At 45.6% G+C, this 115,343-nt stretch carries 114 protein-coding genes, 4 tRNA genes, 1 other RNA gene, 5 pseudogenes and 1 riboswitch (1 of these 125 running past the window's edge); of the genes and pseudogenes, 40 read left to right on the forward strand and 84 right to left on the reverse strand.

The annotated features are described in order from the left end of the window. Positions 1-123: 123 nt before the first annotated feature. Complete coding sequence (locus ACYQ2N_RS10410; protein ID WP_460000514.1) at positions 124-399, forward strand: AbrB/MazE/SpoVT family DNA-binding domain-containing protein; 276 nt, start codon at positions 124-126, stop codon at positions 397-399. Between the two features lie 136 nt (positions 400-535). Here ACYQ2N_RS10410 and rsmI read toward each other — a convergent pair whose 3' ends face one another. The 23 genes from rsmI to ACYQ2N_RS10525 form a co-directional block, all read right to left on the reverse strand. Next, positions 536-1,372, reverse strand: a complete 837-nt coding sequence (gene rsmI / locus ACYQ2N_RS10415) for a 16S rRNA (cytidine(1402)-2'-O)-methyltransferase (RefSeq protein ID WP_459999173.1) — start codon at positions 1,370-1,372, stop codon at positions 536-538. A 1-nt stretch (position 1,373) separates the two neighbouring features. Then, positions 1,374-1,679 carry an initiation-control protein YabA gene (locus ACYQ2N_RS10420; RefSeq protein ID WP_459999174.1) on the reverse strand — a complete coding sequence of 102 codons (306 nt, stop codon included), beginning with the start codon at positions 1,677-1,679 and terminating at the stop codon, positions 1,374-1,376. After that, complete coding sequence (locus ACYQ2N_RS10425; protein ID WP_459999175.1) at positions 1,676-2,461, reverse strand: PSP1 domain-containing protein; 786 nt, start codon at positions 2,459-2,461, stop codon at positions 1,676-1,678. Before ACYQ2N_RS10425 ends, ACYQ2N_RS10420 begins: the two co-directional genes overlap by 4 nt. Next, positions 2,454-3,308, reverse strand: a complete 855-nt coding sequence (locus tag ACYQ2N_RS10430; RefSeq protein WP_459999176.1) for a DNA polymerase III subunit — start codon at positions 3,306-3,308, stop codon at positions 2,454-2,456. The genes ACYQ2N_RS10425 and ACYQ2N_RS10430 overlap by 8 nt, the downstream gene beginning before the upstream one ends. A 4-nt stretch (positions 3,309-3,312) precedes the next feature. Beyond that, positions 3,313-3,636 carry a cyclic-di-AMP receptor gene (locus ACYQ2N_RS10435; protein ID WP_460000515.1) on the reverse strand — a complete coding sequence of 108 codons (324 nt, stop codon included), beginning with the start codon at positions 3,634-3,636 and terminating at the stop codon, positions 3,313-3,315. Positions 3,637-3,644: 8 nt separating this feature from the next. Next, complete coding sequence (locus ACYQ2N_RS10440; RefSeq protein WP_459999177.1) at positions 3,645-5,063, reverse strand: aminotransferase class I/II-fold pyridoxal phosphate-dependent enzyme; 1,419 nt, start codon at positions 5,061-5,063, stop codon at positions 3,645-3,647. 88 nt (positions 5,064-5,151) lie between these two features. Further along, entirely contained in the window at positions 5,152-5,433 is a 282-nt protein-coding gene (locus ACYQ2N_RS10445) for a sigma factor G inhibitor Gin (RefSeq protein WP_459999178.1), read from the reverse strand. A 48-nt stretch (positions 5,434-5,481) separates the two neighbouring features. After that, complete coding sequence (locus ACYQ2N_RS10450) at positions 5,482-6,687, reverse strand: Ger(x)C family spore germination protein (RefSeq protein ID WP_459999179.1); 1,206 nt, start codon at positions 6,685-6,687, stop codon at positions 5,482-5,484. Then, on the reverse strand, positions 6,684-7,781 hold the full coding sequence (locus ACYQ2N_RS10455; RefSeq protein WP_459999180.1) for a GerAB/ArcD/ProY family transporter: 1,098 nt from the start codon (positions 7,779-7,781) through the stop codon (positions 6,684-6,686). The genes ACYQ2N_RS10450 and ACYQ2N_RS10455 overlap by 4 nt, the downstream gene beginning before the upstream one ends. Then, positions 7,781-9,346, reverse strand: a complete 1,566-nt coding sequence (locus tag ACYQ2N_RS10460) for a spore germination protein (protein WP_459999181.1) — start codon at positions 9,344-9,346, stop codon at positions 7,781-7,783. Before ACYQ2N_RS10460 ends, ACYQ2N_RS10455 begins: the two co-directional genes overlap by 1 nt. Positions 9,347-9,459: 113 nt before the next feature. Then, positions 9,460-9,756 (reverse strand): type II toxin-antitoxin system RelE/ParE family toxin, encoded by a 297-nt coding sequence (locus ACYQ2N_RS10465; protein ID WP_459999182.1) that lies wholly within the window; start codon positions 9,754-9,756, stop codon positions 9,460-9,462. After that, complete coding sequence (locus ACYQ2N_RS10470) at positions 9,749-10,096, reverse strand: AbrB/MazE/SpoVT family DNA-binding domain-containing protein (protein ID WP_459999183.1); 348 nt, start codon at positions 10,094-10,096, stop codon at positions 9,749-9,751. Before ACYQ2N_RS10470 ends, ACYQ2N_RS10465 begins: the two co-directional genes overlap by 8 nt. Before the next feature lie 288 nt (positions 10,097-10,384). Then, the gene (locus ACYQ2N_RS10475; protein ID WP_459999184.1) at positions 10,385-10,648 is read right to left on the reverse strand and encodes a 4Fe-4S dicluster domain-containing protein; all 264 of its coding nucleotides are present in this window, start codon (positions 10,646-10,648) and stop codon (positions 10,385-10,387) included. A 99-nt stretch (positions 10,649-10,747) separates the two neighbouring features. Then, positions 10,748-11,323, reverse strand: a complete 576-nt coding sequence (locus ACYQ2N_RS10480; RefSeq protein ID WP_459999185.1) for a 2-oxoacid:ferredoxin oxidoreductase subunit gamma family protein — start codon at positions 11,321-11,323, stop codon at positions 10,748-10,750. A 4-nt stretch (positions 11,324-11,327) separates the two neighbouring features. Then, complete coding sequence (locus tag ACYQ2N_RS10485; RefSeq protein ID WP_460000516.1) at positions 11,328-12,059, reverse strand: thiamine pyrophosphate-dependent enzyme; 732 nt, start codon at positions 12,057-12,059, stop codon at positions 11,328-11,330. A gap of 36 nt (positions 12,060-12,095) precedes the next feature. Further along, positions 12,096-13,187: a ferredoxin oxidoreductase gene (locus ACYQ2N_RS10490; protein WP_459999186.1), complete on the reverse strand. Its 1,092-nt coding sequence runs from the start codon at positions 13,185-13,187 to the stop codon at positions 12,096-12,098. A gap of 68 nt (positions 13,188-13,255) precedes the next feature. After that, positions 13,256-13,915, reverse strand: coding sequence for a hypothetical protein (locus tag ACYQ2N_RS10495; protein WP_459999187.1), 660 nt, complete (start codon positions 13,913-13,915; stop codon positions 13,256-13,258). 283 nt (positions 13,916-14,198) lie between these two features. Beyond that, positions 14,199-14,453 (reverse strand): pro-sigmaK processing inhibitor BofA family protein, encoded by a 255-nt coding sequence (locus ACYQ2N_RS10500; RefSeq protein WP_459999188.1) that lies wholly within the window; start codon positions 14,451-14,453, stop codon positions 14,199-14,201. Between the two features lie 127 nt (positions 14,454-14,580). After that, positions 14,581-15,177 (reverse strand): recombination mediator RecR, encoded by a 597-nt coding sequence (gene recR, locus ACYQ2N_RS10505; protein WP_459999189.1) that lies wholly within the window; start codon positions 15,175-15,177, stop codon positions 14,581-14,583. Between the two features lie 6 nt (positions 15,178-15,183). Then, positions 15,184-15,525: a YbaB/EbfC family nucleoid-associated protein gene (locus ACYQ2N_RS10510; RefSeq protein WP_459999190.1), complete on the reverse strand. Its 342-nt coding sequence runs from the start codon at positions 15,523-15,525 to the stop codon at positions 15,184-15,186. A 67-nt stretch (positions 15,526-15,592) separates the two neighbouring features. Further along, complete coding sequence (gene dnaX, locus ACYQ2N_RS10515) at positions 15,593-17,236, reverse strand: DNA polymerase III subunit gamma/tau (protein WP_459999191.1); 1,644 nt, start codon at positions 17,234-17,236, stop codon at positions 15,593-15,595. Between the two features lie 109 nt (positions 17,237-17,345). Next, positions 17,346-17,611, reverse strand: an RNA gene (gene ffs / locus ACYQ2N_RS10520) — signal recognition particle sRNA large type. A gap of 61 nt (positions 17,612-17,672) precedes the next feature. After that, positions 17,673-17,766 (reverse strand) — tRNA-Ser (locus ACYQ2N_RS10525). Positions 17,767-18,056: 290 nt separating this feature from the next. Here ACYQ2N_RS10525 and ACYQ2N_RS10530 point away from each other — a divergent pair. The 8 genes from ACYQ2N_RS10530 (at position 18,057) to ACYQ2N_RS10565 (ending at position 25,303) form a co-directional block, all read left to right on the forward strand. Further along, positions 18,057-19,058 (forward strand): LacI family DNA-binding transcriptional regulator, encoded by a 1,002-nt coding sequence (locus tag ACYQ2N_RS10530; RefSeq protein WP_459999192.1) that lies wholly within the window; start codon positions 18,057-18,059, stop codon positions 19,056-19,058. Then, on the forward strand, positions 19,059-20,009 hold the full coding sequence (gene rbsK / locus ACYQ2N_RS10535) for a ribokinase (RefSeq protein ID WP_459999193.1): 951 nt from the start codon (positions 19,059-19,061) through the stop codon (positions 20,007-20,009). Further along, a complete protein-coding gene (gene rbsD / locus ACYQ2N_RS10540; protein WP_459999194.1) occupies positions 19,981-20,376 on the forward strand; it encodes a D-ribose pyranase in 396 nt (131 codons plus the stop codon). The genes rbsK and rbsD overlap by 29 nt, the downstream gene beginning before the upstream one ends. A gap of 23 nt (positions 20,377-20,399) precedes the next feature. Continuing rightward, positions 20,400-21,896: a sugar ABC transporter ATP-binding protein gene (locus tag ACYQ2N_RS10545; protein ID WP_459999195.1), complete on the forward strand. Its 1,497-nt coding sequence runs from the start codon at positions 20,400-20,402 to the stop codon at positions 21,894-21,896. Beyond that, the gene (locus ACYQ2N_RS10550; protein ID WP_459999196.1) at positions 21,889-22,827 is read left to right on the forward strand and encodes an ABC transporter permease subunit; all 939 of its coding nucleotides are present in this window, start codon (positions 21,889-21,891) and stop codon (positions 22,825-22,827) included. Before ACYQ2N_RS10545 ends, ACYQ2N_RS10550 begins: the two co-directional genes overlap by 8 nt. Positions 22,828-23,026: 199 nt before the next feature. Next, the gene (rbsB, locus tag ACYQ2N_RS10555; protein ID WP_459999197.1) at positions 23,027-23,962 is read left to right on the forward strand and encodes a ribose ABC transporter substrate-binding protein RbsB; all 936 of its coding nucleotides are present in this window, start codon (positions 23,027-23,029) and stop codon (positions 23,960-23,962) included. A gap of 186 nt (positions 23,963-24,148) precedes the next feature. Next, positions 24,149-24,829, forward strand: coding sequence for a DUF421 domain-containing protein (locus ACYQ2N_RS10560; RefSeq protein WP_459999198.1), 681 nt, complete (start codon positions 24,149-24,151; stop codon positions 24,827-24,829). Between the two features lie 93 nt (positions 24,830-24,922). Beyond that, on the forward strand, positions 24,923-25,303 hold the full coding sequence (locus ACYQ2N_RS10565) for a DUF4363 family protein (RefSeq protein WP_459999199.1): 381 nt from the start codon (positions 24,923-24,925) through the stop codon (positions 25,301-25,303). A 19-nt stretch (positions 25,304-25,322) separates the two neighbouring features. On the opposite strand, the gene ytvI is transcribed toward ACYQ2N_RS10565, so the two are convergent. The 6 genes from ytvI to ACYQ2N_RS10595 form a co-directional block, all read right to left on the reverse strand. Next, positions 25,323-26,387, reverse strand: a complete 1,065-nt coding sequence (gene ytvI, locus ACYQ2N_RS10570; protein WP_459999200.1) for a sporulation integral membrane protein YtvI — start codon at positions 26,385-26,387, stop codon at positions 25,323-25,325. Between the two features lie 66 nt (positions 26,388-26,453). Continuing rightward, complete coding sequence (locus tag ACYQ2N_RS10575) at positions 26,454-27,053, reverse strand: potassium channel family protein (protein WP_459999201.1); 600 nt, start codon at positions 27,051-27,053, stop codon at positions 26,454-26,456. Between the two features lie 169 nt (positions 27,054-27,222). Continuing rightward, complete coding sequence (locus ACYQ2N_RS10580) at positions 27,223-28,899, reverse strand: ABC1 kinase family protein (protein WP_459999202.1); 1,677 nt, start codon at positions 28,897-28,899, stop codon at positions 27,223-27,225. A 3-nt stretch (positions 28,900-28,902) separates the two neighbouring features. Beyond that, positions 28,903-29,196, reverse strand: a complete 294-nt coding sequence (locus ACYQ2N_RS10585; protein ID WP_459999203.1) for a phasin family protein — start codon at positions 29,194-29,196, stop codon at positions 28,903-28,905. Between the two features lie 69 nt (positions 29,197-29,265). Continuing rightward, entirely contained in the window at positions 29,266-29,604 is a 339-nt protein-coding gene (locus ACYQ2N_RS10590) for a glutaredoxin family protein (RefSeq protein ID WP_459999204.1), read from the reverse strand. A 176-nt stretch (positions 29,605-29,780) separates the two neighbouring features. Next, positions 29,781-32,438 (reverse strand): rhodanese-like domain-containing protein, encoded by a 2,658-nt coding sequence (locus ACYQ2N_RS10595; RefSeq protein WP_459999205.1) that lies wholly within the window; start codon positions 32,436-32,438, stop codon positions 29,781-29,783. 311 nt (positions 32,439-32,749) lie between these two features. Here ACYQ2N_RS10595 and ACYQ2N_RS10600 point away from each other — a divergent pair, with 311 nt between their 5' ends. Beyond that, positions 32,750-33,349: a phosphate propanoyltransferase gene (locus ACYQ2N_RS10600; protein WP_459999206.1), complete on the forward strand. Its 600-nt coding sequence runs from the start codon at positions 32,750-32,752 to the stop codon at positions 33,347-33,349. Positions 33,350-33,480: 131 nt separating this feature from the next. On the opposite strand, the gene ACYQ2N_RS10605 is transcribed toward ACYQ2N_RS10600, so the two are convergent. The 9 genes from ACYQ2N_RS10605 to ACYQ2N_RS10645 all read right to left on the reverse strand — a co-directional run bounded on the left by ACYQ2N_RS10605 (position 33,481) and on the right by ACYQ2N_RS10645 (position 45,969). Next, positions 33,481-33,798 (reverse strand): hypothetical protein, encoded by a 318-nt coding sequence (locus tag ACYQ2N_RS10605; protein WP_459999207.1) that lies wholly within the window; start codon positions 33,796-33,798, stop codon positions 33,481-33,483. Between the two features lie 366 nt (positions 33,799-34,164). Beyond that, positions 34,165-36,006, reverse strand: a complete 1,842-nt coding sequence (gene htpG, locus ACYQ2N_RS10610; protein WP_459999208.1) for a molecular chaperone HtpG — start codon at positions 36,004-36,006, stop codon at positions 34,165-34,167. A 219-nt stretch (positions 36,007-36,225) separates the two neighbouring features. Continuing rightward, positions 36,226-37,047: an NADH-quinone oxidoreductase subunit B family protein gene (locus tag ACYQ2N_RS10615; RefSeq protein WP_459999209.1), complete on the reverse strand. Its 822-nt coding sequence runs from the start codon at positions 37,045-37,047 to the stop codon at positions 36,226-36,228. 14 nt (positions 37,048-37,061) lie between these two features. Continuing rightward, positions 37,062-38,783, reverse strand: coding sequence for an NADH-quinone oxidoreductase subunit D-related protein (locus ACYQ2N_RS10620; RefSeq protein WP_459999210.1), 1,722 nt, complete (start codon positions 38,781-38,783; stop codon positions 37,062-37,064). A 2-nt stretch (positions 38,784-38,785) separates the two neighbouring features. Beyond that, entirely contained in the window at positions 38,786-40,144 is a 1,359-nt protein-coding gene (locus tag ACYQ2N_RS10625) for a hydrogenase 4 subunit F (RefSeq protein WP_459999211.1), read from the reverse strand. 107 nt (positions 40,145-40,251) lie between these two features. Continuing rightward, the gene (locus ACYQ2N_RS10630) at positions 40,252-40,911 is read right to left on the reverse strand and encodes a hydrogenase (protein ID WP_459999212.1); all 660 of its coding nucleotides are present in this window, start codon (positions 40,909-40,911) and stop codon (positions 40,252-40,254) included. A gap of 6 nt (positions 40,912-40,917) precedes the next feature. Next, positions 40,918-41,862, reverse strand: a complete 945-nt coding sequence (locus ACYQ2N_RS10635) for a respiratory chain complex I subunit 1 family protein (protein ID WP_459999213.1) — start codon at positions 41,860-41,862, stop codon at positions 40,918-40,920. A gap of 11 nt (positions 41,863-41,873) precedes the next feature. Next, a complete protein-coding gene (gene hyfB / locus ACYQ2N_RS10640; RefSeq protein ID WP_459999214.1) occupies positions 41,874-43,979 on the reverse strand; it encodes a hydrogenase 4 subunit B in 2,106 nt (701 codons plus the stop codon). Positions 43,980-44,385: 406 nt separating this feature from the next. Next, positions 44,386-45,969, reverse strand: a complete 1,584-nt coding sequence (locus tag ACYQ2N_RS10645; protein ID WP_459999215.1) for a ClC family H(+)/Cl(-) exchange transporter — start codon at positions 45,967-45,969, stop codon at positions 44,386-44,388. Between the two features lie 387 nt (positions 45,970-46,356). Between ACYQ2N_RS10645 and ACYQ2N_RS10650 the strand changes: the two genes are divergently transcribed. From ACYQ2N_RS10650 to ACYQ2N_RS10670, 5 genes and pseudogenes are all read left to right on the forward strand, one after another. After that, entirely contained in the window at positions 46,357-47,235 is an 879-nt protein-coding gene (locus tag ACYQ2N_RS10650; RefSeq protein WP_459999216.1) for an ABC transporter ATP-binding protein, read from the forward strand. 72 nt (positions 47,236-47,307) lie between these two features. Further along, positions 47,308-48,108 carry a DUF2705 family protein gene (locus ACYQ2N_RS10655; protein ID WP_459999217.1) on the forward strand — a complete coding sequence of 267 codons (801 nt, stop codon included), beginning with the start codon at positions 47,308-47,310 and terminating at the stop codon, positions 48,106-48,108. 46 nt (positions 48,109-48,154) lie between these two features. Continuing rightward, positions 48,155-48,811: a TetR/AcrR family transcriptional regulator gene (locus ACYQ2N_RS10660; protein ID WP_459999218.1), complete on the forward strand. Its 657-nt coding sequence runs from the start codon at positions 48,155-48,157 to the stop codon at positions 48,809-48,811. A gap of 41 nt (positions 48,812-48,852) precedes the next feature. Next, a riboswitch (cobalamin riboswitch) is annotated at positions 48,853-49,023 on the forward strand. A gap of 142 nt (positions 49,024-49,165) precedes the next feature. Beyond that, positions 49,166-49,566: pseudogene (locus tag ACYQ2N_RS10665) on the forward strand (phosphomethylpyrimidine synthase ThiC). After that, entirely contained in the window at positions 49,548-49,712 is a 165-nt protein-coding gene (locus ACYQ2N_RS10670; protein WP_459999219.1) for a phosphomethylpyrimidine synthase ThiC, read from the forward strand. Before ACYQ2N_RS10665 ends, ACYQ2N_RS10670 begins: the two are co-directional and overlap by 19 nt. Before the next feature lie 40 nt (positions 49,713-49,752). Here the strand turns inward: ACYQ2N_RS10670 and ACYQ2N_RS10675 are convergent, their stop codons facing one another. Further along, positions 49,753-50,823 (reverse strand): helix-turn-helix transcriptional regulator, encoded by a 1,071-nt coding sequence (locus tag ACYQ2N_RS10675; protein ID WP_459999220.1) that lies wholly within the window; start codon positions 50,821-50,823, stop codon positions 49,753-49,755. A 124-nt stretch (positions 50,824-50,947) separates the two neighbouring features. Here ACYQ2N_RS10675 and ACYQ2N_RS10680 point away from each other — a divergent pair, with 124 nt between their 5' ends. Continuing rightward, a complete protein-coding gene (locus ACYQ2N_RS10680; RefSeq protein ID WP_459999221.1) occupies positions 50,948-51,655 on the forward strand; it encodes an MBL fold metallo-hydrolase in 708 nt (235 codons plus the stop codon). 85 nt (positions 51,656-51,740) lie between these two features. Here the strand turns inward: ACYQ2N_RS10680 and ACYQ2N_RS10685 are convergent, their stop codons facing one another. The 3 genes from ACYQ2N_RS10685 to ACYQ2N_RS10695 form a co-directional block, all read right to left on the reverse strand. Next, the gene (locus ACYQ2N_RS10685) at positions 51,741-53,270 is read right to left on the reverse strand and encodes a sensor domain-containing diguanylate cyclase (RefSeq protein ID WP_459999222.1); all 1,530 of its coding nucleotides are present in this window, start codon (positions 53,268-53,270) and stop codon (positions 51,741-51,743) included. 248 nt (positions 53,271-53,518) lie between these two features. Continuing rightward, a complete protein-coding gene (locus tag ACYQ2N_RS10690) occupies positions 53,519-53,815 on the reverse strand; it encodes a flavin reductase family protein (RefSeq protein ID WP_459999223.1) in 297 nt (98 codons plus the stop codon). A 47-nt stretch (positions 53,816-53,862) separates the two neighbouring features. Further along, positions 53,863-55,107 carry a DUF1015 domain-containing protein gene (locus tag ACYQ2N_RS10695; protein WP_459999224.1) on the reverse strand — a complete coding sequence of 415 codons (1,245 nt, stop codon included), beginning with the start codon at positions 55,105-55,107 and terminating at the stop codon, positions 53,863-53,865. A 794-nt stretch (positions 55,108-55,901) separates the two neighbouring features. Here ACYQ2N_RS10695 and ACYQ2N_RS10700 point away from each other — a divergent pair. Further along, positions 55,902-57,230, forward strand: coding sequence for an ATP-binding protein (locus ACYQ2N_RS10700; RefSeq protein ID WP_459999225.1), 1,329 nt, complete (start codon positions 55,902-55,904; stop codon positions 57,228-57,230). A 220-nt stretch (positions 57,231-57,450) separates the two neighbouring features. Here the strand turns inward: ACYQ2N_RS10700 and ACYQ2N_RS10705 are convergent, their stop codons facing one another. From ACYQ2N_RS10705 to bioB, 6 genes are all read right to left on the reverse strand, one after another. Beyond that, the gene (locus ACYQ2N_RS10705) at positions 57,451-58,503 is read right to left on the reverse strand and encodes a sensor histidine kinase (RefSeq protein WP_459999226.1); all 1,053 of its coding nucleotides are present in this window, start codon (positions 58,501-58,503) and stop codon (positions 57,451-57,453) included. Then, complete coding sequence (locus ACYQ2N_RS10710) at positions 58,491-58,724, reverse strand: response regulator (protein WP_459999227.1); 234 nt, start codon at positions 58,722-58,724, stop codon at positions 58,491-58,493. Before ACYQ2N_RS10710 ends, ACYQ2N_RS10705 begins: the two co-directional genes overlap by 13 nt. A 74-nt stretch (positions 58,725-58,798) precedes the next feature. Beyond that, a complete protein-coding gene (locus ACYQ2N_RS10715; protein WP_459999228.1) occupies positions 58,799-59,344 on the reverse strand; it encodes a peroxiredoxin family protein in 546 nt (181 codons plus the stop codon). A gap of 16 nt (positions 59,345-59,360) precedes the next feature. Further along, positions 59,361-60,077 (reverse strand): cytochrome c biogenesis CcdA family protein, encoded by a 717-nt coding sequence (locus tag ACYQ2N_RS10720; RefSeq protein ID WP_459999229.1) that lies wholly within the window; start codon positions 60,075-60,077, stop codon positions 59,361-59,363. Positions 60,078-60,088: 11 nt separating this feature from the next. Next, the gene (locus tag ACYQ2N_RS10725; protein WP_459999230.1) at positions 60,089-60,775 is read right to left on the reverse strand and encodes a hypothetical protein; all 687 of its coding nucleotides are present in this window, start codon (positions 60,773-60,775) and stop codon (positions 60,089-60,091) included. A 195-nt stretch (positions 60,776-60,970) separates the two neighbouring features. Beyond that, positions 60,971-61,948, reverse strand: a complete 978-nt coding sequence (gene bioB / locus ACYQ2N_RS10730; protein ID WP_459999231.1) for a biotin synthase BioB — start codon at positions 61,946-61,948, stop codon at positions 60,971-60,973. A gap of 364 nt (positions 61,949-62,312) precedes the next feature. On the opposite strand from bioB, the gene ACYQ2N_RS10735 reads away from it, so the two are divergent. Both ACYQ2N_RS10735 and ACYQ2N_RS10740 read left to right on the forward strand, forming a co-directional pair. Further along, entirely contained in the window at positions 62,313-62,648 is a 336-nt protein-coding gene (locus ACYQ2N_RS10735; RefSeq protein ID WP_459999232.1) for a metallophosphoesterase family protein, read from the forward strand. A gap of 190 nt (positions 62,649-62,838) precedes the next feature. Then, positions 62,839-62,952, forward strand: a pseudogene (locus ACYQ2N_RS10740) (HEPN domain-containing protein); the annotation flags it as partial. Positions 62,953-62,995: 43 nt separating this feature from the next. Here the strand turns inward: ACYQ2N_RS10740 and ACYQ2N_RS10745 are convergent. From ACYQ2N_RS10745 to ACYQ2N_RS10785, 9 genes are all read right to left on the reverse strand, one after another. After that, positions 62,996-64,204 (reverse strand): class I SAM-dependent methyltransferase, encoded by a 1,209-nt coding sequence (locus ACYQ2N_RS10745; RefSeq protein WP_459999233.1) that lies wholly within the window; start codon positions 64,202-64,204, stop codon positions 62,996-62,998. Between the two features lie 284 nt (positions 64,205-64,488). Next, the gene (locus ACYQ2N_RS10750) at positions 64,489-64,818 is read right to left on the reverse strand and encodes an AzlD domain-containing protein (RefSeq protein WP_459999234.1); all 330 of its coding nucleotides are present in this window, start codon (positions 64,816-64,818) and stop codon (positions 64,489-64,491) included. Continuing rightward, a complete protein-coding gene (locus ACYQ2N_RS10755) occupies positions 64,800-65,486 on the reverse strand; it encodes an AzlC family ABC transporter permease (protein WP_459999235.1) in 687 nt (228 codons plus the stop codon). Before ACYQ2N_RS10755 ends, ACYQ2N_RS10750 begins: the two co-directional genes overlap by 19 nt. Before the next feature lie 246 nt (positions 65,487-65,732). Beyond that, positions 65,733-66,620 carry a type I restriction enzyme endonuclease domain-containing protein gene (locus tag ACYQ2N_RS10760; protein WP_459999236.1) on the reverse strand — a complete coding sequence of 296 codons (888 nt, stop codon included), beginning with the start codon at positions 66,618-66,620 and terminating at the stop codon, positions 65,733-65,735. Continuing rightward, positions 66,584-67,282, reverse strand: a complete 699-nt coding sequence (locus tag ACYQ2N_RS10765; RefSeq protein WP_459999237.1) for a type I restriction endonuclease — start codon at positions 67,280-67,282, stop codon at positions 66,584-66,586. Before ACYQ2N_RS10765 ends, ACYQ2N_RS10760 begins: the two co-directional genes overlap by 37 nt. Beyond that, positions 67,282-67,563: a hypothetical protein gene (locus ACYQ2N_RS10770; protein WP_459999238.1), complete on the reverse strand. Its 282-nt coding sequence runs from the start codon at positions 67,561-67,563 to the stop codon at positions 67,282-67,284. The genes ACYQ2N_RS10765 and ACYQ2N_RS10770 overlap by 1 nt, the downstream gene beginning before the upstream one ends. Then, positions 67,560-67,769: an N-6 DNA methylase gene (locus ACYQ2N_RS10775; RefSeq protein WP_459999239.1), complete on the reverse strand. Its 210-nt coding sequence runs from the start codon at positions 67,767-67,769 to the stop codon at positions 67,560-67,562. Before ACYQ2N_RS10775 ends, ACYQ2N_RS10770 begins: the two co-directional genes overlap by 4 nt. After that, positions 67,724-68,488, reverse strand: a complete 765-nt coding sequence (locus tag ACYQ2N_RS10780) for a type I restriction-modification system subunit M N-terminal domain-containing protein (RefSeq protein ID WP_459999240.1) — start codon at positions 68,486-68,488, stop codon at positions 67,724-67,726. Before ACYQ2N_RS10780 ends, ACYQ2N_RS10775 begins: the two co-directional genes overlap by 46 nt. Beyond that, on the reverse strand, positions 68,488-68,937 hold the full coding sequence (locus ACYQ2N_RS10785; protein ID WP_459999241.1) for a restriction endonuclease subunit S domain-containing protein: 450 nt from the start codon (positions 68,935-68,937) through the stop codon (positions 68,488-68,490). The genes ACYQ2N_RS10780 and ACYQ2N_RS10785 overlap by 1 nt, the downstream gene beginning before the upstream one ends. A gap of 745 nt (positions 68,938-69,682) precedes the next feature. Between ACYQ2N_RS10785 and ACYQ2N_RS10790 the strand changes: the two genes are divergently transcribed. The 7 genes and pseudogenes from ACYQ2N_RS10790 to ACYQ2N_RS10820 all read left to right on the forward strand — a co-directional run. Next, positions 69,683-70,273 carry a type IV toxin-antitoxin system AbiEi family antitoxin domain-containing protein gene (locus ACYQ2N_RS10790; RefSeq protein ID WP_459999242.1) on the forward strand — a complete coding sequence of 197 codons (591 nt, stop codon included), beginning with the start codon at positions 69,683-69,685 and terminating at the stop codon, positions 70,271-70,273. Positions 70,274-70,287: 14 nt separating this feature from the next. After that, positions 70,288-70,476: pseudogene (locus tag ACYQ2N_RS10795) on the forward strand (nucleotidyl transferase AbiEii/AbiGii toxin family protein); the annotation flags it as partial. Between the two features lie 11 nt (positions 70,477-70,487). Beyond that, positions 70,488-70,667, forward strand: coding sequence for a hypothetical protein (locus tag ACYQ2N_RS10800; protein WP_459999243.1), 180 nt, complete (start codon positions 70,488-70,490; stop codon positions 70,665-70,667). Positions 70,668-70,951: 284 nt separating this feature from the next. Further along, positions 70,952-71,266 carry a transposase gene (locus ACYQ2N_RS10805; protein WP_459999244.1) on the forward strand — a complete coding sequence of 105 codons (315 nt, stop codon included), beginning with the start codon at positions 70,952-70,954 and terminating at the stop codon, positions 71,264-71,266. Beyond that, positions 71,245-71,952 carry a hypothetical protein gene (locus ACYQ2N_RS10810; protein ID WP_459999245.1) on the forward strand — a complete coding sequence of 236 codons (708 nt, stop codon included), beginning with the start codon at positions 71,245-71,247 and terminating at the stop codon, positions 71,950-71,952. The genes ACYQ2N_RS10805 and ACYQ2N_RS10810 overlap by 22 nt, the downstream gene beginning before the upstream one ends. A 589-nt stretch (positions 71,953-72,541) precedes the next feature. Next, entirely contained in the window at positions 72,542-72,730 is a 189-nt protein-coding gene (locus tag ACYQ2N_RS10815) for a hypothetical protein (RefSeq protein WP_459999246.1), read from the forward strand. Next, positions 72,705-72,815 (forward strand): annotated as a pseudogene (locus ACYQ2N_RS10820) (MobV family relaxase); the annotation flags it as partial. The gene ACYQ2N_RS10815 and the pseudogene ACYQ2N_RS10820, both read left to right, overlap by 26 nt. Before the next feature lie 747 nt (positions 72,816-73,562). Here ACYQ2N_RS10820 and ACYQ2N_RS10825 read toward each other — a convergent pair. The 4 genes from ACYQ2N_RS10825 to ACYQ2N_RS10840 form a co-directional block, all read right to left on the reverse strand. After that, complete coding sequence (locus ACYQ2N_RS10825; RefSeq protein WP_460000517.1) at positions 73,563-74,315, reverse strand: group II intron maturase-specific domain-containing protein; 753 nt, start codon at positions 74,313-74,315, stop codon at positions 73,563-73,565. Between the two features lie 168 nt (positions 74,316-74,483). Beyond that, positions 74,484-75,713, reverse strand: a complete 1,230-nt coding sequence (gene ltrA, locus ACYQ2N_RS10830; protein ID WP_459999247.1) for a group II intron reverse transcriptase/maturase — start codon at positions 75,711-75,713, stop codon at positions 74,484-74,486. A gap of 541 nt (positions 75,714-76,254) precedes the next feature. Next, entirely contained in the window at positions 76,255-76,737 is a 483-nt protein-coding gene (locus tag ACYQ2N_RS10835; RefSeq protein WP_459999248.1) for a hypothetical protein, read from the reverse strand. 595 nt (positions 76,738-77,332) lie between these two features. Continuing rightward, positions 77,333-78,994, reverse strand: coding sequence for an IS1634 family transposase (locus ACYQ2N_RS10840; protein ID WP_459999249.1), 1,662 nt, complete (start codon positions 78,992-78,994; stop codon positions 77,333-77,335). A gap of 613 nt (positions 78,995-79,607) precedes the next feature. Between ACYQ2N_RS10840 and ACYQ2N_RS10845 the strand changes: the two genes are divergently transcribed. The 5 genes from ACYQ2N_RS10845 to ACYQ2N_RS10865 all read left to right on the forward strand — a co-directional run bounded on the left by ACYQ2N_RS10845 (position 79,608) and on the right by ACYQ2N_RS10865 (position 83,834). Beyond that, entirely contained in the window at positions 79,608-81,287 is a 1,680-nt protein-coding gene (locus tag ACYQ2N_RS10845) for an IS1634 family transposase (protein ID WP_459999250.1), read from the forward strand. 668 nt (positions 81,288-81,955) lie between these two features. Further along, positions 81,956-82,147 (forward strand): IS66 family insertion sequence element accessory protein TnpA, encoded by a 192-nt coding sequence (tnpA, locus tag ACYQ2N_RS10850; protein WP_459999251.1) that lies wholly within the window; start codon positions 81,956-81,958, stop codon positions 82,145-82,147. 116 nt (positions 82,148-82,263) lie between these two features. Then, on the forward strand, positions 82,264-82,461 hold the full coding sequence (tnpB, locus tag ACYQ2N_RS10855) for an IS66 family insertion sequence element accessory protein TnpB (protein WP_459999252.1): 198 nt from the start codon (positions 82,264-82,266) through the stop codon (positions 82,459-82,461). A gap of 104 nt (positions 82,462-82,565) precedes the next feature. Then, positions 82,566-83,150, forward strand: a complete 585-nt coding sequence (locus ACYQ2N_RS10860) for a helix-turn-helix domain-containing protein (RefSeq protein ID WP_459999253.1) — start codon at positions 82,566-82,568, stop codon at positions 83,148-83,150. 12 nt (positions 83,151-83,162) lie between these two features. Next, positions 83,163-83,834, forward strand: a complete 672-nt coding sequence (locus ACYQ2N_RS10865) for a flavodoxin family protein (RefSeq protein ID WP_459999254.1) — start codon at positions 83,163-83,165, stop codon at positions 83,832-83,834. A 263-nt stretch (positions 83,835-84,097) separates the two neighbouring features. Here ACYQ2N_RS10865 and ACYQ2N_RS10870 read toward each other — a convergent pair whose 3' ends face one another. Continuing rightward, positions 84,098-85,120, reverse strand: a complete 1,023-nt coding sequence (locus tag ACYQ2N_RS10870) for a DUF4365 domain-containing protein (protein WP_459999255.1) — start codon at positions 85,118-85,120, stop codon at positions 84,098-84,100. A gap of 388 nt (positions 85,121-85,508) precedes the next feature. Continuing rightward, complete coding sequence (locus tag ACYQ2N_RS10875; protein WP_459999256.1) at positions 85,509-86,408, reverse strand: DUF4238 domain-containing protein; 900 nt, start codon at positions 86,406-86,408, stop codon at positions 85,509-85,511. Between the two features lie 375 nt (positions 86,409-86,783). Between ACYQ2N_RS10875 and ACYQ2N_RS10880 the strand changes: the two are divergent. Together ACYQ2N_RS10880 and ACYQ2N_RS10885 are read left to right on the forward strand one after the other, a co-directional pair. Next, a pseudogene (locus ACYQ2N_RS10880) lies at positions 86,784-87,649 on the forward strand (tyrosine-type recombinase/integrase). Beyond that, the gene (locus ACYQ2N_RS10885) at positions 87,642-88,808 is read left to right on the forward strand and encodes an IS91 family transposase (protein WP_459999257.1); all 1,167 of its coding nucleotides are present in this window, start codon (positions 87,642-87,644) and stop codon (positions 88,806-88,808) included. The pseudogene ACYQ2N_RS10880 and the gene ACYQ2N_RS10885 overlap by 8 nt, the downstream one beginning before the upstream one ends. A gap of 920 nt (positions 88,809-89,728) precedes the next feature. On the opposite strand, the gene ACYQ2N_RS10890 is transcribed toward ACYQ2N_RS10885, so the two are convergent. Continuing rightward, the gene (locus ACYQ2N_RS10890) at positions 89,729-90,616 is read right to left on the reverse strand and encodes an SDR family oxidoreductase (protein WP_459999258.1); all 888 of its coding nucleotides are present in this window, start codon (positions 90,614-90,616) and stop codon (positions 89,729-89,731) included. 135 nt (positions 90,617-90,751) lie between these two features. Between ACYQ2N_RS10890 and ACYQ2N_RS10895 the strand changes: the two genes are divergently transcribed. Next, positions 90,752-91,240 (forward strand): MarR family winged helix-turn-helix transcriptional regulator, encoded by a 489-nt coding sequence (locus ACYQ2N_RS10895; RefSeq protein ID WP_459999259.1) that lies wholly within the window; start codon positions 90,752-90,754, stop codon positions 91,238-91,240. Positions 91,241-91,762: 522 nt separating this feature from the next. Here ACYQ2N_RS10895 and ACYQ2N_RS10900 read toward each other — a convergent pair. From ACYQ2N_RS10900 to dnaA, 20 genes are all read right to left on the reverse strand, one after another. After that, positions 91,763-93,307, reverse strand: a complete 1,545-nt coding sequence (locus tag ACYQ2N_RS10900; protein WP_459999260.1) for a serine/threonine-protein kinase — start codon at positions 93,305-93,307, stop codon at positions 91,763-91,765. A gap of 46 nt (positions 93,308-93,353) precedes the next feature. Further along, complete coding sequence (locus ACYQ2N_RS10905) at positions 93,354-93,935, reverse strand: hypothetical protein (RefSeq protein ID WP_459999261.1); 582 nt, start codon at positions 93,933-93,935, stop codon at positions 93,354-93,356. Between the two features lie 14 nt (positions 93,936-93,949). After that, positions 93,950-94,807: a DNA damage-inducible protein D gene (dinD, locus tag ACYQ2N_RS10910; RefSeq protein WP_459999262.1), complete on the reverse strand. Its 858-nt coding sequence runs from the start codon at positions 94,805-94,807 to the stop codon at positions 93,950-93,952. 33 nt (positions 94,808-94,840) lie between these two features. After that, complete coding sequence (locus tag ACYQ2N_RS10915; protein ID WP_459999263.1) at positions 94,841-95,329, reverse strand: TIR domain-containing protein; 489 nt, start codon at positions 95,327-95,329, stop codon at positions 94,841-94,843. A gap of 95 nt (positions 95,330-95,424) precedes the next feature. Further along, positions 95,425-97,107 carry an IS1634 family transposase gene (locus ACYQ2N_RS10920; RefSeq protein WP_459997890.1) on the reverse strand — a complete coding sequence of 561 codons (1,683 nt, stop codon included), beginning with the start codon at positions 97,105-97,107 and terminating at the stop codon, positions 95,425-95,427. 204 nt (positions 97,108-97,311) lie between these two features. Beyond that, positions 97,312-97,734, reverse strand: coding sequence for a hypothetical protein (locus ACYQ2N_RS10925; RefSeq protein WP_459999264.1), 423 nt, complete (start codon positions 97,732-97,734; stop codon positions 97,312-97,314). Positions 97,735-98,059: 325 nt separating this feature from the next. After that, on the reverse strand, positions 98,060-99,280 hold the full coding sequence (locus tag ACYQ2N_RS10930; protein ID WP_459996855.1) for an IS110 family RNA-guided transposase: 1,221 nt from the start codon (positions 99,278-99,280) through the stop codon (positions 98,060-98,062). A gap of 299 nt (positions 99,281-99,579) precedes the next feature. After that, positions 99,580-99,668: transfer RNA gene (locus ACYQ2N_RS10935), tRNA-Ser, on the reverse strand. A gap of 111 nt (positions 99,669-99,779) precedes the next feature. Continuing rightward, positions 99,780-100,226 (reverse strand): tRNA adenosine(34) deaminase TadA, encoded by a 447-nt coding sequence (gene tadA / locus ACYQ2N_RS10940; protein ID WP_459999265.1) that lies wholly within the window; start codon positions 100,224-100,226, stop codon positions 99,780-99,782. Between the two features lie 19 nt (positions 100,227-100,245). Beyond that, a tRNA-Arg gene (locus ACYQ2N_RS10945) sits at positions 100,246-100,324 on the reverse strand. Between the two features lie 9 nt (positions 100,325-100,333). Continuing rightward, positions 100,334-100,422 (reverse strand) — tRNA-Ser (locus ACYQ2N_RS10950). A gap of 352 nt (positions 100,423-100,774) precedes the next feature. After that, complete coding sequence (gene serS, locus ACYQ2N_RS10955) at positions 100,775-102,040, reverse strand: serine--tRNA ligase (protein ID WP_459999266.1); 1,266 nt, start codon at positions 102,038-102,040, stop codon at positions 100,775-100,777. Between the two features lie 26 nt (positions 102,041-102,066). After that, positions 102,067-102,654, reverse strand: a complete 588-nt coding sequence (gene pdxT, locus ACYQ2N_RS10960; protein WP_459999267.1) for a pyridoxal 5'-phosphate synthase glutaminase subunit PdxT — start codon at positions 102,652-102,654, stop codon at positions 102,067-102,069. A gap of 1 nt (position 102,655) precedes the next feature. Beyond that, positions 102,656-103,540: a pyridoxal 5'-phosphate synthase lyase subunit PdxS gene (pdxS, locus tag ACYQ2N_RS10965; protein ID WP_459999268.1), complete on the reverse strand. Its 885-nt coding sequence runs from the start codon at positions 103,538-103,540 to the stop codon at positions 102,656-102,658. 63 nt (positions 103,541-103,603) lie between these two features. Continuing rightward, on the reverse strand, positions 103,604-106,069 hold the full coding sequence (gene gyrA, locus ACYQ2N_RS10970; protein ID WP_459999269.1) for a DNA gyrase subunit A: 2,466 nt from the start codon (positions 106,067-106,069) through the stop codon (positions 103,604-103,606). A 13-nt stretch (positions 106,070-106,082) separates the two neighbouring features. Continuing rightward, positions 106,083-108,017 carry a DNA topoisomerase (ATP-hydrolyzing) subunit B gene (gene gyrB / locus ACYQ2N_RS10975; protein WP_459999270.1) on the reverse strand — a complete coding sequence of 645 codons (1,935 nt, stop codon included), beginning with the start codon at positions 108,015-108,017 and terminating at the stop codon, positions 106,083-106,085. A gap of 74 nt (positions 108,018-108,091) precedes the next feature. Then, positions 108,092-108,349 (reverse strand): extracellular matrix regulator RemB, encoded by a 258-nt coding sequence (gene remB / locus ACYQ2N_RS10980; RefSeq protein ID WP_459999271.1) that lies wholly within the window; start codon positions 108,347-108,349, stop codon positions 108,092-108,094. After that, a complete protein-coding gene (gene recF, locus ACYQ2N_RS10985) occupies positions 108,350-109,447 on the reverse strand; it encodes a DNA replication/repair protein RecF (protein ID WP_459999272.1) in 1,098 nt (365 codons plus the stop codon). Between the two features lie 8 nt (positions 109,448-109,455). Then, a complete protein-coding gene (dnaN, locus tag ACYQ2N_RS10990) occupies positions 109,456-110,559 on the reverse strand; it encodes a DNA polymerase III subunit beta (protein ID WP_459999273.1) in 1,104 nt (367 codons plus the stop codon). Between the two features lie 258 nt (positions 110,560-110,817). After that, positions 110,818-112,170 carry a chromosomal replication initiator protein DnaA gene (gene dnaA, locus ACYQ2N_RS10995; RefSeq protein WP_459999274.1) on the reverse strand — a complete coding sequence of 451 codons (1,353 nt, stop codon included), beginning with the start codon at positions 112,168-112,170 and terminating at the stop codon, positions 110,818-110,820. Positions 112,171-112,512: 342 nt separating this feature from the next. On the opposite strand from dnaA, the gene rpmH reads away from it, so the two are divergent. The 6 genes from rpmH to mnmE form a co-directional block, all read left to right on the forward strand. Then, positions 112,513-112,647: a 50S ribosomal protein L34 gene (gene rpmH / locus ACYQ2N_RS11000; RefSeq protein WP_459999275.1), complete on the forward strand. Its 135-nt coding sequence runs from the start codon at positions 112,513-112,515 to the stop codon at positions 112,645-112,647. Between the two features lie 151 nt (positions 112,648-112,798). Further along, positions 112,799-113,131: a ribonuclease P protein component gene (gene rnpA / locus ACYQ2N_RS11005; protein WP_459999276.1), complete on the forward strand. Its 333-nt coding sequence runs from the start codon at positions 112,799-112,801 to the stop codon at positions 113,129-113,131. A 108-nt stretch (positions 113,132-113,239) separates the two neighbouring features. Further along, the gene (yidD, locus tag ACYQ2N_RS11010; RefSeq protein ID WP_459999277.1) at positions 113,240-113,446 is read left to right on the forward strand and encodes a membrane protein insertion efficiency factor YidD; all 207 of its coding nucleotides are present in this window, start codon (positions 113,240-113,242) and stop codon (positions 113,444-113,446) included. A gap of 11 nt (positions 113,447-113,457) precedes the next feature. Next, positions 113,458-114,129: a YidC/Oxa1 family membrane protein insertase gene (locus ACYQ2N_RS11015; RefSeq protein ID WP_459999278.1), complete on the forward strand. Its 672-nt coding sequence runs from the start codon at positions 113,458-113,460 to the stop codon at positions 114,127-114,129. Positions 114,130-114,158: 29 nt separating this feature from the next. Then, positions 114,159-114,797 carry an RNA-binding cell elongation regulator Jag/EloR gene (gene jag, locus ACYQ2N_RS11020; protein ID WP_459999279.1) on the forward strand — a complete coding sequence of 213 codons (639 nt, stop codon included), beginning with the start codon at positions 114,159-114,161 and terminating at the stop codon, positions 114,795-114,797. A gap of 158 nt (positions 114,798-114,955) precedes the next feature. Next, positions 114,956-115,343, forward strand: the 5' end (the start) of a protein-coding gene (gene mnmE, locus ACYQ2N_RS11025) for a tRNA uridine-5-carboxymethylaminomethyl(34) synthesis GTPase MnmE (RefSeq protein WP_459999280.1). The gene runs 977 nt beyond the window's last position; only the first 388 of its 1,365 coding nucleotides appear in the window; the start codon lies at positions 114,956-114,958; its stop codon lies beyond the right edge, outside the window.

The following is a 115,343-nucleotide window of genomic DNA, read 5'->3' on the forward strand; positions in this document are numbered from 1 at the left end:
AATATCACTTTTAGGGACAAATGAAAAATATAGATAAAAATGGTTGACTTTTAATGGAACCATTGGTATCATAAGGGTGATGCTTCCTGTCGAAAGATGTTGTAAAAGGAGTGGTCATTTGTGATGAAATCAACTGGAATCGTGAGAAAGGTAGACGAACTCGGTCGAGTCGTATTGCCAATTGAACTCCGCCGCACCCTGGGAATCGACGAAAAAGACGCTTTAGAGATCTATGTCGATCAGGAGAAAATTATCCTCAAAAAATACGAGCCTGCTTGTGTTTTTTGTGGCAATGCGAGCGACGTTCAAATCTTCAGAGGTAAGAATGTCTGCCGCGAGTGCGCAGCAGCTATGGGCGAATCTGTCGCCGAAACCTCTGTTGACACCAAAGCTGTCTGATTGACTTAAATCTGCAGATTTCCACATCCCTGATCCTAATAGGCACTGTTCTGAAGAGTACATAGAAATTCAGACTTGCATCCTAAGATCAGTTAAGAAGGTCCGAAGCCCCTAACAAGGCAGCGGGCCTTTTTAATTATTTCTCTTGCTCGATTAGACTGCGGTAGACCTCGCGCTTGCTCACCCCATAACGTTTCGCAACTTCTTTCATCGCTTCCTGGCGTGCCAGACCGGCAGCGACTGCTTCCTCCACTTCAGACCGCCAGCTTTCCGGCCCCCCGCTCGGCCGCTGTGCCTCATAGGGCGCGACCATAATACAGCACTCTCCTCGGGGAGGAGTACCCTTGAACTCTGCAATTAGTTCCGTTAAAGTCCCCTGGTGCACGCTCTGATGCAATTTTGTCAGTTCGCGCACAACCCTTGCCTCTCTCGCACCCATCACGGCTTCCATCTCTGTCAGCACAGCTACGAGACGGTGCGGTGCCTCGTAAAAAATCTGGGTAAACGGTAACACGGCAAACTCCACCAGAGCCCGCCGCCGCGGCCCCGCCTGGGCAGGCAGAAAACCATGGAAAAGGAAATTTGACGTTGGCATTCCAGATAGAACCAGGGCCGTGAGAGCAGCATTCGGTCCGGGCAGCACGTCTACCTTGATCCCTTCCTCCCGGCAGAGCCGGATCACCTCAAAACCAGGGTCGGAAATTCCGGGCATGCCCGCATCTGAAATCAGGGCCACAGCCTGGCCTTCTTTAAGCCTGGCCACCAATTCCTGGGCTTTTCCTTTTTCATTATGCTCATGATAACTCGTAAGCGGAGTCGTTATCCCGTAATGCTTAAACAGGATGCCCGAATGCCGCGTATCCTCAGCCGCCACCACATCCGCTTCCCGCAAAGTCTCAAGAACCCTCAGCGTAATATCCTTCAGATTCCCGATCGGCGTCGCACATACGTACAGAGTACCTTTTTCCAGCATACTAATCCTTCCTCAAAAACCCCATACAGAACAGGCAGTCCCCTTCCAAAGGCTGCCCAAAGTGCAAGTGGCAGACATGGAATCCGTCATCATAGAGACGGAGCAAGTTCTCGTGCGCTACATTCTGAATCCGCTCGGCATTAGCGATAACCCTTTCCGTTTCCTGGGCAGGTAGAGCGGCTTCCCGCTTAAGCCTCATATTTTCTTCTTCGAGCACTTGCACATAAGAGCGCAGGCTCTGCACCTCGCGCAAAACAGAAGCCAAAAGTTCTTCTATCTCCACCAGTGCCTGGGTCAATTGGCTCATGCTTTCTCACTCTTTCCTTTCTGCTTGTCCCCTTTCCTGTGATACTGCTGTCTCGCAGAAGAAACGGCTGGCACCGCCTCTTTATCAGGTACCACTTCCTCCACCAGTTCGGGCACGTCTTCTGCCCCTTCTCTATTATCACAGCCATAGCAACCATTCTCATACTTTAAGCAGCACATTAAACGACCGCAAATCCCGGAAATCTTAGTAGGATTAAGAGAAAGCTTCTGATCCTTGGCCATGCGGATTGAGACAGGTTCAAAATCCCCTAAGAAGGAAGAACAACAGAGTATCCGCCCACAGGAACCGATCCCCCCCAGCATCTTCGCTTCGTCTCTGACCCCGATTTGCCTCAATTCAATGCGGGTGCGGAAAACTGCGGCCAAGTCTTTGACCAGTTCCCGGAAATCCACCCTTCCTTCCGCTGTAAAAGAAAAAATAATCTTATTCCCGTCAAAGGTGTATTCTACATCAATTAACTTCATCGGCAACTTGTGATCGGTTATCTTCTTTAAGCAAATCTGCAAAGCTTCCTTTTCCTTGGCTCTGTTATGCTCGACTATACGCTCATCCTCCGCCCCCGCTTTGCGGATAACCTGCTTTAGCGGCAACACTATTTCTTCCTCGCTCACAGAACGGGGAGAGATCACGATTTCCCCAAACTCAACCCCTCTGGCAGTCTCAACGATCGCTTTGTCCCCTACTCCAAGCTGCAAATCCCCGGGTGAAAAATAATAAATTTTGCCGGCAGCCCTAAAGCGTACTCCTACAACTTCAATCACCAATTTTTCCTCCCTGCTGGAATAATCGCAATGCCAACACTTCGATCACCAATCTGGAATTGGCCTGCTGCAGTGCTGCCAAAGCTTCGCGAACAGCAAGCAGTGCAGGAACAGACCCACTTTCCTGAATAATCTCTTTTTCTAACTCAACGGCAAGAGCCTGTAAATAAAGGGAAGCTTCCTCATTCTCGACCGGAAACAGCGGAAACAAAGCCACAAAATCCTGGTCTGCCACCGCCCGCCTAAACTTTCCGATCCATTCCACGACTTTAGCCGGACCATGCCGCTTAATCTCCTCTGCCAGAGCGTGCATACCGCCGCTGAGCCTTAAGGCTTCTTCCCATTCCGGCTCAGCTACCCCTGCCTGCGTAGACCCAAACCCTGATTCCGGGAAGTATAAGAGCTGAGCCCGGCTGCGCACTGTCGGCAAGAGCCTTTCCGCATTGTGCGCACTTATGATTATCACAGTTTGCCCGGGAGGCTCCTCCACTACTTTTAAGAGAGCGTTAGCGGCCGGAGCGGTCATCGAATCAGCCTGTTCGATCAAGGAAACCTTGTACTCTCCTTCATAATTCTTGCGGTAAACCGTTTCCTGCCAGGCAAGAATCTGCTCTATCCCTAAACTTACTTTAAGCGGTTCCAGAATAAAAACATCCGGGTGGTTGCCGCTTTGGATCTTGCGGCAGGAAGGACAACGATAACAAGGCTTCCCCATCTCTCTGCAATTAAGGATCATGGCCAGATGCAGGGCAAACTCCCGTCTCTCCCGAGGGCTGCCGCCATGAAAAATATAAAAGTGCCCCATCCGTTCTGAACGAGCAGCCGCTTCCAGCAATTCTTTGTTCATATACTCACACCTTCAAGAATTGCGCCACATCCAGCACGAACACCGTGGCCCCGCCGACCGGAACTTCGATGGGTACCGGGACATGGGCGTCCACCGGCCCCATAATCGGCTGCACCTGGGTTAAGAGTTCTGTCCTCTGCTTACACGTCTCCTTGATTAGTTCAAGCAGAGCTTCCAGCTTTTCCTCCTCGACCCCAATTAATAAAGTTGTATTTCCTGAACGCAGAAACCCTCCTGAACTTGCCAGCTTGGTTGCACTATACCCCGCTTTGGTGATTCTGTCCAGAAGTTTACCTACATCTTTATCCTGCACAATTGTAACTGCCATCTTCACGCTTACTCATCCTCCACAACCCAAATCCGTTCCTCGCCCGCTCGCTCCCATCCCTGCCAGCGCCCTTCCCCTTTAGCACGCAGTATCTCCAAGACCTCTCCCGTCACCTCTTCTCCCATAACCACCACCGGAATTCCGGGTGGATAGGGAGAAATCGTCTCCCCGGCAATGTGCCCCAGGCTCTCGCTTAGTGGGACAAGGCGCTTCGGAGCCAGAAAAGCCTGGCGCGGTGTCAGGCGCTGCGGAGGTACGGGGGGCAGTAACGGCAGGAGGCGTGTGTGTTCTGTAAGCTTAGCCCCAGCCTCTGACTTCAGCTGACACAAGCTTTCCAAGCCCTGACGCAGCAGCCGGATATCTGACGGCTTGCTGCCAATACCAAGGACAAATAAAATATTTTCGTCATCCCAAAGTTCCGGCTCAATCCCAAATCTCTTACGCAGGAACTTTACGCCCACCGGGGCTGCAACTCCCAATGGCCGGGTATTAACCAAGATTCTCGACCAATCAACCAGTGCGATTCCGAATTTTTGTTCATCCTTGGCACTAAGTATGCGCAAGCTCCCGCCCAGGCTGCGATGAATCTCCTCCACTTCCGTCTGCAGTGCCTCCCAGTGCCCTTGAACCAGAGCTGACTCAGCTCCCCGTTCCAGAGATGCTAAGAGCAAATAGCTGGGGCTTGAGGACTGTAAGAGTTCCAACGCTTGCCGCAAGCGTTCACGGGCCAGCAAGCTTCCCTGGACATGGAGCATAGCCCCTTGCGTTAAAGCGCTCAGCGTTTTATGGGTGCTATGTACAACCGCATCCGCTCCCAGGGTCAAGGCGCTGGGAGGAAAGAGCGCACCCAGGTAATGCGAACCGTGCGCTTGATCTACTAACATGGGAATAGCATAATTATCCCTGTTCCTGACCTCAAGCACAGCCCCAAGGTCACAACAGCTGCCATAGTACGTAGGATAAGTCAAATGGCAGGCGGCGGTGTTGGCCAGAGCTCCCCCGACCTCGTTAACTTCGAGGCCTAAGGGAAGATTAAAATCAGGATGAATCACCGGCCGGAGGTATTTCACCTTATGCCCGGACAAAATCAAACCTGAGAATACCGAACGGTGTGCTGACCGACTTATAAGCACAGGCTTATTGTCCGGAATAGCCATAAACAAGGCCTGGTTGCCTACCGTCGCCCCGTTAACCAGAAAAAAACTCTCTTCCGCCCCAAAGATCCGGGCTGCCTTGGCCTGAGCCTCAGCAATAATGCCAGCCGGAGCATGGAGCATGTCTAACCCGGGAAGCTCTGTTAAGTCAGCTGCGGGGAAATCCAATCCGCAAAAAAACTCCTGCCTGCCTTTATGCCCAGGAGTGTGAAAGGAGCAGAACCCTTGTTCCAGATAACGGCTGAGCCCGTCCCCTAAAACTGACAAAAACATTCCTCCTAGGAATTTTGAATTAATTTTATCATATTCCAGGATAACTTTCATCTGCGTTCAGAATACTCGTTCGGAACACTCCAACATCCTACTCAGTCTCACCGTGCAAGCTCTTGAACAAAGGAATCCTCGGCTTGTACGTACGCTCCTGCAACGGCCCTCTTAAAAAATCCGTTCCCAGCCTGGGGAAGAGAAGAGTGCGTACATCGCGGAAGAGCTTCTCATACTCTGCACTCCCGATCTCCATTGTCAGCATCTTATTTTCACAGTCAGAACAGAAAAACGCTCCTTTAAGCCGGAATCCATCGTAAAGCCCCCGGCGCGGGACGCGGCTGCAGGCGTGACATACAGGAAAAATATTGGCACTCACTGAATATCGCCCTTTCATCCAAATTTAGCGTAACTATAAGTTTTACTTTTATTCTTCCCCGTCTGATTTGGAATTAACCGGACCTTGGAACGTAGCTCCGGTGTTAATAACCTTGACCCTGACCTCTACCGCAACCGGCATCTCCACCAGCATCTCAGGCCAGCTCTCTTTAATCTCCTTCCAGTGCTTGGAGTCCTTCATTTCGATCTGCCTGCCAATTCCCAGGAAATCAAGCTTTAACGCTTTGCTTTTGGCAATAGCCTCTTCACACTCTTTGGCGATCGCCTGCGCCAGCTTCTCCTCTGCATCATGCGTAATCGGCTTCATGTCCGCGGGATTAACAGCCTGATCCCGGCACTGGTATTCATCGATCGAAACCTTGGCTGAGATTAGAAAGCGCACTCCTTTGACCCCGTCAACCCTTTCAAGCTTAACCTTGGTTCCGCTCTTAATCACCCGCCCTCCATATATTGGAGGAGCCTCATCCGATGTGTCCAGCAAACGCTGTTTAACCTCGTCTTGCAGCCACAAATAGCCCTTGGTCTCATCTTCAGTTAAATACCCTGCCAGGCGGTCCCCTGTGAAAACCCCGGCACCTATAAGCTGTACTTCCTCTGCCTCCCCATCTTCTTGACCTTTATAAATGATCCCCCCCTCCCCCGGCTTCACCGGGCGCACCACGGGAATCACCGGGGCCTCACTCTTCCTGCCTAAGATCGTAAGATAATGCCCGAGACGGACTGAAGGCGTAATCGACCAATCTGAGGTATTGTCAATGATTTCAAGCAAACTAAGGGCAGGCAGGTCCTTATTGCGCAGTTTAACATTGAGTATATCCTGGGCCTTATCCTCAGCCAGGAGCAAAAATACCGTACGCCGCAGCTGATAAAGCCGCTGGTAGAAATCCAGGCTTTCGTTCATCCCTTTTTCCGCCAGGTCTTTGCCGATAATTAAAATTTTGACGGCCCCTGGAAAGTTTTCTTTGTTGAGAAATTCAAAACTCCTGCTTGAAACCTCCACCATACTTTTACTTTCGATGGTTATCGTCCGGTTTTCGATTTTGGGCTCGCCTTCTCCCCCCTTGCTTGGCTCAGCAATTTGGTAAGTAACCTGGTAATTGCCTGTCTTCGTGTTAAAATCAAGTCCGATGGCCACTACAAAAGCCAGACTTTCTATTTCCCGTTTGCCCCAACAGCCTGATATAGACAAGAGCAAAAAACTTGCTGCTATTAAAATCAGAAGTTTTCTTCTCATCCCTCTTTGCTCCTTTGGCGCCAGCGTGCAACTCCCCATACAAGGGGAATCCAGAGCAGGGTGAACGGCAGAATCAAATAATCATCGACCACGGTTATCTCTTCAACCAGTTCCACTCCGTTCTGAAAAAAGAGACCAATGCTAAGGAATGCCCCTGACAACATTAAGTACCACTTGAGTTCATCCTGCACTCCGAATACTGCCTGCAGCCCCCACATGCTCATAAAATACAAAGCGCCGACCTTAATGATCATTGCCCCCATCCAGATAAGCATAAAAACCGATTCAACCCCGGAAATTGTCTTCTCTATGTCCACCAATTTGCCAAGTGTGAGCAAGCCGTAATTCAAGCGTTTGGCTTCAGCCGGGCCGAATACCAACAGCTCGGTTAAGGTGAGCAGGGCATTAAGCATCCCTACCAGCAGGACAGCCCGCCATACCCCTGTCCTTAGCTGAGTTTTCTCTTGTCCCCGCTGCGGCACATAAGCTATAACACCGGCCACAAATAACACATATTCACAGGCATAAGGGGCTATCTTTAACACGGCCAGCAAAATAGGCTTAAATCCGTCCCCGAATACCGGCAAAAACTCCTCCCATTCAAAACGCGGCAGGGTTAAAAGCATATTCCCCACCAGCCCGAGCACAATTAAGGGAAATACTACTTCCGCAAAGCGCCCCATCACTTCAATTCCGGCCCACGTTAGCAGTACGACCAGGAGCAAGACCCCGCCGATAAAAACAAAGTGAGGTGTGAGCGGCAGCACTGAGCGTTTGAAAGTATCTTCCACCTGGGCGAGCAATAAGGAACCGAAATAAGTGCTTATCATTATATAGATGATGCCTATGCCCTTCGCCGTCCATTTTCCGAAAACTGCTTCCGAAACCTTGATTAAATTCTGGCCCGGGTAGTCTCTGACCAAGGCCAAAACCATCAGCCCCAAGGGCACGCCCAGTCCGTAAGCAGGAAGCACAGCCATCCAGCCGTCCCTGCCCCCGATACCCATGGCAGTCTGTGCTATGGGGAAAAATGTCGTACCCATCAAGACACCAGCCCCTAGCACCATGAACTGGTGCGCAGAAATCCGCTCCATTACTTACTCCCCCCCTGTGGCTCATCAACATCGGTGATTTGCGGACGCCTTTTCAAGGCCCACCAGGGAGCGCGTACAAAGGTATCCTGGAGCAGACTTCGGATTCTTAAGGGCGCGATCGGGCTGAAGTAGGGATGTCCGAAAGAGCGCATGCTTAAGAGATGGATGAGCAAGCCGTATAAACCAAGGCCAATGCCGAAAAACCCAAGCGTCCCAGCCAGGATCATCAGCGGAAAGCGGATCAGGCGCATGGCGATAGCCAAGTCATAATACGGTATGGAATAGGTGGCAATGGCCGTGAGCGCGACAATAATCACCATCTGAGGGCTCACCAGGCTGGCTTTGACTGACGCATCCCCGATCACGACTGCACCCACAATCCCGATCGTCTGGCCTATCGGCTTTGGCAGCCTCAGCCCCGCCTCCTGGACAATCTCCAGGGCAAGGGTCATGAGCAAAGCCTCGAGCAAAGCCGTTACCGGCACCCCTGACCTACCCCCGGCGATGTTTAAAGCCAACGTAGTTGGAATAATCTCCTGGTGGAAAGTTGCGACTGCGATGTAAATGCTTGGAGCAAGCAAGGCTACAGCCACCCCAAGATAGCGGATGAAACGCACCAAAATAACTATGACCGCTTTTTCATAATAATCTTCCGACACCTGCATAAACTGGATGAACACGGCCGGTACCAGGAGGGCGATGGGCGTGCCGTCGACCAAGATCCCTACCTTCCCCTCCAAAAGTGCGGCCGCTAGGACATCAGGCCGCTCCGTGTGCCGTACCTGGGGAAAAGGGGTATAGGGGACATCCTCAATCATTTCCTCGATATAGGCAGACTCAAGAATGCCGTCAATCTTTATCCTTTGCAGCCGTCTCATTACTTCTTGAATAATATCCGGCTTCGCCAGTCCCTCGATATAAGTCACTACGATATCAGTCTTGGTCAACTCCCCAATCTTCAGGGACTGCATGCGCAGGGAAGGGTGTTTGATCTTGCGGCGCAAGAGGGAAGTGCTTGTGCGCAAAGTCTCGGAAAAACCCTCCCTGGGCCCGCGCACCACGGACTCTGTTTCAGGTTCAGTCACACCGCGGTTAGCCCAGCCCCTGGCCCCTACGACTAAAGCCTCTCCTGTCTCCCCGAAAAAGAGTACAGCATCCCCGGAGAGGATAGCATCAACCGCATCCCCCGTCTTATTTATGATCTTAAGCTCAATAGCGGGAGCCAAGAACTTGAAAACGGTCGCGAGCGCATTGTCAACCGTCATTTGTTCAAGCTCTTTCTGACCCGCAAAATCTACCATTAGCACCCGCAGGATAAAAGTATCTAAAAGCAGTTTGTCTATGAGGCCGTCCACCGCGACTAGGGTACAGGGAATCTCCTCTTGTCCGCGTAAACTAAACTCCCGGAAAATAACATCCGTACTTAGGCCCAAAATAGTTTGCATCAGTTTGGGTGAAAGGGGCTTGTCCAGCTCAGAATCCACCGGCATAGGGGGAACTTTGCGAATCTGGCGAACATGGGGCCTCGAAGTAAGATCTGAAAGCATTTTTATCCAACTGCGCATCTTTTTCCCTCCCTATCCAGCTTATTGTGTTCCTCCCTTGGGTGGCTTATACACATTAGGCTTGGTGCGTTTTAAGAAAAAGACTGGCTTCGCAAGTTTGCGTTAAGCCAGCCTTAAAGTTTTTTCATATAGCGTTTGAGCTCATCATAGAAGTTTTCTCGAGTACCCGCAAGGATAAGGATAATGGTTTCATCATTTTCTTCAATTATTATATAAGCGAGCTCATAGTTTGTTTTGTTATAGAAAATATCATATGAGTAAACGCCGGAGAGGTCGCCCGTTTTCGGATCGCCAATATACGGATTTCCCAAGATTTCATCAACAGCTTTTTGAAAAGCGGTCTTGATTGGCTTTTCTTTGAGCTTTTTTAGAAAACGTGCGGCAGGAGGTAATATAACGAGCCTATACATTATTATCCTCCGTACCGAAAACATCCTCGTAGGTGGAAGCTTGTGCTTTGCCGGCTGCGGCAAGACGGGCTTCATCAAGTAAGCGCTCTACGGCGGGACGAATTTCACGGCGTGTCTCCTTGAACTTGGCGAGAAGCTCCTGCCCGGAGAGTCCCTGGGAAATTAAATCGGCAAGAATCTGTTCATCAAATTCCCCGCCCCCTTCCCGTACAGGACGAATAACAATAGCATTATTTTGGACATAGCATTCAACCTCTTTTTCAATGCCAAGGCTATTAAAGAACTCAATAGGAATAGTAATTTGACGTTTCTTAGATACGGAAATACGCCTTTTAAGCATAGTACTACCTCCCATTAGAACTGTCAGTGACATAAACATTCATCCTTTCTTAGTATATGTTATGTATACCTTAATATGCAAAGTTTCTTTGAATTTATTATATCAAAGAAACAAGGAAAGATCGATCCTTAATTAGTACCAAGGGATCAGCCCCCTTGACACACACATCTTGTCCATCATGGTACTCAAATCTGGCAAGAAAAAAGACTGGCCTGCGCAGATCTGCGTTAAACCAGTCTTTATGCTTTATTAAGCTATTTCATCATTAATCCTGCTGAGACTTAGATTCTATTTCTGCACGGCCTGATTTACCTTGCCGACTGTGATGGCGGCGTCAGGGCAAACGAGTTCACACATATTGCAGGCGATGCAGGGAATTTCCTCTTTCACGTGCGGGGCCGGGGTGCCATAGACACCTAACTTGTCCGACCATTCCAGGGTCCTTACCGGGCACTTCTCAATGCAGAGACCGCAGCCCTTGCACAGGTGCGGGAAAACTGTCCACACCGCTTTCGGTCCTTCAATCGTTATCGCATTATCCTTTAAGGACATAATAGTCCCTCCTTTCTCCGGACTTCACATGATCCTACAGAATATCTGTTTCCCGTCAATAGCGTTAATTGCCTCAAAACGGGTTAATGACAACCCGTTTTACTTCCCGGCTAACAGTTCCTTCATCACTTCTGCGCCGCGCTCTAAAGCTGTATGGTTCAACGCACGCAACTTGGGATTCTGCTCGAACTTATACCCTAATTTCTTCTCCAAAGCCTTTTTAGCTTGATCCAAAGTAAGGACTCCGGTAGCCTCCAAAGCCGCTCCCAGAATCATGACGTTAAAGACGCGGGGATGAAGTTCCTCCTTAGAGATTTTCAAGGCCGGAATTGCCAGGACTTTGGCTCCGTTGGTGGGCAAAGATTCTTCCACACCCTCAATGGAAGCATCATAGATAAATATAGTCTTCGGCCCCACATACTGCTGGGTGCGTACAACCGCCCGGTCGCTTAAGGCGATGACAATATCCCCGATTTCGAACTTAGGAGCGCCGATTCGCTCATCCGAAATCTGACAGAAAGCGATAGAAACCCCGCCACGCTGTTCTACACCAAAGTTCGGAATATACAGGGCTTCTTTGCCCTCGTCATTGGCAGCGTTCGTCATGATTTGCGCCACTGACTGAACCCCTTGGCCACCTTCACCGGCTAAAGCAATCTTCACGACTTTTGCCATGGCTCTACTCCTCCTTCTTGCCCGGGACTTTTATTTCCCCGACTTTGAAGTATTTGGGCATTTCCTGCTCCACAAAATGCCAGGTATCTTTGGCATTTTTGCTCCAGTTCGTCGGACAGGTAGAGAGAATCTCGACGAAGGAAAAGCCGTTGCCGGCTATTTGATTTTCAAGTGCACGCTTAATAAAAGTGGTAGCCTGACGCACGTTAGCCATGGTGCCGCGGGCCACATACGCCCCTTCGCGGGCAATGGCTGCCACCATCTCCGGCCCCTGCATCGGCATCCCGGTAAGTTCCGGATCGCGTCCGTAGGGGGATGTTTCTGTCTTCATGCCCGGGAGAGTGGTCGGGGCCATCTGACCCCCGGTCATACCATAGTTCGCGTTGTTTACTAAGATTGCCGTCATTCTCTCATTGCGCATCGCCGCATTGACCAGGTGCTGGGAACCGATCGCATAGCCGCCCCCGTCACCCATATAAGCAACCCCGACCCGGTCTGGGCGGGCCCGTTTGATACCGGTGATTACCGGAGTAGTACGTCCGTGGTGAGTCTGGACCGTGTCCACGTTGAAGAAGTCCCAGGCTAACAGGGAACAGCCGATATCGCACCCGAACACAACTTTATCCTGAATTCCAAGCTCGTCAATGGCCCGGCCCAGGGCTTTCAGCACCAGGCCATGGCCGCAGCCCGGACAAAATTTATGCGGTTTGGTTTCTTCCCGCCAAGATTTAGGCATAGATAATTCTATTGACACTTTAATTTACCCCCTTCCCTATTTCGTTAACAAGGCTTTGACTTTGTCCACAACCTCTTCACTGGTCACACCAACGCCGGGTTTAAGCAGCCCTTCGATGGGCAAGGTGCTGGCACCGTAGAGATTTTGACGCACAAGCTTTACCAGTTGCCCCTCGGCAGACTCTACCACTAGGAGGAGCTTGGCACTTCCTATTGCTTGGCTCAAGTCTTCAGCCGGGAACGGGCGCAGGGTTATGGGCCGGAAATACCCCACTTTAATCCCTTCGGCCCGCAGTTCGCGTACGGCCATTTTGCAAGAGCGGCTCACCACTCCGTGGGAAATAACCACAATCTCGGCATCCCCACAGTCGAACTGTTCATGTTCTACCAGTTCCGGCGCGATGCGGTCATATTCTTGTTGATAGTCTTTAATAATCGCATACAGTTCCTCTTCCGTGTTGAAGGTGTTGCGCAAGTGGGAAGGATTGCGGTCCACTCCGGGCATCCCTTCCTGTCCGACCATGGGTACGGTCGGAACCATCTTAACCCCGCGTGCTTCCGGATCATAAATGGTTAAAGATTCGCGCATCTTGGCCTGATAGCCGTCTCCCAGGACAAAAGTCGGAAAACGATATTTCCAGGCTGTATTAAACGCTTTAATCGTATAGTCAAATAAGTCTTGATGCGTTGCGGTCGAGTATACGATGCGGTGCCCCTCCCCGTTGCCGCCGTAAGTCGTGAGGGTAACCTCCTGCTGCGAATAAATAACGGTAGCGGTAGACGGACCGCCCCGCTGCTGAATCACCATCACCGTTGGAATCCGCATCATTTCCGCCATCGAAAGAGATTCCTGCATCAGGATATTGCCAGGCCCGCCTGTAGCCGTAAAAGCGCGGGCACCGGAAAGCACCCCGCCTACCGTGGTGAAGCCTGCGGAAATTTCGTCTTCAGTTTGCAGGAACTTCTTGTCGAATTTCGGCCCTAAGCGGGTCCAATAATGCATAATCTCATTCTGGGGCGTAATCGGATAACCGTACATAATATCAGCTTGAGCAGCCAGTGCAGCCCAGGCGACTACTTCGTTGCCGGTCATGAACGCCCGCTTTTCCCCCTCAATTGGTTTAGCCATATTGAGTGTACACCTCCTGTATGTTTTAACGAATGTAAAAGGGCTAAAAACCCATATTACCAATTTTTTTACCAGAAAGCGCGCGGCATAAAGCGTTTGAGATAACGCACCGGGTGTCCGCAGCCGTCTGCTTCCCCTAATTCTTCCCTGAAACGTTCATCGGCAGTCGTTGCAATTACCGGCTTGCCTAGGGCTTCTCCCACTCTGCTTACAATTTGTGCTCCCTCAAGTATGTAAGCAACATCAGTGTCCTCACCCAAGTGGGAATTATTAATAAGCCCGTGCACCGGGCCTAATTCACGCACATAATCCAGCATATCCTCATAACTCCCGGTTAAAGGGCGTCCCAGGTTAAGTACCGCCAGAATGCGCAAGTCGGGTTCTTCCCAGGCTCCTTCAACGAGATTAAGCGCACGCGCCCCTTTAACCCCATACCCTATATCCATGATTATACTACCAGACCGTTTAAGAACCCAGCGCATATCCGGACGAATCACAGACCCGGCTTCCCCGAGGCCCATAGTTTCTGAGGTCGCCCAGGCCACTACTTCCAACCCATAATTCTTCAGTTCTTCCCGGATTGGTCTTAAAGTATAAACCGGTTCCACTGTGTCCAAATCCACAAGGGTTATAGGGTGTTCAGCCTCGGGATTATTAAGCAGCTCTAAAGCCCGGTTAACTGCACATTCACTTTTGCCACTGGCATATTCGCCAACATATGCCTCCACTATTCTAGGCAGGCTTGTTCACTCCTTACTCTTCCCGGCAAAAAATTCTTCATCTATGTAAACCATGCCAAAGTCCCTGCAGCAGCATAAAAGCAGGCCAAAGCTGGAGAAAAGCACGCCAAAATAAGTGGGGAACTATTGTTAGATAGTTCCCCCTGAATAGTAACAGTATACCCCTGTTTTCTTTTATTTATCAAGAGTTTGCGCTCTAATATACAATATTCATGCCCTTAGGGCTCACATGTCCATACGAATGATTTAGTGACCCTTTAGGTGAAGCTGTCTATATCCCTAAGAACTGTAGAATGGACAGAGTAATCACGCCCGGAAACCCTAGCAATCCGACTATTAGTATCGTAAACACATTAATCGGAATCTCTAAGCCCAAAATGCTTAAAAGCAAGTCAAGAACCCACAGGCCAACTATTCCCCCCAAGACGTGGATCGTAGCCCTGAGGAATAAATTTGGCTGACCTAAGGAAGATCTCACCACTAAGGCCATAAGCACAAGCAACAACCCGAGAAAGACAAGTGTCACCGCCGTTCCCCCGTTCGCCTGTTAAATGCACATACCTTCTAAGTACTGTTGATCAATATGCACCAGACGGACAAGTTAGAACACCGATTTTCAACAGTCCATTCACTTGATTTAGCGTTGGGATTTCCTATAGGCTCCTTCTGCCTTCAAGGGCGCGGGCAATTGTAACTTCATCCGCGTATTCCAGATCCCCGCCTACCGGCAGCCCGTGAGCGATACGGGTCACTTTAAGGCCCAGGGGTTTTAACAGTCGCGCCAGATACAAGGCTGTAGCCTCCCCCTCAACCGTCGGATTCACGGCCATTATCACTTCCTGCACACCCTCTAAGCGCCGCAGGAGCTGCTGCACTGTCAACTGTTCCGGCCCAATCCCCTCCAAAGGGGAAAGCACCCCTTGCAGGACATGGTACAGCCCTTTAAACTCTCCCGTCTTCTCTAAGGCCGCCACATCACGCGGGTGTTCCACGATGCAAAGCACCGTGCGGTCACGCCGCTCACTCTGGCAGAGAGCGCAGGGATCATGCTCAGTAAAATTGGAGCAGACTGAGCATCTCTTAATCTTTTCCTTAGCTTTCATAATAGACTGTGCCAGAGCTTGGGCTGTCTCAGGCTCTTGCAATAAATAAAAAGCAAGGCGCCCAGCCGTTTTGGGCCCAATCCCGGGTAAGCGCGCAAGGCTGCTAATAAGATCAGCTAATGGTTGAGGATAATTAAGCAAGTCCATCTGGTCTTAGAACAGGCCGGGGAGTTTTAAGCCGCCGGTCAATTTCCCCATCTCAGAGGACATCATTTCCTGGGCCTTGCGCAGACCCTCATTGACCGCAGCCTTGACCAAATCTTCCAGCATTTCTACGTCTTCAGGATCAACAGCCTCAGGCTTAATCTTGATCTCTTCCAATTCCAATTTGCCGCTTACCACAACCTGAATAGCCCCGCCGCCGACGGTAGCTTCCACCGTTTTAGTCTTAAGCTGTTCCTGCGTTTTGGCCATCTCTTCCTGCAGTTTCTGCGCCTGTTTGAGCATTTGATTCATGTTGCCCATACCGCCGCCACCCATGTTTTTAAAACCCATAACTAACACACTCCTTTAGTTAATTAATCTAATTTCGACCTATACAACTACAACAACTTAATCCAACTTAGTCCTGTCTTACTTCAACAAAATCCTTGCCAAATATAGCTTCAGTCTTTTTAATCAAAATTTCTTCTTCAGATTCTTGGGTTTTATCTGCGCTTGCCACTTCATTTTCTAACACATTCTTAAGCGTAAGCGAAACTCCGAATAAATCCAGGAGCGCTTTTTCAATCGTCAGGCGGTTTTCCGGCTGATTAACCTTGTCACGATGGAAGGAAAAACCATCCTTAAACACCAGCGTTAAAACTTCCCCTTCAAGAATCTCGGGCTTTCCTTCGAGCAGAAAAGCATGGGTAGATTTTTTCTGCTGGCGCACCCGCTCCAAAATCTCCTGCCATCTACCCTCGATCTGGGCCAAAGTCACAGACTTAATATTTGATGTATTCTCTCCAGCCCGGGACTTAGGAAATTGCCCTTCCGCTTGAACCCGCGGGGATTTCCCTAGAGCCTCAGACGTCTGATCCCTTCTTCCGGCTTGAGAGTCTGCAGACCTTCCTTCGCCGTGTGACCCACGGGACATTCCCACAGCTTTAGCGCCTGCGCTTTCAGGCCAAGCTTCCCCAGTCCGCTCCTCCCCATCGTAAATAGTCTTAACTAAGAGCATCTCGGCCGCCAGCCTCGGGTTCGCAGAAAATTTTAATTGCCCTTCCCCCTGCAGGAGCACGGAAATCCAGCTTAATAAGCGTCCTAATCCAATCTCCTTGCTTTGCCGGGTGAACACCGCTTGCAGCTTCCCCGGCAGCACCGGCATCTGACCAGCGCTTAAATATAACAACACCTGACGCAAATAATCCAAAAGTTCCCGCATAATTACCCGGGGATCTCTTCCTTGCTCTATACCCTGTGCCAGACAGGACAGAACCGCTCCATAATCAGAAGCTATTAAAGGAGCAACAAGCTGAGAACTGTATTCTTCCCCGGCAATCCCCAAAACAGAATATATTTGTTCAATTGTTAAAGAGCCTTCTTGTAAAAGGCACTGATCCAGGATGCTTAAGGCATCCCGCAGACCGCCTTCCGATTTCTGCGCTATCACCTGCAGGGACCCAGGCTCAACTTCCCTGCCCAAGCTGTGGCAAACTTCTGCCAGGCGCTGTCTGATATCCTCTTCCGGAATGCGCCGAAATTCAAAACGCTGCACCCGGGACAGAATCGTAAGTGGCACTTTGTGAGCCTCGGTCGTGGCCAAAATAAAAATCACACGGGCGGGCGGCTCTTCCAGGGTCTTTAACAAAGCGTTAAACGCTTCCGTTGTTAACATGTGCACTTCATCGATTATGTAAACTTTGAACTTCCCCTGGCCTGCGCTTAACTTAACCTTTTCCCGCAAATCCCTAATCTCGTCAATGCCGCGGTTGGAAGCGGCGTCAATCTCAAAGACTTCCATGGCCGAGCCCTGGTCGACACTGACACAGGATGAACAGCTTCCACACGGCTCCACCCCATCCTTGGCTTCACAATTCAAGGCTTTGGCCAGGATCTTGGCCGCAGTGGTCTTGCCGGTTCCACGCGGACCGCTGAACAAATAAGCGTGGGCTATTTTATCCTGTTTAAGGGCGTTTCTTAAAGTCGTTGTTACATGTTCTTGCCCGACCATATCCTGAAAACGGCGCGGCCGCCATTCCCGGTAAAGAGCCAAATAAGCCATGCCTCAAGTCACCCCGTTTACAAACTACAGCAGGACCGATTTCTTAAAAAGAAAACAATAAAAAATAATAAATAAAGATGGTACTAGACCACCTTAAGCTAAATAAAGGCCGTGCACCTTTGTCCGGACACTCGCTTCCGGCCGTTACTCTGGTTAACTGGCTCGACCCAGGCAGACTCACGGCACACAGAACTGACTCCTTAGTGCTGCTTCCGTCAAGATCTGACACGATTCGAAGAGTCCTGTTGCGCAAGACCCAGATCTCATCGCCTTTAACCAAAGACTGCTCCACAAGCGAAGCCCTCGCGCAGGAATTCCACCCCGCTACAGCGGATTACGGGTTACAGGGATCCGCTACCTCCCCGTCTAGCACAGCCAAATCAATTATAGCAAAATAAAAAGCCAAAGTCGAATACTTAGGCTTGCTAACTTTATATGGCGGAGAGAGAGGGATTCGAACCCTCGAGACAGGTATAGCCCGCCTACTCGATTTCCAGTCGAGCGCCTTCGACCAACTCAGCCATCTCTCCGTGTCCGTCATAAATAAAAAGCTTGTTTATTAAATTAAGTGACGAAAGCTATTATAAGCCACCTGACTGTTTTAGTCAATATATATAATTAATTCATCATATTAGGGCAATTAAAAATCGAGAAATGGGATTGACAGTGTATTCTGAAAAGGATAAACTGGAATCAGAAAAATGTAACCGATTACATTTGTAAAACAAGGCGTTGAATCACCTATATAAGCGCAATATATAACACGAAGTATAACAAAGGTGTAACCGATTACAGAGAAGTGGATAAAGGGTGTGACCAAATGGCGACGATTAGAGATGTTGCTCGTTTAGCGGGAGTGTCTGTAGCCACAGTCTCCCGAGTGATTAACAAAAAGGACTGTGTTAATCCCGAGACCGCTGGACAAGTACTGAAAGCGATTGAGCAGCTTCAATACGAACCGAATGCTGTAGCTCGGGGCCTTGCGGGCAAGAAGACTGGGACGATTGCCTTAATCTTGCCGGATATATCGAATCCATTTTTTCCTGCTTTAGCCCGCGCGGTCGAAGATGTAGCCCATAAGAAAGGCCTAACGGTTATTTTAGGCAACTCAGATGGCTTAGGCTTAAAAGAAAGTTCTTATATCAAGGTCCTTAAGAAAAAGTATGTAGATGGCATTATCTTCGCTTCGAATACCATTCGTCAAGAGGATATCGAATTTCTAAGAAAAGATGGAATTCCGATGGTGCTATTGGATAGGGGCCTAAATACGGCAACCTGCCCAGTTATTCGTTCAAAAAACCGGGAAGGAGCGAAACTCGCTGTTCAGCATTTAATGGAGCAGGGCTGTCGGAGAATCGCTCATATTTACGGGCCACAGAAATTTATTACGGCTCAAGAGCGCTTGCTCGGGTATGAGGATGTCGTCGGAGGATTAGATGGGTATTCGCCCAGTCTGATGGTACCAGGGCATTTTGATATCGAGAGTGGACGGAACGCTGTGGAACAGCTCCTTGCACGTTCTCCTGATATTGATGGAATCTTTGTGGGAAATGATCTCATGGCAGTAGGGGCTCTCAAAGCCTTGCATGAACGAGGAATCCGGGTCCCGGAACAGGTCAAGGTCTGCGGTTATGATGGGATTGGCTTGACAGAAATTACCGAACCGGAATTGACGACGGTGGCACAGCCAATTTATGAAATGGGAGCATTAGCTGCCCGGATTTTGCTGAATGAAATCGAGAGCGGGATCAGTGAGAATACGATCATTGAACTGGAAGTTACTTTGATTCCCAGAAAATCGACCCAAAAGGGGGAGACTTAAATGAACCATCGGCCCAAGATTGTTGTCATTGGTAGTTTAAATATGGATTTGGTCGTCAAAGCCGTGCGTGCTCCTAAACGCGGGGAAACTGTGATGGGGGAAGAAATTTATTTCATTCCCGGTGGCAAAGGCGCGAACCAGGCGGTGGGATTAGCCCGATTGGGTGCTGAGACCACGATGATTGGAGCGGTTGGATCAGATGCTTTTGGAGAGGAACTCAAGAAGACCCTGCAAAAGGATGGAGTGAACACCTCGAGCGTAAAGGTGCTCGATTCTGCAGCCACAGGCGTTGCCTCGATTCTACTGGCTGAAGGAGATAACAGCATTGTGGTGGTTCCAGGAGCGAATGCCCGGTGTTTACCTGAGGATTTGGACCGGTATGAAGAAATGATAGCCGAAGCCGATCTTATGCTCCTGCAATTAGAGATTCCGCTTGTGACGGTGGAGTATGCGGTCAAACTGGCACAAAAGCATGGGAAGACCGTGATCCTCAATCCAGCCCCAGCCCAAAGTCTATCGGAGGATCTACTCAGCAAGGTGGATTATTTAACCCCAAATCGTTCCGAACTCGCCTTGATCGCATGGATGTCAGAAGAATCTTTGATTGCTAAAGGAATGGAGCGATTATTAGATGTTGGAGTTTCGTGTTGCATCACGACTCTTGGAGCTGAGGGCGCCGCTTTTATGGAAAAGGGCGGAAGCTTAGTTAAAGTTCCGGGCCATAAGGTCTCCGTGGTGGATACTACGGGAGCTGGAGATGCCTTTAATGCCGGCCTGGCGTATGCTCTAGCCCAGAAGAAATCCATTCGGCAAGCTGTAGAGTTTGCAGGCCAGGTTTCGGCACTCGCTGTTACCAAATTTGGAGCTCAGGGTGGGATGCCCACTTTGGCCGAGGTAGAAGAGTATTTCTGGGGGGACGAGGATGAAGAAGATCGGGATCTTAAACAGTGAAATCTCCCGAGTGATCAGCGAGCTTGGGCATATGGATAAAATCGTGATTGCTGATGCCGGTTTACCGATTCCTGCTCATGTCAAACGGATTGATTTGGCTTTGAAAGCAGGGGTCCCGTCTTTCATTGAGACCGTTGAGACCGTCCTTCAGGAAATGTGTGTGGAAAATGCTTATTTGGCTCAAGAAATGGAATCGGCGAGCCCTGCCAAAAAGGAAGAGCTGATTGCGATTTTGCCTGGGGCTCAGATCAAATTCATTTCGCACGAAGAGTTAAAAGCCTTAACTCATCAGGCGAAGGCTGTGATCCGCACGGGTGAGTTTACCCCCTATGCTAATGTCATCCTTGAAGCGGGTGTAATTTTCTAAAAATCCAAAGGAGGGATGCAGGTATGGCGGATCTCTTGACGATGGAAGGAATCAGCAAAAGTTTCAGTGGTGTAAAGGTGTTGGAGCACGTCCAATTTTCGCTTCGCCAAGGGGAAGTCCATGCCCTGATGGGAGAGAATGGTGCGGGTAAATCAACCCTGATGAAAATCCTTTCTGGAATATATAGTAAGGATGCAGGCTCTATCCATATTCACGGAACAGAGTACACCGTTTCTTCGCCTAAAATTGCTCAAGGTTTAGGAATTGCGATCATTCATCAGGAACTCAACATGATTCCGGATCTATCCATCATGGAAAACATGTTTTTAGGACGTGAGTTTAAATGGGGTCGGACGGGATTCGTGAACTGGAGCCGAATGCGTGCAGAAGCGAAGAAATATTTACAGCAACTCGGGATGGATTTGAACCCTGATATTCTGGTGGGGGAACTTTCCGTCGGACAACAGCAAATGATAGAAATCGCCAAAGCACTCTCCATGCATGCAAAACTTCTGATCCTCGACGAGCCAACGGCCGCTTTGACCAAACGAGAAATCGAGAAACTCTTTCAGGTCATTGCGGCGTTGAAAGCCCAAGGGGTGGGGATGATATATATTTCCCATCGCATGGACGAAATCTTCCAGATCAGTGAGCGGATTACTGTGCTGCGGGATGGGTGTTATATAGGCACGCGGGATACGAAAGTCACAACGATGGATGAGTTAGTGCAGATGATGGTTGGCCGGGAGATCAAAGAACGCTTCCCCAAGGTAGAAACGGAAATCGGTGAAGAGCGTCTCCGTGTGGAAGGGCTAGCTCAAGAAGGAAAACTTCACGATATCAACTTCAGTGTGCGTGCGGGAGAAATCCTGGGAATTGCAGGTTTAATGGGAGCCGGTCGGACGGAATTGGCCAAAGTTCTGTTTGGAGCAGGGGCGTATAAAGGAAAGATATTCATTGATGGCAAACCTGTGACGATTAAAACTCCAATCGAAGCAATTAATGCAGGGATAGCACTGATTACGGAGGACCGGAAAGGGGAAGGTCTTGTCCTCCAACTCTCGGTCCGAGGAAATTTAGCTCTGCCCAATTTACGCTCACTGTCGCACTTTGGGTTTGTCAGCCATCGGCTGGAACAAGATTTTGTAGGCGATAGTATTCAGAAGCTCAAAGTTAAAGCCCATCATTCAGGGCAGCGGGTGAGTTCCTTAAGTGGAGGAAATCAGCAGAAAGTCGTGATAGGTAAGTGGCTGGCGACTCGGCCTAAAGTCTTAATCCTGGATGAGCCGACACGGGGTGTGGATATTGGAGCGAAACGAGAAATCTATGATTTAATGAATCAACTTGTTCAAGAAGGGGTTGGCATCGTCATGATTTCCTCAGAACTTCCAGAGGTGCTTGGGATGAGCGATCGAGTACTGGTCATGCATGAAGGACGAATAACCGGGGAGTTCCTGCGTGAAAATGCCACACAGGAAAATATTATGGTTGCTGCGACAGGGGGAAAAAGTCATGGATAAAGAGCGGGGGGAAAGCGGAATTTTGCAGCGCATGGGACCTCTTGCGGGTTTGATTCTTATCATCTTCATCTTATCGATTATCAGTTCAGACTTTCTGACCGTCGGCAATATTTTTAACGTGCTCCGTCAGGTTTCCATCAATGCCTTGATTGCCTTTGGGATGACGTTTGTTATTCTAACGGGAGGGATCGACCTGTCTGTGGGTTCTATTATTGCGCTTTCGAGCGCATTAGCTGCAGGTATGATGGCCACGGGAACAAATTCCTGGTTCGCTTTGGGGGTAGGATTGTTGTCTGGTACTTTGATGGGAACAGTGAATGGGGTAGTAATTGCTCGAGGAAAAGTCGCACCTTTTATTGCCACTCTCGCAACGATGACGATTTTCCGTGGATTAACCTTGGTTTATACGGAAGGAAAACCGATTACCGGACTTCCGGAAACTTTTGGAATAATTGGGCGGGGGTATCTTTTCCAAATCCCGATGCCCGTGATTTGGATGCTGGTGGCCTTTGGGGCGCTTTATGTTGTTTTGAAATTCACATCCTTTGGACGCCACGTTTTTGCCTTGGGAGGAAATGAAGAAGCGACGCGACTTTCCGGGATTAATACGAATCAAGTCAAAATCCTAGTTTATAGTATTAGCGGTTTGCTCGCTTCTTTGAGCGGGATTATTCTGACTTCGCGCCTGAATTCCGCTCAACCAACGGCAGGGACGTCTTATGAGCTCGATGCGATTGCGGCTGTAGTATTAGGGGGCACGAGCCTTTCGGGAGGTAAAGGTTGGATTGCAGGAACCTTAGTTGGGGCCATGATCATTGGTATTCTAGATAATGGATTAAATCTTTTAAATGTCTCATCCTTCTACCAACAGGTTGTAAAAGGCGGTGTCATTCTGCTGGCGGTCTTACTGGATCGGTCGAAAGGGAAATAATCAATTCCTGAGCAGAACGGGTAAATCTGCGGTATCTCCGACTGAATGGATTAACGGTTTCATTCGGTTGTGGGTATATAGATTCTCTTAGAAGAGGAGGGTGCGAAGGCTCAATCACGGTAATTGACTCTTATAATTTTGCTGGTTCATCGGAATGGATGCCTGGTAGCTAGTGCTACCATAAGAAAGGAGAAGAAAAATGAAAAGAAAATATAACGTATGGATGATGATGCTCGTAGTCCTCATGGCCATTGCTCTCATTGGGTGCGGAACGACCCAATCCAACTTAGAAAACAAAGAAACGCCTAAAACTACGGGTAAAGTAACGATTGGTTTTTCGATCTCAACTTTGAATAATCCATTCTTTGTAACCCTTAAGGACGGAGCTGAAAAAGCAGCTAAAGACGCTGGTGCCGATCTGCTGGTCTTGGATGCTCGCGATAATACAGCAAAGCAAATCAGCGATATTGAAGACTTGATTCAGAAAAAAGTCAGTGTGATTCTTATTAATCCAACTGACAGTGCTGCGGTCGTTACGGCTGTGGAATCGGCTAACAAAGCCAACATTCCGGTCATCACGGTTGACCGGGCTTCCAATGGGGGCAAAGTGGTTTCTCATATCGCATCCGATAACGTAAAAGGTGGCAGCATGGCTGCTGAATATATCCTAAAAGCTCTGGGCAATAAAGGAAACATCGTAGAGTTGCAAGGGATTGCGGGAACGTCGGCAGCACGTGATCGGGGTAAAGGTTTCCATAATATCGTGGATGGCAAAGACGGAGTGAAAGTCGTAGCTTCCCAACCCGCGGATTTCGATCGTGCTAAAGGATTAAAGGTCATGGAAAATATCCTTCAAGGAAATAAAGACATCCAAGCTGTATTCGCACACAACGATGAAATGGCCTTAGGAGCTCTCAGTGCCATTCAAGCAGCGGGCAAGAACAACATCCTGGTGGTAGGTTTTGATGCTACGGATGACGCTCAAAAATCCGTTAAAGACGGAAAAATGGCGGCCACAGTCGCACAGAAACCCGATCTGATTGGTAAAACCGCGGTAGAGACAGCACTAAAAGTGGCTAAAGGGGAGAAAGTTGACGCGAGTATCCCAGTTGCGTTGGAGCTGATTACAAAGTAAAAGAGATCAGGGCAAAAAAGAGGTTGAAGCACTTGCTTCAACCTCTTTTTTGCCCAATTCATTCCACCCGACTCTGCTTCAAATTCGTTTGGCCACAAAAATTTTAGAAAGCGTAATAACATCCTTAACTCAGGGGAAATTATAACTCAGGGAAAATTAATCTTATTCAAGAAAGGAAAACGTCAAATGTTAATCGCCATCGTCCGGACGCTCATCCTTTACAGTCTGGTAGTTTTAGTCCTGCGTGTACTTGGCAAACGTCAAATCGGACAATTACAGCCTTTTGAATTAGTAGTGGTTATCATGATTTCCGAATTAGCCTCAGTCCCGAGCGAAAATGCCGGAATTCCGCTCTTAAGCGGTGCCATCCCCATAATCGTTCTGTTGCTGGCAGAATTAACCCTTTCTTACATTAACTTAAAAAGCGAGAAAGCCCGGTCTGTCTTAAATGGCAACCCTACGGTAATAATTGACAAAGGGAAAATCTTAGAATCCGAATTACACAGAATGCGGTATACCTTAAGCGACTTATTGGAACAACTGCGAATTAAAAACGTTCCTAACATTGCAGACGTAGAATATGCCATTCTTGAAACCAACGGGGAATTGAGCATAATCCTTAAATCTCAGAAGCGTCCTGCCATTCCCGAAGACTTTAAGCTCGAAACGAAATATGAAGGTTTACCCTTTACTTTAGTGATGGACGGTAAGCTAAATATTGATAATTTGATGAAGGCTCGGGTCGACAGGGTTTGGCTGGAAACGGAAATCAAAAAATTTCAGTTAAGCAAGATTGAGGATGTTTTGCTGGCAAGCCTCGATTCATCAGGTCAGCTCTATGTTCAGGGCAAAGACCAGGCATCATAGACATGAACGGGATTTCCAGCGCCGCATCGTATATGAACCGTTCGCATTTGCCATGCTTTGAATCGTTAAAATTGTTATCGCGAGGTGAAAAATTTGCGCACAGTAGCAGTAATCCTGATAATATCTTTTGTACTGGGCGGATTTGCTATCGGTTCCTACAAATTCATCGATCGTTCCGCTCAGAATATGGTAAGCGAAATCTCAAAGGTTGAGCTCTCTCTAAAGTCTTCAGACTGGAATACAGCAACCGAACAACTTAAATTAACCACAGATAGCTGGGAAAAGACCAAATACTGGTGGTCTATTCTTTTACATCACCAGGAGATCGATAATATTGACCTGTCTTTAGAACGGCTCTCTAAATACATAGAAACAAAAGGTTCTTCCTTATCCCTGGCTGAACTTGCCGTCTTAAAGAAACTGTTCGATCATATTGCGGATACAGAATCCCTGACTCTGCGCAACATCCTCTAATGGGGTCGTTAATGGGGTTTTATATCCGCACCCGAAAGCGAATTACTCCCGCTCTCACCAAGCTCCGATACAGAATAATCACGAGCGGCCCTAGGAATACCCCCGCTATCCCCAGAACTTTAAACCCTACCCAGATACTGATTAAAGTCGATAAGGGGCTAAGCCCGATGCGCTCGCCCAGAATCTTGGGTTCAATGATTCGGCGGACAACATTAATCACAATAAAAAGAATGATGAGCCCCACTCCCAGGAAAGTGTTTCCCTTGCTCAAAGCATAGATAGCCCAGGGAATAAACACTGTCCCTGTGCCCAGGATCGGCAAGATATCAACTAATACTACTACAAGGGCGATCGCCAGGGCATACCGGACTCCGAGGATCATTAAGCCTATGGAACTTATGATATAAGTTATAGAGCTTAAAATTACCTGGCTCTCCAGAAACCCTATCGTCGCTTTGCGCAAATCTTTAAACACAAGTTCTAACTTATGGCGCGAACGGTCTTTGAAAACTCCGAAAAAGCTTCTTTTGATGTGTTCAAGATTTAGGCTGATTAAGTAAAGGGAGACCGCAATTAAGATGAGGAGAATAAAAAGATTCGGGATCAAGGTTGTTATGTTATAAGCATGACTGCCTACTAGCCCAATAAAATTCGTGTTGGTAAGCTCATTTCCCAGCTTTGCCAGAGCCTGGTTGGTTTGTTCAGCTATTTCCGGCGGCACAAGCAGGAAGGATTTTTGGACACTGTTGTACATCCCGAAAAACCAGGCCTGAATTTCCGGGAAATTTCGCTGCAAGTGCTTAATAAAATCCAGTATCTCAGCCGTAAACTTCGTAACTACAAAATACCCCAATAAAAATATTGAACCCAGAAAAGAAAAATAGGTAATGTTAACAGCGGCAAAGCGTTTAACTGTAAACTGTCTCATCAGCCACTGAATTACCGGCTCCACGATTAAGGCTAAGAGATAAGCCGCAATGAATGGCAGAAAATGCGGGAATAGGTAGTAAAAAGCCAGAGGTAAGAGAATTACCCCGGCAATGATGCCGATTGTTACCAGTACCTTGCGCACAAAAGTGTCCATAAATTCCTCCCCTGTCATTATTGCTTTTTGCACGCAAACACCTAGCCCTTGAGCCTTGCGAGCGGGCTATTTTTTATGCGCTGCCTGTACAAAGAAAGAAACTCCCAACGTGGCTATGAAGATAAAAAACAGCACTTCCATACTCACAAGCATCCGCGTCCCAATTGTTTCTGGAACAATATCCCCGGAGCCGGCCGTGGCAAAGGTCATGATACTAAAATATACGAAAGAAAAAAACTTTTCCAACGACGTTTCCCCTATCTTACCGGTAAAAGACTGTGGAAATAGAGTATAAACCATATCGTACACTGAAGCAAAGTATAACATACAAAGATTAAAGGCAAGACCGATCGGAATTAAGCCGTCCGTAGGTTTGGAATCATGATCAACAATCTCGAGCAGGATATAAGCACCCAGGGCCGCAGCCGCAAACACAGAATAAAGGTTAATGGCAAGCATAACCCCTTTCGCATCAGCCTCCACTTCCCTGCCATCCCCTGCGATAACAAGGGAAATTCCCGTGCCCAGAAGAACAGGCCCCAGCAGCAGGGATTTGCCGGAAGGACTGCCTGTACCAGCCTGAGACTGAGGTAAAACATAGGTATGATTCCCAGGATAGCGCCTGCCCGGGGAATAATAAGGATTAAACCCTAACTGTTCACTCACTCTACTCCCTCACTCCGTTACGCTCAACCTGAATCTCCTACTCTGGTAACGGCCAATGCTCTATCACCCTTTTCAGCCCACGACTGCTAGGCCCTTAAGACGCTGAAGCTGCCCATAGTTTTATACCATAATATTCCAAGTAAAGCCAGGTTGCTCCTTGCAAGTTATGTTAAAACCTGCCGGAACGAAAGATTGAAAACAAGAGCCATAAAAACATAAGGGCTGCCACCACGAACCCTGCTTCCATCGCTGGGATTTTCCAGAAGATCACCGGCTTATTTCCTAACGAGGAGGCAATGATAAGTCCAGACATGACAATGCTGAAGGAGAGCAAGACAATACTAAAGGAAAGCTGATTGCCGATCCGGTCCAGCTTTCTCAGAAAGCTATCAAGCTCCCGCACACTTATCTCCAGACGCGTTCGTCCTCGCAGCATTGTGCGCAGGAGGTCTTTCATCTGTTGCGGCAACTCTAAGAGAATTTCCCCGTAATCATTAATATTGGCCCAGGCCTTGTTAAGCACATTCACAGGCCGATAACGCTCACGCAAAAGTTTAAGCCCAAAAGGCTTAGCGATGTCAAGTATGCTCAGCTCCGGGTCGAGCTTGGCTACAATTCCTTCTAAAGTAAGAATAGCTTTACCCAAAAGCGTCAAATCTGCGGGAATCAAAATACGATGGCGAAAAGCTACTGCGAACAGTTCATTCACCGCCTCCCCCAAATGAATCTGGCTCAAAGGCACTCCTAAATATTTCTCCCGTAAATCGTCAACATCCTTGCGCAGGAGCGGAAGCTTGACATCGTCCGGAACCAGGCCCATTTGCAAAATAGCCCTGATCATGTCCTCTGTCTTCTGCCTCATGAGGGCAATCACGAGCGAGGCAAAGTGCTGTTTCATATCGGGTGAAAGTCTGCCAACCATACCAAAATCAATTAAGGCTATGACCCCGCCCGGCAGCACTAAAATATTTCCCGGATGGGGATCAGCATGGAAAAAACCCTCAATTAAGATTTGCTGTAAAATCGTCTTGGCCAAGGTTTCCGCAATACCCTTGCGGTTATACCCCTGCTCCTCCAATTCTTCAAGACGGCTGAGCTTTAGCCCCTCAACATACTCCATAATTAAGACTTTCTTAGTGGTATGCTCCCAGAAAATTTGCGGGATATGTATCCTGGGATCATCAGCAACCTGCCGAGAAATCTTTTCCGCGTTTCTGCCTTCGATGGTATAGTCTAGTTCGGCGCGCAGGGAACGGGCAAACTCCCCAGCCATCTCGGTCACTTTGTACTGCTCAGCCCAGCTTAACCGGTGCTCAGCCAGGGCCGCCAAGTCCAGGAGTATTTCCAAATCTGTCTGGATCACACCGCTGATCTGCGGTCTCTGGACTTTAACCGCCACTTCCTCCCCACTGAGTAGGACTGCCCGGTGTACTTGTCCAATCGAAGCCGCCGCCAGAGGAGACTCTTCAAACTCAAGAAAGATCTCACCTATGTCCGCACCTAATTCTTCCTTGATAATAGTTTTAACTTCCACAAAAGAGAAAGGGGGCACTCTGTCCTGCAGATGCTCCAGTTCCTTAATAACCCCTGCCGGAATCACATCCGGTCGCGTACTGGCTATCTGCCCTATCTTAATGAAAGTGGGCCCTAATTCTTCGATAACTCTGCGCACCCGTTCCCCTACTGATTTAGGGTCAGGCTCCTCCCGCTCCCGGAATAAGCGTATGGGTAGAGAAAGCAGCTGCGAAAGCCCCAGTTCCTCCACCACCAAGCCAAAACCATGCCTGACTAAGACAGCGGCCACATCGCGGTAGCGCCCAAGATGGCGAATGCGTTTACCCAGCATGTATCAGCTGTCTTTCCCTTCCAGCTTCGCTAAACGCTCTTCCAGGCGTTTAATTTCCTCTTTGGTGGGGATGTTCAGTTCAGTCAGGAGCTTGTTAAACTGTTCCCGGATCACTCGCTGCAGTTCTTTTTGACCTTCTTCCCCCTTGACGATAAGCTCATTTACCAGTTCCTTGGATTCGGACGCCGAAACTTCTCCTTTTTTGACCAAGTCATCGACAACCTTCTCAATCTGCTCCTTGCTCGCAACCGCTACCCCAAGCCCAAGAGCCAATCCTTTTTTCAGCAGATCCTTCATTACTTTCCCTCCTGTTCTTTTATTAGATTGCCCTGAAAAAGTCGTACAGCGTTCCCTTTTCAGGGGGCACTAAGTAGCCACCGTAAACTCATGCGTACATTTGGGACAAGTCACTTTAATTCTGCCCATATTCACAGGCACGCGCATCTTTTGGGAACACTTTTCGCAGAGGATTAAGCGGTGGTCTATCAGTTGCAAAAGTTTAGCCCGGTCAAACCCCACTACGAGTTCATCCCCGATCATAAAAGTGGGCACTCCGCTAATCCCTCTTTTCTGCAGTTCCACCCGGGCAGCATCGTCTCTATTAATATCCCTTTCTATGAAATAAATATTATGCTGGGAAAGAAACTCTTTCGCCATCGTACAATACGGTCAGGTCTGGGTCGTAAAAATGGTTACATTCTTCATCGTAGCAACGTTAACCTCCTACTCACACTATATAACATAGGCTTTAAGTATTGATATTATTATACCCCTCAAGGCCAAATTCTTCCACTATCAAACTCCAGAAAATAGCCCCCGGCCGAGCGGCCAGAGGCTATTAGAGCGTTTATTCAATTGAAACTAGTTTCCATTGTGGGCGATCACTTTACAATCTCATAACTTGAATCGGCGCTCCAACCGTGTTTGAAGGTTTCCATGCCAAAGCCGAAGTCGAGGCTCTTACAAGTAATGCCGAGGATGTTCATGAGTGAATCCACTTGCCCGGCGGTTTGGCCGGTATAGCAGTAAACCACCATGATCTTGCCTTGGGCTTTTTCCTTGAGCATACTCAGGTTTTCCGCAATTTTCGGGCCATACGGAACATTAATGGCTCCTTTAATATGCCCTATAGCATAGACATCGGCTTGGCGCACATCGACCACGAAGTACTTCTCAGGATTGGCCGCCAGGGCAGCTTTCAGATCAGGATTACTAATCTTATACACATCCGCCGGCATGTTAGTGAAGTAATTTTTCACCGCGTCATCCATAGTCTTGTTGGGACTGGCTACAGCCGGAGCATCGGGCATAGCAACCGCCTGAGTGGAAAGTTTGTAGCTCGGGTCTTTGGCGGCTTCTGCTAGCCACCCTTTTTCAAAGCCGTCTTTCCCCATCCCGAAATTTAGGGAACGGGTTGTAATTCCGGCCAAGTTTAGCAGGGAATCTGTCTGCCCGGCTGTCTGGCCGGTATAACAGGCTACTACGAGGGTCTTGCCCTTGGCCACGGCCCTGATCTTGTCGAGGTTAGTGGCGATGTCCGCGCCGAAAGCGACATTAATCGCCCCCGGAATATGTCCCTTGTCATAGGCATCTTTCTTGCGGATATCAAGCACCACATATTGGTCAGGGTTCTTGGCCAATCCGTCTCTGAGTACGGCTTCGGCAATCTTGTAGCTGTCAGTGGGCATGTTTTGGAAATAGGCGGCTACAGCGTCACTGTATCCTTCCACAACTTCATTGGCCGGATCCGCGCTCCATCCATGCTTAAAGGTGTCCATGCCAAAACCGAAGTCAAGGCTCTTGGCGTTAACTCCGATAATGTTTAAGAGGGAATCAACCTGGCCGGCTGTTTGCCCGGTGTAGCAATAAACAACTGTTATCTTGCCTTTGGCTTTTTCCTTAATCATGCTCAGATTGTCCGCGATCTTAGCTCCAAAAGGAACATTGACTGCCCCTTTGATGTGGCTCTTAGTGAATACGTCAGGTTGGCGTACGTCGAGCACAAAATATTTTTCCGGGTTAGCGGCCAGCGCGGCTTTCAGTTCCGGATTACCGATCTTATAAGAATCTGCAGTCATATTTTCAAGGTACTCTTTAACCGCATCATCAAGTACAGCATTGGGGCTTGCTACGGTCACAGCGTCAGGCATAGCCACCGGATCTGTCGACAACTTAAAACTCGGGTCTTTGGCATTCTCCGCTAACCAGCCTTTTTCAAAGCCGTCTTTGCCCATGCCGAAATTTAACGAAACAGTCTTAATCCCGGCCAGATTCAGGAGAGAATCAGTTTGCCCTGCGGTTTGCCCGGTGTAGCAGGCTACAACCACTGTTTTATCTTTGGCAGCATTGCGGATTTTCTCCAAATTTTTGGCGATGTCGACTCCAAAAGCTACGTTGATTGCTCCCGGAATGTGCCCTTTGTCATAAGCATCCTTGCGTCGAATATCGACCACTAGATATTTCTCAGGGTTTTTAGCAAGAGCATCGCGCAGTACTGCTTCCGCAATTTTATAACTGTCTGAGCCCATGTTCCTGAAATAAGCAGCTGCCGCATCAGTGAACACCTTGTTGCTGTCTTGCTCTGAAGTCAGATTTAATAGTACAGTTTTCTGGTCATAGGTGATGATTCCGGTTCCGCCAATGATGGAGATGTTTTTAACTTTCCCTTTGACAGAGTTAAGATACGTTGTGATAGCTGCTGGCACCTGTTGGTCAAGGTACAAAAGAGGAGCGTTGTTCTTGGCTGCCAGATTGGCACCTACCATGGCATCAACGAAATCCAGACCGGTTGCCACAAAGATTGTTTCCGCGTTTGGCTGAAGCCCGGCGGCAGCTTTGGCAGCGGTCTCAAAGCGGTCAACACCGAAGAAACGTTGCGGGCTTGGCAGTTTCGCATATACCCCAGCTCCGATAACCGCTTCTCCTCCAAGGACAACTGTGCTTTTGACTCCAGCTTGAGTCAAAGCATCTTGCGTAACCTGAGGCAAGGAATCCTTCTCTGCATAAAGAATTGGGGCATTGTTGGCTGCAGCCCAACTCGTGGCCGGCAGGGCATCTGCATAGCCGGACACGATAACTGCTTTATCTGTTTTGCCTAAAGCGGCAGCTATATTGGCTGCGGTTGCGTAGAAGTTGTCACCGTCATAGCGCGTAACATTATAGCTTTTCTTTAATTCGGTCTCGGATTGAGCGGAGATAACCCCGGTGCCTCCGATAAGGTAAACATTTTTAGTCTTGAAGTCTTTGAGCGCTTTCGCGGTGGTTTCCGGCACTGCCGCTGCATCTGTGAGTAGGATAGGCGCATTCAGCTTATAGGCCAGTGGTCCAGCGGCGGCGGCATCGTTGGCAGCGTAGCCATTAACTAAGACTACGTTATCTGCCCCGTTGGCCCAGCCTGACTTGGCTACCTGAACTGCAGTCAGAAAACGGTCATACCCACCGATTCGTTTCGTGTCAGCCAGAACTGTTGCCGGGAAAATCAGCGTGATCAACAGGACTGTAACCAGGAAGATTGTTAACGCTTTCCGTTTTGCAACCATGCTTTTAACTCCCTTCTCTTTTTTAGGCTAATATTGATAAAGATATTACATTCACAATCTAATAGTTCACCCCCTGTATTAAAATTAATTATGCTTCTTATTTATGTAGTACTAGATAATATTCATGGTCAGCTTTAAGAATCCTGCCATAAACAACCTCTAATCCCATTATTTTTTTCTTTACCCCTATAACCAAATCAAAAAGTTCCACTAGGAGAATAATTCAGACACGGCGGTTTTTGGGAATCAAGGTGTATAATGAGGGTGCAAAAAGCAGTGGCAGGTTTTTACCAAACAGGAGGTTGATTGGAATGGCTATTTTGCAAGTTCCTGTGGAAATATCTAACCGTCACATCCATTTGTCCCAGGAGCATATCGAAGCTTTATTTGGCCCCGACTATCAGCTTACTCCACACAAGGAACTAAGCCAGCCCGGCCAATTTGCCTGTACCGAAACCGTTACCCTTGTCGGCCCGAAAGGGTCAATCGTTGGTGTGCGTGTGCTCGGCCCGGCCAGGTCTGCTTCGCAAATAGAGCTGGCAGCAACTGACACCTTCAAATTAGGGGTCAGGCCGCCTGTACGGGATTCCGGCGATTTGATGGGTACGCCCGGCCTGCAGGTTGTTGGCCCCAATGGCAAGCTTGAGCTTGAATGCGGAATAATTATTGCTGCCCGGCATATCCACATGACTCCTAAAGAAGGCTTGAAGTTCGGCCTGAAAGACGGAGCACATGTGTCCGTAGAAATCCCGGGCCCACGCGGCGGCGTTTTTAACAATGTCCTGGTGCGGGTTAGCCCTCAGTCAGCATTATTTATGCACATTGACACTGATGAAGGAAATGCTTTTTCTTTGCATAATGGGGATCTGGTAAAGGTCTCGGTTGGTAAGCACCTTCAGGTCGCAAAGTAAGTTATTGAGAAAATAATAATCAGGGTTAGGAAATAATAAGAGCCAGCAAGAGTGAACTGAAATCTTGCTGGCTCTTTTTTTCCTTTATCTTGTCTACGATACATTCCGTCTAATGTAAAATCTTTTTGAAGCTACTGATGTACCCTTGACCCAGCAGAATAATTCAAGACCCGTATTGCCGAAGCCTTAAACGGCTTGAACATTTGGCTGTTGCGCACGTAAAGCATTAAATCAACAGTAACCATGGCGATGTTAATGAAGTACAAATAGAGCACAAAATCATAGTTATACAGAACTTTGTGCAAAATCCCGGCGGTATACCCTACAATCACCACAATCAAAAAGAGCGGGCTCTTGCCTTCGGTCGAGCCTGATTTGTACGACCGGTAAATTGAAAAAGGCCAAGCCGCCCCAAAACACAAAAGCATTAATGCTTCAAAAATATCCATCGTTATCTCCTCCAAGTTAGTGATAATTCTTTAACCAAAACTGAAGCTTGCGGACTTAAAATGCCCAAAACTATTAGGTTTCTTTAATTATACACCTGCTTGTAAAGAAAAAACTTAAAATAAACAAAGAAGTAATATTAAATATAGCTTTTTTAGTATGAATTTTCATAAAGTCAGAGTTTTTGCATAGTTTTCCACGACTAAAGTTCCAGATAAATTGAAAATATGCACCCGGAGTTCTATGAGAGTTGTAAAAAGCTACAACTTCCTAACTTATTTAGAAAGTTGTAGCTTCAAAAGAAAAAGGAGGGATCTCCTCCTTTTTCGAACTGATTAGGTATTACTCATTGATTTGTTCACCAAAAACTAACCTAGGGCCTTCTCCAGAATCTCATTAAGTCGCTTCACCATCTCGCGCGGGTCGACGATTAACCCTGCCGCTATGCGCGCGTTTTCAAAAATTTGTTCGGTTGCGGTTCTGGCAAACGGGTCATCCAGTTTGCGCAATTCATTTAGCTTTTGAATAATGGGATGCGCAGTATTTAGCTCCAACACACTGGGAGATGGAGCATTAAGGTCTCTGTTCGTCATCTGCATTACGCGCTGCATGCTGTATGTCCCATATGCGCTTAAAGCGATGGCCGGGCTGTCCACCAGGCGTTTCGACTCTTTAACTTCTGTCACTTGCTCCCCTAACACCTCTTTCACCCAGGCACTTAAAGCCTCAACTTCCTCTGCAGGTAAACCCGCACCAGCTGTTTCTGACCCCTGGGCCAGATCCAGGTCGGCTTGGTCTGCTGACACCAATTTCTTACCCTCGAATTCTCCCACCATGCTTAGGATATAATCATCGACCGGTTCGTGCGTATAGATCACTTCGAAGTCCTGCTTGCGGAAAACCTCAAGATAAGGGCCTGCTTCGATAGCCTCCCTGGTCGGTCCGTTGACATAATAGACAGACTGCTGGCCTTCTTTCATGCGGCCAACATACTCAGAAAGGGAGATCAAATGGCCCTTGTCCGCAGCAGATGACTCAAAACGCAGAAGCTTTACTAGTTCCTGTTTGTGCGTAAAGTCCGTAGCAGCCCCTTCCTTAATAAACGTCCCAAATTTATCCCAAAACGCCTTGTATTTTTCCGGTTCAGAGGTAGACTGTTCATTTAAGAATTTAAGAAAGCGGCCAGTTACAACTTTATTTATTTTAGCAATCAGAGCACTGTCCTGCATGGTTTCTCGTGAAATGTTCAGCGGAAGTTCCTCACTGTCCACTACCCCTTTGGCGAACCGCATCCACTCGGGCAGGATGTCCTTGGACTGCTCCTGAATCAGGACTTTTTTACAATAAACACTCACTCCCGGTTCCATGCGACCGAGGCCGAACTTCTCGAAGTTCTCTTGCGGTACAAATAAGAGAGCATTAAGGGAAAGCGGTGCGTCCGATGAAAAATGCAGGCGGAAAAGTGGTTCATCATACGCATTGGCAATAAACTTGTAAAACTCTGTGTACTCCTCGTCCGTAATCTCGCTTTTATTTTTAGTCCAAAGGGCTTGAACGGTGTTGACTTTTTCCCCGTTAACCTTAATCGGGTAAGGCACGAAGCTGGAATACTGCCGGATCACGCGCTTGATCGTGTCCGGGGTGCTGAACTCATAAGCGTTCTCTTTCAAGTGCAGGACGATCTTGGTGCCGCGTGCCAGCTCTGGCCCTTCCTCGATCTGGTAGCTCCCTGTTCCTTCTGAAGTCCAGACATAGCTTTGGGCGTCAGGCTGATAAGAACGGGTATAAAGCACTACTTTATCCGCAGCCATAAAGGCCGCATAGAACCCAACCCCGAATTGCCCGATTAAGTTCAAATCTTTTTTATCCCCTTGAGCTAAGAGTTTAATAAACTCTTTAGAGCCGGAGTGGGCAATCGTGCCCAGGTTTTCCACCAGTTCCTCCTTGGTCATCCCTATCCCGGAATCTATGATGGCCAAGGTGTGAGAATTTTCGTCAGTTTCGAGCGAAATTTCTAAAGGCAAATCCTTGTCTTTAATCTCTTGCCCGCTAAGCTGCAGGTACCTTACCTTTTCCATGGCATCAGCAGCATTCGAAATCAGCTCGCGCAGAAATATTTCGCGTTCGGTGTAGAGAGAGTTAATGACTATGTCCAGCAACTGCCGGATTTCCGTCTGAAATTCCCGTGTCTCAACTGAGGAATTGCTCATCTTCCTACCTCCTCGTATAATCAATGTTTACATAACATACTTCATAAGGTATATCTGTTAAAGTATTATAACGATTCTTTGTACGAAAGCAAGCCCTTCTCCCTATTTTATTTGAGATCCCTCGCCAGTTTCCCTACATTTAGCGAGTCCCGAGGACGCGGGGACGGTTCTCGTGTCTATTTCTCGTGTCTATTTCTCGTGTCTATTTGGATTTTGTGATTAAGGCTTGTTCGAACGGCCCACTGCCTTAAGCAGACCTTGAATCAAAGCCTGGGGCCGGGGCGGGCAGCCGGGAATATAGACATCGACATGCAGAATATGATTGACCCCGCCGGCACTGGTATAACTTTTCCCGCAGATGCCGCCGCTGCAGGCACAAGTTCCCACCGCTACCACCAACTTAGGGGCCGGTACGGCCTTATACGTCTTTAAAGCGGCGATCTCTAAATTTCTGGTCACCGGGCCTGTTACCATCAGGACATCCGCATGGCGAGGTGAAGCTACAAAATCAAAGCCCAGGCGCTGTACATCGTAGACCGGACCGGTAAGCGTGGTCATTTCCCATTCACAGCCATTGCATGAGCCCGCATCAAGGTGCCGGATGTGCACAGAACGGCCAAAGATTCTGGTAATATCCCCAGACTCACTGCCTGTACCACCTACACTTCCTACACTCCCCAAACTTCCCGAATTCGCTGCGCTTTCGTCAATTCTTCCTGCGCTCTGTGCGCTTTCCGCCAGTTCGAACTCTGTACTCAGGGTTAGCGCTCCGTTCGGGCAATCCTCGGCGCAATATCCGCAAAAAAGGCAGCGCTTGGGATCAAGCGCCCAATACCAAGAAGAATTCGGAGAACCGACAGTTCCTTGCTTCAGGGCAATGGCTCCGCTGGGACAGACCTCGGCACAGTTGCCACACCTTTGACACCTCTCCTGAGCCCATGTAGGCAAGCCCCGAAAACCTTCCGCCGGGAAATCGGGCTGCTGTGGGTAAGAAGTTGTAACGATTCCAGTTTTAAGGCTCTTTTTAAATAGCCTGAGCACTTAGTCTAGCCTCCTTAGCGATCCAAACACGAGTAACATAGTTCGAAGCTTTTATTAATCAGCGGAAAATCCGGCACGATATTGCCTGGTATGGTAGAAGGTACCACCGGCCAGTTGCAGTAGGAAGCAGAACGCACCATATGCCGAAAAATCGTCCCATCCCCGCCAGCCATCACAAAGTGCACATTCTCACCGCGCGCTGATTCCGTGATCCCAACGGCATGACTGTAAGGGGCGATCTCTCCCAAAGGCGAGCGCAGTTCCCCGGCTGGCATGCTCGCCAAAGCCTGCCTGACCATACCTATTGACTGAAAGGTCTCATCCATACGCACTTTGACCCGGGCCAGCACGTCCCCTTCCGTGTACACTGGAACCTCAAAGTCCAGGCTCCCATAGGCCAAATGCGGCAGATCGCGCCGCGTATCCCGCGCAATCCCCGCGGCTCTGGCTGCCGGGCCAACCGCGTGCAGATCGCGGGCTATCTCATGCCGTAAAATCCCGGTGCCCTGAACCCGATCGAGATAAGATTCCGTGGTCAGGAGAATCTCCGTCAACTCCCGAAATTCTCTCTCTACCCGGGCTAGAGTCCCCAGGATAAGTTCCCGGTTCTGATCGCTGATATCACGTCGAACACCGCCGGGAGCGTTAATCCCCCGCAAAAAACGGCTGCCAAAGACCGTTTCGTTCAGGTGCTGCAGCTCCTCTTTCAGCCTGGCCCCGTACATCGTGCCAAAGGCAAAACCTAAACCGGCGCAGATATTCCCCACATCTCCAATATGATTATACAGACGTTCCAGCTCGAGGCCGATCGTACGGATAAACTCAGCCCGCTTGGATATAACAGTCCCGGACAGTTTCTCAAGCGCCAGGCAATAGGCGGTAGCATGCGCGAAGGAACAGGCACCGCACATGCGCTCGGCCACTAACACTCCCTGGCGCGGGGTTTTACCTTCCGCTACCTTCTCCATGCCCCGGTGGGTATAGAAAAACCTAGCCTCCAGATTGAGCACATTTTCCCCCACGGCGCTGAAGCGGAAATGCCCAGGCTCGATAATCCCGGCATGGATCGGCCCGACCGGGATTTGCATTACTCCTTCCCCTTCCACCCTGCTGAAAGTAAACTTGCCGTCTGAGCGCGGCACTTCAGACTTTAGCATAAAGTCCTTGCGCAAAGGAAACAGCCCTTTAGGCCAATCTTTATGCACAGCCAGGCGGCGGATTTCCGGATGCCCTTTAGGCTCCAACCCGAACAAATCCCTGATTTCCCGCTCATACCAATGCGCCGCAGGCACCAATGGAGTCAAGGAAGGAAAAAATGGCTCTCCCTCTGCCACTTCGGTTTTCAACACGGCCACATACCCTTTCTGGTACTGAGCAAATACATAATAAAGAGCAAATTGCCCCTGGATTTGCCGTTCATCACTTCCGAGAAGCTGAATCAACTCAAATCCCAGCTCGTGACAGAGTTTCGCTCCCAACTCGGCTATCTCCTCTTTGGGGATTGTCAGGTGGATTTCGTCAGGATTACTCTCTGTTACCTGAACCTGTCTGTTCCCATGATGATCTATATACTCTTGGAATTTCGCTAATTTAGACCCTGACTCGGGAATCTCCCTCGGATCCTCTACCGGAGTCTTCATCCGAGTTTTCGACTGAGTCTCTTTCTGAGTCTTCACCTGAGTCCCGATCCGAACCTCATTCTTATCCTTTTCGCTTACAGCATACTCCTTTGTCATCTTTAGTTCCCCCCTGCCATCACTGCTACGACTTGGCGCAAGATACCGTCAACAAACGGAGGGATGTAAAATCCCATCAGAGTCATGGGCACAAGGGTAAGGGAAAGCACAGCCAAGGACCATCGATCTGACTGGGTTTTTTTGATGCGCCCGGGAGGTGCTCCCAGAGCGACTTTAGCCGCAGTATACACAATCCCGGCAAAAATCAGCGTGATCAGAGCCAGCATCAGGCCCGCAGCCCCATACTTACCCTCCGCAAATCCGGCACTCAGGATTGTAAACTCGCTCGTGAAAATACCAAAAGGAGGTGCCCCTCCAATGGCAAAAGCCCCCAGGAAAAGTGCTGTTCCGGAAACAGGCATGACAGACATTGCTCCTTTGATTTTCCCGATCTTTTTCGTGTGGTAATGCTGGGTCACATTCCCTGCCGCAAAGAAGAGGAAGGACTTAGTCAGCGCATGATTGAGCATATGAAGAAAAGCTCCGTACAGAGCTAGGCGGCTCCCCAGCCCTATAGCGGCCACGATAATCCCCATATGCTCAATGCTCGAATAAGCAAACAGCCTTTTCAAATCATGCTGGACAATGATGAACGGCAATGCCACCGCAATCGAAATCAGGCCAAAAATAAGCAACAGATTAAAGGAAAAGACCCCTTGCGACTTGGACACAATTAAGTGAAACCTTAGAATCCCGTATAAAGCGCAGTTCAGCAAAACCCCGGAGAGCATGGCGCTGACCGGTGAAGGAGCCTGGCTGTGGGCATCCGGGAGCCAGGTATGCATCGGGGCCAGCCCGACCTTGGTTCCATACCCGACCAAAGCAAAGACAAACGCCAGTTTCAGCAGTTTAGGATTTAGATTCCCGGCCTGCGCAACCAAACTGGGCCAATCAAGAGAACGCCCCTCCCCTGTGACTGACACAGCCGCATAATGCAAAAGAATCGTACCAAACAGGGCGAAGATGATCCCAACCGTGCAAATGATAATATACTTCCAGGCCGCTTCGAGTGAGCCTTTTTGCTCGTAAAACCCAACCAAGAGGGCAGACGCCAGGGTTGTCCCTTCAATGGCCACCCACATAATACCGAGGTTGCCGACCATCACGACCGTAAGCATCGTAAACACAAAGATATAAAACCAAAAATAATACCAATGTAAGCGCCTGGGGGCTATTCCCCCCTCCTTGAGTTCACGCCCGGTATAAGAGATTGAGTATAACGCTGAAGTCAATCCGACCACCGCGATAATGCTGATCACAAAGGCGCTTAAAGCATCAATATAGATAAAGCCCCCCAGCCAGGCCAACGTTCCCTTCCGGAACACTCCTGAAGCGAGTGACAGCCCTGCCCACGCAATCAAGACCCCTCCTGAGGCGTTGATGAAAGTAAGGGTCTTTTTATTTTTGGTTAAGATACTTAAAAGGGCTATCAGTAAAGGTAAGGTTAATAAAACAAGCGGCATTGCATTCATCCCCGTAAATTCCTCAGATTTTCTGTGTTGAGGGTGTCAAAAGTGCGGTTGATGCGAAAAGCCAGAACCCCCATAATTAAGACCCCGATTAAAATGTCCAGGAAAATCCCCAGTTCCACCACTAAAGGCATGCCGTTCGTGGTGCCCAATCCAGCCAGCGAAATCCCGTTTTCCATCAGGAGAAACCCGGTAATCTGCATGACCGCCAACTTGCGGGTCATGATCACAAACAGCCCCATCAGAATCATGGCCACTGACGCCGGCAGTGCTTCATGCACTAAGCCGGAACCTTTGCCTACAATTTGCCCAGTAGCCAGGTAGGAAACGATCACTAACGCTCCCGCAATCAGAAAAGACATTCTGAGGCTGACGTAAGCGTTTACTTCACGGCTGACCCCCACGCCGCGCACAACCCTGGTAAGAATATAAGGAATCACCCCTGCTTTGACCGCCAGTGTGAGCAGGGCCGCAATGTACATTTCCCCGATCCCGGTGGCCCACCCCAATACCGCGCTAAGTCCGGCGAGCAGCAACGCCTGGGCAACGGCCAGCTTAATCACCGTGTCCAGCCGCCGCGAACCCAGCACTGCAAAGCAAGTCCCTAAGATCAAAGTAATTAAAAAATTAACCACACCCAAATAATTGCCTAAAGCCACTTTCCCTTACCTCCTGAGCAGAAAGTTAGTAATCAAACCCAGTAATCCCAGCAAAAAAGCACCTGTCAACAGATCAGGAACCTTAAACAACCTCATCTTGCCTAAGGATGTCTCGATAATCGCCATGATAATGCCCAACACAAATACCTTTAGGATAAAGACCCCGGTCCCCACTGCAATCGAGCCCAAGTCTAAATCCAGAGCAATCCCCCACGGGAAAAAGATGTTGGCCACCAATGCAAAAATAAGGATCTGTTTAAGCGCAGCCCCCAAAGTAAGCAGGGCTAACGGCTTGCCCGAGTATTCGAGCAGCATTCCTTCGTGAATCATGGTAAGTTCCAGATGAGTATCGGGATTGTCCACCGGGATGCGCCCGGTTTCCGCAATGGCCACTACGAACAGGGCCCCTAATGACATCAAATGGGTCGGCGTGAGGACTGCCAAGCCGACCTGAGCCACTCCCGCCACAATCGCCGTGAGGTTCGTCGTCCCGGCAGCGAGCGCCATCGTAAACAAGGGCAGCATCATCGCCGGTTCAGCCACTGAGGAAAGCGCGGCTTCCCGGCTGCTGGCCATCCCTCCGAAAGCGCTCCCCGCATCCAATCCCGCTAAAGCTAGAAAAAAGCGGGCCAAAGCCAACAGATAAATAATCAGGATAACATCTCCGGTAAAAGCCCCGCCACCGCGGGTGGAGGCAACCGGCACCAAGGAGGCAATGACCAGCATCGAGCCTAAGTAAATGTAAGGGGTAATGCGAAAGATCCAGGAAGCATGTTCCGAGATCACGGACTCTTTGTTCATCAGCTTCGATAAATCATAATAAGGCTGCCAAATACTCGGACCCTGGCGGCTCTGGAAAAAAGCCTTGGTCTTTTTAATAACGCCCACGAGCAAGGGCGCTGCCGCCACCAGCAATAAGAGCTGGTACACGCTAAGCATTACCTTTAACATCCTGGCACCTCCTATCTGGCGAAAATGAGCAGAACCACTAAGGTGACGAAAATATAACCTACGTACAAATGGATACTCCCGGATTGTAAAAAGCGCATTTTTGCGGAAAACTTAAGAAAATATCCGGTTAGTGGACGGTAGACTCCGTCTTCGAACACCGGCTTAATTGCCCCTTTATAGAGAATGCGCCTGGTAAAATAAGGCTTAAGGATATATTCCTTTTCAACTTCCCTGGTGGGAAACAAAATGCGGCGAAAGATAATCCTAATCGGCTTGGAAAACGAGGTTGCCGTATACTCCATCTGCGGCGTGAGTTCCATGCCGCAGTTCCAGGTTTCCTCAACTCTGACCGTACCCCCGCGCCCAACGCGTTTCACAATAATGTAAACCACTAAAATTACGGCAGCTAAAAGCCCTAGCACGAGCAGCGGGGACAATGTTGTGCCCGCAACACTTGCTGCGCCAACACCCAAATTAACACTAAGCCAGCGGTAGCCCCCTAGGGTCTGTACACTCTCTACTCCCAGCAAGGCGGCGGTCACCGGGCTTAATAATTTTATGATGGTAACCGGGAACACCCCGACCACGAAACTGAGCAAAGCTAAAATACCCATCCCGGCCCGCATACTTACAGGCACTTCTTTGGCCCTTTCCGCGTTGACGCTCCGTGGCTGAGCCAAAAACTGAATTCCAAACGCTTTTACAAAACAGGCTGCGGCCAAGGCCCCAGTCAAAGCCAGGGAAGCCGCAAACACCGGCCCGGAGATTTTGAGGGCAGTTCCCCCCGGTCCTGAACCCAGCATCAACAATGATTGAAAGGTCAGCCACTCGCTAACAAAGCCATTGAAAGGGGGCAGAGCCGAGATCGAGATCGAACCGATCAGGAAAAAGAAGCCGGTCCATGGCATCCGGCGTAGAAGACCTCCCATTTTTTCAATATCGCGGGTACCTGTGGCATAATGAACGGCACCAGCCCCTAAAAACAGCAGGCCCTTAAAAACCGCATGATTAAATACATGGAATAGCCCGGCAGCCAGCGCGACCACAGCCGCTTGCGGCAGACCGTACCCCATAAAGATAAGCGCAACCCCGATACCCATGAGAATTATCCCGATATTCTCCACACTGTGGTAAGCCAGGAGCCTTTTGATGTCATGCTCCATTAAGGCATACATAACACCAAGGAGAGCAGAAACCGCTCCAATGGTCAGAATCAAGACCCCCCACCAGACCGGGCCACCCCCCAAGATCTGGACAACGACGCGCACGAAGCCGTAAATTGCGGTCTTGAGCATAATCCCGGACATGAGCGCCGACACATTGCTGGGCGCAGCCGGGTGCGCTTTGGGCAGCCAGATGTGCAGGGGCACAATCCCCGCCTTGGTGCCAAAGCCCAAGGTTACAAGCAAAAAAATGACTGTTTTCAAACCCGGAGCCAGCTTTGGCCCCAGCTCAGCAGCTTTAGCAAAACTAAAGCTCCCTGTTTCCCGAAACAGCAGCAAGAATGCCAGAATAATGAATACAGTACCGATATGCGTCATTACGATGTAGATAAACCCGGCCTGTCTCACCTTGGGATCGCGGTGGTCAGACACCACTAGGAAGTAGGAAATGAGGGACATTAATTCCCAGCAGAACAAAAACATAAAGGAAGTTCCGCTAGCAACCAAGAAGATCATCGACAAGAGAAAAAAGTTATATAGAAGCCCGAGCACCCCCACATTATGCTTGCCTATGTACTCCTTCATATACGCAAAGGAAAAAACAGATACCGCCAGGGAAACTGTGGAGATCACCACTATAAAAAAGGCGGAGAGCGCATCCAAGTTCAGGGAAAAATCCAAAGTCGGAATTGCTGAGGACTTTAGGCTTAATTCGAGCGTCACTCGGCTCAAAAGGGCAGATACCCCAAAGATAATCCCGGCAAGAGACCCCGCTGTGGCAAAAGTAAATGCCAGATATACACTTAAGCGCTCTCTCTTATGGGTGAAAAAAGAAAGTAAGCCTCCTAGAAAGAGCAGGCCTACCATCAGTAAAAACATGGATTTATAAAACAACATCTCTAATTCTCCCTTACCCCGAGGTACGCATAAAATAAGTTTATCCCCGGCGTGCATATGGGTCAAATCCCTTTAGTACTCTTAATCTCTGACTTTGACATATAAATCTCGCTGACGGATGCTCACAGGCAATTACCTACTAAAGTCACTAAAATTCCCCTCTTTACGACAGATTTCAAGATTTTACATGAATTGTCTGAAAAAATTCAGGGGCTTCGCACTTAACGCGAAGCCCCTAGCTATATCTAAGTCTAAATCTACATCATATATCTTGTATTAACGAGAAGACTCCCACTACTGTTCCTGATTAATGCTACTTAGCTACATTAATTTTCTCGATCTCGTGCTTCATAATCTTATCAGCCGCTTTGCCCTAAACCATGCGGGCATAGACATAGAAGATGATCCCGACAGCCGATAATTACAAGAGATGGCTTTCTGTAACCCTGGCTGCCAGTTGCCGTTACTCCATCATGCTTTCCTCAGCCATACCGAGCAAATGATTTCTAACATTCACAACCTGACTCTCATCAGCGAGAACATAGATATAATCACCTGGCAGTATTTTAGTTTCCCCTTTAGGGATAATTTCTTTATCTCCTCTTTTAATACTAACTAAGAGACAGTTCTGAGGCCAGGAAATATCTTTGACCATTTTGCCTGCGAACTTGGAATTCATCGAAACGGCGGCCTCCGTAATGACCTTGCCAGTGTGCTCATTAATATGACTTGTGCTTTGAGCTTGCTTTGCTAAAATCCTGTCTAGCAAGCTCTCATAAATGGGAGCGGTTTTCAGTAAATCACTTACTAAATAAGCGGTCATCGAAACAGTAACAAGTGCAAACATGTGTTCCAGAGTTCCTGTCATTTCCGTAATAAGTATGCTTCCCGTAATGGGGGCCTTAACAATGGCCGTAAAATAGGCAGCCATCGCAAATACAATAAAGTTATTGACAAATACGGGGTTCAGATTGAAAAAGTGCTCTAATACTTGGGCATAAATATTTCCCGTTAAGGCACCAATTACTAATAAAGGCAGAAAAATTCCACCGGGTACTCCTGAACCAAAACTTAACATGGTAAACAGGAATTTCACGATCCAGAGGATCAGTAGAAACTTAAGCGCGTATTTAGTATCTGCCAGAGAATCAACCAGAGCATTGCCTCCGCCGAGGACTTGGGGCAACACGAAACCCAGAATCCCTGCCACAAATAAGGGAATCATTATTTTAACTGCCCGCGGAACGCGTGAGAAATAATCATATCCTTTCAAAACCCGGATAAGAGTATAATTAAACAGGGCCCCCAGAACTCCGCTAATGACACCTAAGCCTATTAAATAACCATAGGTACTTAGGGGCAAAACCGGAAGATTAGGAAAGTCAAAAACCGGTCTTTGCCCAAAAACTTTCTGCGCCACAAAATCTGCTGTTAATGAAGCTGACATTGCCGACATAAGAACTGCCGGAGAAAAATTTTTATGAAGCTCTTCCAAGGAAAATATCACGCCCGCCAAGGGTGCACTAAAGGCGGCAGCCAATCCGGCGCTGGCCCCACTTGTAATTAGATATTTTTCCTCAATCCTAAGTCTCTTAAAAAAGCGGCTAAAGCCCTTCGCTGTAACTGCCCCTAACTGTACGGAAGGGCCCTCACGCCCTAAAGATAAGCCCGCTCCAATCGCTAAAATTCCGCCAACGAACTTCACGGCCAGCACTTTAGCCCAATTCATTTTTAGATGGCCAACAAGTTCACCCTTAACTTGGGGAATTCCGCTTCCTGCGGCCATTGGCTCTTTTACGCCTAAAAAGCCTAAAATAAAGGCTAAAATTACCAAAATGACAAACCAAAGCAAGACTGCCATCGGTCCCGTTTCCTGCAGCAAAGGAAAAAGCTTGCTGCGCCACAAGTCAGCCTTTTCAAGCACTAACCGAAAAGTTACCACAACAAGGCCCGACAATAGTCCTACCATGATGCCTTCTAAAAATATTTTTAATTTAAAATCTCGCCAGTGAATAATTGGATAATAATCTTTATGCCTAACTTTCATTTATTTACCACCTAAGGTTAATTGAATCCCAACACCATAAAAAAAACAAGCGTTAAACTACTATAACGCCTGGCTTAAAAGGGAATATTACCCTCTAACATAGTTCTGCATATCGAAAGGTATCTCCAGTGCTAATTCCGCATCAGTTAAAATGATTCCACCCGGAAACTCTTTTATCCACTCTCCGTAAATCACTTAACATTCACCCCTGTTGCTTATTTAGTGTATATAAATTTCTGCAACATGAGATCATGTTCCTGCGCAAAGATTGCTAAAACAAGAAATTATTATCGCAAGCGAGATTCTCTATTGTGTATTGACCATATGGTCAAGGTGGTGTATTCTAATGTTGAATTGACCACGTGGTCAACCGGGAGGGATGATTGCATGAACGCCATTGAGACGAAAAACCTAACCAAGTTCTATGGTAAAGCCAGGGGAATCATTGACTTAAATTTAACGGTCGCTCAAGGGGAAATATTCGGGTTCATTGGGCCTAATGGTGCGGGAAAATCCACAACCATCCGAACTTTACTCGCATTCATCTATGCCAACTCGGGCAGCGCTCAGATTTTCGCTAAAGATTGCTTCTCCCAATCAGCTTTAATCAAACGCGAAGTAGGTTATCTGTCTGCGGAAGTGAATTATTACGATGATATGAAAGTTGGGGAATTATTCGCTTATTCCGCTAAGTTCTATGGTAAGGACTGCAAAGCCCGAATCAAGTCATTGAGTGAGCTTTTTGAACTTAATTTAGATAAAAGGATTGGCGAACTTTCTCTAGGCAATAAAAAGAAGGTAGCGATTGTGCAAGCCCTTCTGCATGAGCCCAAACTTTTAATTTTAGATGAACCAACCGGAGGATTGGATCCCCTGATGCAAAACCACTTTTTTGAACTGCTAAAAGAAGAAAACCTTAAAGGCACGACCATTTTCTTTTCCTCGCACATTTTAAGCGAAGTGGAAAAGATGTGCCACCGGGTCGCAATCATAAAAGAAGGCCGCATTTTAAGGGTTGAGAGTGTGGAAAAGCTTAAACACAATCGGTTTAAGAAAATCAAGTTGGAATTAACAGAGTCAGACAACAACCGGATTATTGATATGTCAGGGATTACTGATCGCAAGTTCAAGAATGGGCATGTTGAATTTCTTTATAGCGGAAACCTAAATGCCCTAATTGAACGACTGACTCAAGTAAGTGTGAATAATTTGCTGATTGAAGAGCCTTCCTTAGAGGAAATTTTCATGCATTATTACGAGAAGTAACTCATAGTCCTCACCCCAGAGATCGTTCTCCAAATACTGATGCCCAAAATTTCAATTTAAGGGGATGAGCGTATGCTTATGTTTAGGCGCGAATTAACAAGGAATCGCAGACAATTCCTGATCTGGACCATCATCTTGGTTTTGGCGAGTGTCGGGATGATGGCGATGTTCCCGAGCATAGCTGACCAAGCGGACAAGTACACGGAACTGCTGAAGAACTCTCCCAAAGCCATGGCAAGTGGCCTGGGCGTTGAAAATATCGATTTTGCCAAGGTTCTGGACTTTTTTGCATACGTTATCCCTTATATCATTCTTTTTGCTTCCATCTATGCCATGCTCCTGGGAGCCGGAATCCTCTCTAAAGAAGAAGATGAGAAAACCATTGATTTCCTGCTGGCCAAGCCGGTAACTCGCAGCAAGATCGTGACAGCCAAATATGCGGCAACTCTTTTTTACATCTTGCTGTTTAATCTGGTTTTAACCCTGGCTAACTATGCGGCGATTGAAGCTGTGAGAGGAAACAGCGCTTACAGTCTCAAGGCCTTTTTGCTGATTTCGCTCGGCACTTTTCTGGTTCTGTGGACGTTTGCTTCGATCGGCTTCTTCCTGTCGGTCTTCGTGGTACGTTCAAAATCCCTTACCCCTCTGGCGCTCGGTATCGTGTTGGGAACCTATTTTATCAGCATCGCCTCGGTTGTATCAGAGAAATTGGTGAATCTAAAGTATATTACCCCCTTCCAATATATCAATCCGGCTGGCATCATTAAGAACGAACGGATCGATATGGTTTACCTGATCATTATGATCGCAGTGATTGTGCTCATGACTACGGGTACGTACCTGGCTTATCAGCGAAAGGATCTGAAATCATAATAAACTTAAATTGCTCTTAAATCGTACACTCGGGAGCTGAAAATCCTTGAACAAAAGTTTTGAAAACCTTGATGAATTAAAAAAGCAAAGAATTATAGGGGCCTGCGTGACCGAGTTTGCCCAAAAAGGGTATGAAAAAGCATCCACCAACGAGATCATTCAAGCAGCCGGTATTTCCAAAGGCCTGCTCTTTCATTACTTTGGCAGCAAGAAAAACCTGTTTCTTTATGTCCTAGACTATTGTCTGCAAATTATAATTACAAGTTTTCAGAGTTACCCTATGCATTATTCGGATGACATCTTTGATAAGCTCATGGAAATCGGGATGGTTAAGCTCCAAATCACTCATACCAACCCTGAAATCAGCAAAATAATCGCGCAAGCTTTCATTAATGCCCCGGAAGATATCCGCACTGAAATCCAAGCAAAATATGCGCAGCTTTATGCTCAGTTCATGCCGCCTGTTTTTGATGGGATCGATTACACAAAATTCCGCCCAGGGGTCAATCCCACCAAGGCCTTGGAAGTCATAACACTTTTCCTGGGAAGCTTGGAGCAAAAATACAGCAAAGTCTATGAAGGACGGGAACAGAGTTTGTTGGATGACATTCATCAGATTATGGAAGAGTACGCGGAATACTTGGAGATCTTAAAGTATGGAATGTACGCGCGGCAGGACGAAGATCCGGACTCTCCCTGTTAAAAACTCACTTGACCTTTTTAGGTTTTATGAATAAAATATGTTCAACTCAAAATGTTTCAGGTGCCCGTGAGGGAGAATAGGGAACCGGGTGAGATTCCCGGGCGGACCCGCCACTGTAAAGGTTAGCTGTTGCCAAGGCCACTCTGTAAGGGGGAAGGGGCAACGAAGCGATGATCCTGAGTCAGGAGACCTGCCTGTAACACACTATGCCCAACTCGGTGAAAAGTTGGTTTAGGTGAGGATGATGGTAAAATCCACGCTTTTTTCTAGCGTGGATTTTTTTATTTTACACAAGAGGGGGAATGTATTTTGACACAGTTAAGCAGTGCCTTAGATGGGACAATCACAGGAGAAATGGAACAGGTAGCTGCCCGGGAAGGTGTGGCTCCGGAATTCGTCAGGCAGGGAGTTGCGGAAGGCAGGATTGTAATTCCGCGCAACACGCAACGCCGCAACATGCTTGCAACCGGCATCGGTAAGGGGCTTAGAACCAAGTAAGTGCCAGCATCGGTTTGTATGGCAGGGAGAGCAGGATGGACATGGAGCTCAACAAAATTAAAGCAGCCGTGGAAGCAGGAACAGATTCTATTATGGATTTAAGCGTCAGCGGAGATATTGATGCCATGCGCAAGCCATGTGGAAGCAACCATCCAGATTCAGAAACGCGTGTGCAACGGAGCCCTTTGCCGCAGACTTGGCCAGGGGGAACAAACAGGCCTGGGAACGAGATTTGCACATGGCCAAGGCCCGGGTAACCCTTGATACAAACAGGCAAATTCTCCTTTCCGTTGATCCGGAGAAAACAAGGTCAGCGCTGGCCCCCGGCTCTACCCATGATCATTGTGCCGTATGCGGACCGGAATGCGCCGCCCAAGTTGCTGCCAAGTACTATGGGATTTGAGGCTAAAAAGCCCGCAAATCCATGGGCCTGGACCTGCGGGCTATCTCTGATTAAGCATTAATATATAGGTAAGCTCAGTGCGGTTATTAGCACCCGTCTTTTTATAGATGCTTTGAATATGAGTCTTGATTGTATTTTGGGATAAACTCAGAGCCTCTGCCAGTTGGGAATTGTTTTTACCCTGGATCAGCCCGTCGATAATATCCGCTTCTCTGCGGGTAAATTTGAATTTATAATCGCCTGTGCTCCGCTCCTCATCGCAGAACTCCATGATGGCAACAAACTGTAAGTTTTTACTCATTTTGCGGTCGTTTTTAACGAAGATGTCGATTTGCATATCGCCGTTTACCGTCTTGAGCAATTTTGAATACAAGAGAGCATTCGCACTGCTTTTTTTTGCTTCATCACTCAATAAATCAGCGCACATCTCCTTGATGTGGTAAAGTATGCTTGACCCGAACACCGTGGAGACCTTTAGCATTTCAATCCCGGTTACGTTTCCTCCGGTCAGGCCGAGCTCCCTGTCAAACAAACATATGCCTTTTCTTACACTGGTCTCTTGGTTTGTTTCAAGGTATTTCACCGCGATAATCGTATGTATCATACTAAAAACGGTGGATACATGGGGTTGAAGCAGGCGCAGAATAAATAAATCCTCATCATCAAAATCGGGTTTGTCTTTGCCTCGGTGCAGATAGATTTCACCTAAGAACTGACCTTTGTAAATGATACGCATACAGACGATGTTAAAACTATTTTGCGAGGAAAGGAATGCACTGCGTGGCTCATCGCTCACTTGCACAACACCATGGCTGTAATCCACTGATTTGTACACATACGCTTCACTACCTGCATGGCTGTTCTCAGCCTGACTCAAATACTGCTCCCTTTCCGGAAAGCTTTGCTTTTTGTAATAGGCTTCGATATTCCCACCGATATAAGGCTTGAAAAAGCTGCTATCCTTGCTGATTGCACAAAAGAACATGCCACTGTCATACATGACCAGTTCGTGAAGCTTCAGAATCGAAAGCTTTAAGAATTCTTCGAAAGAAAAACATTCATAGGCGTTATTGATTAACGTATTCAGCTTCAGTAGCTTTAGATGATCCATGTTCCCACCCGACCTATCACATATTTTTGTCCATAGTATAATGGAATCACTAGGCATGAAGTATCACCCATGTGGGTGAAATGTGAAAAATATTCTAACACTTTCGCAAACAGAAGGGGTTAAAATGGTAACTTTTGATGGCATCAAACTAGCGCAAACGAATTGCTATCTGCTTAAAACAAAAAAGGGTTACTTGCTGATTGATTGCGGGAACCAGGTAAATCAACCGGTATTTCTAGACAGTATCCGCAAGCAAAATATTGCCCTCACCGATATTCATTATCTTTTTTTAACCCACCACCATAATGACCACTGTGGACTTTTGCCTTTCCTGATAGCGGCCAATCCGGATATCACAGTGATCATGAGTAAAACCTGTGCGGATTACTTAAAAACCGGGCACCATTTCCAACCGATTCATGAGCATTATGCAAACCCAGGCTTGCACCTGCTGATCGGCCTATTTGCTCGATTTAACAAGCACTTTTCAGAACGCTTCACCCCTTATGTCAGCCGTGCGCAGGATCGATTGATCGAAGGGGATAATGATACCCTGCTCCCTGAGCTGGGCATTAACGGCAAAATATTATACACGCCAGGGCATACTTTGGACAGCATTTCCCTGGTTACGGAGGAGGTCGCTTTTGTGGGGGATGCTGCCCGCAATATGCTGAATTTTACCGGAACACCTTACCAGCCTATCCTCTTATATGACCTTGAGGCCTGCTATAGAAGCTGGGCTAAACTGCTTCAAGAAGGGGTAAAGACAATTTATCCTGCCCATGGACAACCATTTCAGGCCGATAAGCTATTTTCCAAGCGGCTTGGATAACCTTAAAGAGCACTTCGAAAATAGGTTTTTTCAGAAAGATACTCCGCATCACTCATAATAAAATAGTGCGGAGTTTGTTGTTGCCCTAAAGGTCGATTTGCTGAATGGTTTTAACTGAGTCATTGTCGAGTTGAATGGATTTTCCGTCAACAAGGCCGCATATCCTGTTCCGGCCTTGCTGCTTTGCCTGGTAAAGATATTCATCCGCCTTTTGGTAAAGCGAGCGAAAGTCGTTCAAGTGTGGAAAGCGAGCCACTCCGGCGCTCATACCCAGCTTAATCCCCAAATCGGGCAATTGAGCCAGTACCTGTTTTAACCATTCAGCAACCCTGGCATAATTCTCCGGCGTGTCCTCCCAGCCAGAATATACGATGACAAATTCGTCTCCGCCCAGCCTTGCCACCAGGTCATAACTTCTAACGCTTGCTGCCAGCACCCGCCCGAGCTTTATCAGAAGCTGGTCTCCCTGCGGATGCCCATAAGTATCATTCACCTTCTTAAAATGATCCAGATCCATGACGATAAACAGGAGCGCTTCCCCAAGGCGTCCGGCCCGGGCACACTCCGTTTCCAAACGTTCTTCCAGGCCTTTTCGGTTCAATAGTCCTGTCAGGGGATCATGGGTAGCCAAGCGCTCCAAAGCAGCCCGGTGGCGCAGGGTTTCCAAAGCCAAAGAAATTTGAAAAACGAAGGAGTTCATCATCTCCCGCTCTAATTCATCGAATTCATGCGGATCATGCAACACCCATAGTTCTCCCACCGTCTCTCCATTATTCTTCACAGGAAACTTAGATAAGATAAACTCCTGTTTCCAGCCTTTCTCCAAATACTTATCGCAGCTATCGGTAAAGATTGAGCAAAGACTCCTAAGCTTATCTACGCTTACACCCTCTGCATCGCAGAAAGTATTCCTTTCAGCGGCTAATTCTGAGCGCTCCACTGAAGTATGCAAATCTTTCAGTCTGCCAAAGCCATTAAGCCATACCTTTCCCGACTTCAGGTCGTCATTTACGATAAATACCCCTTTATCAACATGCAGGATACCCATAGCCATTTCTCCTGCTTCCGTAAAAAGCTCGGTTTCAGTAGATACCCTGTTTAAGATATTGGTTCCGTTCAAAAGCAAACTAACGGCTGTCTGTTGCCACCAGAATGTTCGTTCCCGTTCTTCCTGTTCGATATGAAGCGCCAACAACCAAGAGAAGCGTAACAGCCAAAGGGACATGTCCTCTTGCAGTTGGCTTGATAGTTCCCGATCAAATTCAGACACGCAGGCAGCTAACAAAGCATGGGTCCGTTTCTGGCGCAATGGCAAAATAAAGAATTCCCGCGTTTCCGGCTTCAATATCCGTATGATCCCGTTTTCAGGCTTATTAATTTCTGCTGCTATGGAGGCCAATAGGGACGAGATAAAGGGTTGGCCCAAGCTTTCACCCTGGGCGGCAACCTGGACCCACTGCTCCTCTTTCCATTGCCATATTGATGCAGCCCGAGAGTTATATTTTTCACACAACCCTCCGACAAACACTTGGAGCGCCTCTTTCAAATCGGATGCCTCATTGATCTGATCCACCAGACCCCAGGTCCAGCGGCCTCCGTGTACTTCCTCTGGCATCAACCATCCTCCATCCAAAAACAATCATAGTCAATCATATAATATTTCGCGATGTTCTTTGTAATTCCTTCCATTTACTACTTTAAGCCACTATTTTATTAATAATCCACGAAAATTCCTGTTTTCCACAGAGTAAGACCTAACATTTTCCAAATATCTACAGAACACCCTTGTTATATTCCGGTGCCAGAGGCTGTCTTTTTCAATAAGAAAGAGACCCCGGAGAATATTCCCCGAGGTCTTTTCTATCATTGATCTTTTCTACCCAGCAGACACTGCCGCTCTGTGTCATTGCCACGGAATTCGCGCCCCAACTTGCCAATAAACACCGTATGGGTCTCAACGTCCAAACGTTTGCTGACTTCTGCCTCCAAGTAGCCAATACTGTGCTCCAGAAGGATGGGTACCCCGGTCGTCCCCAGCCGGAAAGATACCCCTGCAAATTTGTCTATTTCCCGTCCGGACTTGAAGCCAAACTGCCCAATCAAACCCATCGATGCCGTCACCGGCAGCACGGAGACGGTGAACACCCCACTCTCAATCATTGCCGACTTCCGGTTCATGAATAAGCGATTGCTATCCCCCCTCGTTCTTATAGTTCATGGATGAATAAACCGCTTCTCAGTTTAGGCTCAAACCAAGTGGATTTGGGAGGCATCACTTTGCCGGCATCCGCGATGGCCATCAAGTCATCGATCGTTGTCGGGTACATAGAGAAAGCTACCTTCATGCCTTCCTTTACTCTGCGCTCAAGTTCAGTTAGACCCCTGATGCCACCCACAAAATCAATCCTCTTATCCGTTCTTGGGTCTTGGATGCCCAGAATCGGGTTAAGCAGATTATTTTGCATGATGGAAACATCCAATCTGGCAACCGGGTCATGATGATCATAGGTTCCTTGTTTGGCCATCAGCTTATACCACTTGCCCTCAAGGTACATCCCGAAGGTATGCTTCTCCTCCGGTTTATATGGTCCTCCGCCTTTATGCTCTTCCACCTCGAACATTTCTTTTATTTCCGAGATAAACTCCTCTTCCGATTTGCCGTTTAAATCTTTAACTATGCGATTGTAATCCAATATCAATAGCTGCTCATCCGGAAACAGCACGGACAAAAAGTAATTAAATTCTTCCGTACCGTTAAATCCAGGGAACTGCTCTCTCCTCTTTATTCCGACTTTAACGGCAGAGGCGGAACGATGATGTCCATCAGCAATGTACAGGTAGTCTACTTCGGCAAAGACGCTCATTAATTTTTCCAGTACAGCCGAATCGTCAATGACCCACACCGTATGACCGATAGTATCTTCTGACACAAAATCATAAACCGGCCTATGCGCTTCCATCCACCTGTTGACTAGCACATTGATTTCATGCTTTGCTCTGTAGGTGAGGAATATGGGTCCAGTATTGGCGTTGCAGTAATCGACATGGTTGATTCGATCCCGTTCTTTATCTGCGCGGGTATGTTCATGCTTTTTGATAATATCATTGATATAATCATCGATTGAGGTACAGCCCACAAGTCCGGTTTGGGCCCGGCCATCCATAACCTGCTTGTAGATATAGAAGCAGGCATTGCCATCTTGAATAAACGTGCCTTCTTCAATCATTCTTTTCAAATTGTCTCTGGCTTTTTCATATACCCTCGTATCATATGGATCAATTGACGGATCGAGATCGATTTCCGCCTTATCGACATGCAGGAATGAATAGGGATTACCCTTTACCATCTCTCTTGCTTCATTGCTGTTCATGACATCATATGGAAGTGCCGCCACCTTGTCGGCCAAATTGGATGTAGGCCGTAGCGCGTGAAAAGGTTTTACAATGACCATTCGTATCACTCCTCGAACTTCATGTCTTGTTACTGTGTCTTACTACTTGTCTTTTTACTCTACCTTTTTACTATACCTCAAAGCTCGTGAATAACAACTTCAAAATACACATTAAACATAATTTAATTCTACACTCATCAAAAAAATCCCCCTAAGACAGGGGAATTAAGGGATACATTTCTAAACTTCTTTCTATAAAGCCTTATAGGCCTAGTACCCCATCCCAATCGATGTTATAATATGGTAATGGGAGGAGTACCTAAAAGGTTTGTCCAAGAATGCATACGCATCGCCAACGAACTTATGGCTCATATAGACAAGGTGTTGACAAAGTAACAGGGGGGCTTATTAGCCCCCCCTCAGTTCTTATCGTGCGTAAATGAATAATCCGCTTCTTGATACATATAGTCCCTTGTCCACGGCCAATCGTTATTCACGCCTTTTGTGAACAGAAATTGATGAACAAATATTCCAACGCTAACCACCCGGTCGAAGGACCTGTTCTTGAGCTCACGATAATAATGTAAATTTCGAGAAAGCCGTTGTTCGGAAATCGGAACAACGGCTTTTACGATTAACTCGGCCAGAAGGCTTGACATTTCAATGCCGAGATGAATGGGATCCCAAAGGTTATAACCCCTTGCCTAAAATAATAGTAACCGTGAAAACCTCGCCATTGATATATAAAGCTGTTCAAACGATGCCAGATAGCACGCTTATCACAAAAGTCCTTTGACTTTTGTGATAAGCGTGCTATATTATGGGTAGACTATCCGCAATAGGGAGGTGTCGTCATGTTTAGAAATGCTATGAAAGATTTAATCGAGTGGAAAGCCTCTGCACATAGAAAACCGCTCATTATTCGTGGCGCAAGACAGGTCGGAAAGACTTGGCTGATGAAAGAGTTCGGGAAAGCTCAGTATAAAAAATGTGCCTACATTAACTTTGATCATAACGCGAGAATGGAAAGCCTGTTTAGTAGCGATCTTGATCTAAACAGAATAATAACAGCCCTTCAAATTGAAGCAGGGGTAACCATTGAAGCGGATAACACATTAATTGTTTTTGACGAGGTACAGGAGGTGCCACGAGCCTTGACCTCGTTAAAATATTTTTACGAAAATGCACCGCAGTATCATGTTGTGGCAGCAGGCAGCTTGCTTGGAGTTGCACTTCACCCCGGAACATCTTTTCCGGTGGGCAAGGTTGATTTTATGAACTTATATCCCCTTGATTTTTTGGAGTTTATGAATGCAACAACCGGCAATGAAAATTTGACGCAGCTTCTTAAGGACAGAGAATTTAGCTTGATAACAAGCTTTAAGGGCAAATATATCGATTTGTTAAAGCAATATTACTATATTGGCGGTATGCCGGAAGCGGTTTCTACCTTTATTTATACGCAGGATTATACGAAGATGCGCGAGGTGCAAAACCGATTGTTGATGGCCTACGAACAGGATTTTTCAAAGCACGCACCCAATGAAACAGTCCCTCGAATCAGAATGCTGTGGAATTCTGTCCCCGCTCAGCTTGCAAAGGAAAACCGCAAGTTTATTTATGGATTGATTAGACAGGGCGCAAGAGCGAGAGAGTACGAGCTTGCTATGCAATGGCTACTTGATTGTGGTCTTATTTACAAAGTGCACAGAGTTACAAAGCCGGATATGCCGCTTATGGCCTATCAAGACTTTAATGCGTTTAAACTATTTATACTTGATGTAGGGCTGCTGGCTGCTATGAGCGGACTTGACTTAAAAGCTTTGCTTGAGGGTAATAGGATTTTTGCGGAATTTAAAGGGGCCTTAACCGAGCAGTATGTATTGCAGCAGCTTGTTGCCAGCAGGGAGATCACACCGTTCTATTGGTCGGCTGAAAAAGGCACCGCCGAAATTGATTTTATCTTCCAAAGCGGGACTGATATTATTCCAATTGAGGTTAAGGCGTCCGAAAACTTACAAGCCAAGAGCCTTAAAAGTTACTGTCAGAAATACCAGCCAAGGGTTGCGCTGCGTTCATCCATGTCGGATTACAGAAAAGAGGAATGGCTGACTAATGTACCGTTATATGCGATAAACGTGTTGTCAGAGATCCTAAGGCATGATTCACAACCATTTTCGTAACATCACGAAAATGGTCTTCGACATTGATATTGCTGTTTTTGCAGACCCCTTTTGCTTTTTCCAAGACTTTATAGCAATCTTCCCAACGGACATATTGTACAAAACCCATCTTGAGGTAATAAAGCAGCTACTTCTCTCAATACTGTTCCCATTGATCTTCCCATTGGACAAGCACTTAGCGTAAAAAGGACAATTTTCTTAATTAAGGAATGATTCATGTCTATTTCTCCTCTCTTACATCTGCTAAAGGAACTGTAAACCAAAAGGAATGTTCATCTTCCCGGGAAATTAAACCGACCTCCCCACGGTGTTGGTCAATAATTTCTTTGACAATAGCCAATCCGAGACCCGCTCCTCCGGTCTTGCGGTTGCGGGAGGAATCCAGACGGTAAAAACGTTCAAACACCTGATCCGCTTTGTCATCAGGAATGGGTTGCCCCAAATTGGTCACCACGACTTTATAGACATGGCCCTCCGTTTTTCCCTCGATTTTCACCCAGCCACCCCGGTCATATTTCAGGACATTTTTCAGCAGGTTGGTGATGACCTGTTTGAGGCCCTCTTTGTTTCCTAAAACATTGGCAGCCTGGATATTAGCCTCTGCTTTGATGTCCCTGTTTCTCATTTCCAATTCAAAACTTTTAAGGGTTGATTCAAGAACATTCTCCACGGAGATTTTCGGCAGCTCGTTCTGCCCCAGCCTTTTCGATTCCCAAATATTTAACTGATGAAGTTCCTCCACCAAACCGGTCAAATGCAGCGCTTCCTCATGCAATGAGCGGTAAAGCCCCAGATCACCCTGAATGACGCCGGTGCTTAAAGCTTCCAGATAGCCTGTAAGATTCGTGAGAGGCGTTCGTAGTTCATGAGCTATGTCGCTCACCATTTTTTTCCGGAGTTCCTCTGTTTGCTGTAACTTGGAGGATAGATGATTAAAGTCAGAGATAAGGCGGCCAATTTCATCTTCGGACGAAATTTCCCGGCAAGGCTGAAACTCCCCTCTGGCCATCTTTTGAGCCGAAGTTCCCAAGTGCTGCAACGGCAAGATCAGCTTCCTTACCAGGAAATAGTAAAGAATACCGGCCACGCTCACCGCCAGAATACTTGCTCGTATTAGATAAAATTGCATGGTCCGGTCAAACAAATTGCTCGATGCTCCGCCAATAACCTGATATTGCATGGCAAGCAAACAGGCGAAATCTTTGACGGAAACGCCTGCCAGCCAAATCACAATCGCAATAATCAGCAGATTAATCAGAATTAATTTGGCCAAAATACTTCTTTGCCAAAAAAACCAGTTTTTAGAAGGCGACCGGGCAGCATTAAATCCAAAATCACCAAACAGGGGTCAAATTGTTTAAACTTTTCTAAAGCGTCTTCCCCGTCTTCCGCTTCCAAGGCCTCGTACCCTTCTCTTTCCAGATATACCTTAACAAGCTGGCGGATTTTAGCATCGTCTTCGACAATTAAAACAGACTTCCCCTTAGTGTTCATAAACACACCTCCATCCGCTCTGCGCTAACGCCGACCCATTCCATCCGAGCTTAATTATAAGTTAAACCGTTGCCTTATTTGACCGCGCCCAGCATCTTTTCCATCACTTCGTAGGTCATCGGTCCGACAATTTTCTCCCGAATCACTCCCTGAGTATCAAGAATATAACTGGCAGGAATAGACGATACTTTGTAAAGCCGGGCTACATCGCTGTTTTCGTCCAGAAGTACAGGGAAAGTAATACCATACGCTTCTATAAACGCCGGAACATCCGCCCGGCTCTTTTCCGCTTTGGTCAGGTTGACGGCCAGGATTTCAATCCCCTCGTTTTTATTTTTGGTATAAAACTTTTCCATTTCCGGCATCTCCAGGCGACAGGGCGGACACCAGGTTGCCCAGAAGTTGACAATCACCTTTTTCCCTCTGAGGCTGGAAAGCTTCATTGCCTTCCCGTCTACAGTGCGCAGTTCAAAATCCGGCGCCAGATTCCCTTTTTCCAGACCGACCGTCGCCTGCTGCCCTTGATCCGTATTTGTTGACACTCCGGCTGAATTGGACTTTGAATATAACCCCCAAATCACCAGTCCGATTAAAACAACAACCGTTAAATATTTTTTCACTGCTAAATCTTCCCTTCTAATACGTAAAATAGGTAAAACCGGCTAGCCAAGCGCTTAGCTTCTGCAACTGGCCTGTATACAACAATAAGCCCATGCCAATGAGAATCCAGCCGTTGATTACGGATAAAACGCCTAAACTTCGATTAATTTTCCTCACAACGCGCAAAGAATACGTAATAATCAGGGAAATTGCCAGAAACGGGATGCCTAAACCCAGTGAATAAACGAAAAGCATAAACATCCCACTATAAACCGTATTTGCAGATCCGGCCAGCAGGAGAATTGAAGACAACGCCAAACCGACACAAGGTGTCCAGCCGGCTCCAAATGACATGCCCAGAATGAGGGATCGCCAAACATTCTTTTCCCCTGTTTGTTTAGCTTCCCAACGTTTTTCCATCATGAGAAAACGCAGTTTTAGGATTCCCGCCATCTGTAAACCAAAGATAATGATCAAAAGCCCGCTTATTTTTTGGACAATATCCCGGTTATGGGTGAAAATCTGTCCCAGTACGCTGGCCGATGCCCCCATCAGCACAAAGATTAAACTAAAACCCATAATAAAACTGAGAGAACGAGCCAGCAACAATCGTTTGGAAACCTCCACCCTATTGTTTCCAAGCGTTGAACCGGTAAGATTGGCAACATAAGCCGGAATTAAGGGAAATACACACGGCGACAAAAACGATAACATCCCTGCCGTAAAGGCAAATAGAACTGAAACATTCTCCACCGAACTTCCCCCTATGCATTTTTGTTAAGTCTTTTTTTCCCCGCAACCCAATCTATCCCAAGACAAAGTGCGGCAAGGCTTAAATAGAGAATTTGCTCTTGGGAAAACCCCCACCAATCATTCTGTTTGAGCGGGTTCAAAAACGAAATAAACACTTGACCCAAGCTAAACCACAATAAAACTTGATTCAAGACAGACGGCTTGCCGATTTCTTTGCTTCTCCGAAAAATCAGCAGGAGAATAAGCAAGGCGATGATAATTTCACTCCCATCAACCCAAACCATTTGATTATCCCTAATCAAGTCAATCATATAGTACACTACGGTGGCAGCCAAAAAACCTGCAGCTAATAAATCCCCATAAACCCAAACTGAAACTTGGTCCTTTTGCGCACGACGGTAAAAATAAAAGATTGCAGCTACCGCGGCCAGCCAGATCCCACGCTCGCCACCCGAGAAATAGAGCAACGTCAAAGGGTTGATAACAACACTTACCGGATCGAAAAGAATCAAGCTAAATTTCCATACCATCATAGCGATAATTAAGCTGTTTTCGATCGTCTCGATCATCCGTTGATCTGGATATCCAGCTGTCTTCAAACGGTATTTTATAACAAAATAACCCACTAAAGCGGAAAGAATAATAACCAACCATTGCGTCTTGAGCAGAAAAGGACCAACCTGTAGGGCATCTTGCATCTTTTTCCCTCCTTTGTAGTCGTATCCTTTAGACTATAACATTCAATTTTAAAGATTCTTTAAAGATGTAAAACAAAAGCCAAGATGAGCAGTTAATCAGCGGTTTTTTCCGAATGACAAAAGGGACTCCGCGTTAAGTGCGAAGCCCGTTGATTCCTCCGGGTTTAACGGTTGCAGCTCACTTTTTCCTGATTACTATACTACTAACCCCATATCCAGTATCATTTGAATATCTTCCGCCACAGTACGACCGGAGGTGGTTAAATAACTACCCACCAATGTAGCATTGATACCTGCTAAATAACCCATAGACTGCAAATTTCGCAGGGCATTTTCGCGACCACCTGCGAACCGCAACATTGCTTGTGGTAAAATAAAACGGTAAATTGCTATAGTTTGTAATATTTCTAAGGGAGGCAACACCAGTTGTGTTTCCAGGGCAGTACCTGTGATGGGATTGAGAATATTTATGGGTATAGACTGCACTTCTAATTCCCTTAAAGTAAAGGCCATCTCCAAACGCTGGCTCATGGTTTCACCCATCGAAATAATCCCGCCGCTGCAAACATCCAAATCCGCGGCCTGACACGCTTTTATGGTGTTGATGCGGTCTTGATAACTGTGCGTAGTACATATTTGAGGAAAGTAGCTTTCCGATGTTTCCAGGTTATGATGGTACATGCTTACACCAGCTTCCCTTAAGCTTCGAGCCATGTTTTCGGTGATTATCCCCAGGGATGCACAAAGCTTCAGGTTGGTTTCTCGGGCCAAACGCCGGTAAATGCTTAAGACCTTAACAAAATCGCCTTCACTTATCCCCCGGCCACTGGTCACCAGGGAGAACCGTTGGGCTCCTTCCGCTTCCATCTGAAGTGCTCGTTCTAAAATTGTCTCCCCATCCAACAAATCATAAACGTCCACTCCAGTCTGATGATGCGCAGACTGGGCGCAAAATTTACAGTTTTCTGAACACCGACCGGACTTGGCGTTGATAATAGAACAAAGATCCACCTTTTTGCCAGCCCGTATATCACGAATCCTGCTAGCAGCAGCAAACAAATGATACAGGTCAGACCCTGCCAATTCTTCCAACTTTCGTGCCTCTTCCCGGGTAATATCCTGACCGGCCAATACCTTTTCCTCTAAACGGTTAATTAAATCAACATTACTCATATTTATCATTGCTGCTCCCTTTCAATAACATTTTTTATAACATCAGGAAATTGCATTGCCAAATGGATGAATGACCGTTACAAAGTCTACTGTTATCACGGTTTCCCACACTCTGGCATCAGTACCGGTAATAAAAGAGCCTTTGTTATGCATTAACATATGTTTATCACCTCATTGTAAACTTCCATATTAAGATATGTTTACAATAATTTTAAGCCAGTGTGCGCCAATTGTCTACCCATTAAAAATAATAACCTGGACAAATCATGGATCGAGCCATCAATTCTTAATTAACCGATGCGGAATCTTAGACATTTCTTCTGTACATACTTAAAACAATTAAATTAAAAGGGAGTAAGATTTAATGGGAAACAAAAGACTGACCATTGTACAAATTAATGACGAACACGGCTACTTGGATTTACATCAGGAACTTTTTTGGCAGGGAAGACAAGCCATTTTTCGACAAACAAGAGGGTATGCCAGACTTGCTGCTCTGGTCAAGCAGATTCGGGCAGAAAATCCCAATATCCTTTTTTGTGATAATGGCGACACTTTTCACGGCACTTATCCCGTTGTTCAAACTAAGGGAGAAATCTTAGTTCCGTTGTTGAATAATTTAGGGTTGGATGCTATGACCGTACATTGGGAGTTTGCCTACAGCCCCGAAGTGTTAAAAGAAAGGGCGGCAGAACCTTGAGCGAACATTTTCTGCTGATCCATTCCAGCAAATGGGAGGATATGTTAAGCGTTGTCTCGGCCTTACCGCCTATTTGTCCGCATTGAAAACCCCAGAGGGCAGCGCATTCAGAAGTTGTTCATAGGCCAAGATGAGGTGCAGGCAGGTCAGCTCTACAAAGCAACTTTTGTAACAGAACAAGCTCTATGAGCATGGAGGAGACAACGATACCGTATGTTACTTTTGCCAGCAAGCGGCGGAAAAGTACCTAAAAGGTTTATCCAAGAATGCATACGCATCGCCAACGAACTTATGGCTCATATAGACAAGGTGTTGACAAAGTAACAGGGGGGCTTATTAGCCCCCCCTCAGTTCTTGTCGTGCGTAAATGAATAATCCGCTTCTTGATACATATAGTCCCTTGTCCACGGCCAATCGTTATTCACGCCTTTTGTGAACAGAAATTGATGAACATCAATATTGCCACACTTAAAGGATGCGGCGCAGGCGTTTAAGTATAGTCGCCACATGCGAATGAAAGTATCGTCTTTAGTTTCTTTAATTACGGGCAAGGCCTGTTCAAAGTTAGCAGCCCAGTGCTCCAGCGTTTTGGCGTAATGTAGGCGTAAACTCTCAACATCGAGAACAAAGAATCGATTAGCAGCCATCTCTCTAATGAGCTCTTGAACAGATGGTATGTAGCCCCCAGGGAAAATGTATTTTTCAATCCAACTATTCGTTGCTGCTTCTTCATAGCTCGTGATGGAATGCAGTAAAGAAACCCCTCCATCCTGGAGCAGCCGATTGACTGTGGAAAAATATTCCCGAAGATGCTCCTTGCCGACATGTTCAATCATTCCAACGCTAACCACCCGGTCGAAAAACCGGTTCTTGAGCTCACGAAAATCCAGCAGCTGGACTTCTACAAAATCCTGAAGATCCTCTTCCCGAATTCGCTCGGAGACCCGTTCGTACTGTTCTGAGCTTAACGTAATGCCCAGAGCCTTCGCGTGATAGTTGCGGGCAGCTGTGATAATCAGCTCTCCCCAGCCACAACCGATATCGAGCAAGGTCTGGCCTTCCTGTAAATTGAGCTTGCTCAAAATATGGTGTACTTTGTTATGCTGGGCTTGAGTCAGCGAGTCTTGCGGTGATTTGAAATAGGCGCATGAATAAGTCATGGTATCATCCAGCCACAAGCGATAAAAGTCATTGCCGATATCGTAGTGGTGTTGCACATTTTCCTTACTCCGTTTTAGGTTGTTGGAAAATAGCTTCACTAATTTTGTGTATGTATTTTTGTCATGCAAAAAACTGGCTTGATTATTATACAAGGATTCAATAACCCGCTGGACACTTCCTTCGATCTCGACTTTTTTGTGCATGTACCCCTCTCCAAAGGCCAGGGAAGAGTCGCTAATTATATCCGCCTTCGGGATTGGTTCGTACAAAACAAGTTTGAATTCAGGATCACCTTCCCCATACTTTTCGATATCGCCGTCCCAATATTCTACTTGGCAAGGATTAGAGAACAAATTCCTAAATAGATTTTGATAGAATAGCTTGTCAATACTCATTAAACAACCTCCTAAACAGTCAACTGTTTGGCACACTGATGATTGCAATATGAAATTATCTATTGCTAAAATTTTACATCTCTTGCATTGGCTTTGCAATACGCTCCCGCCTTTTAGTCTGTAAATGTTGAGAAAAGCCGTTGTTCGGATTTCCGAGCAACGGCTTTCTCTATTATTAATTCACCCTAACCACAAAAATAAAATTTGAAAGCTGGACTCATCTCACACAAAAAGGGTTGCCCTATCACTAGGACAGACCCTCAGTTAACCTATCCTTGTAAAAGTTAGAATAAGAACGGTTTAAACTGGTTAAGAACTATAACACTAATAAGTCCCACAGCAACCGTCCACATTAAACTCCTGCTTTTAAACGCCACGATAAAACAGGGTATGGCAGCCAACAAATAAATATTGCGCCAACTAAAAGACACCCCTGTTTCCCGTACGAAAATACTCTGAGCAGTCAAGGCGGCCAAAACTGCCGGAGGAATTAAGCGCAACCAACTTATTAACAGCGGTGGTAATTCAATCTTATTTAGTACCACTAGAGGCAACATCCGGGGAAGGTAAGTTACGACTGCCATTCCGATAATAATTAAGTAGATTTCAGCCATTTTTCTACCCCCACTCCAATAGTTGCTGCCACAACTGTAGCGATAATAATATTCCAGCGACTAGGCATAACCAGATAAATTCCTATGCCCAAAACCACTGCCACTAACGCCGTTAAATTGGTAATCTTGTCTTGGAGCTGAAAAATTAGGAGACAGATGAACATAGCGGTAAGCGCGTAGTCAAAACCAAAAATCGCTGGATTGGGAATCAAATTGCCGACTACCGCTCCAAATACCGTGCTTAGGATCCAGGCCAGATGATTTGCAGGAAACAATCCCCAAAGAAATCCTGCACTTCTCTTCTCTTCCGTAAACTCTCCCATGGCAACAGCATAACTTTCATCTGTCAACTCGTACGATAAAACAGCCAGCTTGGACTGAGAAATTCCCTTTAAAAAAGTAGAGATGGAGGCACTAAACAGTAAATGCCTCAGATTTACAATAAATGTAGTGGCAATAATACTCCACATATCTGCCCCAGCCTTCAACATCGCCACAGAAATAAACTGGGATGACCCGGCAAATACCAATAAAGACATTAAAAAAACCTGGGTGAGATTAAGCCCAGCCTCCCTGGCCAAAACTCCGAAGGCTAAGCCAATCGGCATATACCCTAAAATCACTGGCACAGCTTTGGTTAAGCCATACCTTATATCGTGTTTTTCCAAATCTACCGCTCCTATCAGTCTCTTACGCTAAACTTCCTGTTATCTGTTTTGTAGCTAACATAGGCACTTCACATTACAATCTTTTGCAGTTGTTTGCGACACTTTTTTGCTTTAAGGTGGCTGTTTGGCGACTTTATCTTCAATACCTAAGCCCTTTTACAATCTCGTAGTCAAGTATTCTTTTACGCTCTTTCCAATCCGGCATATGCACTGTCAGAAATTCATAAAAATCTTTATATCCATAGCCTAATATCTGCTTACTGCTGTTTTCATAAGCCCTTCCAGCATCAGATCGATTTTTTCAACAGGCAGTTTTATTTCGAATTCTTCGCTAAAATCCCAGATCAGGTCGTCAAGCGCTTGCTCCATATCTCTATGCACTGCCACATTAAAACGCCAGTCCACCTTGGCACGACTGGATATAGCCTTTTTGACAGCACTAGCTAATTGTCCCATTGCTTCATCTGTTTCTGGCGACACGTCTTTAATCGCCTCGGTAATGATATTCTGAATCGATCCATAAAAAGCTTTCGCATCACTGTCATTATCTATGCAGGCAGGGTACTGATGACCAGTATAACCTCTTTTGAAATCATCCGCCACTTTCTCCATTTGAAAGAGATAAGAATCATCATTTCTTGACGCCTTATACTCAGCAAGAGTTTCTCTGACCTGCTCAGAAAACTTCTTGTATAGTAAAGGATCATCATAGCGGCTTGTTTCCAGCTCTCCAACCATCCGGGTTCGAATGGCGTCACCTTTGGCGACTTTGCTGTCCAGTTTTTCAAGCTGCTCTTTCATCCCTTCGGTATCGTGGATCGAAACAGGTTCAACAATAATTTGGCTTGGTTCAGAAAGTACAAAGTTATTCAACAGGCTTCGAATGCCGTCTTCATATTGACTAAAATCCACTTTTTCATTGTAACGAAGCAAAATTGCCCCACGAAGTTTTTGAAAATGAAGTAAATCTTGCTTATATTTTTGCATCTGGTCATAGCCGATGGCACTATACAAGGCATAGCTTCCCATAGCTAAATCTAATAGGCGAGAAAATATTGATAGCCTTTCATAAAACAACTTCCTCAAATCATCGTCGGTCAAAGCGCTTTGCCTTGATAGTCTTTTTCCCGCCATATATTAAAATACTCAGAAAGAGTACCACACGTACCAAATTTAACAGTGTTTGGGTTCATGGCCATCACAATTTGAGCGAATTTAAATAGCTGGGGGATGTAGTTGGGTTGCCAGTTGCGTATATTTTGGGCTACACCTTCTTCCACATCGATGCTTGATTTTTTGCACTCGATTACCACTAGGGGAATACCGTTGATGAGCAGCACAATGTCCGGTCGTGCATACTTGCCGTTTGGCCGTTCCACCGAGAATTCATCTGACACCTGCCAGATATTGTTCTCCGGATACTCCCAATCAATAAACTTTAAATCAAAAGACTGGCGACCGCCGTCATACAACTCCTCTTCATAGCTGTTGCCGGAAAGGAGCATATCATAGATGATTTTGCTGGCCGACATCAGACCAGAAACAAGTGGCACGTCAATATCGGTAATCGCCTTGCCGATAGAACGGTCGGAAAATGGCGTTTGCTTGCCTCTATAAACAAAGGACTGGCGATGCAAAAACTCACGCAAAACCTCAGGAAACAGAACATTTGAAAGTCGACCACGCAAGTTTTCTGCATGCGAACGTGGTATATATTGATAGCCTAATCTCTCTAATACTTTGATCACCCGATCCTGACTCTCAGGGCGTTCGTTAAATATGGTATGGTTGGGCATCAGGGCACCTCCTGGGCATTGACTCTCACAATACCTGTCAGCAGCAGTTGCATCAGTACCTTTTTCTGTTTTTTCAGTTGATCAAGCTGCTTTATATGCAGGTCAATTTCTCGATCTGCTGTGGATAGCATGTCCCAATAGCGGTTTGTTCGGGGTGAGGAGGAAGTAATAACGATATTTGAGCTAACAAGCGCTACAATTCTCTTTCTCGGGTCTGCATTTTGCACGATTAAATAGCAGGCATAGCGAGAAAGTTCAATATATTGTTGAATATTTCTCATAATCCCAACTCCTTCAGATACTTGGCCATTTGCGTTTCGACTTCGGCAAGCTCTTTTTGGATGTTTGCGATATTGTTTTTTACCTCCTCAATATCTATCAAGGCTTCCTCTTCAAAGGTATCAACATAACGAGGAATGTTCAGGTTATACTCGTTGCCTTTTAACTCGTCAAGGCTAGCCACATGGGCAAACTTTTCAATATCCATACGGTTTTCATAAGCTTTGACAATATCATTAATGTGCTTTGTGCTGTCTTTCCGGTTTTAATGAGCAGGGAACCGGAGCCACATGTAGGATCGTACATGGTATCACTAATTTTAGGGTCGACAATACGTGCCATTAGTTCCGAAACTTCAGCCGGTGTAAAGAAAGACCCGGCTTTTTTACCGGCCTGACCGGCAAACTCACCAATCATATATTCGTAGGCATCGCCAACGGTTTCAGCAGCCACTTTACCATCCTCCGGCAGGATGGAAGAAGGACGCAAATCAAGAGACTCAAAATCTTCAAGTAGTTCCCTTAAGCGAGTATTTCTTTGTTTATGGTTGCCCAGCATGGCTTCACTATTAAAGTCTATGTTCCTAAATATCCCTGCAAATAGTGAAGGATTATCATCTTCTATTCCGCGCAAAGCCACATTGATGAGTTCCCCCAAATTTTCGTTATATCTGCTTTCATAAAGCCAAGAGAAGCTGTGCTCTTCCTTAATAACAAACGGAAGTCTGTTTATCGCTCTTTGCAGCCTTACAGGATCATCATATTTTTTCTTCAATTCTTTAATTCTTTCCAAATATGTGTCACTGAGATACTTTACAAAAAGCATTGGCAGGATGTAGTCTTTGTAGTTGGCTGCATCAATGGCTCCTCTAAATGTATTGGCCCCTCGCCAAAGCGCAGCCTCGATGTCTTTTCTTGTAGTAGCCATCATTCTTCCTCCTCGCTTGAGGTAATGCTATTTATTATTGCTGCCATCAGCCGTTGATCTTCTGCCATCAAATCACCCAAAAGTTTTTTACGTTTTTTGTATAATAGCCACATCTCGCCAATTGCTTTTTGTTTTTCATATTCTATGGCTGGTATATCCAATACAGCCAGTGCTTTGGTCGAGATGGACTTAATAGCTGTAACCGAGCCGACAATATTGCTATTTAGCCAAGCCATACCTTGGGTTTCGAGCAGGCAGGCTATATAGGCCGGGTAATAGTTTTTAAACACACGAACAACAAAGAGATTACTAGAAAAGGTTGTATTTGAAATATCCTCGCTTACGAGCGTTACTATGTCTGGATTAAGTCGTTTAAGTAAAATATCATTTTCTCGAATGAAATAGCTATCATCAACAGGAGTTTGCCTATTTATTTCTGAAGTACTCAATATTTCATTGAAAATCCCTAGATGATTGGGTTGAATAAAGTTATATGTTATGGCACTTTCGTTGTTGATAAGTTCGATTTGCTTGGAATCGGAAGCTTCCCTTGAACTATCAATTAATGTTCACAATAGTAAAATTGTTTTCTGTTATGGTGACACCCGTCGGCCCACCCGTCGGCTCCGCCAACCGCATATCCAATAATAGTAAAAGGGGTTTCGCGGCAAAGCGCGAAACCCCTTGATTTCTATGTATACCTATAAAATATAATAGAATTAATCGATATATGAAACGTTAACATATCAGTTTCAGATTGATCGCTAAATTTTAATGAATGGCGGAGAGAGTGGGATTCGAACCCACGAGAGCCTCACAGCTCTACTCGATTTCGAGTCGTTGAAATTGAGTGTTCATGGGTGTTTTTTGAGGTTTTTTCGGTGCGTTTCGGAACGGTAAAAATGCTGTATTCATGCGGGATTGAGGGTTGTGGCGCAGGCGGTTGGGGCTTCGGGGAAAATGCTAACAGGATGCAGGTTTTTTGGATAAGTGTGAGCGGGGTGTGAGCATTTTACGGTATTCAACAGTGTTTAATAGTTGAATTTAACGCACGGTCAACGCACGTTTTAATGCACGCGTGCGTTAACCGTGTATTAAATCGGTGTTATTATCGAAAAATTTTTCTGTACATTCATGCTTCAATAATGTATAATTTGAAGCATGAATGTACAATAATTTTAAGGGGGTGATGTCATGATGGACAATGGACAAATCATAAATCAAATGCTGGCAGAAAACAACGGCTTTATTACATCGGAACAGATTACTGACGCCGGAATCCCAAGGCGATGCCTATCTGAGATGACGGATGCCGGAGTTGTCGTAAGAGTTGACCGGGGTATTTATGCTCTGCCGGAGGTTTGGGAGGATGAGTTATTTATTCTCCAGTATCGCTTCTCAAAAGGTATTTATTCACATGAGACAGCGTTATATCTGCACGGCATGACAGACCGTACTCCTCATCGCTATACCATGACATTCCCGCATGGATATAATACGAGTAATGCCAAAAAGCAAAATATCACGGCCAAGCAAGTTTTGTCAAAGCATTATGGATTAGGACTTACAGATATAGTTTCTCCTGCTGGCCACACTCTGAAAGTATACGACATCGAGCGTACCCTTTGCGATATTGTAAAAAACAAATCCGACATCCAAGTCGTCAGCCAGGCCATGAAAGCCTATGCCGCTTCGAAAAACAAAGACATATCCAAGCTAGTCGGATATGCCGAGCAGCTGCGGGTCAAGGCAAGGATTTTGACTTATATGGAGGTGCTACTGTGATTACAAATAATCCGATGCAGTTGAAAGCGCTAATTAAAAAGCAGGCTGCGGAAAAGAATATATCGGCTCAAATCGTCATGCAGAACTATATGATGGAGCGGCTACTTGAACGGATTTCTCTGTCCAGATATAAAAATAACTTCGTTCTGAAAGGCGGATTTCTGATTGCCGCTATCGTTGGACTTGATACTCGGGCGACAATGAGCAGACTGCAGTGAAGCGAGGCAGTATGGACATGCTGTCCCGGCACAAAACCATCATGGAGCAAATCAAAAACAGCTCCCGGCTTATGGATTTCTGGCGGCGTTATCAGCGTGAGTTTTCTTACGCCGACGACATTTCCTATGAGGATATCTGCCGGACCATTTCAGAAATTCTGGACAGTATTGTATAAGTTCATGCTCTTTGATTGCACTAAAGTACCGAAGAAATTAAAAAAACGTCGGTGTTTTAGTGTAGAATGTTCAGATGAGCTAATTGCGATGTTCTAGAAGTCATGTGGGACAAGGGCTGAGAGGAACTTAAAAATATATTTTACCCCAAGAAACAAGCCATGAAGGGTGGCGTTTTCCCAGATCTAATGCCATGTTTCATAAAAGAATAAGGCAGGTAATCTCCCAAAATGGTAAAATAGTAAGTGACTAAACAAACCATTAACCAAAACAGGGGGATACCTGCATGGCCATTATACCACAACTTAAGCTATTTAGTTGGAATGAAATCGAAGAACTGGGCGACTTGGAGCGGTTACGCCTTGTAATAGAGTACATGCCGGATGAAAACCTAATGCGGCTGTTGGAAGAAAAACGAGGAAAGGGCCGAGATGATTATCCGGTGCGGTCGATGTGGAATTCAGTACTCGCTGGCATTGTGTTTCAACACGATAACGTCGAGAAACTACGGCGGGAACTGGGTCGCAACGGCCAACTCCGTGCTATGTGCGGATTTAAGGGAAAGGAAGTCCCTCCAGCATGGGTTTATACACGTTTTTAAAGGTTCTTATCGAACATGCGGAAGAGGTTGATAAAATCTTTTTCCAACTCGTTGAGCAATTGCGAGAGCTTTTGCCTGATTTCGGTAAGCATCTATCCATGGACAGTAAAGCTATTTCGTCATTCGCCAAGCAGCAAAATAAAAATCAAACACCGGACGGCAGACGGGATAATGACGCTGATTATGGAAGAAAAGAATACAAAGGTAAAACCAAAGAAGGCAAGCTATGGGAAAAGATCGTCAAATGGTTTGGCAAAGGCAATGTGTACTGCTATTGCCCTAAAACAAATACTCGGCGGGAGATGCCCAGCGGTGGCTTTGAAAAAGACCGGAATACCTTAAAGAAGCTCTGTCCGGCCGAGTATTACGGAATCGAATGCAAAGGACAAGCTCAATGCCCTGTTACCCAAGGGATACGTATATCACTTTCGGAAGATCGCAGAATCTTTACGCCAATTGATCGGGCGAGTTACAAGTGGGAAAAAGAATACGATAAACGAACCAGCGTTGAGCGAGTTAACAGTCGTTTCGACGTATCGCTTGGTTTTGAACTTCATACGATCCGGGGCATGGCGAAAATGAAAGTCCGGTGTGGGTTGGCGCTATGCGTCATGTTAGCGATGGCTCTGGGACGAGTGAAAGAAAAACAGGCAGACAAAATGAGAAGTCTAGTGAGGGCAGTTTAAACAATATCCACATGTGGACAACTATTTCGAAAAAAGTATCCACAGGCCTAAATTGTGAATAAAACAGGACTGGTATGCCTTTTTTTGGGAATGGTAAAATGTTTAATGCCATGAAAGCTGTTTCATTGATTTAAAATAACGCATTTAACCCGTGTAAGAGTGTTCCAGTTCCACAGCCACAAAATAAAAATGACCACAAAGCAAAAAGCTCTCCAGATATAAAAATGTTGATTTTTTACACCAAATTATATATAATAATGTGATTCTTGAATCAGGCCGCCCTTCGGGGCGGTTTTTTCATGCGCAAATGGAGGTGACCATGACGGGATTAACAGAACAAACCTGTGCGTTTATGGAGGGTACCATGCTGCACTGCTCCTGGTTTTTGCCGCAAGGGTACATCACTATAAGGCATAAGCGGCAAACTGCGGCGAAGCGAAGGCAGTAAAAAGGCGCGGGCAGTGCCTTTTTACTGCCAAAGCGAAGCCGCCGAAACGGGGAGCCGGGGTGTCCCTGGCCGCACGACCTTGCAGCCCCACCGGGGCGCAAGGTCTAGTGCGTTATACCGCCCCGACAACCGCACGATAAAATGCCCGGCCCGCCATGTGGGGCCGGGCATTTTGGCGGGCGGGAAAACGCAGCCGGCAAGTTGCTTGGCATGATGGGGAGCGGCTGCGGTTTCAGCATGGCGGGGCGGGATGTGAAGCTGACGATTGCCGCCGTACTCACGGCAGAAAGGAGATGTTTGAATTATGCCCTATGCGATTTTGCGTTTTGAAAAAAGAAGAGGCGGACCGGCGTCTGCGCTGGAGAAGCACCACGAAAGAAAAAAGCAGCAGTATGCCAGCAATCCCGACATTGATGGCCACATATACTTGGCGGTGAAGCGACATGGCCTGACGGGAACTTGCCAGGCTCTCTATTTTTTTTATAAGTTCATTACTCTTTTTATATGTAACAAATTTTGAACATTGGACAGCATCAACTAAAAGCTTCAGTTCCGGTAATTCAAAGACACGGCTTGCTACAAAATAATCCGTAGTTTTGCTTTTTCGAGTAGCAATATCAATTCCGTAATGACGCAGAGCTTTATATCGTCATAAATTGATTTTCGCTCAGCAGTAATGCCGTAGCGTTCAAGTTCTGCTATCATATCGTTGAGTGTCACTGTATTTTCTTCATCTGTCTTTTCAAGCAGCATTTTCATTAGATATAGAAGCTTGAGTTTCTGGTTGGAACTCTTATGAATAATCCGGAACAAAATGAGCCACTATTCCGGACTGTGAGAGCCACAGTTCCGGATTTTCAGAGCCACCCTTCCGATAAGAGAGCCACCAGATGAAACTTCCTATTAGAATGTAGCTATGCACTCAGAATATGAGTGTAAATACATTCTTAGGAGGTCATCAAATGACCAATTATCGAGAGATTCTAAGTAGAGTAAACCCTGGCAACTAACTTTAGGTCAAGACCTGTCTGTTTCTCCTCGTTTCCTCTAGAGTGCCTCACTAATCCAACCTTGGCCAATTGCCAGAAGCTCCTCGTCGAACCGTACGTGCCCTATTAAGGCATACGGCTCTCCGACACCATTCATGTTAGGCATTCACAGGTCAACCTTTGACTAAGTTGTACAATCCCTTTTCCTCGAGAGTTGTAAAAACGCCTGGCTTAAACGCTTTACTCAGTCTTTGACTCGTTTTACGCCCGGTTCTGTAGAAGCGAGCCGTAATGAAGAAATCCAGCTTCCAAAATATCCGACTTACGTTACTAAGCCTGAAATATGCTTTCCATCCTCTTAAGACAGGATTTAGCTCGTTGATGATGCCCTCTATGCCACAGTACAGTCTCTTACGTGAGGTGATTCCCCGAACACGCTCTTTCAACCGTTTGACAGCCTTCTTGCTTGGCCTCAAATGGAGCCGATTGATATCACCATGACCCAACCTAATGTTGTAGCCGAGGAAATCCAGGGAATCGTCCCCTCTGAGGTTGAGGACCTTGGTCTTCTTATCATTGAATGTTAACCCCAGAGTACCGATAATGCGGTCAATTTCGCTCCGGATAGGGTTACCGATGTACCGAGCTAAAATGACAAGGTCATCGGCATAGCGGACTAACCTCGCATTATATTTCTCCCGTGGACCCGCGGGGCGGTGCCACTGTGCATCAAGTTGGTGTAATACAATGTTGGCAAGTAGCGGCGATATTACTCCGCCCTGGGGAACCCCGATGCGGCTCTTGTTTCCTTGTTTCGGTCCGCCTGGTTCCACCACGGGTACCGTTAGCCAGCCCTTGACCAGTTTCAGTACCTTCCTGTCCGAAATGCGTTTGGATAGGGCCTCCATAATTTGAGCATGTGGAATGTTATGGTTGGTAGAAGATAGCCTCGTTGCCTTGTGCTATCAGCCCCAATCAGAACCCGACGTGCAGATTTCCCGCATCAGGCTCCCCAGAATAATTCGCAGTCTTGCTTACTTAGATGTTTGGATGGATAAGTTTGGCGTACGGTAGTTTGAACCATTCCCGACTATTTAAGTAGCTCCAGTATAATCGATGTCTCTGGCTTCTACGCCGAAGCGACCGTATCCACTGCATGACAACCTCGTTGCGTAGTCCAATTTAGGTTTACAGTGGTAGAGGGAGAAATATTGGTAAAAGCCTTGTAACATGCTGGTCAACTGTTTCTGTTGATCGCGCCTTTTCCAGTGCATGTGGCCTTTGAGCCACATGTGAACCCGGTCTAGGAACTTCCGGCAACTCTTCACAGTCGGGATACGGATGAGGGCGAATTCCCCTTTTGTACCTACTCCACAAACATGTTTGAATCCCAGGAAGTCGAACGTTTCCGGTTTCTCTCCATATTGGGATTTTGTTTCTCGGGCGAAACGTCCAAAGAGGATAAGCCTAGTCTTTTCCTCCGCTAACTCCAGATTGAATTTCTTCATTCGGTCTGTGATATAGTGTTGGAAATTTTCAGCGTCCCTCTTGTACTGAAAACACACCACATAGTCATCTGCAAAACGTACTAAATACGCCTCCCCCTGGAACCATTTCTTGCATCTTTTCTCGAACCACAAGTCTAAAACATAATGCAAATAAATGTTAGCCAGTATTGGACTGATGGGGCCTCCTTGCGGAGTTCCTTCCTCGTTTCGCGTAACTACGCCGTTTTCCATTACTCCTGCTTTTAGCCATTTCCCCACTAGCCGCAGAATTACCGGGTCAGCTATGCGCTGTTTTAGCATTTTCATCAGCCATTCGTGGTTAATGTGATTAAAATAGCCCCGGATATCCGCTTCGAATATGTGGCGCACTTTCTTTGTCACAATTGTGCTACGCAGGGATTGTAAGGCCTGGTGAGGATTACGACCCGGTCTAAACCCATAGGAGAAATTAAGAAAGTCCTGCTCGAATATGGCTTCGAGAATTCTTGCTACTGCCCGTTGTACCAGCCTATCCTCGACTGTAGGTATCCCCAACGGTCTTGTCTTGCCGTTTCCCTTGGGTATTTCCACTCGTCGCACCGGCGGGGCTTTGTAACAGTTGGCTTTCATTCTCGACCATATATCCTGTGTTCTTTCCTCAAGTTGTGATTCAAACTGTCTCGTTGTCTCTCCATCGACTCCACTTGCCCCTTTTCGGTTCATCATTCGCCATGTCTCCATTAGGAATTCCGGTGTAATGATGTACGCGAGCGAGGTGAAGCGGGCCTTCGCATCAAAGCGAGCCTTAATTGCTATCCTGTCCAATTGTGTTGACATACTTATCTACCTCTATGTGTGTAGGGTATGTGTCCTTGCCAGGAACTCATTCTGCCCCGCCGCTTCCCCATGTATGTGGCTTTCCCACACTCCGAGTACTACCAGCGGGTCCGACTCCCACCGCAGCATCCGCCTTCCTGTGGATGGTCCTTTCAGTCGGCGTACTCCTATTCCGAAGACCGCGGTGGGCCTCCCGGGTTCCGTGCTGTTTCCATTTCCGTCATGCCGTGCTCTCAGACCCCGCCGAGGTCTCCGATTTCCTCGCCATTAGCGGAAATCTACTATTGCCTTCCGGAAATTCGACTCCGTCGGCCCTCGGTCGTATCACGAGGCTCAATTGCTTCACTTGCGTTACGGCCTGAACGTCGCTCTGCCTACGCTTAGCCCGTGTCGTTACCTTCACAGGCCCAAGGCTCGATTTCGGGTAGGGCGGCTTTCCCTTTTCCCGAGCAGGAATTTCACCTACTAGAAACAGCCGGCTTAGCCCGGCGCACCAAAGCACTTTGTAAGATCGGCATCGAACACCGCTGTGAATCCTTGCTTAATATTGCTTACAATGGTGTTGATGGCTGGCTTGGTGCGCACTTCTTTTGGGCCGAAATCCGAATGAGCAATCCAGAAAGTCTGCCTCGAATATGGGCTCGATGACAATGAGGCATGCCATCTGTGCTACCCGATCCTTGATACAAGGAATACCTAAAGGCCTTTGACTACCATCTGGCTTGGGTATATAAACCCTCCTGACTGGTTGTGGCCTGTAGGTTCCGTTCTCAAGTTCGGTCGCCAGAGAATTGAGGAAGTTTTCTACTCCCTCGTTTTCCTCAATGGATTTGAAGGTTCGTCCGTCGACCCCCGGTGCACCCTTGTTAGCTTTACACTTTGTCCAGGCATAGTGTAGTACATCCAGTCGATGAATCTTGTCATAGAGGCTGTAGAACCTGAATTCCTTTTCCTGCTTGGCCTTAACATAGAGTTTGCGCTGAAAGGTACGGACATTTTCAAATCCCTGTGCTAGCCTAGGCAATCAGGTATCCTCCTTCATGCAAACGTTGATGAAGTAGTGCCCCTTTTCTCCGGCGGGTTGTGTTGTCCCGTCCCTCATCGATAGTATGGGCACCTCCGACTCCTTACCAGACAGGTAGAAACTTCAGCTTCTTTGCCTTATATCCTACCTTTGGTAGCGCCACTACCGTCCGGCAAGGTCTCCCGTGTTCCCTTGGTCACCTTGGATACGTGCCATCCCTAATCACCACGACCGTTTCTATCGCTGCATATTCTCGTTACTTCACGATAGATTGGCAGGCTTCCCATTCTCGAGGCATGGTCGCCTTAACGGTAACTGTCTTTTCGGGGCCACCTCGGGTTCGCTTGCGCTACGGCCCGCATCCTGTCTCGACCTTGCGGCCTTTTCGGGCAGCTTATCTTTCGGGTCACCCCTACCGATTGCCCGCTGACTTCACGTTGAACGAGAAATTGACGTGGTAGGTACGTTTCAACCTACTGGTTAACCAAGAACTTTACACGGCGCACCTCGGGTTCGACAGTCTGTAGGCATAAAAATCGCCTCAAAACCTGGTGGGCCAAGGGCTAGATGCAATTGTGGATAACATGTCGTGTATCTACGATTTTGAACCCTTCAGAATGGAAATATCCCATATTTTCGCGGGTTCCGGGATTTCAAGCAAGAAAAGAATTCTCTTTTGCGCTTCGGTTAATTCAGTTCTCTGCCATACTTTTCCGTCAATCGATTCGTATTCTATCAAGTGCAAATCTTCCAGCTCCGAACGTAAGTTTTCCCACGTTTGGTGCGTGTTCACTTCGGCCAGTCGGACGAGAAGAAGAGCCAACCAACATAGAACGACATGGGCGCGAATGCGTTCTTCCTTGCGATGATACACGGGACGAAGTTCTAAAGTGGTTTTTAACGTTCGAAAGGCATGTTCGACTTCATACAGTTGCTTAAAACCTAAAGCAACGTCCTCCACAGAAAGCGTGTCATCCGAAGTGCGAATCAAATATTTTCCGTCCAGCCGTTCCATCTCTTTTACGGCTTGGGTATTGATCTTCAGATTACCCTTCGAATCCATCTTGAGATATTTCTTGTAAATTATGTGACTATTAAGGCGGCAATGCGCTTTGGTATGAGCTTTCCCATCGAGTTCGTTCAGTTTTGCGAGTTCATTTTTAAGCTTTTCTAAGTGCTTATCGCGCGTTGCCGCATCGCGCTTAGCTTCGGCGGGATTGCGAACCAATACGTAGCGAATACGGGCCTCGCCGTTACCAACAACGACTTCTTTAACTTCTAGATTATCGCGAATGGCTCTAAAGCGCCCTGGATGGGATAAGGCTTTTTCCACTTCGGGTTTGCCTGCTGATAGCCGTTCACCCGCAATATAGTGCCCTCCGGCTTGTTGCAGGAATCTTAGGTTTTCCTCCGATGAGAATCCACGATCCGTTACCGTAATGACTCGACCGAGTTTCCAACCGACAAGATCACGCTTAACCTCTGGAATGACGGTCATATCTGAAGTGTTTCCCGGCCAAGACCAGCAGCGAATCGGAATGCCATCCCGAGTGACCGCTAAGCCGATGACGATTTGAGGAAGGTCCGGTCGGCTATCCTTAGAATGCTCAGGAAGCTTAAACTCTTCTTCATCCCACTCATCCATTTCAAAATAAGTTGAGGTCGTATCGAAAAAGAGAAGATCCACCTCAAGGTTAAAAAGATCGGTCACCGCATTAAACACTTCGTGCTGAATCTCCTCTTCGGATTCAAGGAGAAAATCCATGGCTCGGTAGCAGTGCTGAACATCGAGTTGCTGAAGACCCGGAATGATGACTTTTTTAGGAATCCACTCTTCAAGCTTGAGCTTACTGGAAGGCGATAAAGCCCGATTAGCAACCATCGCGAAGATGACACGTTCAATTTCCGTCCTGAATTCTCGATCCTTAAGGCGCTTCTTCAAGACCTGATCGATTCCGATGCGATGCCAGAGTCCATTAAGAAAGTAGGCGCCACCCATCGGGCGGCTGGAGAGGAATTTCAGTTCCGGCGTACTTTCACTAAATAGTGTCGGTATAGGGTCTTCCCCAAGGAAGCGCTGGATACTCCGAGCGAGTCGTCTCAAAACATCCAGATCCAGTTGATCTAATCGCCCGAAATTATGGATCACCTCTGCCTGCGGTGAGCCAGATTTAGGATTTCGAACATTATGAGCTAACTGGACATATTTAACCGTACTTTTATCTTTGTTTTTACGAGAAGTTACACGAATATACATGAGTATATTTTAACATTAGATGCCTACCATTATCAAGATAACCTATAACAAAATTTATAGTTATCCACAGCTTCGTGTGCCTACACATTTCGGAATTATCCACTTGTGGATAAACCCTCAAACCCGCGGGGCTACTGGGTCTCAAATTTTTCCACGTGCCTAAAATGCTGTTTGACTGTCGAACCCGAGTTAACGATTCCTCAGACTTCCCCTAATAAAAAATCCCGTGAAACACTCGTCCACGGGAACATACAACATACTGAATTATTTTATTCAAATCACCGTAACTGTTTAAATTGAATAGCTATTATGTGATACTCCTATTTCAACTCATTTTCTGCGTACGATCATTGCTACAAAGTTCATGTATTCACCAGCTCCTGCACTCATAGATTTTCGGTCACCAATAGCATACTCGTTATCGCAAGTAAGCCAATCGCTCCAACATTCATCAAAGCTCTCCATTTCACAGACTGAAACGATTTCAATTCCATCCGTTTCTTTAGCTCATATTCCGCAAGTTAAATTTTGGGAAAAGTTATTTTATTCCATTTAAAGGATTTTAACTATTTCATGTCGAATGTTATCTCTAAATTTTCATGGAGGTAACATTATGACGAATTCATTCGCTGATATCCGCACCATACGAGCATCAAGTGTTCCCGTCGCTGCGGCCCTGTGCCGTACGGCAAAAATCGCTCAGGCGGTAAACCAAATGGTTCACTGGAAAGAAGCTAATTCAAAGATTTCTCCCGGTTTGCTCATTGAAACCTTGGTGATTTGTATTCTTTGTGGCCGCAAACCCCTGTGGAAGATCGAACAATTCTGGGCCCAACAAGACTTGCCAAGTTTATTCGCTGATGTTGAACTCAGTGTTGAACAACTTAATGATGATGCTTATGGCCACGCCTTGGATAAGCTTGCCGAGGTATCGATGGAACAATTGGTCAGTACAGTTTCCCTATCCTTACTCCAGGCACACTCCCTTGGCATAAATGTTGTTCATCTTGATACGACATCAAAGTCCGTCCAGGGGGCGTACACCGGTCAGGCCCATGATGAATTTGAGATTAATCACGGGTTTAGTAAGGATCTGCGCCCCGATCTGAAACAGTTCAAACTTGGTGCCGCTGTTCAGGAACATGGATTAGTCATAATGGGTGAATTATTAGCCGGCAATAAAGCTGACGTAGAGTGGAATCCGGATGCTGCTCTCAAGATACAGGAGCTTTTCACCAAGCAAGGATTCAAAGACGTCATCTTTATCGCTGATTGTGCCCTGATTTCTACCGGAGGCTTAAAGCGCTTAGCCGGACAGGAGGTGCAGTTTATCTCTAGGTTTCCCGAAACCTTTAGCTTAGCCAGGGAATTAAAACAGTTGGCATGGGACCAAGACCATTGGCAGGAAATCGGGATGCTAGCGAGTAGTAATGCCAACCAGGCAGCTCGCTATCGGGTATTTCCGGTACAAAGAAAACTGGATGATCGAGAATACAACTTCCTGGTCGTTCACTCTAGCATGCTGGAAGCCAGCAAGGAGAAAACCTTGATTAAGAGGATAAGCAAACAGAAAGAAGAATTGGAACGCAAGGCGAAAAACCTAACTTCCACAGCTTTTGCCTGTGAACCGGATGCCCACAGCGCTCTCCAAGCTTTTGCCAAAGAGGTTGCTAAGCTAGGCTACTCATTTTCTGGAACAGTGGAGTGCCAGACTGTCACAACCTATGCACGCAAGGGGCGTCCGAAGAAAGGTGAACAACCGATTGAGACGGTTAGTTACCGAGTTAACTGCACAATAGGAGACTTGAATCCTGATCTTTTTGAACGGCTGCGCCAATTGGAATCAACCTTCGTGCTCATTTACTCCATACGGGATCAACAGAAATATACTCCGGCAGCCATTTTAGCTGAATACAAGCGTCAAATCTCGATCGAAACGAAGTTTCGGTTTTTGAAAAGTCCGGTGTACCTAGGGCCGGTTTTTCTAAAGAGCAAGAAACGAATCCATGCGCTTGGATATGTGTTTATTTTGGTGCTCATGTTGGCATCTTACCTTGAGTATCGGGTACGACAGAGTCTTAAGGAACGAAATGAATTTGTCCAGTTACCGGGAAATAAGAAGACTGACACTCCATCAATAGCAACAATTCTGGAGGTGCTAGCCACAATAGAAGTTGTCGTTGTGCAAGGGCAACGATATTTCCCGAGCAATTTGAATCGCCAGGCTTTGGACATGGTGCAGTGGGCAGGTTTTGACCCATCAATCTATCTAAAGCCTAATAGGATCCAATAGGTACTTGTAAGGATTTACCATGCCTTAAAATAAGGTAAGTAAATCCGAACTCGCGGAACAAGAGCTGTACAGAAACCTCATCTAAAATAATTGTTTCCCCACACTACTCTCGCAGTATAGAGAAACACATCAATTTTTGGCCACAACCACAATATATAGTGTTTCTATCACTGGGTTTATACCATATTTAGTGGTGTGTTTTCTTTCGAGCCGAACCACGGTCTCCACGTGTTTTCTGTACAGAAACATGTGCTAAAAAGAAAATGTTTCCCCACACCCCTTGCTGCAGTATAGAGAAACATAGCGCTTTCGGTCAAAACCACAACATATAGTGGCGTCATTGCTGGGTTTATGCATCATCTAGTTATGTGTTTTCTATCCAGCCGAAGTACAGTCTCAAAGTTCTTTCTAAAAAAGTAGGTCTCAACCCCAAAAAGTAAATGTTACCCCGGACTACTCTCGCAGTCTAGGGAAACAAATCTTTAGGACCAAAAAGCATTCCAGTTGTATGAATTTTGTGAAGTTCGGTGATTAGGAATATACTGGAACAAATTAAGCATAATTAAAAGATGGTGTCTGTGTAAGCGTCAAACTCTCCCCACATAGAAGCTTTGTTAGATATGTAGGATAATCTTCCTCAAAAGCGATTACATGAGGAGGATTTTTTCATGACAAGGGCGGAAATGCGTCAAGTTTGGGGAGCCCGTTTTGAAGAATACCGTGCCAGTGGTCTAAGTGCCAAAGCCTGGTGTGCAGCACATGATGTTAAGCCCGAGAGATTATGGTACTGGCTCAAAAAGATTGAGGGTAAGACCCACTCTGTAGAGTTGACCCGATGGCTTCCTCTTGACGTAAGTTAACCTGTTCATCCGGTAGAAAATACCTTGCTGGTTCGAGGCGGAGCCGTAAGTATCGAAGTAAAATCCGGGTTTGATCAAACACTGTTTTCCGATGTCGTTCGGATACTGTCCTCGTTATGCTAGGCGAAGCTCCTGTGGACAGGGTCTATCTTGCCTGTGGTGCGACCGATTTGCGTAAGTCCATTGACGGGTTAGCGGTGCTTGTTAAAGAAGCGTTCGACCTTGACCCGTTCTCTCCCTGCCTCTTCGTTTTCTGCAATCGTCAGCGCGCCGCTCCACTTTTGCAGAAGTCGGCGGTTCTATTTATGTGTTAAAGCCTTTTTTATTGGACAATCCATCTCGAAAACAAATAACTCTACGGAGCGTTTATTGAAAAACTCTATTCAATCATTACAATTTATACAGGGGGGTAGAGACAATGCAAAATATAAATGTTGGCAACATTATTCGTAAATTACGTACAGAAAGAGGAATGACGCAAAAACAGCTTACGGATAAAATGAATATTAGCGATAAAACCGTTTCTAAATGGGAACGTGGTTTAGGCTGTCCCGATGTTTCTCTGCTCTCGGTACTGTCCGACCTCCTTGAGGTTGATATCGGTAAACTATTAAGTGGCGATTTAGCCCCCAATGACTTTGTAGGAGGAAATATGAAAAAGACAAAATACTATGTCTGCCCTGTGTGTCATAATATTTCACTTTGCACAGGTGAAGCAGAAGTATCATGCTGTGGCAGAAAAATTGAACAGCATCAAATGCAGAAAGCTGAAGAAAACGAGATGCTTTCTGTCGAAGTAATCGAAGAGGACTGGTATATCACAGCGGCTCATCCAATGAACAAAGAACACTATATATCCTTTGTCACATTTGCAACCGGCGACCGTGTTCAGATTATCAAGCAATATCCCGAATGGGATATGCAACTTAGGATACCAAAAAGAGGTCATGGAATGCTTATTTGGTACTGTACTAGGCACGGATTATTTTATCAATTAATATAAAGGAGTTTAAGTATGAAATATATTGTTTTTAATGGAAGTCCTGCTGCGTCAAGTAGTAGCACCAATGTAATTGCACAGACTTTTTTAAGCGGAGCAAAGCGAGCAGGTGCTGAAACCGAAAATATATTTTTGATAGAGAAAAATATCGGGCACTGTAAAGGCTGTTTTTCATGCTGGTTTAAAACACCGGGGAAATGCGTTTTACAAGATGATATGCAGGGATTACTTGAAAAGTATAACTCTGCCGACGTTGTGTGCTTTGCTTCTCCGGTCTACACATGGAACATGACTGCAGCTTTAAAGAATTTTGTTGACCGTCTTGCCCCTCTAAAAAGCCCTTTGATAGTAAATAAAGACGACAATTTTGACCTCGTCGATTCTGCTCCCAAAACACAGCAGTTTATGGTTATTTCAAATTGTGGTTTTCCGGGGAACAACAACTTTGAAACGATGAAAGTTGTATTTAAGTCTTGTAATCCTGTTTTGGAGATTTATCGAAACTGTGGTAAGTTACTGAAAAGCAAGGACGAAAAAATTAAAAGTATTGTTGATGATTATTTGAAAGTTGTTGAGCAAGCAGGTTATGAAATGGCAACACAAAATAGCATTTCAGAAGAAACAAAAGCAGGACTCCAAAAAGAGCTTATGTCTGTTCCTGAATATGTGAAATACATCAGAATGTAGCATCGGCGATTTTGAGCATAAAATGAAGTTACCCCACTATCGAATTATGAAGGTCTAAAAGAGCCACTATTCCGGTAGTCATTGAGCCACCTCTCCGGAGAATTAAGCCATCATTCCGGGTGGAAGGCAGTTATGGGGTAAAACCCCATACAAACTGATTATTGGCAGTATAAGAATTAGCGGAAGTTATGCCCCCACCTCATAAGGCTGTTACGCCTGGTGCTTTGTATATTTGTCACGTTTCCATCGTTTAAATGTGAACATTATAAGTCAAATTCCATCCCAAGGTTAACGTGTAAATCATGCATAATCTTCGTCATTTCCTCCTCCGAGGCATTCCAGCCTTCTGCCTTTAACTCATTAATGATTCTATTAAACATTGACTTGGGGGGAGGAGGAACATCTTGAAAATCTGCTTCAGAACCTCCAACGATTAGGGAAAGAATGTTATATTCCTGTAGGGCCTCAATTTCTTTCTGAAACCTATCAACGTCTAAGATTTCCAGCGTTTTTATGATATCAAGGTTTTTACTTCTATTGTCTAACGTATTTCCATTAATGTGGAACACTTGATACCCTTTAGGAATAGGGCCATGATGAGACTCCCATATAATATTATGCATGAAAATTACCTTACCGTTTTTGTCCATGGTATAAGCATAAGAAACGCCGTGTTTATCCTGATATTCTTGGAATGCTTGATTTGAAGACTCAAAAAGGAAATCTCCATAAACAAACTTTACCCCAGGCTTAATGCCATCTTTGAATAGTTTAAGACGTATCTCCTTTAAGAGAATTGTCGTATCTAGCAATTGTTGGTGGATTGAGTGTATAGTTTCAGCGTCTATGACATTACTGAAATTTATTGTTACCGTTTTATTCTCATTCCAATTCTCTTTACTAGAACAATGCTTTGCGTATACGTCCTCCGCATAACAGTAATAAAGTACATTTTCTTCAATAGCATACAAAGAATAAAAAGAGCATGGATGATTCAAAAGGTAATTCAAATTTGATAATGATACGCTATAAGAATAATCTCCCCTGCCATTAGGTTTTTTGCTCGAAGATTTTAGCTGTACGTGTGACCTGACATTTGTCGGGGAAGTGCCATTATTAATAAGTGCTTCTATGCAAATATCAACACCATAATCGTTATCGGTTTCTTCTCGCACAATAAATAAAGGGTCACTAAATATATTTCGAAAGGCTAATCGAGCCATATCATTTTTGACGTGGGTTTCACTTCTTTCCGGAAGTTTCCCCAATAAATCTCCATAATCCATTACCATATTCCTCCGTTCAACTAGCGCGATGATTAAAAACATTCCGCACGCTTCCTGAAAATTCCTCCAATAACCACAAAATATTTCTCTCGCTATCCATCGCTGTGTAATGTCATACCGCATATTCCATCTACGCCTACACCTAATGCAGACACAAAAAAGTCCCAAGACGTAAAGTCTAAGGACAAGAAATTGCCTATAAAAGATAGTTAAAGTGTAGCCCTCCCTAGTAGCGTCTCACGAGCGGGAAATGCCCCTACCTTATATACCGAATACGCCTGAAGTCCGTCCTAACCGGAATGGAAGTTGGAAGAAACAAGAGGAATGTTACGGTATATGGATAATGTGAAATATATAAATTATTCACTTCAATTTATATACAAAACGTTTAAACGGGAGGTTCAATTACTTTAAACCAAAAGTCATTTTTATAATTCCTATTGACAATAAAATGTTCATTTGCTAAAAATCTGGTCTTTCTGTTTATACTGTCAACACTTTTCCTTTGTACAGAAATATATAAAGGTAAAGGTGTATGCGAAATTATAATGAGTTGCTTCGGTGAAACTGGCAGTGTAACCTCAACTTTCTCATATCCTAATCCAACTGAACGATAGAAAGGGGGTCTTTTATATGCTTCAGGATCAAACCAAACACAAGGATTATCGGATGTAATAAATCCCACTTCATCGTCAGTATTAAGTATTGACATGTGCATTTTAGTATAACAGTCAAATTCTGCGTTAATCCTTGGAATCAATTGAGTTTGCATAGGCTCATTATAAAACTTTTCTATCTGCTCTAATGAATATGATTGACCATCGTTTAATCGCCCTATTGATGCCATTGCTTTTTTCCCTTCGGGTGAAGCATTTTCATATTCCATTTTCATCATTCTTCCTAATTCTAGAACCCTACCCCATTGCTCGGATATATGTTCTTTTATTGCGACCGTCCTATTATGTATCGCCGCAACGAAGGCCAGAATATAGTATTTTTCTTCTGTAGATAACTCTTTCTTTGCTTGTAACTTATTATCTCTGATTGATGCAAATTTTCCTTCGAGACCACATAAACCCCGTTCAATATCTAAAAATCTATTTCCCTTTTCGTCATAAATAGTATACATATCTGATTCATAGAAAATATTTTTAGGACTCTTTTTCTTAACTTTTTGGCCATTATAATCAAACATCCAAACATATTTATCATAACCTTCAGGAATATTAGGGTCACACCAGCTTTCCAGATATGATTGAGGTATGTAATGCTGTTTTTTGTTTTCCAAAAATTTCACCTACATAAATTTTTTAATATTGTAATATTTGTTTAACTAAATCTGGGAATGTCCCTTCGATATATCTCGTATTTTCGAGTGTACCCTATTGTCAGATATTTTTTCTTCTAGTCAATGAAAACAATTACCTTAATTTAGTATACTCCATAATATCATTCCAGTCATTCCGGAATTATGAAATGAAAAAGGAGGTCTGCACTAGCCGTCCCCCGCAATATACCAAGTTCACATTATAGACATTGCACTAAACCGCTAGCGCGGTGGTTTCTAAGTATGTCCCCGAATAATATTGTTGTTAGCAATCACCCCCAGTTTGAATCTCCTGTAAAACATTGGATATTCTATTTTGCAGGAGATGATTGAACTATGACAAAAGAAGAAGTTTTAACCAAACTGAAATTTGATGTTGAGCTTAGAGGATTTAGTAAGCATACCCAGGATGAATACTATACCAAAGTCAAACTCTTTCAGGACCACTTCCCGATAAACCTGCAACTGAGCTAGGCGTAGAAGATGTCAGACAGTTTCTTCATTATCTCACTACAGTTAAGAAGCTTGCTCCTGAATCGGTGAATACCTACAACAGCGGCCTCCGCTTTTTGTATGGCTTAACTTTGAACGTTAATTTAAACCATAGGCAAATCCCTCGCCACCGGAAACCACGTAAACTCCCTGACATCCTTACCCAAGAGGAGATACAAGCCCTTTTTAACGCCTGCGACAACTTGCGAGATAAATGCATTCTTATGACCCTCTATGGTGCGGGACTCCGCCTAAGCGAAGTGGCCTCCCTAAAAGTCTCAGATATCCATAGCGATAAAATGCAACTGTTCATCCGCAACGCCAAAGGCGGCAAAGATCGATATGCTCTGCTTTCTCAAGCCAATCTCGAGATTCTTAGAGCTTACTGGAAAGCTTACCGCCCCAAAGAGTGGCTTTTTTACAGCAGGAATCATACCGGCACACACATGACTCCTAGAGCTGTAGAAAATCTTTTTAATAAATATGTAAAGAAAGCTAACATCACTAAAAACGTGACAGTCCATTCTATGCGTCATAGTTTCGCCACTCACCTGCTTGAATCCGGCACAAGTATTTATCACATTAAGCAACTGCTCGGTCACTCAAATATCAACACGACCTGCATCTACTTGCATTTGGTTAAGATTGAATCTCTCAAAGTAACAAGTCCTCTTGATCAGATGGCTGAATCGGAAAAAACCAATGGCTGAGGTTCAAGATATCTTCATAAAATACGGTAAAAACTATCGAACCAACCACAAGCTCACTCTTGAGCAGCATAAAGCGATGTCGGCCATTCAAAAATGCAGAACGTCACAGTTAGGTGGTCATAAGGAGGTTTGTGATAGTTGTGGGCATACCCGAATTTCGTACAATTCTTGCCGTAACAGGCACTGCCCTAAATGCCAAGCTCTTGCCAAAGAACGCTGGATTGAAAACCAGAAAAGCAATTTGCTCGACATCGGATACTTCCATGTGGTATTTACCATCCCAGATACTCTCAATTTAATGGTCTACCAAAATCAAAAAACAGTTTATACCCTTTTGTTTAAGACCGTTGCTGAAACTCTCGCCGATTTAGCATCTGACAAAAAATATCTCGGTGCAAAGATTGGCTTCACATCGGTTCTGCATACTTGGGGACAAAACCTCATGCACCACCCGCATATTCACTGCATTGTACCCGGCGGCGGATTATCCTCCATCGAAAAATGGGTGAACAGCAGAATGAAATTCTTCATTCCGGTTAAGGTTTTATCCCGGAAGTTCAGAGGTAAGTTTTTGTATTACCTTAAACAACTCTACGTCCTAAACAAGCTTGAATTTCACGGCAGTCAAACCTATTTTGCCGACGATAATGAATTTGAAAAACTTCTCTCCTCTCTCTATAGCAAAGAGTGGGTTGTTTATTGCAAACCGCCGTTTAGAAATTCTGCTTGTGTTGTTGAATACCTGGGCCGATATACTCACCGAGTGGCTATATCCAATAAACGCATCGTTAGCATTGAAAAGGATACAGTTTCCTTCAAATGGCGGGACTACAAGGATGACAGTAAACATAAGGTTATGACGCTTTCCGCTGAGGAGTTTATCCGCAGATTTCTTATTCATATCCTACCGAGTGGCTTTATGAAAATAAGACACTACGGCTTGCTAGGCAATCGTAACAAGACAACCAAACTGAAGATTTGCAAACAGCTTACACATACGCCTCTTTTAACCGAAGAAAAAGCATCTACGCTTCAACTCATCCAGAAGCTAACCGGAATAGATGTATCTAAATGTCCTATCTGCGGATCGGAAAAATCTAAACGATTTATGAGCTTAGGTAAATCTCCCCCTCTCACGATCCAAACTGCATGTATTTAAAAAATTGCCCTGTCATGGGGAGGGGGAAACTATATCTATTTCAACATGATTAAGCCTGCTCTGATACATTTTCCCACCTAGTTTCCTAATAGGTCATTTAAATTAGGTGGGCGATTAGATGTTCAATCCCCATAGCGAAGAGCACCCATCACGCGGTTTCGTGCAATGTAATTATCCAAAGTTAGGCAAGCAATTTCTCCACTAGAACCTGCTTCTAATTTACTCAAGCTCTGATTCGGGTTTGAGCTTTTTTACGCCTAACTTCGGATAACTTGCTAGACATACTTCGAAGGTTGCGCACAGCTATCGCGCAAAGCCAATTATCAGAAACGGGGTTTATTCCTTCTATTGTCAAACAACGCAAAATGCCAGAGAGCAAACTCTGGCAAGTCTAAAACACCCTACAGATAACCTAGTAACATGTTTCCCCACACTAACGTGCTGTACGAGGAAACACATCATTTTTTGGCCAAAACCACAATATATAGTGGCTCTATCACTGGGTTTATACCCTATTTAGTGGTGTGTTTTCTATCGAGCCGAACCACCGTCTCAACGTGCATCGAATCGGCACATCGGCTCAAAAGAAAACACATGTGTTATGACTGATATGTTTCTACACTCATTGATATGTACAAGGAAACGCCTCATTAGAAAACACTACATCAAGTTTTATTTCGATCAATACACACTATATATTGTAGTGTGTTTTCTTTGCAGGCGAACGATCGTCTCAACGCGTCACCGGAGTAGGACATATCTGCGGTTACAATCTTTTATGCCAAAAATTAACATATCGAAACCAAGGTTGAGCGAGCTATTAAATGTATATTTTCAGCCCGAATATTTAAGCTACACTCAATGTAATACGAAAAATGGCATATAAGGAAGGCGATTAGTTTCGCCCTCCTTTAACTTGCTTATACTTGTAAAGCTTTTTCCACACTTTTTTGCAGTGAAGTCAACGAAGTACCAATCAAATTAGACAAGTCGCTGGAAACCACTCCAAAAACACCGTTAGCAATATCAGTATGAATCTTAGTAATATTTTCTGCAATAAATTCCGGCATACCTGACTTAACATAGATTTCTTTGAGTTCAGCAGCAGTTACAGCCCGATGCAAGATCTTCCTACCGGAAATTTTCGAAGCAATTTCTGCTACATCTGCAAAACTCCAAAGATTGTTGGAAGTCAATTCATAGGTCTTGTTTTCATGACCAGACTCAGTCAGCACTACCGCAGCAGCTAAAGCATAGTCACTGTAACTAGCAAAGTTCAACGGTCCGTTTCCAGTAGCGGAAATGAATTCACAATGTTCAGCAGCATTTTTTAGCAGTTGGGAATTAATAAATCCTTCCAGAAAGAATCCATTGCGAAGAAATGTGTATGGAATTTCCGTAGCAAGTATCGCTTGTTCAGTAGCTTGATGGCTATAAGCTCTTAATGCACTGACTGTAGGTACTATCTTTTCTGGAAAAGCTTTCCCTGTTCCAGCAAAAACAATTTGTTTCACTTCCGCCTTTTTTGCAGCTTCAACCGCATTAAGCTGTTGGCGAATCCGGACTAAAGGGTTAGGTTCAGAAATTGAAATAATTAGAATTTTAGAGGCTCCCTCAAATGCTTTATCCAATGATTCCGAATTGTTGAAGTCTCCTTGACGAACAGCTACTCCTTGTTTTGACAAAAAATCAGCTTTTTCAGGATTTCGAACACTTACAATGATTTCACTCGCTGGTACCTTGTTCAACAAATGATTGAGAACGAGTTTACCAAATTGACCGGTCGCGCCGGTAACTAAAATGGACATATGCATTCCTCCTTGTTATTCCTGTTAAAAAGTAGTAAAGTAATATTGTGTTTAATGCTCATATTGAGTTTACATATAATGAGTATACTCAATATGAGTGTAACCACTATGTTCAACCCTGTCAAGGAGGATTTTATGACTGAGCAGAAATTATTGTTTGAAGGAACGACTCCTTCAGCAGAGGACGTATTGCATACATTAATTAGGGTCACCCATTATCTCGAGAGACAATTTGAGATAAATTTATCCAACTTAAATACACCATTTCAATTGACAGGCCCAAGGATGCGCATTCTCCTTGCTGTTGCTAAATGGGATAAAATACGGGCTAGTGATTTAGCAACAAGATTGGGCATTCAAGCCCGAACTGTTACTCAATTTATAGATGCCCTTGAGAGGGAAAATCTTATTGTCCGTCTCCCTGACCCCAATGATCGTCGGGCTATACTCTTACAGCTTACAGATACTGCACAACCTTATGTTGAAAAAATTCAAGCTGCGATAAAGGATGCAGCTGAAAAAGTATTGAAGCATTTGAGCTTTACACAACGTAATCAAGTGCTTGAAACACTTTCAATGCTTGCCAATTATACGAATATATCCAATACGAATACTACAGAATAAAAACAGAATTTTTGGCTGTTCAATACTCACAAAATGTAATGGTCTACAATAAAGCGCATACCCCCTCTTAGCAGATGCTTTGAATATTAGTTGTTATTTGCTTTACTTAATCCATTCCAACAGTATTGGCAACGGTCAATCCTTACTCCAAATCTTATAACCCTAACTATATAGCTCTACTATTATCTCAACGTGAGCAGTTCGTAAAAGCATCTCTAACAAAATTATTTTTGTTAGTATCTTATACCTTTTAACGATTCCTCAAACCTTTTAACGATTCCTAACTTTTTAACGAAAGGTAAGATCTTCCCTCAAGGGGGGTGCATCTTTCAACGATTAGGGTGCAAAAATAGAAAAAGCACCGCTGTAAACGATGCTTTTTCTGCCTCAAAAAGCCGAAAAGCCCGGTATTACCGGACTTTTTATTGTATCAATTATTGAGTACTTAGTTGGTGGAGATGAGGAGGTTCGAACCCCTGACCGGTGGTTGTTCGTAAGGTAGTATAAATTATCACTGCAAATTTAGGCGCAACTTGAAATAAAGCCGAGTACATCCTCAATTACTAAGGCCTTAAGCTCAGAGTTATAAATATGTACAGCTCTGATCAACTCAATCTCACGGGGAAGCTCGTCCAACTTAAATCCAAACGGGGCTGGTCTCGTCGAACTACCAAGACCACTATTTGTGTTACTTAATATAAACCAATCCCCGTATAAAGCATCGCCAGCCTTCAGCAACAGAAGATTAAACCCTATCCCCTTAGAATCATATACCCGACCCCAAGCTAAAATATCCCGTTTTTCACATTGAGGGATATAGTGTTCATTACGATACCCTTCATCTCTGAAAATCCGATCAACATGTACTTTCCGGACATGATTCTCCATAAGTATTGCTTCCATCTCAATTTGTATCCTGTTATTCGACGGTGTGGTTATCGTATTAGAGAACCGTTCGCCATTTGGATAACCTTTTTCAGGAGTCAATTTATACGTTCCTGTACCGGCATACTGACTATTGAATCGTGAAACAAAATCGCGTATCGGATTAATAACTGTACTCTCATATTGAGAATATATTAAACGGCAAAAATCCTCTTTCTCTTGAGCCAGTCGCTTTTCTTCAGATAATTGTTTTTGTATGCGGATGTCTGCATCGTTTCGAGTTTTTAACGCCGCATCAACAAAGCTATTTATTTTATCTTGCGGCATCGGCGCTGTTTTAAGTGATTTTATGATATCCGTCCAATTTGTAAATCTTTTTTGAATAGGTTTTTCAAGCATGCGAATGATGACGGATGCAATATTCGGTGGCAGTTCAGAGTTGAATGATGCAGGATTTTTCACAGGTTGATATAGATGAGCATTTCTATATGCCAAGATATCTTGACTTCCGCCTGTGTCATATGGGTATTGTAGTGTTGCTAACTCGTAAAATACTATCCCCATTGAATAGATGTCCATCTGAATAGTATTTTTATTGTTATCCCATGCTTCAGGCGCAACATATTTTGCCGTTCCGTATCCCTTAAACGTTAAAGTGCGAGTATTCTCCCCAGAAAACTTTGACAGTCCAAAATCACTAATTTTCAAGGTATTACCGCATATCAGAATATTATCTGGTTTGATATCTCTGTGAACTAAGACCTGGTTAATAACATCCATTCCACAAGCCAATTGTATAAATAATTGCATTAGTAGCTCGATGTCAAAAGGCTTTCTGGCTTTTTGTTGTTGTACTATTAAATCCGATAGAGTGCCGGAGTCCGCATATTCCATAATGATGTACGGAGGATATTCTGTGTATTTAGTCCCATCATGGGCATATTGGTATCTTATAACATGAGGCGATTCTACTGTAGCAGCTTGCTGTAATTCTTTTTGAAACGAAAGAAGACCCTCATTGCTATCAAAAGAAGGTAGCAAAGTTTTAACTGCGAATAATTGACCGTCACTTTCTCTGTGCGCTTTAAATACATTTGCAAAACCGCCACTGCCAATCATTTCATCAAGAATATATGAACTTTCTTCTCCATCCTGGATAACAGAACCTACTGTAATTAACATTTTATACCCCCTGACTTCACTTGTATCCCTTTAATGACAATTAGGATTATTCCGCAATATAAAACCCCAGAGTCTTTACGGTCCGGATAAACTTGTCCCAATAAACTGGATACTTGTTGCTTCCATATATTTTAATCGGTTTTCTATTCAAAAAACGAACCTCTAACTCCCATTGCGTTCCGTCCACGATATGCTGATCAACATAACGCTTTTTCCAGTCGGTAATATAGCAGTGAAAAATACTATGTATAAAAGCTTTCCATTCTTCTGGGCTAAGTTGTTCTTTAGCAGTGGGTTCTGTATCCGAAAAACCGGGGCCAAAGGTATAGTGCACTACGGCGCCATCTTCCATCTTTAAGACCATAATCATTTGACTCCCGCCAAAGAATCCTCCGATGCTAAAATAAAAAGAAGTCGCTTCATTTTCTAATTCTGCGGTCGGCGCTCCGAAGTCTTTTTTGCATTTATTACTGTGATACATAGGATCACAATCTGTAATACAGCACCCGCCAAGCACAACATCAACCATGTTAAGGTGTTCTTCCAGCTCGGGACTCATCGCAGGCATACCATATAAAATTTTCGCCGTTTTCTTAGATCCACATCGCGGACAAATTCGTTTTGGCATAAACCTCTTACCACTTATTCGTCAAGCATCAGCTTTTTCTTTGAGTTTCTGAGTTTACGTATTTCCTCTCGCTCAATCGTCTGAATGCTTTTATCCGGCACAGGCAAGTCCTCAGGAAGAGTAGCACCCATTTCAATAATCGCTTTGCGTATCTTTTCTGCCACCTCATAATGCGTGTTGTTTGCAGCGACGGCGGTGGATACTTCATCACGCTTTAGTTTTTCTTCGGTCTGAGAAATTCTGAACAGGTTGGCAATCAGCTCTGTGCTTCCCATATAATCAAGAATTTTTTCATTTTTCTTCAAGCCTTTATTTGCATGGATATCCGCAACAGTCATACCGCCATAAAGACCCATATATCCAGCGTTTTGAAAAATTGCAAATTCCTCATCGGTAATCACACCGGCATTATGCGCTGCTTCCGCAAGAAGCTGATTCCACTGTTTGATGTTTCCACGAGCAACTAATCGTTTATTATTTTCATCAAGCTGATTAAAAGCATCCTGAACTTCTTGGCGGCGTGTCTGAATAGCAAAATAAGTTTGTCCCAGAGCAATTATTTCTTTGCGTGGATCGCCGTTTTGAACAATCAGATAACACGCATATCGTGTGAGTTCATAATCAGGTATATGTTTTTTAGCTTTTTTAGGCATTTCTATCGTTTTGCTGACCTCAGCAAAATGATCAGAAACTTCAAATCCGCTGTTTTTGCAGGCAAGAATCGCACGGTCAATTACTTTTTGAAAATTTCTCCACTGAACATATTCTAAGACTTCAGCAAGCTCACGAGCATACCAGAATTCTGTTCCGTTTTCCCGAACATGCTTTATGCTTTCAAATGTTTTATATTCCTCAGCGTTTAAATTTGACATATTTTCTTCCTCCAGACCGCCCCTTCGGGAAAATTATCTTGATTTCGTTATATCATATCCGGATGCATTATTTTCGCTTTTATCATAAGCATTATCTATGTATTTCTGAGGATTAGCCAGAAATGTTTCTTCCTCTACATAGGCAATATAAGAGCCGGTCAAGGCATCTACGGTTTTGCAGGTATTACAATGATATTTTTTAGGGTTTTGGTTGAACCTGTTATTGTTGATAATATCAAAAACCTTTGACTCTTCATAGGAAGATGATTCGCAACCGTCGCTATTAGTATGACTATTTTTAAACCAGCTATATCCACCGTTTTGCTTCATAATAACTCCGACGACACCATTTGTTTGCGATGTTCTTTCTTTGCGCGAATAGTTCTTTAAGCAATATTCAATCTCCCAATCGATCCATTTACTCTTCTTTATGTTTGGAGAAATAATTACAATTGTGACGGAGGTATCATACATCATATCCGCAAGATTTTTTCTGATGTTTTCCGTTTTCGTATCAGTCAAATCAGGGGAATCACTTGTTTCTCCTTTGTAGCTCTTGTTCCGCGAGTTCAGATTCACTCATTTTAATTTAAGACATGGTAAATCCTTACAATGTCTTACTGGATGCTTTCAGCAGGCTTTAGGTAAATTGATGGGTCAAAACCTGCCCACTGCACCATGTCCAAAGCCTGGCGATTCAAATTGCTCGGGAAATATCGTTGCCCTTGCACAACGACAACTTCTATTGTGGCTAGCACCTCCAGAATTGTTGCTATTGATGGAGTGTCAGTCTTCTTATTTCCCGGTAACTGGACAAATTCATTTCGTTCCTTAAGACTCTGTCGTACCCGATACTCAAGGTAAGATGCCAACATGAGCACCAAAATAAACACATATCCCAGCGCATGGATTCGTTTCTTGCTCTTTAGAAAAACCGGCCCTAGGTACACCGGACTTTTCAAAAACCGAAACTTCGTTTCGATCAAGATTTGACGCTTGTATTCAGCTAAAATGGCTGCCGGAGTATATTTCTGTTGATCCCGTATGGAGTAAATGAGCACGAAGGTTGATTCCAATTGGCGCAGCCGTTCAAAAAGATCAGGATTCAAGTCTCCTATTGTGCAGTTAACTCGGTAACTAACCGTCTCGATCGGTTGTTCACCTTTCTTCGGGCGTCCCTTATGTGCATAGGTTGTGACAGTCTGGCACTCCACTGTTCCAGAAAATGAGTAGCTTAGCTTAGCAACCTCTTTGGCAAAAGCTTGGAGAGCGCTCTGGGCATCCGGTTCACAGGCAAAAGCTGTGGAAGTTAGGTTTTTCGCCTTGCGTTCCAATTCTTCTTTCTGTTTGCTTATCCTCTTAATCAAGGTTTTCTCCTTGCTGGCTTCCAGCATGCTAGAGTGAACGACCAGGAAGTTGTATGCTCGATCATCCAGTTTTCTTTGTACCGGAAATACCCGATAGCGAGCTGCCTGGTTGGCATTACTACTCGCTAGCATCCCGATGTCCTGCCAATCGTCTTGGTCCCATGCCAACTGTTTTAATTCCCTGGCTAAGCCAAAGGTTTCGGGAAACCTAGAGATAAACTGCACCTCCTGTCCGGCTAAGCGCTTTAAGCCTCCGGTAGAAATCAGGGCACAATCGGCGATAAAGATGACGTCTTTGAATCCTTGCTTGGTGAAAAGCTCCTGTATCTTGAGAGCAGCATCCGGATTCCACTCTACGTCAGCTTTATTGCCGGCTAATAATTCACCCATTATGACTAATCCATGTTCCTGAACAGCGGCACCAAGTTTGAACTGTTTCAGATCGGGGCGCAGATCCTTACTAAACCCGTGATTAATCTCAAATTCATCATGGGCCTGACCGGTATACGCCCCCTGGACGGACTTTGATGTCGTATCAAAATGAACAACATTTATGCCAAGGGAGTGTGCCTGGAGTAAGGATAGGGAAACTGTACTGACCAATTGTTCCATCGATACCTCGGCAAGCTTATCCAAGGCGTGGCCATAAGCATCATCATTAAGTTGTTCAACACTGAGTTCAACATCAGCGAATAAACTTGGCAAGTCTTGTTGGGCCCAGAATTGTTCGATCTTCCACAGGGGTTTGCGGCCACAAAGAATACAAATCACCAAGGTTTCAATGAGCAAACCGGGAGAAATCTTTGAATTAGCTTCTTTCCAGTGAACCATTTGGTTTACCGTCTGAGCGATTTTTGCCGTACGGCACAGGGCCGCAGCGACAGGAACACTTGATGCTCGTATGGTGCGGATATCAGCGAATGAATTCGTCATAATGTTACCTCCATGAAAATTTAGAGATAACATTCGACACGAAATAGCTGAAATCCTTTAAATGGAATAAAATAACTTTTCCCAAAATTTAACTTGCGGAATGTGAGTTGTAGTAAGTGGCATCATCGCCCAAAGCGGTAATAATGTCATCTCTCAGCTTTTGTGCTTCACTGTATTTGTAGGATATAAATGTTTTATGTGCCATTAGATACACCCCCAGAATTTCATAATCACAATTATTGATATCACCACGATTGCCGGAAGATAAAAGATCCATATGCTTGGAGATTTCAGGCAATCTCTGATGTGCGCTTTTGCATCTTTACATTGACTTCTGTCGAAACGTATATCCATTGAAAAATCAATATCTTTTTTGTCAGTACGAATAAGATTAAATAAATGCCGAAATTTACGCTCTAATTTTAAATAATAAACATCAAGGGCAAAGAAAGAAACGATAGGGAAGACAGACAGAAGAAGAACCCACTTGTTAACCTCTGTAAACGAAATAGCTGCAATGCCCGTTATAACAGTAGCAGAAAACCCCTTCAGGATTCCAGAGGTTGTTGACATCCTGGAAATCGCTTCCTGTACCATAGACAGATATTCGGCTTTGTTTTCTTTCATCTCTCTACCCCCAACAATACAAAATAAATTACCCCTGTTTCGAAGTAAAGCAGTCCAAAATTTTAACCCTTCGAGGGGGTAATATCATTTTCTGAGAAGTTCCTCTATTCAGATAAATTATACCAAAATATACCTTTATTCACAATTCATTATTCTACCCAACCAGCTCTCTACCCTGAAAATTAAATAGCAACTCCATATAGATTTTGACAATAGGAAATCAAACCCATGGGTTACCCGTCTTTTAAAGAATTACCCTAACCTCTTTTATCTTGAAAGTATTCTCCATGGGCAATTTAAACGATTTTAGGTATATTTGCTTACTTTATGCCGTTTGTTCTTGGACAGTAACAACAAGCCCTAAGGATTCTAATCTTTTAATCGAGTTTTTAATTACAATTTCTTTTTTGCGTTCGTCAAAATAATTGAATCCTAAATCTACATATTCTTGTTTTCGCGTTAACAAGATATGAACAAGGGATAAGATAGTGTGTCCGACAGCTACAGCTGCCTTATTCTTTCCTCGTCGGGCAGCAATTCGATGGTATTGTGCAGATAGATATGTGTTCTTCTGACGAGACGCCGCTTTTGCTGCTTCAGTTAAGGCACTTCGTAGTTTCTTGTTACCTTTTCGTGTTTTTGATGACTTTTTCTTTCCCGCGCTTTCATCATGACCTGGAGTCATCCCGGCCCACGAACATAGGTGTCCAGGTGTGGGAAATCGTGACATGTCCGTACCGATCTCTGCTAAGATTTGTTCAGCAGTTTGCTTACCGACACCTGGTATCGAATCTAATAACTCCAGGTCTTTCGCAAAAGGAGCCATACGTTTTTCAATTTCTTCATCTAGTCCGTTGATCACCCCATTTATATAATCAATATGGGCTAACTGTATCTCTATCATTTGTAGTTGATGGTCACCTATTCGTCCTTCTAGCGCGAGTTTTAATTCTTCTTTTTTACGTTTTAATCTCTTTAGCGCAAAATCCGCTAAAATCGAAGTATCCTTCTCACCCTTAATTATCGCTTCTAGCATATTTCGTGCTGACACGCCCAGAACATCCGAAGCTACAGAGGATAGCTTAATATTACCTCCCTCTAATACCTTTTGGAGACGATTCACTTCCCGTGTTCGTTCTTCAATGATGCTTCGCCGGTAGCGGACGAACTCCCGCAATTCCCTTTGTTCCCGGTCTGGAATAAAGCTTCCTTGGACCAGACCATAACGTAATAAACGGGCAATCCATTCGGCATCTTTGACATCCGTTTTTCGCCCAGGCACGGCTTTTATATGCTGTGCATTGACAACCATCGGTTGAAGGTCCTCCGGTTCTAAGAGGTTATAGATTGGTTTCCAGTAGTCACCCGTGCTCTCCATCGCGACATGGGAGCAACGCTTACTTTTGATCCAGTCCACTAGTTCCATCAGGTTCCGGGTCATTGTCTCAAAAGTCCGAATCTCCTTTCCTTCGGGAGTGATGATGCATGCTGTAATGCTCTTCTTATGAACATCCAGCCCACAACAACGCTCGTGTAATACTTCCATAACCCTGCTTCTCCTTAGACTGGTTAGTTTTAAGGCTGGTGCAAAAACCAAAAAGGGTTATTCTACCCTGCGTGCTTCCCGAAGGAGCAACAATCTGCGATGCACCGGGTCGTTGTGGTCCGTCTGATATACGGGCTCGCGGCACCAAGAAAGTACGACCTACCTTCGCCAGCCATAATAGTAGTATGGACATAATTTTCATTCATCAGTGGTGCCGCCATGCGGCATGGGGTCTGATATACTGATATACTAATAAAACCACATAAACTTAGTGTTTATGCGGGTTTTCGTGATCTTTATGGCGGAGAAGGTGGGATTCGAACCCACGTGCCCTTGCGGACAACCGCATTTCGAGTGCGGCGCGTTACGGCCTCTTCGCTACTTCTCCATGTTTAATTTTGACCGGCGCAGCCTTAAAAATATGATTTCGAGTCGAGCGCCTTCGACCAACTCAGCCATCTCTCCATAATATTGACTTAGCGAAATAAACGCTGAAAACTCAACGCCGTTGCATGAAAAAATCTTTGAGGATCTGGGAACATTCTTCTTCCATGATCCCGGCGATCACTTCAACCCGGTGATTCCAGCGAGTGACATCAAGGACATTCATGACTGAGCCCGCTGCCCCGCCTTTTAAGTCTGCGGCCCCGTATACAAGCTGCTGCAGGCGCGCTTGAATGATCGCTCCGGCACACATGGGACAAGGCTCAAGCGTGACATAGAGAGTGGCATCAGACAAGCGCCAGGAGCCTAAAACTTCTGTAGCTCTTTGAATAGCAAGTACTTCCGCATGAGCAGTCGGGTCTTGCCGCTGCTCCTTTTCATTATGGGCCAGAGCTATAACTTTATCCCCCTGAACAACAACTGCCCCAATGGGTACTTCACCCAACTCAAAAGCAATTTGAGCCTGTTCAAAGGCCAGGCGCATCCAATCTTGGTGAACCATTTAATACCTCAAGTCAAATTGGTGGCCCCGGGAGGACTCGAACCCCCGCAAGACAGGGTTTAGGAAACCCCCGCTCTATCCACCTGAGCTACGAGGCCATATTTTTATGGCGGAGGGGGTGGGATTCGAACCCACGGCCCCTTGCGGAGTCACTGGTTTTCAAGACCAGCTCCTTAAACCACTCAGACACCCCTCCATGAGACAACCGTAAAAAAGTATAACACATATTTTTACGGCTGACAATCAGCATATTTTTAGATAATCCGTTACTTTATACCATCTTAATAAAAAAGTAAGAATACTTTCATAGAGATTATAATAGATAACTACTCAGGAACGTAAGTCTCCGGTGACGACGACATCCGGTGGATGTCATCGCCGAAGGAGAAACTCAAGAGAGAACTTACCGCCTGAGGATGACTTACGCCGTTCGGCCAAACCCAAGAGTAATTCTTCCGGCCGAACGGATCAGGCGTCAACATAAGAGAGAGGCATTATCGTCCGGAATCATTCTGAATTCTGACTACTGAATTCTGACTACTTTATTATTACCCAATTACCTCCACGCCCATGTAAGGCTGCAATGCTTTAGGCACACGCACACTCCCGTCTTTTTCCTGGTAATTCTCCAGGATGGCGGCGACCGTACGACCGATGGCCAGACCGCTGCCATTCAAGGTGTGCACATATTCCGGTTTCCCTTTGGGCTCTCGCCGAAAGCGAATGTTTGCGCGACGGGCCTGAAAATCTTCAAAATTACTACAGGAAGAAATCTCGCGGTAGGTGTTGAAGCTCGGTAACCATACCTCCAGATCATAAGTCTTGGCTGAGCTGAACCCTAAGTCACCGGTGGCTAGAGTCATGACACGATATGGAAGTTCTAGCTCCTGCAAAATGCTCTCCGCATCTCCGGTAAGCTTCTCCAGTTCGTCATACGAGTTTTCCGGCAGACAGAATTTGACTAGTTCTACTTTATTAAACTGGTGCTGCCTGATCAGACCCCTGGTATCCCGTCCGGCTGAACCGGCTTCTGCGCGGAAACAGGCACTATAGGCACAGTGGTAAATCGGCATTTTCTGCCCGTCCAAGATCTCATCCCGGTACAGGTTGGTTACCGGAACTTCAGCCGTAGGAATGAGAAAATAATCTGTCCCCGTTACCTTGAACGCATCTTCCTCGAACTTCGGCAACTGCCCTGTCCCCATCATGGAAGTACGGTTCACCATATAAGGGGGAAGAATTTCAAGATATCCTTTGGCAGTGTGCCGATCAAGCATAAAAGAGATTAAGGCTCGCTCGAGCTTGGCACCCAACCCTTTGTAGAAAGTAAAACGGGCCCCTGTCACTTTCCCGGCGCGGGCAAAATCCAATATGTTAAGCCTTTCTCCAAGCTCATGGTGTGGTAGAGGCTCAAACTCAAACTTACGGGGCATGCCCCAGGAACGCACCTGAACATTGTCGCTCTCATCTGTTCCGACAGGCACTGAGGCATGAGGGATATTCGGGATCTCATACAGAACCGCTTCCATCTCTTGTTCGAACTTCATAAGCCGTTCTTCCAGAGATTTGATTTGCTGGCCTACATCCCGCATCTCAATAATTAAGGACTCTGCAGCTTCCCCGCTTTTCTTGCGCCTGCCAACTTCTTCCGATACTTGGTTGCGGCGCGCCTTCAGATTTTCCACTTCATACAGGACTTTACGCCTTTGTTCCTCCTGGCGCAGAAAATCATCAAGCTTAAGCGTGGAATTGCGTTTAGCCAAAGCCTCTTTAACAATTTCCGGGTTAGTGCGCACGAATTTGAGATCCAACACAGAGAAACCCTCCCATGCTCCTTGCCTTACTTGCTGGCATATTCCTCGACAATATCCAAAAAGTATTGATGGACGCGCCGGTCGGGTGTGAGTTCCGGATGAAAAGCACTCGCGATCATGTTGCCCTGGCGGGCAAAAACTACTTTGCCTTCGTATTCCGCTAAAATCCCTACATTAGGCGCAATATCCCTAATATAAGGCGCTCTGATAAATACCGCGCGCACCGGTTCAGACCCTAGGGCCGGAACCTTAAGATCCGTTTCAAAGCTGGCAATCTGGCGGCCGAAAGCATTGCGTTCGGCAGTCACATCCATAAGCTCAAGGGTGTATTGCTCACTTTGGCTGATCCTTTTACTCAACATAATCATACCAGCACAAGTGCCAAATATCGGCAGATCCTTGGCTGCTAATTCTTTTATCTCATCTCCCAGGCCGTCTACCTTCAAAAGCTTACCCATGGTGGTGCTTTCCCCGCCTGGAATGATTAAGCCGTCAATTTCTTCCAGCTCACTCTTTTTACGTACTTCTACCACTTCAACGCCTAAATTCTCTAGGGCTAAACGGTGTTCGCGGAAAGCCCCCTGTAAGGCTAAGACGCCAACGCGCCGTTTCATATTACCAACCCCGATCTTGCATCCTCTCAGTTGCGGAAATTGTGGATATCTCTAAACCGGGCATCGGTTCTCCCAGATCCCTGGAGATCTCAGCCAATGTCTTGGGATCATTATAATGCGTCGTTGCCAGCACGATCGCTTTGGCCCGGGATTTCGGGTCGGATGATTTGAAAATGCCGGAACCGACAAATACCCCGTCAACACCGAGCTGCATCATTAAGGCTGCATCAGCCGGAGTCGCAATCCCGCCCGCCGCAAAGTTAACAACCGGCAGCTTGCCGTGCTCTGCCACATACAGAACCAAATCATAGGGCGCTCCCATGTTTTTGGCTGCCGTCATCAATTCTTCCTTGGGCATCGTGGTTAATTGCCGTATTTCGCTCATAACCGTGCGCATATGGCGTACGGCTTCAACCACATTACCGGTGCCAGGTTCCCCTTTGGTGCGGATCATGGCCGCACCTTCGCCAATTCGGCGCAGGGCCTCCCCCAGATTGCGGCAGCCGCACACAAACGGCACTTTGAATTGGTTTTTATCAATATGGTATAAGTCATCAGCCGGAGTCAAAACTTCACTTTCATCAATGTAGTCCGCTCCCAGAGCCTCTAAAATCTGAGCTTCGACAAAATGACCTATTCTGGCCTTGGCCATGACCGGTATCGTTACCGCATCCATAATGCGTAAGATCACGTTCGGATCGGCCATTCTCGCTACGCCACCCGCAGCCCTAATATCAGCCGGTACCCTCTCTAAGGCCATAACCGCACAGGCTCCTGCCTCTTCAGCGATTTTAGCCTGTTCAGCGGTAGTCACATCCATGATGACTCCGCCTTTAAGCATTTCCGCTAACCCTGTTTTAACTTTCCAAGAACCCACTTCCGCCATTTTCCTTCCCCCTCTAACCTATTTCAATTTCGAATGACATGGTAACACCTCGGTAAGGGTTTGTCAATTTAGGTCCTCATCACTATTATTTCCATCTTCGTCTTTAATCACTACTTTAGCAATGGCCACAACTTTACTTTCCCCAATTCGCATGGCCATTACTCCATGCGCTGAACGTCCTTGCTTGGAAATCCCGCCTACTTCTAGGCGCAGGATTATTCCGTCCGAATTAATAACCATAAGTTCATCTTCCTGGTTTACAACTTTAATCCCTACCAGCGTTCCAGTTTTGGAATTAGTCTTAGCGGCAATTATTCCTTTGCCACCGCGGCCCTGAACCCGGAATCCTTTTAAATCGGTACGTTTGGCAAACCCGTTCTCACTCATGGTTAAAAGTTCCGCATCATCCCGTACCACATCCATGCCGACTACAATATCGTTACGGCTTAAGTTTATTCCTTTGACCCCGCGCGCGGTGCGTCCCATTTCCCGTACTTCTTCTTCTGAAAAGCGGATGGCCAAACCACGGCGGGTAGCCAGAAGCACATCATCATTCCCGTGAGTCAGGCGCACTCCGATAAGTTCATCCCCTTCAGTCAAAGTCAGAGCAATCAGGCCGTCCTTACGGGCGGAATCGTACTCTGAAAGCCGGGTTTTTTTGACTATCCCCTGCTTGGTGGCAGTTAGAAGAAATTCCTTATCATTATATTCCTTGATAGCCATAACGGCTGTAATCTTCTCGTCCTGGTTCAAATTTAAAAGGTTGACGATAGCGTTCCCTTTGGCCGTGCGCCCCGCTTCGGGAAGTTCGTGGGCTTTCAGGCGATATACTTTCCCCTGGGAGGTTAAGAACAGGATATAATGATGAGTTGAAGTAATAAAGAGATGTTCAAGAAAATCCGATTCTTTCGTAGCCATGCCATGAACGCCCTTGCCGCCGCGGCGCTGGCTGCGGTAAGTGTTCAGAGGCAGGCGTTTAATATAACCATCGTGCGTCACGGTGACCACGACATCTTCTTCCGCAATTAGATCCTCGAGTACCATCTTGCTTTCATCAAAGGAAATCTTCGTCCGCCGTTCATCCCCGAATTTCTGTTTAATCTCAGTTAACTCGGATTTGATAATTTCGAACACCATTTTTTCTGAAGCTAAAACTGCGCGCAAATAGGATATCGTATTTAAGAGTTCCTGATACTCGCTTTCGAGTTTCTCTCTTTCCAGGCCGGTCAGGCGTTTTAAGCGCATATCCACAATGGCTTGCGCCTGTTTCTCACTTAACCCGAACCTGCTCATTAAGTTAGCCTTGGCTTCAGGCTCATCCTTCGAAGAACGGATCGTATCGATCACCGCATCAATATTGTCCAGAGCAATGCGCAAGCCCTCTAAGATATGGGCTTCCGCTTCCGCCTTATTCAATTCAAAACGGGTACGGCGCACAATGACTTCTTTTTGGTGCTCGATAAAGTAATGGAGCATTTCTTTGAGATTCAAAACCTGCGGTCGCCCATCGACCAAGGACAGCATAATAATCCCAAAGGATTCTTCCAATTGCGTGTGTTTATACAGCTGATTCAAAATCACTTGCGGATTGACATCCCGCCTCAGTTCAATCACAATGCGCATTCCGGTGCGGTCAGATTCATCCCTAAGGTCCGTAATCCCGTCCAGTTTCTTTTCTCGGACCAGGTCTGCGATTTTTTCTATGACCTTCGCTTTATTTACTAGGTAAGGAATTTCTGTGACAAGAATGCGCATTTTGCCGGACTTTTCCATGTGCTCGATATGCGCTTTAGCCCGGGTCTTAACGCTCCCTTTGCCGGTGGTGTAGGCACTTATGATTCCGTCCGTACCCATAATGGTGCCGCCGGTGGGATAATCAGGCCCTTTAATATATTTCATTAGATCCTTCGGGCCTAGCTCCGGATCATCAATTAAGGCCACACACCCGTCTATCACTTCCACCAGATTATGCGGAGGAATATTGGTCGCCATCCCTACCGCAATGCCTGAGGAACCATTAACAAGTAGGTTCGGGAACTTAGAGGGCAGAACTTTCGGTTCTTCTTGTTTCTCGTCATAGTTAGGGATGAAATCAACGGTGTCTTTGTCCAAATCTGCTAGCATATAGGTAGCCATCTTAGACATTCTCAGTTCCGTATACCGCATGGCGGCAGCAGAATCCCCATCAATGGAACCAAAATTACCGTGACCGTCAATCAGAGGATAACGGCTGGCGAAATTCTGGGCCATGCGCACGACTGCATCATAAATGGCAGAGTCTCCGTGGGGATGAAACTTAGCCATACAGTCTCCGACCAAGCGTGCTGATTTACTGTATGGTTTGTTAGGGGTCATCCCCAACTCGTGCAGGGTGTAGAGGATTCTCCTGTGCACTGGTTTAAGCCCGTCACGCACATCAGGCAAAGCCCTGCTCACAATAACACTCATCGAGTAATCTATAAAAGACCGCTGCATTTCGTCAGAAATCTCAATCGGAAGGATTTTCCCTCCCTGGAGTTCGATCGACATTCACTGCACTCCTTTAAATATCCAGATTGCGCACGTCTTTGGCATGGCGGTAGATAAATTCCTTGCGCGGTTCTACTTTATCTCCCATCAGAATTGTAAAAAGTTCATCTGCTTTGATCGCGTCTTCCATTTTAACCTGTAAAATCGTACGTTTGGCTGGATCCATGGTCGTTTCCCAAAGCTGCTCGGGGTTCATTTCTCCCAAGCCTTTATAGCGCTGGACTTCAGATTTTTCTTTCCCAATCTGAGCTAAAGTTTTGCCAAGTTCTTCATCACTGTAAGCATAGTGCACATCCCTACCCTTTTTAATCTTAAAGAGAGGGGGCTGCGCAATATAAACATAATTATTTTCTACCAGCGGGCGCATATACCGATAGAAGAAAGTCAAAAGCAGAGTGCGGATGTGGGAACCGTCAACATCAGCATCAGTCATAATGATAAGTTTATGGTAACGTGCCTTGCCTAAATCAAAGTCATCTGAAATCCCTGTGCCCATGGCTGTGATCATGGCTCTGATTTCTTCGTTTGCTAAGATCCTATCCAGGCGCGCTTTCTCCACGTTCAAGATCTTACCCCGCAGAGGGAGGATAGCCTGAAAGCGTCTGTCCCTGCCTTGCTTGGCTGAACCGCCGGCGCTGTCACCCTCGACCAGGTACATCTCACATAGATCCGGATCTTTCCACGAGCAATCCGCCAGTTTGCCCGGAAGGGAAGTACTCTCTAAGGCACTTTTTCTCCTGGTCAGTTCCCGGGCTTTGCGGGCAGCTTCACGAGCCCGTGCCGACTGTACGGACTTTTCGATCACACGCTTGGCCACCTGCGGATTTTCTTCCAGGTAAGTTCCCAAACCTTCCCCGGTAATTGAATCCACGATTGACCTAATTTCACTGTTACCCAGTTTGGTCTTGGTCTGCCCCTCAAATTGGGGCTCATGCACTTTAACGGAGATAACCGCTGTCATACCTTCGCGAATATCTTCCCCGGAAAGATTGGCATCATTGCCTTTAAGCAGATTGCTCTTGCGCGCATAATCATTTATGACCCTAGTTAAAGCGGCCTTAAATCCCGCTTCATGTGTTCCGCCCTCCTGTGTATTAATATTATTGGCATAGGAAAAAAGATTTTCCGAATATCCATCATTATACTGAAGACACACCTCGACCTGAGTCGTGTCCTTTTCCCCTTCAAAATAAATAGGCTTAGGATGGAGCGCATCTTTATTTTTGTTAAGATAGCGGACAAAATCTTTGATTCCACCGGTGTGCAAATAAACCTCTTTGGTGTCTGTGCGTTCATCCAAGAGGTTAATTGTAACATTTTTATTCAAAAAAGAAAGTTCGCGCAAGCGGTGGGCAAGAATTTCAAACTCAAAAATTATTTCTTCGAAAATCTCCGGGTCCGGAGCAAATACGATTTTGGTGCCGCTCTTTTTCCCCTTGGTTTTACCGGTTATTTTAAGTTCGGTCATTGTTTTGCCCCGTTCATACTCCTGGTGATAAATATTACCATTCAGCATTACTTCTACCACCAGCCATTTGGACAAAGCGTTCACCACACTTAAGCCAACCCCGTGCAAGCCACCTGATACTTTATAAGCTCCACCACTGAATTTGCCCCCAGCGTGCAGCACGGTCAAAGCGACTTCCACTGCAGGTTTGCCCATCTTAGGATGAATATCGACCGGAATCCCCCTGCCGTTGTCTATGACAGAAACACTGTTATCCTTATGAATCGTTACATCAATCCGGTCGCAAAAACCTGCCAATGCCTCATCAATACTGTTATCAACTATTTCATACACCAGATGATGCAGACCCCGACTGCTGGTCGTTCCGATGTACATGCCCGGACGTCGGCGAACAGCTTCCAATCCTTCCAGAACTTCGATTTGTCCCGCATTATACTCACTGAGATTATTAATATCTTGTGCTTCAGTAATATCTGGCAAAGCCGTTCCCCCCAACTAAACCTTTAACCTTTTTATTATACGATAAATTAGGGTATTGTTCAATTATTGGAAGCTTAGTCATCCTTTTCAACCAGGGACAAGGATCGTTTAAGCAGGGTTGTAGATGAGATCGGAGACACATAATAGCCATCAGTAGTTACCACCAGAGATTTTTCTTTTCCCTGCTCTGAAACATAATAAACGTTTTGGGAATCCTTAATGTTATGCAGGAAATTTTCCGCGCTTCCGCTTGTTAATGAACTTTGAAAATCTAAAATGGCCACGATTTTTTCCTGATTAATCAAAAAATCTCCACCTAAATGTAAAAACACTTAATTTTCCCTCCTGACATGTCCCTGCCGTACTGCATAGCGGCTTAAAGATCCGGTCGGCATTTCTTCAGCTCCGGTCATCGTAATCATTGTCTGAATCGAGGAAGAATAAATGAATTCTAATAAATATTTTCTCCGAAAACGGTCAAGTTCAGACAGAACATCATCAAGCAGTAACAGGGGATATTCCCCTTTCTTGGTCTTAATCAGCTCCATTTCTCCAAGCTTTAAACTAAGAACCAAAGAACGCTGCTGTCCTTGCGAAGCAAAGAGACGGGCCTGCTTCTGATTAAGCAAGATAGCGAGATCATCTCTATGCGGACCGATTAATACGGCCTGGCGCTCAATTTCATGCCCAACATTCTCTTCCAGCACCTGTGGAAAAGCTGAAGTTGCCTCTTCATGATTGTTAAAACCCAGGGGGCGGTAAAAAATCTCCATCTGTTCCCGCCCTTCAGAGATATGTTTATAAAAGTGAGCAGAGGCTTCCTGCAGTTCTTGGGTTAACAGCGAGCGATTAAGAATTATTTTTATTCCGAACTGAACGAGTTCTTCATTCCAAATCGAAAGCTGAGCTTTTTTGGTGTTGATACTGATATTGCTTCTTAGGAGCGCTCTTTTTTGCTCCAACACCTTATTATAGGAATTGAGCAAACTAATATGCCCCGGTTTTGTTTGTGCTATATGAAAGTCCAAAAACCTTCTGCGCTCACCTGGCCCCCCCTTGACCAAAATCAAATCGTCCGGCGAAAAATATATTACATTTACTGTACCCACATATTCCGAAAGCTTGCGGCAGGAAAGATCGTTTATTTTTAGGATTTTCCGCCTGTCAGCATAGCGGCTTTCTAAACGAATAAGGCGGTCCCTGACCACAAAATCTCCCTTAAGCCGAAACCCCTTTTCACCCCATCTGATTAATTCCTGCTCGCGCTGCACCCGGTAGGATTTCCCTGTCAAAAGAAAATAAAGCCCTTCGAGCAGGTTGGTTTTACCCTGGCCGTTTTCACCATAGAAAATATTAATACCATCTATTAATTTAATCTGTTCTTGCTGGTAGTTGCGAAAGTTTTCTAAAACAAGTCCTTTTATAATCATAAAGTGATTTACGCAGTGCGAACGGGCAGTACAAGATAAAGATAATTGGGATCTTCAAGAGGCCTTATGACTGCCGCACTGAATGGCCCGGATAATTCAATGACGATATCGTCTGTATCCAGAATCCGTAAAGCGTCCATAATAAATTTAGCATTAAAAGAAATTCCTATTTCTTTGCCGTCCATGCCTATGTTTATTTGTTCCAGAATTTTGCCCATCTCTGAAGTCTGAGCTATGTGCATACTCTCGTTAGTGAGGGTAAGCCTGACAATATTTCCTACATGACTGTCCCTGGCCATCAAGGAAGCCCTTTCCACCGCATCGAGAAAAGCACGTACAGACACATATGCTTTTGTTTCGCAGGCTTGCGGTATTGCCTGTTTATAATTTGGAAACTGTCCCTCTATTAAACGTGAAAGAAGCCTTACTGTTCCGAATTCAAATTCAACCTGATTTTTATTAAAGCGGATGTTTAAAATCTCATCTTCTTCCCGTAAAAGTCTATATATTTCCGACATTGTCTTAGCCGGTATTATTCCGGAAAAATGCAGCTCGTCCTGGCCGGGAATCTCTGCTATCCGGTAAGCTAATCTGTGAGTGTCTGTGGCCACGAGCCGAATTGAGCCCCCTTCGATCTGCATCAGGAGTCCGGTAAAGACCGGTCTGCTGCCCTCGCTGCTACAGGCAAACACGGTTTGCTTAATCATGGTTTTTAACAAGGCTGTGGGAATTGTGAAAGACACTGCATCCATCAATTCCGGAAGCAAGGGAAATTCTTCAGCATCATACCCTTTGAGCGTTATATCTGATTGCTGATATTCAATTTTAAGCGTGTTGTCTGTAAGCTCCAATGAGAGTATGACGTCTGGAAGTTTACGCACAATTTCTCCGAAAAGCCTGGAAGGTACAACGATCGTTCCTTCAACCATGACGTTGGCTGGAACTTCACACCTTATTCCTATTTCCAAGTCAGTAGCTGCAAAGACGAGCTTCTGATTCTCGGCTTTTAAAAGAATGCCCTGCAAGATTGGAAGCGTGCTCTTGCTGGACACCGCTTTTTGCACCGTATTTACTCCGGTTAAGAGATCATGTTTGGTGCATAAAATTTTCATGTGCTACCTCCTGAAATTTTAAACTTTTTTCTCTGGCATAAGTTACGCTATACAATAATAATAATATAAATGTAGTCGTCATAGTAGTATAGCTTGTCTAAATGTGGATATCTGGGGCAAGGGCATCCTCTGTCCTTGCTTTTCCTTAGCATAACATGTGCATAAACCCTTTGTATTTATCCACATGTTAGCAAGTTTTGTGTGTGCCCATAAATTATTCAGATGTTATTAAGGGTATAGTCACAAACTATCCACAGGTTAAGCGGATTGTATTTTTTTAATAATTTCATTTACCCTTTTTTCTAAAAGTGGGTCATTCCCTAAGTTTTCGGCGATTTTGTTATAGGCATGGATAACTGTGGTGTGATCGCGTCCGCCAAACTCTTCTCCTATTTTGGGCAGCGAACAGTCTGTTAGTTCGCGTGCAAGGTACATTGCTATCTGGCGGGGAAAAGCAACTGTGCGTGTTCTTTTCTTGGCCTTAAATTCAGGCAAAGAAAGATGAAAATAATCCGCAACTGCTTTTTGAATCATTTCAATGCTAATTTCTTTAGGCGTACTAAGAGGAAGGATATCTTTGAGAGCCTTGGCGGCAATTTCCGGAGTTATTGGGCTTTTACTGAGGGAAGCGTAAGCCATAACCCTAATCAAGGCTCCTTCAAGTTCCCGGATGTTAGACTGAATGTTATCAGCTATAAAAACCATGACTTCGTTCGCAACTTGGAGATTTTCCAGTTTAGCTTTCTTACGTAAAATAGCAATTCGCGTTTCCAGGTCAGGTGCTTGAATATCTGTGATAAGCCCCCATTCAAAGCGGGAACGGAGACGGTCTTCAAGGGTAGGGATTTCTTTAGGAGGGCGGTCAGAAGAAATAATTATCTGTTTGTTCGCTTCATAAAGTGCGTTAAAGGTATGGAAAAACTCTTCTTGAGTCTGTTCTTTGCCAGCCAGAAACTGAATGTCATCAATCAGAAGAATATCTACGTTACGGTAGTTGTTGCGAAATTCGATTTGTTTTTTATCCCTAATTGAGTCAATTAACTCGTTCGTAAACTTTTCACTGGAGACGTAGAGCACCCGTTCGTTCGGAGAATGTTCGAGAACATGATGCCCAATAGCGTGCATTAAATGGGTTTTTCCTAAACCCACACCACCGTAAATAAACAGAGGATTATAAGATTTGGCAGGGGATTCAGCCACAGCGAGAGAGGCAGCATGGGCAAAACGGTTGCTGTTCCCGATGACAAAGGTGTCAAATGTGTACTTGAGATTGAGGAAATTCGGAAAGCGCTCTTGAGGTTGGACAGCCGGAGTGACGGTTTGGTCCGGTATAACTTCATAGTGATCTTTCCCGGTTGGAATATAAAAGACTAAGCTTACGGAATGGCCAAGAATGGGTTGGACAGCCGAACGGATAAGAGAGGAATAACGGCTTTCCAACCAATCTTTAGCAAATTCATTAGGAACGCTTATGATTAACGTATCTCCCTGTATATCGACTAAGCGTGTTGAACTTAGCCATACGTCAAAACTCTGCTTCGAGAGTTCTCCTTCTAATTTGGCAAGTGTTTCTTGCCAAATGGCGAAAAAAGAATTGTTATGGGGTGGCATTAATTGACCTCCCTTGATAAATAAGGTATAGAAAATATGACAATAAAAAAGTTATACACAAACTTATACACATTTGTGGATAACTTCCCAGTTATTGAGTCTGTGGATTGACCGCTAAAGATTATATAGGGATAAAAAGACTTCGCAGAAACATGATATCAATTTTCCTTGGGGTTATCAACAGGTAGAGTGGTACTTTCCACTTAATATTCACAGTGAATAACTAGTACAATATCCAGTACTTATCCACAGGGTATTTGATTAGCTTGACATGTCAAAAAAAATTAGAGTATAATCGTTGGAGAATGTCTTCTGTTTGTGCAAAAGGAGGTGTCTTCTTAAATGAAAATGACTTATCAACCAAAAAACCGGCGCCATAAGCGCGTTCATGGATTCTTAAAGCGTATGAGCACTACGACTGGAAGAAATGTAATTAAACGTCGTCGCTTAAAAGGGCGGAAAAAATTATCAGCATAAGGCCGCAGTATTGTGGCCTTTTTTTCGCTATTTCTGTGTCGTCCGATTTTTTAGATTTGTTACTTTTTGAAATCTTGGGCTGTGGATGTTTAAAGAGTGTATGCGAGAGCAAAAATAGAATAAGGATCTAAGAGTACATAATGGAGGAAGTATGCTTAAAAGGGAGTTACGCTTACGCGAGCGGTCAGGATTTAAGGCTGTATTTACTGCCGGTAGGAGTTATCCCGGGAAATATGCCGTAATTTATGTGCTTAAAGGTCCGCGCAAATTCGGTTTTATCGCTTCAAAAAAAGTTGGGAATGCAGTCCACAGAAACCGCGCTAAAAGATTGATGCGCGAAATTATCAGGCTTAATTTGGACAACCTGATCGAAGATTTTCAATTAATCTTAATTGCCCGCTCCACAATCAAAGGAGTTTCTTATGCTCAAGTCGAATATTCAATCCTTCAGACTCTAAAAAAAGCCAAAATATTAAAAGCGTAAATCGCACTGCTTAAAAAAGGTCAGTTAATCTGTGAGTTTGAGGTTTTTATTTTGAGGTGTGACTGACTATTGACTAAGCGTCAAGAAAAATAGGTAAGAGATGATTAGATGAAAAAAATTTTTATAGGATTAATAAAATTTTATCAAAAATTCATTTCTCCTCTGAAACGGCCCTCATGTCGGTTTTATCCGACATGTTCCGAATATTCAGTTCAGGCCTTAACCAAATACGGACTGGTAAAAGGAAGCTGGAAATCCATCGTTCGTATTTTGAAATGTCACCCGTTTCATCCCGGAGGTTATGATCCAGTTTAAGGAGGGCTCTTGTGAATATAATTGTTGAATGGATGACTGAGCTATTAAAGTGGCTTTATAATTTAACATCGATCGTAGGCTTAGCTAATTATGGGGTCGCTATTATTCTGTTGACGATCATTATTAAAACTTTGATTTTCCCATTAACATGGAAGCAGATGGTTTCCATGCGCAAAACGGTGGATCTGCAGCCGAAAATTAAAGAAATTCAAAAGAAATTCAAGGATAAACCGCAAGAAGCGAATGCTAAAATAATGGAATTGTACAAAGAGAATAAGGTGAACCCGGCAGGAGGTTGTTTGCCACTCGTAGTTCAACTGCCGATATTTTGGGCTCTCTATAGTACTTTACTTCATTTTCCGTATGGTAGCGCCGCCAGTGCTAATTTTCTGGGTTACAATCTCACGCAAGTCTATGGGTTCACTTCGCCATACCATCTTACTTTACCCTTGTTAGCAGCAGCCACTACTTTTTTCCAGACGAAGGTTACCAGTCCGAATGCTTCCCAGGACCCGACCCAAAAGATGATGCTTTATATTATGCCGGTCTTTTTAGGGTATATTAGTGCTACAGTACCTGCCGGACTTGGCTTATACTGGGTTACCATGAATATAGTGTCTATTTTGCAGCAGCTTATTATTAACAAGAAACTCAATAAGGATAAAGAGGCAAATCCTGCATAGTCAATGGATTGCGGTGAGGGGGATCGTGCATGAAAGTCGCAGAAAAGACGGGCAAGACGGTGGAAGACGCTATTACAGCGGCCCTTCAGGAAATTGGAGTAGAACGGGAACGTGCCCAGATAGAGATTCTTGAAGAACCGTCTAAAAAGGGATTGTTCGGGCTTTTGGGCACCAAATTAGCGAGAGTAAAAGTGTCTTATGAAGACGATCCGGGTGCCTTGGCCTGTGAGTTTATCGGAAAAATATGCCAAACCATGAGTGTGGATGCTGTTTGTAATGTAAATAAGCGTGATGTACATTGGCATGTGGATATTACCGGACCGGAATTGGGTATTTTAATAGGGCGCAGGGGAGATACGCTCGATGCGCTTCAGTATTTGACTAATCTTGCTGTGGGCAAGCAGTTGTCAGAAAGGGTTAAGATTATTGTTGATGTTGAGGGCTATCGTCAGCGCCGGGAAGAGACCCTGATCCGGTTAGCTAAAAGATTATCGGAAAAAGTTAAACGCACCGGCAACCGCGTTGTACTTGAACCCATGAATCCTCATGAGCGCAGGATTATCCACACCGCTTTGCAAGAAGAGTATAGAATCTCCACCTTCAGTGAAGGGGAAGAACCGAATCGCCGGGTGGTGATTTCACTTAAAAGGAGCAGAGATATTTCTTAGGTTTTAATGAGGGGGGGTTGCCCCCTTTAATTTTTACATCTCAGAAAGTATAAGTTTGTGGGTGCATAAGTGCAACTAAGGCTTCCGCCTGCGCCCTAAGGCTTGGCGCAAGCCAAGTTTTCTTTATTTTAGGGATAGATAACGGAGATGAACATGTAATGGACGATACGATCGTTGCCCTAGCAACGGCCTTTGGGGAAGCAAGTATTCACGTTTTGCGCCTCAGCGGGCCGGAGGCGCAAAAGATTATTAACGCTTGTTTTCAGCCGCATAATTCTGCACGCTGGCTAGAGAGTAAGAGCTATACCTTGCATTTAGGATTATTCCATGATAGCGGGCAAAAATTAGATGAAGTTTTGGTTAGCCGTATGCGCAGTCCTCATTCTTATACCGGGGAAGATGTGATTGAGATTAATTGCCACGGCGGCCCTTATCTGGCGCAGCGGCTGCTTGAAGTTACCCTCAAGTGCGGTGCACGCTTAGCCGAACCCGGGGAGTTTACGAAACGGGCTTTTCTGAATGGGAAATTGGATTTGATTCAGGCTG

Source organism: Paradesulfitobacterium aromaticivorans (assembly GCF_054657415.1).

What these genes read in the sequence shown, in the direction of transcription:
- ACYQ2N_RS10840 (WP_459999249.1), bottom strand. Translation starts at nt 78,994, where the DNA reads ATGTATATTCGTGTAACTTCTCGTAAAAACAAAGATAAAAGTACGGTT.
- tnpA (WP_459999251.1), top strand. Translation starts at nt 81,956, where the DNA reads ATGACAAGGGCGGAAATGCGTCAAGTTTGGGGAGCCCGTTTTGAAGAA.
- ACYQ2N_RS10670 (WP_459999219.1), top strand. Translation starts at nt 49,548, where the DNA reads ATGGCCAAGGCCCGGGTAACCCTTGATACAAACAGGCAAATTCTCCTT.
- jag (WP_459999279.1), top strand. Translation starts at nt 114,159, where the DNA reads ATGAAAGTCGCAGAAAAGACGGGCAAGACGGTGGAAGACGCTATTACA.
- yidD (WP_459999277.1), top strand. Translation starts at nt 113,240, where the DNA reads ATGAAAAAAATTTTTATAGGATTAATAAAATTTTATCAAAAATTCATT.
- pdxS (WP_459999268.1), bottom strand. Translation starts at nt 103,540, where the DNA reads ATGGCGGAAGTGGGTTCTTGGAAAGTTAAAACAGGGTTAGCGGAAATG.
- ACYQ2N_RS10695 (WP_459999224.1), bottom strand. Translation starts at nt 55,107, where the DNA reads ATGGTCATTGTAAAACCTTTTCACGCGCTACGGCCTACATCCAATTTG.
- rsmI (WP_459999173.1), bottom strand. Translation starts at nt 1,372, where the DNA reads ATGCTGGAAAAAGGTACTCTGTACGTATGTGCGACGCCGATCGGGAAT.
- ACYQ2N_RS10420 (WP_459999174.1), bottom strand. Translation starts at nt 1,679, where the DNA reads ATGAGCCAATTGACCCAGGCACTGGTGGAGATAGAAGAACTTTTGGCT.
- gyrA (WP_459999269.1), bottom strand. Translation starts at nt 106,069, where the DNA reads ATGTCGATCGAACTCCAGGGAGGGAAAATCCTTCCGATTGAGATTTCT.
- ACYQ2N_RS10690 (WP_459999223.1), bottom strand. Translation starts at nt 53,815, where the DNA reads ATGATTGAGAGTGGGGTGTTCACCGTCTCCGTGCTGCCGGTGACGGCA.
- ACYQ2N_RS10745 (WP_459999233.1), bottom strand. Translation starts at nt 64,204, where the DNA reads ATGAGTATTGACAAGCTATTCTATCAAAATCTATTTAGGAATTTGTTC.
- ACYQ2N_RS10560 (WP_459999198.1), top strand. Translation starts at nt 24,149, where the DNA reads ATGTTAATCGCCATCGTCCGGACGCTCATCCTTTACAGTCTGGTAGTT.
- htpG (WP_459999208.1), bottom strand. Translation starts at nt 36,006, where the DNA reads ATGAGCAATTCCTCAGTTGAGACACGGGAATTTCAGACGGAAATCCGG.
- ACYQ2N_RS10545 (WP_459999195.1), top strand. Translation starts at nt 20,400, where the DNA reads ATGGCGGATCTCTTGACGATGGAAGGAATCAGCAAAAGTTTCAGTGGT.
- ACYQ2N_RS10470 (WP_459999183.1), bottom strand. Translation starts at nt 10,096, where the DNA reads ATGCTTAAAAGGCGTATTTCCGTATCTAAGAAACGTCAAATTACTATT.
- ACYQ2N_RS10605 (WP_459999207.1), bottom strand. Translation starts at nt 33,798, where the DNA reads ATGGATATTTTTGAAGCATTAATGCTTTTGTGTTTTGGGGCGGCTTGG.
- ACYQ2N_RS10930 (WP_459996855.1), bottom strand. Translation starts at nt 99,280, where the DNA reads ATGGAAGTATTACACGAGCGTTGTTGTGGGCTGGATGTTCATAAGAAG.
- recR (WP_459999189.1), bottom strand. Translation starts at nt 15,177, where the DNA reads ATGGACTTGCTTAATTATCCTCAACCATTAGCTGATCTTATTAGCAGC.
- ACYQ2N_RS10485 (WP_460000516.1), bottom strand. Translation starts at nt 12,059, where the DNA reads ATGCCTAAATCTTGGCGGGAAGAAACCAAACCGCATAAATTTTGTCCG.
- ACYQ2N_RS10600 (WP_459999206.1), top strand. Translation starts at nt 32,750, where the DNA reads ATGGCTATTTTGCAAGTTCCTGTGGAAATATCTAACCGTCACATCCAT.
- ACYQ2N_RS10760 (WP_459999236.1), bottom strand. Translation starts at nt 66,620, where the DNA reads ATGGCGGGAAAAAGACTATCAAGGCAAAGCGCTTTGACCGACGATGAT.
- ACYQ2N_RS10775 (WP_459999239.1), bottom strand. Translation starts at nt 67,769, where the DNA reads ATGGATATTGAAAAGTTTGCCCATGTGGCTAGCCTTGACGAGTTAAAA.
- ACYQ2N_RS10770 (WP_459999238.1), bottom strand. Translation starts at nt 67,563, where the DNA reads ATGAGAAATATTCAACAATATATTGAACTTTCTCGCTATGCCTGCTAT.
- ACYQ2N_RS10680 (WP_459999221.1), top strand. Translation starts at nt 50,948, where the DNA reads ATGGTAACTTTTGATGGCATCAAACTAGCGCAAACGAATTGCTATCTG.
- ACYQ2N_RS10750 (WP_459999234.1), bottom strand. Translation starts at nt 64,818, where the DNA reads ATGGCTGAAATCTACTTAATTATTATCGGAATGGCAGTCGTAACTTAC.
- ACYQ2N_RS10700 (WP_459999225.1), top strand. Translation starts at nt 55,902, where the DNA reads ATGTTTAGAAATGCTATGAAAGATTTAATCGAGTGGAAAGCCTCTGCA.
- ACYQ2N_RS10920 (WP_459997890.1), bottom strand. Translation starts at nt 97,107, where the DNA reads ATGACGAATTCATTCGCTGATATCCGCACCATACGAGCATCAAGTGTT.
- rbsB (WP_459999197.1), top strand. Translation starts at nt 23,027, where the DNA reads ATGAAAAGAAAATATAACGTATGGATGATGATGCTCGTAGTCCTCATG.
- ACYQ2N_RS10650 (WP_459999216.1), top strand. Translation starts at nt 46,357, where the DNA reads ATGAACGCCATTGAGACGAAAAACCTAACCAAGTTCTATGGTAAAGCC.
- ACYQ2N_RS10860 (WP_459999253.1), top strand. Translation starts at nt 82,566, where the DNA reads ATGCAAAATATAAATGTTGGCAACATTATTCGTAAATTACGTACAGAA.
- ACYQ2N_RS10490 (WP_459999186.1), bottom strand. Translation starts at nt 13,187, where the DNA reads ATGGCTAAACCAATTGAGGGGGAAAAGCGGGCGTTCATGACCGGCAAC.
- ACYQ2N_RS10480 (WP_459999185.1), bottom strand. Translation starts at nt 11,323, where the DNA reads ATGGCAAAAGTCGTGAAGATTGCTTTAGCCGGTGAAGGTGGCCAAGGG.
- ACYQ2N_RS10530 (WP_459999192.1), top strand. Translation starts at nt 18,057, where the DNA reads ATGGCGACGATTAGAGATGTTGCTCGTTTAGCGGGAGTGTCTGTAGCC.
- ACYQ2N_RS10805 (WP_459999244.1), top strand. Translation starts at nt 70,952, where the DNA reads ATGGCCATTATACCACAACTTAAGCTATTTAGTTGGAATGAAATCGAA.
- rbsD (WP_459999194.1), top strand. Translation starts at nt 19,981, where the DNA reads ATGAAGAAGATCGGGATCTTAAACAGTGAAATCTCCCGAGTGATCAGC.
- ACYQ2N_RS10815 (WP_459999246.1), top strand. Translation starts at nt 72,542, where the DNA reads ATGCCCGGCCCGCCATGTGGGGCCGGGCATTTTGGCGGGCGGGAAAAC.
- ACYQ2N_RS10710 (WP_459999227.1), bottom strand. Translation starts at nt 58,724, where the DNA reads ATGAACACTAAGGGGAAGTCTGTTTTAATTGTCGAAGACGATGCTAAA.
- dnaX (WP_459999191.1), bottom strand. Translation starts at nt 17,236, where the DNA reads ATGGCTTATTTGGCTCTTTACCGGGAATGGCGGCCGCGCCGTTTTCAG.
- ACYQ2N_RS10735 (WP_459999232.1), top strand. Translation starts at nt 62,313, where the DNA reads ATGGGAAACAAAAGACTGACCATTGTACAAATTAATGACGAACACGGC.
- ACYQ2N_RS10580 (WP_459999202.1), bottom strand. Translation starts at nt 28,899, where the DNA reads ATGCTGGGTAAACGCATTCGCCATCTTGGGCGCTACCGCGATGTGGCC.
- bioB (WP_459999231.1), bottom strand. Translation starts at nt 61,948, where the DNA reads ATGAGTAATGTTGATTTAATTAACCGTTTAGAGGAAAAGGTATTGGCC.
- dnaN (WP_459999273.1), bottom strand. Translation starts at nt 110,559, where the DNA reads ATGAAAATTTTATGCACCAAACATGATCTCTTAACCGGAGTAAATACG.
- ACYQ2N_RS10455 (WP_459999180.1), bottom strand. Translation starts at nt 7,781, where the DNA reads ATGGAGCGGATTTCTGCGCACCAGTTCATGGTGCTAGGGGCTGGTGTC.
- hyfB (WP_459999214.1), bottom strand. Translation starts at nt 43,979, where the DNA reads ATGCACGCCGGGGATAAACTTATTTTATGCGTACCTCGGGGTAAGGGA.
- ACYQ2N_RS10925 (WP_459999264.1), bottom strand. Translation starts at nt 97,734, where the DNA reads ATGAAAGAAAACAAAGCCGAATATCTGTCTATGGTACAGGAAGCGATT.
- ACYQ2N_RS10790 (WP_459999242.1), top strand. Translation starts at nt 69,683, where the DNA reads ATGATGGACAATGGACAAATCATAAATCAAATGCTGGCAGAAAACAAC.
- ACYQ2N_RS10550 (WP_459999196.1), top strand. Translation starts at nt 21,889, where the DNA reads ATGGATAAAGAGCGGGGGGAAAGCGGAATTTTGCAGCGCATGGGACCT.
- tnpB (WP_459999252.1), top strand. Translation starts at nt 82,264, where the DNA reads ATGCTAGGCGAAGCTCCTGTGGACAGGGTCTATCTTGCCTGTGGTGCG.
- ACYQ2N_RS10885 (WP_459999257.1), top strand. Translation starts at nt 87,642, where the DNA reads ATGGCTGAGGTTCAAGATATCTTCATAAAATACGGTAAAAACTATCGA.
- ACYQ2N_RS10620 (WP_459999210.1), bottom strand. Translation starts at nt 38,783, where the DNA reads ATGACAAAGGAGTATGCTGTAAGCGAAAAGGATAAGAATGAGGTTCGG.
- ACYQ2N_RS10410 (WP_460000514.1), top strand. Translation starts at nt 124, where the DNA reads ATGAAATCAACTGGAATCGTGAGAAAGGTAGACGAACTCGGTCGAGTC.
- ytvI (WP_459999200.1), bottom strand. Translation starts at nt 26,387, where the DNA reads ATGGACACTTTTGTGCGCAAGGTACTGGTAACAATCGGCATCATTGCC.
- ACYQ2N_RS10905 (WP_459999261.1), bottom strand. Translation starts at nt 93,935, where the DNA reads ATGCCAAAACGAATTTGTCCGCGATGTGGATCTAAGAAAACGGCGAAA.
- ACYQ2N_RS10460 (WP_459999181.1), bottom strand. Translation starts at nt 9,346, where the DNA reads ATGCGCAGTTGGATAAAAATGCTTTCAGATCTTACTTCGAGGCCCCAT.
- ACYQ2N_RS10645 (WP_459999215.1), bottom strand. Translation starts at nt 45,969, where the DNA reads ATGAAAGTTAGGCATAAAGATTATTATCCAATTATTCACTGGCGAGAT.
- tadA (WP_459999265.1), bottom strand. Translation starts at nt 100,226, where the DNA reads ATGGTTCACCAAGATTGGATGCGCCTGGCCTTTGAACAGGCTCAAATT.
- ACYQ2N_RS10685 (WP_459999222.1), bottom strand. Translation starts at nt 53,270, where the DNA reads ATGCCAGAGGAAGTACACGGAGGCCGCTGGACCTGGGGTCTGGTGGAT.
- ACYQ2N_RS10900 (WP_459999260.1), bottom strand. Translation starts at nt 93,307, where the DNA reads ATGTTAATTACAGTAGGTTCTGTTATCCAGGATGGAGAAGAAAGTTCA.
- ACYQ2N_RS10870 (WP_459999255.1), bottom strand. Translation starts at nt 85,120, where the DNA reads ATGGATTATGGAGATTTATTGGGGAAACTTCCGGAAAGAAGTGAAACC.
- ACYQ2N_RS10845 (WP_459999250.1), top strand. Translation starts at nt 79,608, where the DNA reads ATGACGAATTCATTCGCTGATATCCGCACCATACGAGCATCAAGTGTT.
- rpmH (WP_459999275.1), top strand. Translation starts at nt 112,513, where the DNA reads ATGAAAATGACTTATCAACCAAAAAACCGGCGCCATAAGCGCGTTCAT.
- pdxT (WP_459999267.1), bottom strand. Translation starts at nt 102,654, where the DNA reads ATGAAACGGCGCGTTGGCGTCTTAGCCTTACAGGGGGCTTTCCGCGAA.
- rnpA (WP_459999276.1), top strand. Translation starts at nt 112,799, where the DNA reads ATGCTTAAAAGGGAGTTACGCTTACGCGAGCGGTCAGGATTTAAGGCT.
- ACYQ2N_RS10725 (WP_459999230.1), bottom strand. Translation starts at nt 60,775, where the DNA reads ATGCAAGATGCCCTACAGGTTGGTCCTTTTCTGCTCAAGACGCAATGG.
- ACYQ2N_RS10865 (WP_459999254.1), top strand. Translation starts at nt 83,163, where the DNA reads ATGAAATATATTGTTTTTAATGGAAGTCCTGCTGCGTCAAGTAGTAGC.
- ACYQ2N_RS10765 (WP_459999237.1), bottom strand. Translation starts at nt 67,282, where the DNA reads ATGCCCAACCATACCATATTTAACGAACGCCCTGAGAGTCAGGATCGG.
- ACYQ2N_RS10895 (WP_459999259.1), top strand. Translation starts at nt 90,752, where the DNA reads ATGACTGAGCAGAAATTATTGTTTGAAGGAACGACTCCTTCAGCAGAG.
- ACYQ2N_RS10675 (WP_459999220.1), bottom strand. Translation starts at nt 50,823, where the DNA reads ATGGATCATCTAAAGCTACTGAAGCTGAATACGTTAATCAATAACGCC.
- ACYQ2N_RS10595 (WP_459999205.1), bottom strand. Translation starts at nt 32,438, where the DNA reads ATGGTTGCAAAACGGAAAGCGTTAACAATCTTCCTGGTTACAGTCCTG.
- ACYQ2N_RS10465 (WP_459999182.1), bottom strand. Translation starts at nt 9,756, where the DNA reads ATGTATAGGCTCGTTATATTACCTCCTGCCGCACGTTTTCTAAAAAAG.
- ACYQ2N_RS10635 (WP_459999213.1), bottom strand. Translation starts at nt 41,862, where the DNA reads ATGTTAAAGGTAATGCTTAGCGTGTACCAGCTCTTATTGCTGGTGGCG.
- dinD (WP_459999262.1), bottom strand. Translation starts at nt 94,807, where the DNA reads ATGTCAAATTTAAACGCTGAGGAATATAAAACATTTGAAAGCATAAAG.
- ACYQ2N_RS10810 (WP_459999245.1), top strand. Translation starts at nt 71,245, where the DNA reads ATGGGTTTATACACGTTTTTAAAGGTTCTTATCGAACATGCGGAAGAG.
- ACYQ2N_RS10890 (WP_459999258.1), bottom strand. Translation starts at nt 90,616, where the DNA reads ATGTCCATTTTAGTTACCGGCGCGACCGGTCAATTTGGTAAACTCGTT.
- ACYQ2N_RS10510 (WP_459999190.1), bottom strand. Translation starts at nt 15,525, where the DNA reads ATGGGTTTTAAAAACATGGGTGGCGGCGGTATGGGCAACATGAATCAA.
- ltrA (WP_459999247.1), bottom strand. Translation starts at nt 75,713, where the DNA reads ATGTCAACACAATTGGACAGGATAGCAATTAAGGCTCGCTTTGATGCG.
- ACYQ2N_RS10440 (WP_459999177.1), bottom strand. Translation starts at nt 5,063, where the DNA reads ATGTTTTTGTCAGTTTTAGGGGACGGGCTCAGCCGTTATCTGGAACAA.
- ACYQ2N_RS10430 (WP_459999176.1), bottom strand. Translation starts at nt 3,308, where the DNA reads ATGAACAAAGAATTGCTGGAAGCGGCTGCTCGTTCAGAACGGATGGGG.
- recF (WP_459999272.1), bottom strand. Translation starts at nt 109,447, where the DNA reads ATGATTATAAAAGGACTTGTTTTAGAAAACTTTCGCAACTACCAGCAA.
- ACYQ2N_RS10655 (WP_459999217.1), top strand. Translation starts at nt 47,308, where the DNA reads ATGCTTATGTTTAGGCGCGAATTAACAAGGAATCGCAGACAATTCCTG.
- rbsK (WP_459999193.1), top strand. Translation starts at nt 19,059, where the DNA reads ATGAACCATCGGCCCAAGATTGTTGTCATTGGTAGTTTAAATATGGAT.
- ACYQ2N_RS10475 (WP_459999184.1), bottom strand. Translation starts at nt 10,648, where the DNA reads ATGTCCTTAAAGGATAATGCGATAACGATTGAAGGACCGAAAGCGGTG.
- ACYQ2N_RS10780 (WP_459999240.1), bottom strand. Translation starts at nt 68,488, where the DNA reads ATGGCTACTACAAGAAAAGACATCGAGGCTGCGCTTTGGCGAGGGGCC.
- ACYQ2N_RS10585 (WP_459999203.1), bottom strand. Translation starts at nt 29,196, where the DNA reads ATGAAGGATCTGCTGAAAAAAGGATTGGCTCTTGGGCTTGGGGTAGCG.
- ACYQ2N_RS10450 (WP_459999179.1), bottom strand. Translation starts at nt 6,687, where the DNA reads ATGAGAAGAAAACTTCTGATTTTAATAGCAGCAAGTTTTTTGCTCTTG.
- ACYQ2N_RS10435 (WP_460000515.1), bottom strand. Translation starts at nt 3,636, where the DNA reads ATGGCAGTTACAATTGTGCAGGATAAAGATGTAGGTAAACTTCTGGAC.
- dnaA (WP_459999274.1), bottom strand. Translation starts at nt 112,170, where the DNA reads ATGCCACCCCATAACAATTCTTTTTTCGCCATTTGGCAAGAAACACTT.